Annotated in this window: 115 protein-coding genes, 1 tRNA gene, 1 pseudogene and 4 other annotated features (2 of these 121 cut by a window edge); of the genes and pseudogenes, 31 read left to right on the plus strand and 86 right to left on the minus strand. The window is 37.5% G+C overall.

Going from position 1 to position 115,343, the window contains the following annotated elements:
- Together BR72_RS07495 and BR72_RS07500 are read left to right on the plus strand one after the other, a co-directional pair.
- Positions 1-393: the 3' end of a pre-toxin TG domain-containing protein gene (locus BR72_RS07495; RefSeq protein WP_231559683.1), read on the plus strand. The gene continues 396 nt to the left of window position 1, outside the view; only the last 393 of its 789 coding nucleotides appear in the window; its start codon lies beyond the left edge, outside the window; the stop codon is at positions 391-393.
- Between the two features lie 12 nt (positions 394-405).
- Complete coding sequence (locus BR72_RS07500; RefSeq protein WP_035431589.1) at positions 406-693, plus strand: hypothetical protein; 288 nt, start codon at positions 406-408, stop codon at positions 691-693.
- 170 nt (positions 694-863) lie between these two features.
- Here the strand turns inward: BR72_RS07500 and BR72_RS07505 are convergent, their stop codons facing one another.
- From BR72_RS07505 to BR72_RS07540, 8 genes are all read right to left on the minus strand, one after another.
- Positions 864-1,106: a hypothetical protein gene (locus BR72_RS07505; protein ID WP_051957252.1), complete on the minus strand. Its 243-nt coding sequence runs from the start codon at positions 1,104-1,106 to the stop codon at positions 864-866.
- Between the two features lie 57 nt (positions 1,107-1,163).
- Positions 1,164-1,724, minus strand: coding sequence for a hypothetical protein (locus tag BR72_RS07510; protein WP_035431590.1), 561 nt, complete (start codon positions 1,722-1,724; stop codon positions 1,164-1,166).
- 791 nt (positions 1,725-2,515) lie between these two features.
- A complete protein-coding gene (locus BR72_RS07515) occupies positions 2,516-3,484 on the minus strand; it encodes a tyrosine-type recombinase/integrase (protein WP_035431592.1) in 969 nt (322 codons plus the stop codon).
- A 473-nt stretch (positions 3,485-3,957) separates the two neighbouring features.
- Positions 3,958-4,031: transfer RNA gene (locus BR72_RS07520), tRNA-Gly, on the minus strand.
- A gap of 101 nt (positions 4,032-4,132) precedes the next feature.
- Positions 4,133-4,639, minus strand: a complete 507-nt coding sequence (locus tag BR72_RS07525) for a metallophosphoesterase (RefSeq protein ID WP_035431594.1) — start codon at positions 4,637-4,639, stop codon at positions 4,133-4,135.
- 13 nt (positions 4,640-4,652) lie between these two features.
- Positions 4,653-5,264: an XTP/dITP diphosphatase gene (locus tag BR72_RS07530; RefSeq protein ID WP_035431597.1), complete on the minus strand. Its 612-nt coding sequence runs from the start codon at positions 5,262-5,264 to the stop codon at positions 4,653-4,655.
- Between the two features lie 10 nt (positions 5,265-5,274).
- Entirely contained in the window at positions 5,275-6,012 is a 738-nt protein-coding gene (gene rph / locus BR72_RS07535) for a ribonuclease PH (protein ID WP_035431599.1), read from the minus strand.
- Between the two features lie 134 nt (positions 6,013-6,146).
- Positions 6,147-7,187 (minus strand): GerMN domain-containing protein, encoded by a 1,041-nt coding sequence (locus tag BR72_RS07540; RefSeq protein ID WP_035431601.1) that lies wholly within the window; start codon positions 7,185-7,187, stop codon positions 6,147-6,149.
- A gap of 226 nt (positions 7,188-7,413) precedes the next feature.
- Here BR72_RS07540 and nirB point away from each other — a divergent pair, with 226 nt between their 5' ends.
- Genes nirB through BR72_RS07565 form a run of 5 tightly spaced genes read left to right on the plus strand, consistent with a single transcriptional unit; the run spans position 7,414 to position 12,782 of the window.
- A complete protein-coding gene (nirB, locus tag BR72_RS07545; RefSeq protein WP_035431603.1) occupies positions 7,414-9,819 on the plus strand; it encodes a nitrite reductase large subunit NirB in 2,406 nt (801 codons plus the stop codon).
- 12 nt (positions 9,820-9,831) lie between these two features.
- Positions 9,832-10,149: a nitrite reductase small subunit NirD gene (gene nirD, locus BR72_RS07550; protein WP_035431605.1), complete on the plus strand. Its 318-nt coding sequence runs from the start codon at positions 9,832-9,834 to the stop codon at positions 10,147-10,149.
- Between the two features lie 59 nt (positions 10,150-10,208).
- On the plus strand, positions 10,209-11,633 hold the full coding sequence (locus tag BR72_RS07555) for a uroporphyrin-III C-methyltransferase (protein ID WP_035431608.1): 1,425 nt from the start codon (positions 10,209-10,211) through the stop codon (positions 11,631-11,633).
- Entirely contained in the window at positions 11,630-12,340 is a 711-nt protein-coding gene (locus tag BR72_RS07560; protein WP_035431610.1) for a sirohydrochlorin chelatase, read from the plus strand. Before BR72_RS07555 ends, BR72_RS07560 begins: the two co-directional genes overlap by 4 nt.
- A complete protein-coding gene (locus BR72_RS07565) occupies positions 12,333-12,782 on the plus strand; it encodes a precorrin-2 dehydrogenase (protein WP_035431612.1) in 450 nt (149 codons plus the stop codon). Before BR72_RS07560 ends, BR72_RS07565 begins: the two co-directional genes overlap by 8 nt.
- Positions 12,783-13,030: 248 nt before the next feature.
- Here BR72_RS07565 and racE read toward each other — a convergent pair whose 3' ends face one another.
- Complete coding sequence (gene racE / locus BR72_RS07570; protein WP_051957253.1) at positions 13,031-13,885, minus strand: glutamate racemase; 855 nt, start codon at positions 13,883-13,885, stop codon at positions 13,031-13,033.
- 125 nt (positions 13,886-14,010) lie between these two features.
- On the minus strand, positions 14,011-14,235 hold the full coding sequence (gerE, locus tag BR72_RS07575; protein ID WP_020060005.1) for a spore germination transcription factor GerE: 225 nt from the start codon (positions 14,233-14,235) through the stop codon (positions 14,011-14,013).
- A 269-nt stretch (positions 14,236-14,504) separates the two neighbouring features.
- On the opposite strand from gerE, the gene BR72_RS07580 reads away from it, so the two are divergent.
- The gene (locus BR72_RS07580) at positions 14,505-14,696 is read left to right on the plus strand and encodes a PspC domain-containing protein (protein ID WP_035431615.1); all 192 of its coding nucleotides are present in this window, start codon (positions 14,505-14,507) and stop codon (positions 14,694-14,696) included.
- Positions 14,697-14,819: 123 nt separating this feature from the next.
- On the opposite strand, the gene BR72_RS07585 is transcribed toward BR72_RS07580, so the two are convergent.
- Positions 14,820-16,544 carry an amylo-alpha-1,6-glucosidase gene (locus BR72_RS07585; protein ID WP_035431617.1) on the minus strand — a complete coding sequence of 575 codons (1,725 nt, stop codon included), beginning with the start codon at positions 16,542-16,544 and terminating at the stop codon, positions 14,820-14,822.
- 345 nt (positions 16,545-16,889) lie between these two features.
- On the opposite strand from BR72_RS07585, the gene BR72_RS07590 reads away from it, so the two are divergent.
- Complete coding sequence (locus BR72_RS07590; RefSeq protein ID WP_035431618.1) at positions 16,890-17,555, plus strand: MIP family channel protein; 666 nt, start codon at positions 16,890-16,892, stop codon at positions 17,553-17,555.
- Between the two features lie 57 nt (positions 17,556-17,612).
- Here the strand turns inward: BR72_RS07590 and BR72_RS07595 are convergent, their stop codons facing one another.
- The 3 genes from BR72_RS07595 to BR72_RS07605 all read right to left on the minus strand — a co-directional run bounded on the left by BR72_RS07595 (position 17,613) and on the right by BR72_RS07605 (position 20,456).
- Positions 17,613-18,044 (minus strand): Rrf2 family transcriptional regulator, encoded by a 432-nt coding sequence (locus BR72_RS07595; protein WP_035431619.1) that lies wholly within the window; start codon positions 18,042-18,044, stop codon positions 17,613-17,615.
- A 298-nt stretch (positions 18,045-18,342) separates the two neighbouring features.
- Positions 18,343-19,569, minus strand: coding sequence for an ABC transporter permease (locus BR72_RS07600; protein ID WP_035431621.1), 1,227 nt, complete (start codon positions 19,567-19,569; stop codon positions 18,343-18,345).
- 2 nt (positions 19,570-19,571) lie between these two features.
- A complete protein-coding gene (locus BR72_RS07605) occupies positions 19,572-20,456 on the minus strand; it encodes an ABC transporter ATP-binding protein (RefSeq protein ID WP_035431623.1) in 885 nt (294 codons plus the stop codon).
- A 190-nt stretch (positions 20,457-20,646) separates the two neighbouring features.
- Between BR72_RS07605 and BR72_RS07610 the strand changes: the two genes are divergently transcribed.
- Together BR72_RS07610 and BR72_RS07615 are read left to right on the plus strand one after the other, a co-directional pair.
- On the plus strand, positions 20,647-21,480 hold the full coding sequence (locus BR72_RS07610; RefSeq protein WP_035431625.1) for a 5'-nucleotidase, lipoprotein e(P4) family: 834 nt from the start codon (positions 20,647-20,649) through the stop codon (positions 21,478-21,480).
- Between the two features lie 372 nt (positions 21,481-21,852).
- Positions 21,853-22,626: a M15 family metallopeptidase gene (locus tag BR72_RS07615; RefSeq protein WP_371261867.1), complete on the plus strand. Its 774-nt coding sequence runs from the start codon at positions 21,853-21,855 to the stop codon at positions 22,624-22,626.
- A gap of 25 nt (positions 22,627-22,651) precedes the next feature.
- Here the strand turns inward: BR72_RS07615 and BR72_RS07620 are convergent, their stop codons facing one another.
- The 4 genes from BR72_RS07620 to BR72_RS07635 all read right to left on the minus strand — a co-directional run bounded on the left by BR72_RS07620 (position 22,652) and on the right by BR72_RS07635 (position 26,506).
- The gene (locus BR72_RS07620; RefSeq protein WP_035431627.1) at positions 22,652-23,098 is read right to left on the minus strand and encodes an acyl-CoA thioesterase; all 447 of its coding nucleotides are present in this window, start codon (positions 23,096-23,098) and stop codon (positions 22,652-22,654) included.
- A gap of 220 nt (positions 23,099-23,318) precedes the next feature.
- Entirely contained in the window at positions 23,319-24,080 is a 762-nt protein-coding gene (gene sdhB, locus BR72_RS07625) for a succinate dehydrogenase iron-sulfur subunit (protein WP_035431629.1), read from the minus strand.
- On the minus strand, positions 24,073-25,866 hold the full coding sequence (sdhA, locus tag BR72_RS07630; protein ID WP_035431630.1) for a succinate dehydrogenase flavoprotein subunit: 1,794 nt from the start codon (positions 25,864-25,866) through the stop codon (positions 24,073-24,075). The genes sdhB and sdhA overlap by 8 nt, the downstream gene beginning before the upstream one ends.
- A 13-nt stretch (positions 25,867-25,879) precedes the next feature.
- Positions 25,880-26,506, minus strand: coding sequence for a succinate dehydrogenase cytochrome b558 subunit (locus BR72_RS07635; protein ID WP_035431632.1), 627 nt, complete (start codon positions 26,504-26,506; stop codon positions 25,880-25,882).
- Between the two features lie 300 nt (positions 26,507-26,806).
- Here BR72_RS07635 and BR72_RS07640 point away from each other — a divergent pair, with 300 nt between their 5' ends.
- Positions 26,807-27,256 carry a YslB family protein gene (locus tag BR72_RS07640; protein ID WP_035431634.1) on the plus strand — a complete coding sequence of 150 codons (450 nt, stop codon included), beginning with the start codon at positions 26,807-26,809 and terminating at the stop codon, positions 27,254-27,256.
- A 199-nt stretch (positions 27,257-27,455) separates the two neighbouring features.
- On the opposite strand, the gene uvrC is transcribed toward BR72_RS07640, so the two are convergent.
- The 9 genes from uvrC to BR72_RS07685 all read right to left on the minus strand — a co-directional run bounded on the left by uvrC (position 27,456) and on the right by BR72_RS07685 (position 37,228).
- A complete protein-coding gene (gene uvrC / locus BR72_RS07645; RefSeq protein WP_035431636.1) occupies positions 27,456-29,237 on the minus strand; it encodes an excinuclease ABC subunit UvrC in 1,782 nt (593 codons plus the stop codon).
- Between the two features lie 478 nt (positions 29,238-29,715).
- Positions 29,716-30,030: a thioredoxin gene (gene trxA, locus BR72_RS07650; RefSeq protein WP_035431638.1), complete on the minus strand. Its 315-nt coding sequence runs from the start codon at positions 30,028-30,030 to the stop codon at positions 29,716-29,718.
- 210 nt (positions 30,031-30,240) lie between these two features.
- Positions 30,241-31,218, minus strand: coding sequence for an electron transfer flavoprotein subunit alpha/FixB family protein (locus BR72_RS07655; protein ID WP_035431640.1), 978 nt, complete (start codon positions 31,216-31,218; stop codon positions 30,241-30,243).
- A 31-nt stretch (positions 31,219-31,249) separates the two neighbouring features.
- Positions 31,250-32,023: an electron transfer flavoprotein subunit beta gene (etfB, locus tag BR72_RS07660; RefSeq protein WP_035431642.1), complete on the minus strand. Its 774-nt coding sequence runs from the start codon at positions 32,021-32,023 to the stop codon at positions 31,250-31,252.
- 79 nt (positions 32,024-32,102) lie between these two features.
- Positions 32,103-32,876 carry an enoyl-CoA hydratase gene (locus BR72_RS07665; protein ID WP_035431644.1) on the minus strand — a complete coding sequence of 258 codons (774 nt, stop codon included), beginning with the start codon at positions 32,874-32,876 and terminating at the stop codon, positions 32,103-32,105.
- A 16-nt stretch (positions 32,877-32,892) separates the two neighbouring features.
- Positions 32,893-33,480 (minus strand): TetR/AcrR family transcriptional regulator, encoded by a 588-nt coding sequence (locus tag BR72_RS07670; protein ID WP_438823671.1) that lies wholly within the window; start codon positions 33,478-33,480, stop codon positions 32,893-32,895.
- A gap of 109 nt (positions 33,481-33,589) precedes the next feature.
- On the minus strand, positions 33,590-35,275 hold the full coding sequence (locus BR72_RS07675; protein ID WP_035431648.1) for a long-chain-fatty-acid--CoA ligase: 1,686 nt from the start codon (positions 35,273-35,275) through the stop codon (positions 33,590-33,592).
- A 260-nt stretch (positions 35,276-35,535) separates the two neighbouring features.
- Positions 35,536-36,693, minus strand: coding sequence for a DUF4179 domain-containing protein (locus BR72_RS07680; protein ID WP_035431650.1), 1,158 nt, complete (start codon positions 36,691-36,693; stop codon positions 35,536-35,538).
- Positions 36,683-37,228 (minus strand): RNA polymerase sigma factor, encoded by a 546-nt coding sequence (locus BR72_RS07685; RefSeq protein ID WP_035431652.1) that lies wholly within the window; start codon positions 37,226-37,228, stop codon positions 36,683-36,685. Before BR72_RS07685 ends, BR72_RS07680 begins: the two co-directional genes overlap by 11 nt.
- Positions 37,229-37,569: 341 nt before the next feature.
- Between BR72_RS07685 and BR72_RS07690 the strand changes: the two genes are divergently transcribed.
- Positions 37,570-38,073, plus strand: coding sequence for a DinB family protein (locus tag BR72_RS07690; RefSeq protein WP_035431655.1), 504 nt, complete (start codon positions 37,570-37,572; stop codon positions 38,071-38,073).
- Between the two features lie 277 nt (positions 38,074-38,350).
- The gene (locus BR72_RS07695) at positions 38,351-38,809 is read left to right on the plus strand and encodes an NUDIX hydrolase (RefSeq protein ID WP_035431657.1); all 459 of its coding nucleotides are present in this window, start codon (positions 38,351-38,353) and stop codon (positions 38,807-38,809) included.
- A 121-nt stretch (positions 38,810-38,930) separates the two neighbouring features.
- Here the strand turns inward: BR72_RS07695 and BR72_RS26680 are convergent, their stop codons facing one another.
- The 6 genes from BR72_RS26680 to BR72_RS07720 all read right to left on the minus strand — a co-directional run bounded on the left by BR72_RS26680 (position 38,931) and on the right by BR72_RS07720 (position 43,320).
- The gene (locus BR72_RS26680; RefSeq protein ID WP_090996641.1) at positions 38,931-39,086 is read right to left on the minus strand and encodes a hypothetical protein; all 156 of its coding nucleotides are present in this window, start codon (positions 39,084-39,086) and stop codon (positions 38,931-38,933) included.
- Between the two features lie 159 nt (positions 39,087-39,245).
- Positions 39,246-39,938, minus strand: coding sequence for an ABC transporter permease (locus BR72_RS07700; protein WP_035431660.1), 693 nt, complete (start codon positions 39,936-39,938; stop codon positions 39,246-39,248).
- A gap of 28 nt (positions 39,939-39,966) precedes the next feature.
- Entirely contained in the window at positions 39,967-40,647 is a 681-nt protein-coding gene (locus BR72_RS07705; protein WP_035431662.1) for an ABC transporter permease, read from the minus strand.
- Positions 40,640-41,563, minus strand: coding sequence for an ABC transporter ATP-binding protein (locus BR72_RS07710; RefSeq protein WP_035431664.1), 924 nt, complete (start codon positions 41,561-41,563; stop codon positions 40,640-40,642). The genes BR72_RS07705 and BR72_RS07710 overlap by 8 nt, the downstream gene beginning before the upstream one ends.
- A 124-nt stretch (positions 41,564-41,687) precedes the next feature.
- The gene (locus tag BR72_RS07715) at positions 41,688-42,623 is read right to left on the minus strand and encodes a HAMP domain-containing histidine kinase (RefSeq protein ID WP_035431666.1); all 936 of its coding nucleotides are present in this window, start codon (positions 42,621-42,623) and stop codon (positions 41,688-41,690) included.
- 1 nt (position 42,624) lies between these two features.
- Positions 42,625-43,320, minus strand: coding sequence for a response regulator transcription factor (locus tag BR72_RS07720; protein WP_035431668.1), 696 nt, complete (start codon positions 43,318-43,320; stop codon positions 42,625-42,627).
- Between the two features lie 429 nt (positions 43,321-43,749).
- Between BR72_RS07720 and BR72_RS07725 the strand changes: the two genes are divergently transcribed.
- On the plus strand, positions 43,750-44,202 hold the full coding sequence (locus tag BR72_RS07725) for a hypothetical protein (RefSeq protein ID WP_156107916.1): 453 nt from the start codon (positions 43,750-43,752) through the stop codon (positions 44,200-44,202).
- Between the two features lie 341 nt (positions 44,203-44,543).
- Here BR72_RS07725 and BR72_RS07730 read toward each other — a convergent pair whose 3' ends face one another.
- Positions 44,544-45,908 (minus strand): DUF4179 domain-containing protein, encoded by a 1,365-nt coding sequence (locus BR72_RS07730; RefSeq protein ID WP_035431673.1) that lies wholly within the window; start codon positions 45,906-45,908, stop codon positions 44,544-44,546.
- On the minus strand, positions 45,898-46,473 hold the full coding sequence (locus BR72_RS07735) for a sigma-70 family RNA polymerase sigma factor (RefSeq protein WP_035431675.1): 576 nt from the start codon (positions 46,471-46,473) through the stop codon (positions 45,898-45,900). The genes BR72_RS07730 and BR72_RS07735 overlap by 11 nt, the downstream gene beginning before the upstream one ends.
- 653 nt (positions 46,474-47,126) lie before the next feature.
- Between BR72_RS07735 and BR72_RS26685 the strand changes: the two genes are divergently transcribed.
- Together BR72_RS26685 and BR72_RS07740 are read left to right on the plus strand one after the other, a co-directional pair.
- Positions 47,127-47,300: a hypothetical protein gene (locus tag BR72_RS26685; protein WP_090996626.1), complete on the plus strand. Its 174-nt coding sequence runs from the start codon at positions 47,127-47,129 to the stop codon at positions 47,298-47,300.
- Complete coding sequence (locus BR72_RS07740) at positions 47,301-47,495, plus strand: YwbE family protein (RefSeq protein ID WP_035431676.1); 195 nt, start codon at positions 47,301-47,303, stop codon at positions 47,493-47,495.
- Positions 47,496-47,603: 108 nt separating this feature from the next.
- On the opposite strand, the gene BR72_RS07745 is transcribed toward BR72_RS07740, so the two are convergent.
- The 8 genes from BR72_RS07745 to zapA all read right to left on the minus strand — a co-directional run bounded on the left by BR72_RS07745 (position 47,604) and on the right by zapA (position 56,315).
- The gene (locus BR72_RS07745) at positions 47,604-47,822 is read right to left on the minus strand and encodes a helix-turn-helix domain-containing protein (protein WP_004434885.1); all 219 of its coding nucleotides are present in this window, start codon (positions 47,820-47,822) and stop codon (positions 47,604-47,606) included.
- A 10-nt stretch (positions 47,823-47,832) separates the two neighbouring features.
- Positions 47,833-48,318, minus strand: a complete 486-nt coding sequence (locus BR72_RS07750; protein WP_035431679.1) for a DUF2975 domain-containing protein — start codon at positions 48,316-48,318, stop codon at positions 47,833-47,835.
- Positions 48,319-48,645: 327 nt separating this feature from the next.
- Entirely contained in the window at positions 48,646-49,842 is a 1,197-nt protein-coding gene (locus BR72_RS07755; protein WP_035431681.1) for a class I SAM-dependent rRNA methyltransferase, read from the minus strand.
- A 207-nt stretch (positions 49,843-50,049) separates the two neighbouring features.
- Positions 50,050-51,126, minus strand: coding sequence for a nitric oxide synthase oxygenase (locus BR72_RS07760; protein ID WP_035431683.1), 1,077 nt, complete (start codon positions 51,124-51,126; stop codon positions 50,050-50,052).
- 224 nt (positions 51,127-51,350) lie between these two features.
- Positions 51,351-53,711: an endonuclease MutS2 gene (locus tag BR72_RS07765; protein ID WP_035431684.1), complete on the minus strand. Its 2,361-nt coding sequence runs from the start codon at positions 53,709-53,711 to the stop codon at positions 51,351-51,353.
- Positions 53,712-53,731: 20 nt separating this feature from the next.
- Positions 53,732-55,450, minus strand: coding sequence for a DNA polymerase/3'-5' exonuclease PolX (gene polX / locus BR72_RS07770; protein WP_035431686.1), 1,719 nt, complete (start codon positions 55,448-55,450; stop codon positions 53,732-53,734).
- 54 nt (positions 55,451-55,504) lie between these two features.
- Complete coding sequence (locus BR72_RS07775) at positions 55,505-56,044, minus strand: CvpA family protein (protein ID WP_035431688.1); 540 nt, start codon at positions 56,042-56,044, stop codon at positions 55,505-55,507.
- Between the two features lies 1 nt (position 56,045).
- Positions 56,046-56,315 carry a cell division protein ZapA gene (gene zapA / locus BR72_RS07780; RefSeq protein WP_035431690.1) on the minus strand — a complete coding sequence of 90 codons (270 nt, stop codon included), beginning with the start codon at positions 56,313-56,315 and terminating at the stop codon, positions 56,046-56,048.
- Positions 56,316-56,439: 124 nt separating this feature from the next.
- Here zapA and rnhC point away from each other — a divergent pair, with 124 nt between their 5' ends.
- Entirely contained in the window at positions 56,440-57,378 is a 939-nt protein-coding gene (rnhC, locus tag BR72_RS07785) for a ribonuclease HIII (RefSeq protein ID WP_156107918.1), read from the plus strand.
- A 351-nt stretch (positions 57,379-57,729) separates the two neighbouring features.
- On the opposite strand, the gene BR72_RS07790 is transcribed toward rnhC, so the two are convergent.
- The 7 genes from BR72_RS07790 to BR72_RS07820 form a co-directional block, all read right to left on the minus strand.
- A complete protein-coding gene (locus BR72_RS07790) occupies positions 57,730-58,323 on the minus strand; it encodes a hypothetical protein (protein ID WP_035431694.1) in 594 nt (197 codons plus the stop codon).
- Between the two features lie 2 nt (positions 58,324-58,325).
- The gene (gene asnS / locus BR72_RS07795; RefSeq protein ID WP_035431695.1) at positions 58,326-59,717 is read right to left on the minus strand and encodes an asparagine--tRNA ligase; all 1,392 of its coding nucleotides are present in this window, start codon (positions 59,715-59,717) and stop codon (positions 58,326-58,328) included.
- 50 nt (positions 59,718-59,767) lie between these two features.
- Positions 59,768-60,021, minus strand: a binding site (T-box leader).
- 67 nt (positions 60,022-60,088) lie between these two features.
- Complete coding sequence (locus BR72_RS07800) at positions 60,089-61,123, minus strand: DUF4179 domain-containing protein (protein ID WP_035431696.1); 1,035 nt, start codon at positions 61,121-61,123, stop codon at positions 60,089-60,091.
- Positions 61,113-61,643, minus strand: coding sequence for a sigma-70 family RNA polymerase sigma factor (locus tag BR72_RS07805; RefSeq protein WP_035431698.1), 531 nt, complete (start codon positions 61,641-61,643; stop codon positions 61,113-61,115). The genes BR72_RS07800 and BR72_RS07805 overlap by 11 nt, the downstream gene beginning before the upstream one ends.
- Before the next feature lie 168 nt (positions 61,644-61,811).
- The gene (gene pheT, locus BR72_RS07810) at positions 61,812-64,232 is read right to left on the minus strand and encodes a phenylalanine--tRNA ligase subunit beta (RefSeq protein ID WP_035431700.1); all 2,421 of its coding nucleotides are present in this window, start codon (positions 64,230-64,232) and stop codon (positions 61,812-61,814) included.
- An 18-nt stretch (positions 64,233-64,250) separates the two neighbouring features.
- A complete protein-coding gene (pheS, locus tag BR72_RS07815; RefSeq protein ID WP_035431702.1) occupies positions 64,251-65,285 on the minus strand; it encodes a phenylalanine--tRNA ligase subunit alpha in 1,035 nt (344 codons plus the stop codon).
- Between the two features lie 44 nt (positions 65,286-65,329).
- Positions 65,330-65,558, minus strand: a binding site (T-box leader).
- A 34-nt stretch (positions 65,559-65,592) separates the two neighbouring features.
- A complete protein-coding gene (locus tag BR72_RS07820) occupies positions 65,593-66,357 on the minus strand; it encodes a TrmH family RNA methyltransferase (protein WP_035431704.1) in 765 nt (254 codons plus the stop codon).
- Between the two features lie 114 nt (positions 66,358-66,471).
- Between BR72_RS07820 and sspI the strand changes: the two genes are divergently transcribed.
- Entirely contained in the window at positions 66,472-66,681 is a 210-nt protein-coding gene (gene sspI / locus BR72_RS07825) for a small acid-soluble spore protein SspI (protein WP_035431706.1), read from the plus strand.
- A 254-nt stretch (positions 66,682-66,935) separates the two neighbouring features.
- On the opposite strand, the gene BR72_RS07830 is transcribed toward sspI, so the two are convergent.
- Positions 66,936-67,247 (minus strand): hypothetical protein, encoded by a 312-nt coding sequence (locus BR72_RS07830; protein WP_035431708.1) that lies wholly within the window; start codon positions 67,245-67,247, stop codon positions 66,936-66,938.
- Between the two features lie 368 nt (positions 67,248-67,615).
- On the opposite strand from BR72_RS07830, the pseudogene BR72_RS26310 reads away from it, so the two are divergent.
- Positions 67,616-67,719 (plus strand): annotated as a pseudogene (locus BR72_RS26310) (IS3 family transposase); the annotation flags it as partial.
- 131 nt (positions 67,720-67,850) lie between these two features.
- Here the strand turns inward: BR72_RS26310 and BR72_RS07835 are convergent.
- A complete protein-coding gene (locus BR72_RS07835) occupies positions 67,851-68,093 on the minus strand; it encodes a hypothetical protein (RefSeq protein WP_141771614.1) in 243 nt (80 codons plus the stop codon).
- A 498-nt stretch (positions 68,094-68,591) separates the two neighbouring features.
- Here BR72_RS07835 and BR72_RS07840 point away from each other — a divergent pair, with 498 nt between their 5' ends.
- From BR72_RS07840 to BR72_RS07850, 3 genes are all read left to right on the plus strand, one after another.
- Positions 68,592-69,164 carry an HD domain-containing protein gene (locus tag BR72_RS07840; RefSeq protein WP_035431713.1) on the plus strand — a complete coding sequence of 191 codons (573 nt, stop codon included), beginning with the start codon at positions 68,592-68,594 and terminating at the stop codon, positions 69,162-69,164.
- A 114-nt stretch (positions 69,165-69,278) separates the two neighbouring features.
- Positions 69,279-69,995: a CPBP family intramembrane glutamic endopeptidase gene (locus tag BR72_RS07845; protein ID WP_035431715.1), complete on the plus strand. Its 717-nt coding sequence runs from the start codon at positions 69,279-69,281 to the stop codon at positions 69,993-69,995.
- 52 nt (positions 69,996-70,047) lie between these two features.
- The gene (locus BR72_RS07850) at positions 70,048-70,755 is read left to right on the plus strand and encodes a CPBP family intramembrane glutamic endopeptidase (protein ID WP_035431717.1); all 708 of its coding nucleotides are present in this window, start codon (positions 70,048-70,050) and stop codon (positions 70,753-70,755) included.
- A 90-nt stretch (positions 70,756-70,845) separates the two neighbouring features.
- Here the strand turns inward: BR72_RS07850 and BR72_RS07855 are convergent, their stop codons facing one another.
- Both BR72_RS07855 and BR72_RS07860 read right to left on the minus strand, forming a co-directional pair.
- On the minus strand, positions 70,846-72,633 hold the full coding sequence (locus BR72_RS07855; RefSeq protein WP_035431719.1) for a DHA2 family efflux MFS transporter permease subunit: 1,788 nt from the start codon (positions 72,631-72,633) through the stop codon (positions 70,846-70,848).
- A gap of 14 nt (positions 72,634-72,647) precedes the next feature.
- Positions 72,648-73,301 (minus strand): HlyD family secretion protein, encoded by a 654-nt coding sequence (locus BR72_RS07860; protein ID WP_035431721.1) that lies wholly within the window; start codon positions 73,299-73,301, stop codon positions 72,648-72,650.
- Between the two features lie 297 nt (positions 73,302-73,598).
- Between BR72_RS07860 and BR72_RS07865 the strand changes: the two genes are divergently transcribed.
- A complete protein-coding gene (locus BR72_RS07865) occupies positions 73,599-74,216 on the plus strand; it encodes a TetR/AcrR family transcriptional regulator (protein WP_035431723.1) in 618 nt (205 codons plus the stop codon).
- Positions 74,217-74,256: 40 nt separating this feature from the next.
- Here the strand turns inward: BR72_RS07865 and BR72_RS07870 are convergent, their stop codons facing one another.
- The 7 genes from BR72_RS07870 to ytxC form a co-directional block, all read right to left on the minus strand.
- Entirely contained in the window at positions 74,257-75,342 is a 1,086-nt protein-coding gene (locus BR72_RS07870; RefSeq protein WP_035431725.1) for a M42 family metallopeptidase, read from the minus strand.
- Between the two features lie 70 nt (positions 75,343-75,412).
- Positions 75,413-75,904: a dUTP diphosphatase gene (locus BR72_RS07875; RefSeq protein WP_035431727.1), complete on the minus strand. Its 492-nt coding sequence runs from the start codon at positions 75,902-75,904 to the stop codon at positions 75,413-75,415.
- 663 nt (positions 75,905-76,567) lie between these two features.
- Positions 76,568-76,927, minus strand: coding sequence for a 50S ribosomal protein L20 (gene rplT / locus BR72_RS07880; protein WP_035431729.1), 360 nt, complete (start codon positions 76,925-76,927; stop codon positions 76,568-76,570).
- 40 nt (positions 76,928-76,967) lie between these two features.
- Complete coding sequence (gene rpmI / locus BR72_RS07885; RefSeq protein ID WP_020060080.1) at positions 76,968-77,165, minus strand: 50S ribosomal protein L35; 198 nt, start codon at positions 77,163-77,165, stop codon at positions 76,968-76,970.
- A gap of 21 nt (positions 77,166-77,186) precedes the next feature.
- A complete protein-coding gene (infC, locus tag BR72_RS07890; RefSeq protein WP_020060081.1) occupies positions 77,187-77,690 on the minus strand; it encodes a translation initiation factor IF-3 in 504 nt (167 codons plus the stop codon).
- Between the two features lie 62 nt (positions 77,691-77,752).
- Positions 77,753-77,871: a sequence feature (ribosomal protein L20 leader region), on the minus strand.
- A 201-nt stretch (positions 77,872-78,072) separates the two neighbouring features.
- Positions 78,073-80,004, minus strand: coding sequence for a threonine--tRNA ligase (gene thrS / locus BR72_RS07895; protein ID WP_035431731.1), 1,932 nt, complete (start codon positions 80,002-80,004; stop codon positions 78,073-78,075).
- A gap of 50 nt (positions 80,005-80,054) precedes the next feature.
- Positions 80,055-80,281: a binding site (T-box leader), on the minus strand.
- 32 nt (positions 80,282-80,313) lie between these two features.
- Complete coding sequence (ytxC, locus tag BR72_RS07900; RefSeq protein WP_035431734.1) at positions 80,314-81,195, minus strand: putative sporulation protein YtxC; 882 nt, start codon at positions 81,193-81,195, stop codon at positions 80,314-80,316.
- Between the two features lie 149 nt (positions 81,196-81,344).
- Here ytxC and BR72_RS25405 point away from each other — a divergent pair, with 149 nt between their 5' ends.
- Entirely contained in the window at positions 81,345-81,506 is a 162-nt protein-coding gene (locus BR72_RS25405) for a DUF4177 domain-containing protein (protein ID WP_081904820.1), read from the plus strand.
- Between the two features lie 28 nt (positions 81,507-81,534).
- Here the strand turns inward: BR72_RS25405 and dnaI are convergent, their stop codons facing one another.
- The 11 genes from dnaI to BR72_RS07955 form a co-directional block, all read right to left on the minus strand.
- Positions 81,535-82,470: a primosomal protein DnaI gene (gene dnaI, locus BR72_RS07905; RefSeq protein ID WP_035431736.1), complete on the minus strand. Its 936-nt coding sequence runs from the start codon at positions 82,468-82,470 to the stop codon at positions 81,535-81,537.
- A gap of 29 nt (positions 82,471-82,499) precedes the next feature.
- Positions 82,500-83,888 carry a replication initiation and membrane attachment family protein gene (locus tag BR72_RS07910; RefSeq protein WP_035431738.1) on the minus strand — a complete coding sequence of 463 codons (1,389 nt, stop codon included), beginning with the start codon at positions 83,886-83,888 and terminating at the stop codon, positions 82,500-82,502.
- Positions 83,889-83,962: 74 nt separating this feature from the next.
- The gene (nrdR, locus tag BR72_RS07915) at positions 83,963-84,424 is read right to left on the minus strand and encodes a transcriptional regulator NrdR (RefSeq protein WP_035431740.1); all 462 of its coding nucleotides are present in this window, start codon (positions 84,422-84,424) and stop codon (positions 83,963-83,965) included.
- A gap of 409 nt (positions 84,425-84,833) precedes the next feature.
- On the minus strand, positions 84,834-85,217 hold the full coding sequence (gene speD / locus BR72_RS07920) for an adenosylmethionine decarboxylase (RefSeq protein ID WP_177206909.1): 384 nt from the start codon (positions 85,215-85,217) through the stop codon (positions 84,834-84,836).
- 366 nt (positions 85,218-85,583) lie between these two features.
- Positions 85,584-86,612: a glyceraldehyde-3-phosphate dehydrogenase gene (locus BR72_RS07925; RefSeq protein ID WP_035431743.1), complete on the minus strand. Its 1,029-nt coding sequence runs from the start codon at positions 86,610-86,612 to the stop codon at positions 85,584-85,586.
- A gap of 109 nt (positions 86,613-86,721) precedes the next feature.
- Complete coding sequence (gene coaE / locus BR72_RS07930; RefSeq protein ID WP_035431745.1) at positions 86,722-87,324, minus strand: dephospho-CoA kinase; 603 nt, start codon at positions 87,322-87,324, stop codon at positions 86,722-86,724.
- A gap of 48 nt (positions 87,325-87,372) precedes the next feature.
- The gene (gene ytaF, locus BR72_RS07935; protein WP_035431747.1) at positions 87,373-88,005 is read right to left on the minus strand and encodes a sporulation membrane protein YtaF; all 633 of its coding nucleotides are present in this window, start codon (positions 88,003-88,005) and stop codon (positions 87,373-87,375) included.
- 122 nt (positions 88,006-88,127) lie between these two features.
- The gene (gene mutM / locus BR72_RS07940) at positions 88,128-88,958 is read right to left on the minus strand and encodes a DNA-formamidopyrimidine glycosylase (RefSeq protein WP_035431749.1); all 831 of its coding nucleotides are present in this window, start codon (positions 88,956-88,958) and stop codon (positions 88,128-88,130) included.
- Positions 88,959-88,970: 12 nt separating this feature from the next.
- Entirely contained in the window at positions 88,971-91,604 is a 2,634-nt protein-coding gene (polA, locus tag BR72_RS07945; protein ID WP_035431751.1) for a DNA polymerase I, read from the minus strand.
- Positions 91,605-91,901: 297 nt separating this feature from the next.
- The gene (pnpS, locus tag BR72_RS07950) at positions 91,902-93,662 is read right to left on the minus strand and encodes a two-component system histidine kinase PnpS (RefSeq protein ID WP_035431753.1); all 1,761 of its coding nucleotides are present in this window, start codon (positions 93,660-93,662) and stop codon (positions 91,902-91,904) included.
- Entirely contained in the window at positions 93,655-94,371 is a 717-nt protein-coding gene (locus BR72_RS07955; protein ID WP_035431755.1) for a response regulator transcription factor, read from the minus strand. Before BR72_RS07955 ends, pnpS begins: the two co-directional genes overlap by 8 nt.
- Before the next feature lie 451 nt (positions 94,372-94,822).
- Here BR72_RS07955 and BR72_RS07960 point away from each other — a divergent pair, with 451 nt between their 5' ends.
- Positions 94,823-95,146 (plus strand): YnfA family protein, encoded by a 324-nt coding sequence (locus BR72_RS07960; protein ID WP_035431757.1) that lies wholly within the window; start codon positions 94,823-94,825, stop codon positions 95,144-95,146.
- Between the two features lie 48 nt (positions 95,147-95,194).
- On the opposite strand, the gene BR72_RS07965 is transcribed toward BR72_RS07960, so the two are convergent.
- From BR72_RS07965 to BR72_RS07985, 5 genes are all read right to left on the minus strand, one after another.
- The gene (locus BR72_RS07965) at positions 95,195-95,668 is read right to left on the minus strand and encodes a MaoC/PaaZ C-terminal domain-containing protein (RefSeq protein WP_035431759.1); all 474 of its coding nucleotides are present in this window, start codon (positions 95,666-95,668) and stop codon (positions 95,195-95,197) included.
- A gap of 205 nt (positions 95,669-95,873) precedes the next feature.
- The gene (gene mdh / locus BR72_RS07970; protein ID WP_035431762.1) at positions 95,874-96,812 is read right to left on the minus strand and encodes a malate dehydrogenase; all 939 of its coding nucleotides are present in this window, start codon (positions 96,810-96,812) and stop codon (positions 95,874-95,876) included.
- A 20-nt stretch (positions 96,813-96,832) separates the two neighbouring features.
- Positions 96,833-98,125, minus strand: coding sequence for an NADP-dependent isocitrate dehydrogenase (icd, locus tag BR72_RS07975; protein ID WP_035431764.1), 1,293 nt, complete (start codon positions 98,123-98,125; stop codon positions 96,833-96,835).
- A 135-nt stretch (positions 98,126-98,260) separates the two neighbouring features.
- Positions 98,261-99,376 carry a citrate synthase gene (gene citZ, locus BR72_RS07980; RefSeq protein WP_035431766.1) on the minus strand — a complete coding sequence of 372 codons (1,116 nt, stop codon included), beginning with the start codon at positions 99,374-99,376 and terminating at the stop codon, positions 98,261-98,263.
- Between the two features lie 428 nt (positions 99,377-99,804).
- Positions 99,805-100,266, minus strand: coding sequence for a DUF441 domain-containing protein (locus BR72_RS07985; protein WP_035431768.1), 462 nt, complete (start codon positions 100,264-100,266; stop codon positions 99,805-99,807).
- Between the two features lie 294 nt (positions 100,267-100,560).
- On the opposite strand from BR72_RS07985, the gene ytvI reads away from it, so the two are divergent.
- Positions 100,561-101,667 (plus strand): sporulation integral membrane protein YtvI, encoded by a 1,107-nt coding sequence (gene ytvI, locus BR72_RS07990; RefSeq protein ID WP_035431770.1) that lies wholly within the window; start codon positions 100,561-100,563, stop codon positions 101,665-101,667.
- A 368-nt stretch (positions 101,668-102,035) separates the two neighbouring features.
- Here ytvI and BR72_RS07995 read toward each other — a convergent pair whose 3' ends face one another.
- From BR72_RS07995 to dnaE, 8 genes are all read right to left on the minus strand, one after another.
- Positions 102,036-102,425 (minus strand): FxsA family protein, encoded by a 390-nt coding sequence (locus BR72_RS07995; protein WP_035431811.1) that lies wholly within the window; start codon positions 102,423-102,425, stop codon positions 102,036-102,038.
- Positions 102,426-102,668: 243 nt separating this feature from the next.
- Positions 102,669-104,426 carry a pyruvate kinase gene (gene pyk / locus BR72_RS08000; protein WP_035431772.1) on the minus strand — a complete coding sequence of 586 codons (1,758 nt, stop codon included), beginning with the start codon at positions 104,424-104,426 and terminating at the stop codon, positions 102,669-102,671.
- Positions 104,427-104,480: 54 nt separating this feature from the next.
- Positions 104,481-105,440: a 6-phosphofructokinase gene (gene pfkA / locus BR72_RS08005; RefSeq protein WP_035431774.1), complete on the minus strand. Its 960-nt coding sequence runs from the start codon at positions 105,438-105,440 to the stop codon at positions 104,481-104,483.
- Positions 105,441-105,568: 128 nt separating this feature from the next.
- Positions 105,569-106,543, minus strand: a complete 975-nt coding sequence (accA, locus tag BR72_RS08010) for an acetyl-CoA carboxylase carboxyl transferase subunit alpha (RefSeq protein ID WP_035431776.1) — start codon at positions 106,541-106,543, stop codon at positions 105,569-105,571.
- Complete coding sequence (gene accD / locus BR72_RS08015; protein WP_035431778.1) at positions 106,531-107,400, minus strand: acetyl-CoA carboxylase, carboxyltransferase subunit beta; 870 nt, start codon at positions 107,398-107,400, stop codon at positions 106,531-106,533. Before accD ends, accA begins: the two co-directional genes overlap by 13 nt.
- Positions 107,401-107,637: 237 nt before the next feature.
- Positions 107,638-108,273, minus strand: a complete 636-nt coding sequence (locus BR72_RS08020) for a FadR/GntR family transcriptional regulator (protein WP_035431780.1) — start codon at positions 108,271-108,273, stop codon at positions 107,638-107,640.
- Between the two features lie 14 nt (positions 108,274-108,287).
- Positions 108,288-109,544, minus strand: a complete 1,257-nt coding sequence (locus BR72_RS08025) for an NADP-dependent malic enzyme (RefSeq protein WP_177206908.1) — start codon at positions 109,542-109,544, stop codon at positions 108,288-108,290.
- Positions 109,545-109,636: 92 nt separating this feature from the next.
- Positions 109,637-112,966, minus strand: coding sequence for a DNA polymerase III subunit alpha (gene dnaE, locus BR72_RS08030; protein WP_035431784.1), 3,330 nt, complete (start codon positions 112,964-112,966; stop codon positions 109,637-109,639).
- A gap of 99 nt (positions 112,967-113,065) precedes the next feature.
- Between dnaE and BR72_RS08035 the strand changes: the two genes are divergently transcribed.
- Together BR72_RS08035 and ytrI are read left to right on the plus strand one after the other, a co-directional pair.
- Entirely contained in the window at positions 113,066-113,407 is a 342-nt protein-coding gene (locus tag BR72_RS08035; RefSeq protein ID WP_090996582.1) for a sporulation membrane protein YtrH, read from the plus strand.
- Positions 113,404-113,904, plus strand: a complete 501-nt coding sequence (gene ytrI, locus BR72_RS08040; protein ID WP_035431787.1) for a sporulation membrane protein YtrI — start codon at positions 113,404-113,406, stop codon at positions 113,902-113,904. The genes BR72_RS08035 and ytrI overlap by 4 nt, the downstream gene beginning before the upstream one ends.
- 19 nt (positions 113,905-113,923) lie before the next feature.
- Here ytrI and BR72_RS08045 read toward each other — a convergent pair whose 3' ends face one another.
- Positions 113,924-114,856: a DHH family phosphoesterase gene (locus BR72_RS08045; RefSeq protein WP_035431789.1), complete on the minus strand. Its 933-nt coding sequence runs from the start codon at positions 114,854-114,856 to the stop codon at positions 113,924-113,926.
- A 116-nt stretch (positions 114,857-114,972) separates the two neighbouring features.
- Here BR72_RS08045 and BR72_RS08050 point away from each other — a divergent pair, with 116 nt between their 5' ends.
- On the plus strand, positions 114,973-115,275 hold the full coding sequence (locus BR72_RS08050; protein ID WP_035431790.1) for a YtpI family protein: 303 nt from the start codon (positions 114,973-114,975) through the stop codon (positions 115,273-115,275).
- Positions 115,276-115,289: 14 nt separating this feature from the next.
- Positions 115,290-115,343, plus strand: the start of a protein-coding gene (locus BR72_RS08055; RefSeq protein ID WP_035431792.1) for an arylamine N-acetyltransferase family protein. 705 nt of this gene lie beyond the right edge of the window; the window shows 54 of its 759 coding nt (coding positions 1-54); the start codon lies at positions 115,290-115,292; its stop codon lies off the right edge, out of view.

A 115,343-nucleotide genomic window follows, 5' to 3' on the forward strand; every position in this document is an offset into this window, starting at 1 on the left:
TATATCAATGAGGCAGGGAATCTTGTACCAGCTAACAAAGAGGTAATGTATAAAGGAAGACAGGTCACTGTTACAGAACATATTTTAGGTGGATATCGTAAAGGCGGAAAAAATAATAGCCCATATACAAGTTTTTCTATTAATAACAATGCGACAGTGAAATACGGAGACAATACAATCGAATTGGATATTAATCGTTTAAGAACAGCAATTCGCAATGGCGATGTTAAAGACGTAGCTATTTTAAATCCAAAGCAAATTGAACGACTAATTGAACAAGATAGATTGTCAACTCCTTATTGGAAAAAACTAGCCTTAAAATGGACAAAAAGAGATAATGAGTATCTTATTAGAGGAGAGATACCTAAAGATTATTTTAAAATTCACGAATAAGAAGGTGTACATATGAAGCTATATTTTAAAGATATTGAATTAGGGGAAATTACAGATGTTTTTACTGAAACACCTTGGATGTATGGAACTATACGCTTGAACGAAAATAGCAAACCTTACCAAGAATATTTCAATGAAATGGTTAATGAAGAAAGTACATTTGATTTTGAAAGTATAGACCCCGATTTTTTGAATGATGAAAACTGGTCTATTTTTGATGAAAACGAAGGAAAATACCTAGGAATAGACATTCCTGCTATCCATATAGAAGATACGACAATCGCATGGCGTTGGCGATGAAGCTGGGTATGATTTCGAATTTTACCATAAACCTATTAAGTCTTTAAATTAACGTGTACAGAGCGCAGATTATGCGCTCTTTTTTTGTACGCCAAAGATCAGTAGAGAGTACGTACGTAATAAAGGTTTATTATCGACCTTTTATTCCAGCGCATACAAAAAAGGGCTGCTCACTGCTCGCCCTCGTCGCCCTCTTCTTCGTCTTGCTTGCGCTTCTTCTCTCGCCAATTCAAATATATTTCTGTTAGCTCTGCGGCTGCTACGCTCATTGCAAAGACAGTTGAACCAGCTGAAAAATATAGATTCCCTACTATTTGCGATACAATCAGTAATGTTAAAGACGTCAGTATAAGCCCAGTGCGCCGTTTCCCGTTCTTGCTCTTATCTTTCAATGTGATTTTAATTCTAAACATTGCGCATCCCTCCTTTCGTCTTCCCGTAGCCTTGACGTGCCTTATTATTCCTCTAAATTATACAGCCCGCTTTCGTTTTGCGAAAGACCTCACTGCACCTCGTGCGCTATCGAATGAGCGCCCTGTTTTCTCAGCTAGCTTTCTCGTTATCTCGCTTTGATTTTCTACATGATCTTTTTTATCGAAAATAATATCCAGTATCTGCGCATCAATCCCTCTATCACAGTTCGCATACATTTCTTCTTTTATTACTGCTTTTATCGCTTCCTCCTCTACATTTACGGTATTATCAAGTATTTTTAATGCATCTAACTCCTCGCCTATTAACTGTAATACTTTGCGCTGTTTACCTCGATTACCACAGTACTGGCGCACACTTTGATTAAGTAACCACCTCACCCTCCTATCGAAATTTCCTTTATGTATATTAAATGTTCGGATCGCATAATCTATCTTCCTATTACAATCGTCGATAAAATGCGTTTCATTATTCATTTTGTACCAATTTTCAAATGCTAGCCGTTCTATTAGCGGAATGTAGTAAGTCTTAATCTCCCACATTACGGCTTCATCTGTCTTTGCCTCGATAGCTGCTGCGTTTAGCCTTTTGATTACCATTACGACGGTTCCCCTTGCTACGTAGTTTGGTTCTACGCCGTTCCGCTGTCTTCGCCAATGAATAATATTTATGCCTTTCCGCTTGACCTTGTTTAGGGCGTCCCGCATCATGGGCTGAGTGGGAAGGACAACGGCTAGGGCATAGAATATCTACCTTACATCGCAAAAAAATAATAAAATTAATGCGATATAAAATAGGTATTCTGCTAACGCTCATGGTCTATCGGATTAAGGTATCCGTATAGTATGCACCTCGTTTGAACACTAGATTTTCACCTACAACGAACTTTTAACATATTATGCTTGTCCAACATGCCAAAGGATTTAGGGAAGGAATTGCACTGCTGACATATCCTTAATTACTCGTAACCTAATTTTATCTTTCTTGTTCGTTGCTACCTGTACCGTAGTACACCAAGCAACCAGCCGAACCGTTTATGGGCGTTCTCCCCTAGACTAGATACAAGCGAAACGAGGAACGCTTATAATGTATCTACGCTGCGTTATTGCATCGGTGCAGCTGACCTTTTACGTTTTTATAGCGGGACGGCTTCCGCTTTTTGACTTACCGCAGCAGTACCTAAAAAAGACAGCACTTAAGAAGCCTTGCATTCCTCGAATTTTTTCGATAAAATGAAGGTACTGAATGACGGTATCGTCCTATATTCAATTGTCGTTGAATGTACGTTTTTTCGTTATTTGGTTTTATTTAATCGACGAATATTATTTGGGTAATCAACCGTTGGCGCGGTCTACCCTACGTGAACGTCTTGGCGGACGTTCTTTTTTATTTACAAGAAACTCCGTAAACTTTCCGCAACTTCTTCTTTATCTAAATGTAAATAACGCGTTGTAACGGCTATATCGCTATGACCTAACGCTTTAGATATCAATGCTATATTTGCACCTTTCTTAAGCAAATTCTTAGCAAAACCTCTTCTTAAGGCGTGCGGGTTAATGTTTTTCAATCCATAATCCTTCGCATACTTACTTAATCGTTTTGTTATATTGTTATTTGTCGGACTCGTTGCAATTTGTCCACCGCTTTTTGTAATAAATAAATAATCGTTACGTACTTTATTTTCTTTTCGAATAATATCGTTTTGTTTCATAAGAACGTCTAACAATCGCATAAGCACATCATCAAAAGGTAAATGTATCGACTCATGATTTTTAATAATACCGCCGTCAATTCTTAATAATTTCGCATCTAAATTAACGTGCTTATGCTCTAGTTGCGATAAAGTTCCGACACGTATTCCAGTCTGATACATAATTAATATAGCGGCTGCATCACGTAACTCTATAAAGTGCGTTAAATCGAGCATTGATAGCAGAATATTAATTTCGCGGTCAGTCGCTCCCTCTTTAACAGGACTATCAACCTTTATTTTGACATTTCGCCAAAAATTAATATCAATCCAACCATTATCGAAACAACGCCCTAAAAACGCCTTTAGGCACTTTAAACGTGTTAATTTCGTTTGATTACTCACTTCCATAGACGATAACCACAAGTAAATATGGTTAACGTTCAGTTCTTCGATAAACTGTGCGCCCGTTATTTCGATAAAGTGGTTAACATGTAATTCGTAGTCACTAATCGTACGCTTACGCAATCCTGTCGCTTTCATTTGACGAATAACTGTAGCGAGTGCTTTTTCAATCGTAAAACCTTTCGTACATTCCTTTTTCGGTTTATCGCTAAAAACATTCGATAAATCTACCGCGACCATTAAAGAATCTTTTCTTTTAGACATAAAAAAATAAGCCCCCTAATTCGCTGTTGACCGATCATTGACCGTTTCAACTAACGAACTAGAAGGCTTATATATTGCGGAATTTGACGTTACCGCAAAGGTTTTTTTAGCGTCCCAGGAGAGATTCGAACTCCCGACCGACGGCTTAGCTTACCACCATAGCTTTCGCTACCAGCAAATACTGTTTGTAGTCTGGACTATATCTTCACCATTTCAGGTGCGACACGTGTAGTCTCTACGGAACCTCACGATGATTTTCATCATACTTTAGAGTTTTTACCATCAAGGTGATTCCTTGATCATTCAAGACTCCTCAATCTTCTTTAGAAGATCGTAAGTTTCCTCGGTATTACCATCAGCCGTACTGTTAAGGCTTCACCGATATAGTGTCGTCCACTTTATAGGTTCTTGTTTCCCTATAAAGGCTCCTATTCTTGAAGGCCGTTGCTCTATCCTGCTGAGCTACTGGGACATGGAGCGGGTGAAGAGAATCGAACTCTCGACCAGAGCTTGGAAGGCTCTTGTTTTACCACTAAACTACACCCGCGTCATATGATTTTTTCTAATTGCCTCATCGACATTATTCATTATATTATCGATACCAACGAAAGTCAACACCATTTTTTTAAAAATAGGGTGAAGAATTTTTCACCCTATTTTAAATGTTTTTTGTGCTACGATTGTTCCTTCTAAAGTAAGAAAACGAACGTCCATGATACCCTCTTCTATTTCAAGTAAGGCAAATGTTTTTTCTCTGCGCGAGCGCGGCAAAAGAATGCTTCCTGGATTGATAAACAAAATATCGTCTAAGATTTCTGCTCCTAATATATGCGAATGACCGAAGCATACGACATTAGCCTCAGCTTCTTTCGCGCGATATAAAAGTGTTTGCAGCGTCATTTTAATATTGTATAAATGTCCATGTGTGACGAGAAAACGTGTATTTTGCACTTCTGTGATGATGTCATTTGGAAAGGATCCCGTAAAATCACAGTTTCCTTTCACTACATGAAACCCTTCTAGTTCAGAATGCTGAGATGTTAATTCCGAATCACCGCAATGAATCATCACATCTACGTTTCCCTCGTACTGCTCCTTTAATTGCTTTAGCTCTTTCACAGAACTGTGACTGTCGCTCACAATTAACGCCTTCATCGGTTTCGCTCCCTTATTCTTCTCCTAAAAACCAGACTGGAATTTTTTCTTCTAATTTACGAAGCGCACGTCCGCGGTGACTAATTTTATTTTTCTCATCCGATGACAATTCCGCCATTGCGCTTTTGTATTCTTCTACATAAAAAATAGGATCGTATCCAAATCCATTTTCCCCGCGCTGCTGCTGCAAAATCTTTCCTTCACACGTACCATTTACAAGCAATGGTTCTTTATCTTCTTGCGGGAAGGCAACGGCTAGTGCGCAGTAAAAACGTGCTGTACGTTTCTCCATCGAAATATTCTCTAGTCCGTCTAACACTTTTTGAATGTTAGCTTGGTCGTCCTTTTGTTCACCTGCATAACGAGCAGAGTGTACTCCTGGTTTCCCCTGCAATGCATCTACAATTAAACCAGAATCATCAGCAATTACAATTTCACCTAGCTGTTTACATAGATGTTCCGCTTTTAAAATGGCGTTTTCTTCAAACGTTTCACCCGTTTCCTCTACTTCTTCAATATGAGGAAAATCATAAAGTGACTTTACTTCTAAATCAAACTTTTCAAATAGCTCCGCAAATTCACGTACTTTGCCAGCATTCTTTGTTGCTACGACAACTTGTTTCATATTTCCACCTCTATTCCATATGAGTTACAATATCACCTAATGCTTCTTTTTGGATTTCAACAAGCTGCAGAATCCCATGTTCCGCTACATCAAGTAACTCGTTCAATTCGCCGCGGCTAAATGTCGCTTCTTCTCCTGTGCCTTGCACTTCAACAAAGTGTCCTTTTCCTGTCATAATGACATTCATATCAACATTCGCCTTAGAATCTTCTGCATAATTTAAATCTAATACAATACCATGCTCATCAACGACTCCAACAGACGTTGCCGCCAAGAAATCTTTCACTGGAATTTTCGATACTTTTCCTGCTTCCACAAGCTTCTCAAATGCTAACACCATCGCTACATACGCACCGGTAATCGAAGCTGTTCTCGTTCCACCATCAGCTTGAATAACATCACAGTCAATCCAAATTGTTTTTTCACCAAGTGCTTCTAAGTCAACAACAGCACGTAATGCTCGTCCAATTAAACGTTGAATTTCCATTGTACGCCCTGTTACTTTTCCTTTACTTGATTCACGGATCGTACGCTGTTCTGTTGCACGAGGAATCATGGAATACTCTGCGGTAACCCATCCTTTTCCTTCCCCTCTCATAAATGGAGGAACTCGATCTTCAATCGTCGCTGTACAAATCACCTTTGTATCACCAACTTCAATTAGTACCGATCCTTCTGGATGTTTCAAATAATTCGTATGAATATGTATACGGCGCAGCTCTGATGCTTGTCTACCATCTACTCGCATAAAAATAACCCCCTTGTAACTACTACTTGTTAGTATAGCCCATTAAAAATTCATGTTATGTATCGCATTAAAAGAAGGGGAATTAACTGTATTCCCCTTCTCTTCCTCTATTCAGTATATCAAATTATTTCTGTTTAAAAACTACCTGTATTCACGTTTTGTGGACGATCAATCGGTTTTATTAATTTATCGCCTTTTTCTGTAACAAGATTTGCCTTTCCATTCACTTGAATGGACACATTTTTCACGTCTTGTTTTTCAGTTAAAGATAACACAAGCGACTGCAATACATAGTTAGAAATCTTACTTTTATTTTTATCCACATAAATATTTTCATTAAAGTTCAATGTCACTGTCCCTTTTTCAAGTTTTGGCTCATTGATCAGCCTCACATCTGGATTAAAGTCATATGTTAACGCCGACTTTTGCGACGGTCCTTTCACAAGCTCTTTCACAATTGTCGCAGTTTCATTTTCTTTCCCTTCAGCAACGCGGCGTGTTACTGGCACATAATACGTCTGCTTATTATTTTGCGCTAAGAAATACAGCGTAATTGGTTTTGTATTTGCAAGATCCGCAACTTGTTCATCATCAAAGTTAATACCATTCGCTCGGCTGAACCCATTACCAATCGGTGTTCCAGCAACAGGCATTTTCGTTAAATCTTGCCCATTCATGCTGAACTTCACATTCTTTACTTCTTTAAACTGTGTTAATGTCCAAGTAACCGCTTCTACAATACGACGCTCTTCTTCTTTTTTATAGTTTTTCAGTTCTTTTGAAAAATCAACAACTGCAGTTCCATCCTTTTGCAAATCAATTTTCACTTCTGTATCCGCTGGGAGCACAGCTTGAAATCCATTTGGCAATACATTCGTTACTGGTCCTTCTTTCACTAAATATTGTAATGACTGCTTAATCACCGCGTTATCTTTCGGAACAGGTAACTGCACCGTTTGCGGCACAACATAACCATTTTTATCTACAAGATATAGATCTAATTTTTTTGTTTCCCCTTGTTTTGCAGTTTCCTTCTTCTCACCATCCGTATATGTTACTTTCTTAGGCGGATCAATTTGCTCTGTTGCTTTTTCCTTATTAAACAAACCGCACCCTGTTAATAAAACTGTACTTAATGTAGCACAAACAATCCATTTGAAAGTCGATTTAGGCATACGCTTTCCTCCTAAAAAATCTAAGTTTGTACTATATATATACGAGCCTCTATCTTACTTTAGAACAAGCAATGACAACTTATCTTCAAAAAGATCTGTACAAATTTGAATAATTTATGAATCCTTCAAAGATGTGATAAATATCACATCTCCTTATTTTCCAAAACTTTTATAATACAAGTATAAAAGTTTGTTAAACATTTCACAAAAAAGAAGGGAAATGAATATGAAAACACGTTTAGTCATGATCGGGAATGGTATGGCCGGGATACGCTGCATTGAGGAAATTTTAAAACAAAACGATACCTTATATGACATTACCATTTTTGGAGATGAGCCGCATCCAAACTACAATCGCATTATGCTCTCCCACGTCCTACAAGGAAAGACAAACATGCAAGATATCGTTATGAACGAATATAGTTGGTACGAAGAAAATGATATTACATTGTATACAAATGAAAAAGTGCTGAAAATTGATCGGGAAGAACAAGTCATTGTTACAGACAATAATCGTCTTGTTACGTACGATAAACTTATTATCGCAACAGGATCCAGCGCATTTATTTTACCTGTAGAAGGTGCAAATCTTCCTGGTGTAACAGGTTTTCGCACAATTGAAGATACACAATTTATGATCGATACGGCTAAGCAATATAAAAAAGCAGTCGTCATCGGCGGTGGATTACTTGGTTTAGAAGCCGCTCGAGGACTTATTGATTTAGGAATGGATGTACACGTTGTTCATTTAACCTCACACTTAATGGAGCAACAACTCGATACGAAAGCAGCTTCACTACTACGCGAAGATTTAGAATCACAAGGTATGAAGTTCCTTATGGAAAAGAAAACAGTAAAAATTCTTGGCACAAACCACGTTGAAGGCATTCAATTTGCAGATGGCGATATTGTAGAATGCGATTTAATCGTCATGGCTGTTGGAATACGCCCAAATACACAATTAGCAAAAGACGCTGGTTTAATTGTAAACCGCGGGATTGTCATTAATGACTATATGCTGACAAATGATCCTTCGATCTATGCAGTTGGTGAATGTGCCGAGCACGACGGGATTGCCTACGGCCTTGTTGCACCGCTCTATGAGCAAGGTGCTGTATTAGCAAAACACATTACAAATACACAAACAAACGGATATACCGGCAGCATCGTCGGTACACAATTGAAAGTGGCAGGATGCGATTTGTTCTCTGCTGGTCAAATTTATGAAGATGATAAGGCAAAAGCAATCTCTATTTTTGACGAATGTACACGTTCCTATAAAAAAGTTCTCATCCAGGACAACAAGGTCGTTGGTGTTGTTTTATACGGCGATGCAACTGACGGTACACGTCTCTTTAACATATTAAAAAAAGAAGAAGATATACAAGAATACACAGCAGCTTCTCTTCTTCATAAAGCTGGTGAAGATAGCGGACTTGACGTTGCAAGTATGAGTGCTGATGAAACTGTTTGCGGATGTAACGGCGTCACAAAAGGAGCGATTGTTCACGCTATTTTAGAACAAGACTTAACAACATTCGAAGAAGTAAAAGGATGTACAAAAGCAGCAGGGTCTTGCGGGAAATGTCGCCCAGTTGTGGAACAAATTTTATCTCATACACTTGGAGATAACTTCGATGCTTCCGTCCAAATTACAGGCATGTGCGGGTGCACAACATTATCTCGCGATGAAGTAGTAGCTGCAATTCATGAGAAAGGGTTAAAGTCTCCGAAAGAAGTGCGAAACGTCCTTGGCTTCGCACACGAAGAAGGCTGTTCAAAATGTCGCCCTGCATTAAATTACTATTTACGTATGATTTGTCCAGAAGAGTATGCTGATGATAAAGCATCCCGCTTCGTTAACGAAAGAATGAATGGAAACATTCAACATGACGGTACATTTTCTGTGATTCCACGTATGTACGGCGGCGTTACAACAGCTGATGATTTAATGAAAATTGCAGAAGTTGCGAAGAAATACGACGTCCCGCTCGTGAAAATAACAGGCGCAAGCCGCATCGGTTTATATGGTGTGAAAAAAGAAGATTTACCAAAAGTGTGGGCTGATCTTGATATGAGTTCTGGCTACGCCTATTCGAAGTCTCTTCGCAATGTAAAATCATGCGTCGGATCCCGCTTCTGCCGCTTCGGTACAAAGGATTCATTAGGACTCGGCATGTTGCTTGAGCAGTCATTAGAAATGGTAGATACACCGCATAAAATGAAAATGGGTGTAACAGGTTGTCCGCGTAACTGTGCAGAGGCATTAACGAAAGACTTCGGCGTCGTTTGTGTTGAAAATGGCTTCCAGCTTTATATTGGAGGTAACGGAGGTACAGAAGTACGTGAAGCTGACTTTGTAATGATTGTCCCTTCAGAAGAAGATGTACTTCGCATCGCCACAGCGTACGTACAATACTACCGTGAAACTGGTATTTACGGCGAACGTACAGCTCCTTGGGTAGAACGAATAGGCCTAGATCAAATAAAAGCAGTACTACAAGATGAAAGCATGGTCGCTATATTAAATGAACGCTTCCAGGCAGCACGGAATACCTATGAAGAAGCTTGGGGACAAGCACTAGAAACACAATCATTAAAAACGATGTATGAAGTAGAGATTGTAAAGTAAGGAGCGATTAATATGTTACAAACGAAAGAAAAAATAAAAATTATGTCTGCCGTAGATCTTCCCGTACAAATCGGTAAAGAAGTACGCATCAAGGATCTGTCTATTGCCTTATTTCGCCTTGCAAACGGCGACATTCGCGCTGTAGAAAATCGGTGTCCTCATAAAAACGGACCACTAGCGGAAGGAATTGTTTCAGGCGAATTTGTCTTTTGTCCGCTGCATGATTGGAAAATTTCATTACGAACAGGTGAAGTACAAAAACCTGATGACGGTTGTATTCAAACGTACGAAGTACAAATTATTGATGGCGATATTTATATATACATGTAACTTATACAAGGAAGCCTCTTCTCGGCTTCCTTTCCAGTAAAAACAGATGAGGTGTGGAGATGAACGGATACGTATATTTAGTTGGTGCAGGACCTGGTGATGAAGGGCTTATTACAAAAAAAGCAATCGAGTGCTTACAAAAAGCAGATATTGTTTTATATGACCGCTTGTTGAATCAAAATTTACTTCGCTATACAAAGGCAACATGTGAACTGGTCTATTGCGGGAAAATGCCAACCAATCATATTATGCGCCAAGAAATGATTAACGCTCATTTACTTCAATCTGCCAAAGAAGGTAAGATCGTTGTTCGCTTAAAAGGCGGAGATCCCTCTATATTTGGCCGAGTTGGTGAAGAAGCGGCTGCTTTAGCAGCAGAAAATATTCCATATGAGATTGTACCAGGTATTACATCTAGCATCGCCGCTAGCGCGTATGCCGGCATCCCTCTCACCCATCGCGATTACAGTAATAGCGTGACATTACTAACCGGTCATACAAAGGGACCGATTCAGGATCACGTCAACTACAACTCACTCTTAAATAGTGATACTGTCGCCTTTTACATGGGCATTAAAAATTTACCGACTATTTGCGAAAACTTACTGCAAACCGGAAGAAAAAAAGATACACCAGTAGCAGTCATCGAGTGGGGGACAACGGGAAGACAGCGAGTTGTTACAGGTACGCTCTCCACAATTGTTGATATCGTCAACAAAGAGCACATTTCCAACCCTTCCATGACAATTGTTGGGGATGTCGTATCCTTACGAAAACAAATCGCTTGGAAAGAACGTAAACCATTACACGGAAAAAAAGTTTTACTTGCTTCTTCATCAAATAAAACAAGTAAAGCAGAGCAACAATTACAAGAAGCCGGAGCAGAAACATATCAAATTCCAACTTTCAAAAAACGAGATTATACGTTAACACAGGAACAACTCCGTGAAATATTTGATGCTAAGCGTCTTGTTTTCTGTTCAGCCGACAGCGTAGCGATCTTATTACAGTCATGCGCACAGCATCGGAAAGATATCCGTTCCTTACAAGGAGTTCTCCAGCATATGAATCATGCTGCCGAGGAAGCCCTTATGAAATATGGACTCTTCAGTGAACAAGCAAGTTTTTCTACAAAACCTACTGTGTATTTAGGACGGAATATTAATCGAATTGCTGTTATTCAAGAAAAAATCGGCGCTGGTTCTTATATAATGACACATGAATATCAAATCGATCATCGTTTTGATGAAATTCATACACGTATGCTCTCTGAATTCACATGGGATAGCATCGTATTTGAAGGGCGCGCCGCAATTGATACATTTATAGCAGAAGTGAAACGCCTTGGTTTCATGCGTATTGTCAATTTACCATTCTCGTATACAGATGAACAAACTTTACAGTACGCAAATAAAATCGGACTTCAAAACATCGATTCTGAATTACAAGCGATTTTTAATGAGAAAGAAGTGAATACACAATGAAAGGAATTGTTTATATTGGGCACGGAAGTCGATTACAAGAAGGCAATGAGCAATTCATCCACTTTGTCCAGTCCGTTATAAAAGAACGAAGTGAAGATATTCAAAAAATCGGCTTTCTTGAACTTACAACACCAACTGTTCAGGATGCAATTACAGAAGCAATTTTAGACGGAGCAACCGAGATTTTACTTGTCCCTGTCTTATTATTTGCAGCGGCTCATTATAAACGTGACGTTCCTTTCGAAATTGAGCAAATGAAAAAGCGCTACCCGCATATTACATTTTCAGTTGTACCACCTTTCAGTACACACCCGCTCATGATTGAACTTGTAATCAAAAGAATACGTCAAGCTATGCCCATACAAGATAGCGAAATTCTACTCGTCGGTCGAGGTAGTAGTGATCCTCAGCCTATACATGAATTGCAGGAAATCGGGGCAGCGGTTGAACGAAAAATTGGCATACCAGTTTCCTGCTCTTTTTTAACAAAAGGTACACCTTCTTTTACCGAAGAACTTAATCGCACGGCAACATCAGCTCAGCACGTATATGTCATGCCATACCTTCTCTTTACCGGGTTATTACTTCGGAAAATTGAGCGCCGTGTACATACATATACGAACGTTACAACATGTAATTGCCTTCAATTTGATTCCTATATGAAGTCCGCATTATTAGAACGAATGGAGGAATCTGTATATGTGTAACTTATATCCCCTTGTCTGTAACTTACAAGGAAAGCGTGTTGTCATTATCGGGGGCGGTAAAATCGCATACCGAAAAGCGTGTGGATTGCAGGATACAGGAGCCATTGTCACCGTTGTGAGTCCGGAAATTTGCGAGGAAATGCAGAAACTCTCCTATATTACATGGAAACAAAAAACATTTACAGATGAAGACATAAAAGATGCTCATCTCATTTACGCCGCAACAAACCATCACGATGTAAATATGAAGGTCAAACAAGCAGCGCATGATTTTCAGTGGGTGAACATCGTAAGCGACGGCACACAATCATCTTTTCACACACCTGCAGTTATTCGAAATCATGAGTATATAGTAAGTATATCTACTTCAGGTAAACATCCAGCATCTGCGAAACGACTCAAGCAAGAACTATCAGCTGTTCTTCCGCAGCTTATCAAGTGAAACCTCCATCAGCGGCTTCCTCCCCCACTGATGGAAGCCAAACAAAAGATACTATCCCAAAGGTTTCACTTTTCGGTATGATTCAGCTCAGCAAATTGACCACTTGGATGTCGAATATCGAAGCGCCCATATATTGCAAAGAACGGTCGATAACGAAAAAAAGGCTGACCTCAAAAGGTACTTATGTGCCTTTTAGGTCAGCCTCTTTATATAATTTTTTTAACTTACTAGTTACATAAACAGTAGCTTTATAAAACGACATGCTTCACATTCTCAATTGGTTGTCCAAACCACTTCGAAGCAATTTCTTTAAACACATCAATTTCTCCTGTCGTTAAGAACAGATGGTCACTTTGCTCTTCTATGTCATACAACATCTTACTATGATACAGAATCGTGCTTACTTCACGAGCCGTTTCATCACCTGAACTAATCAATTGTACAGAATCGCCCATAACCCGCCCAATAACTGGTCCTAAAATCGGATAATGTGTACATCCTAAAATTAATGTATCCATCTCCATTTTCTTCAATGGCTGCAACGTTTCTCTTACTACTTCGTACGCCATTTCGCTCTCAAAGTTTCCGCTCTCGACAAGCTCAACAAACGGCGGACAAGCCAAACTCTCTACTAATACGCGGTTGTTAATCGATTTTAACGCCTCTTCATACGCACCGCTTTTCACTGTTCCAATCGTTCCAATTACACCGACATGGTATGTTTTTGTCACTTTCAGTGCAGTACGCGCGCCTGGGTGAATGACACCCACAACCGGAATAGGTAATTTCTTTTGCATTTCTTCAAGCACAACTGCCGCTGCAGTATTACAAGCAATTACAAGCATCTTAATATTCTGTGCTAATAAATGCTCTGTCATTTCCCATGTAAATTGTCTTACTTCTTCACGAGATCGCGGACCATACGGGCAACGTGCTGTATCTCCTAAATATATAATTCGCTCTTTCGGTAATTGCCGAATTAATTCTTTCGCTACTGTTAAACCACCAACACCTGAATCAATTACACCAATCGCTCTATTCAAAACAATCGCCCCGTTTTCTCTTTCATAATCTAACTGTACATTTCCAAACAGTGCACTCATTCATAGAATAATAGAAGGTTCACCTTATGTACATGAATAGACCTTTTTATTTTCCTCCTTTTTCTAGTAATTTGCAAGATACAAAAATAACCGGCTTTTCTCTACATGAAAGCCGGCTTCATCCTTTATAATTCAAGCTCTCCCATACGAAGGAGCTCGACAACTGCTTGTGAGCGCCCCTTAACTCCTAGCTTTTGCATTGCATTTGAAATATGATTACGTACAGTTTTTTCACTAATAAAAAGTTCACTTGCAATTTCTTTCGTTGTTTTATCTTGAACGAGTAACTCAAATACTTCTCTTTCTCTTTTTGTGAGTAACGGTTTAGATTGATATTCTTTTTCCTTCAATTGGTATAACCCTCCCTGCTTAAGCCAGAGCTGTATGTGTGTAAATTGGGTGTTTATTTAGTCAAGATATTGTATGAATAGAAGCAAGGCGTGGTGAATACAAATAAGCAGAAATTGCATGTATTTATAAAAATTTTTTTCACTTTCACAAGCTTTGTCCACTAATGCGGAATAAAGCGATCATTTTCACTTTAAAAGCGCAATATAATTCGATAGTTCCTGTTCATTACTACATAAAAAATGATGAATCATGAAAAGGAGAGGCGTTCATGACAGAAAAAAGATTGTGCAGATCTTCAACAGATAAAGTGTTTCTTGGCGTATGCGGTGGTTTAGGAGAATATTTCGGCGTAAGCACCAGTATGATTCGCATTCTTTGGCTAATCGCTATCTTATGTTTCGGAACAGGTTTTTTAGCTTATTTCATTCTTATGTTACTTATGCCTAGTTCTTATGAATAAGGGCGCTGCTTTCTACGGTGCACTTTTCTTCGTTTTGCTTTAAATGAAATGGAACCTAGCCTTGCATGATAGAAGGCCACGCTCTTACGAAAAGAAAGACACAGGTTCCACTGTGCCTTTCTTTTATCTCTTTTCTTCTTTATGGAGCATTCCTTTGTCCGCTTTTTCTAACAAATACTCGTTCGCTAAAACGAGGAATACACTAGACGTCCATGTGAATGCTAAATCGCGCAAGCCTTGACCCGTTTGTGCGTGGAAATTTTCGGCCATGCCGTTTTCATTAGCCATTATACAAAAGCGACCTGCAATATCTTGCGCAAATTCATGTTGCCCGATCGCTTTTAGAGCTTCAATCATAATTAATGTTGTCGGTGCCCAAATTGGACCGCGCCAATATCCATCTTCCCTATAGTAAGGACTTCTTATACTTTCTGTCGCAAACCCATACTTTGTGAGAAAACGATTTTCTTCTTTTAAATCAGCAAGCAAGCATTGAATCATTTCTTTCGGTAATCTTTTCCCCAAAATCAGCGGTATATACAGTACAAGACTTTCTGATACTTCATATGAATGCTCACCAGAGCACGGAGCAATAAAACGATTTTCTCTCCAGCAATGCTGAATCATACGATCAAGTGTCTTATTTGCTCTGTTTTCCCATTCCTGTGATGCTTCTGTAAATCCAAGTTTCTCTGCAATCTCTGCTAGTACTTCCATTTGTAAAATAAGAAATGCACTTAAATCGGGGCTCTCAACAGGAGCACCGTGATGAAAAATTGTGCTATTGTCCCAGCCACTATCATTTCCATGGTTATATTGAGGAATCCCATCTTTATCATCATCACGATACGTAAACCACCAATTTGTCCATTTACATAATGGCTCATACACTTCTTGTAAATGCTTGTCTGTTATAAAATCTGTCCGCTCCATCATCCATTTGAGAGTCCATCCATGGATAGGTGGTTTACAACAATTCCAAAGTACAAATTTATCATTAATATAATCAGGTAATACACCGCACTCATCTTGTTTATCAAAGAAAATCATAAATTGGTCCCATGCCGCTTTCGGTTGATGCACCGCTAACGCCATTGCATTAAAACAATGATCCCAACTCCATATATTTGTCATCCAGTTCTTCGACATATACATCGCCTGCCTTGGTAAATACCCTTCTGCTTCTACCATACAAGACCATGTAATGTATGCTGCTAACTCTCTCCCTTTTGACAAATTTTCTGGGGCAGTTAATGTATGGTGCACCCAATTTACAAAGTCCATTTCAACAGCACGCGCTGCTTCTATGAATGTTTTCCTCTCCTTTGTTTTGCGCAGCACTGTTTTATACTCCGTTAATTCCACATCAATCTCAGACTCCTCATCCTGTGCACAAATATCAGCAATAATATGTTTACAACGAAGCTCTTCAAACGGAGCGTCCATTTGTATAACACCGCTTATCGTCGATAGGTGAAATCTCATTTCTTTCGAAAAGCTATTAATTTCAAAGCCATCTTGCGCACTTGGAATACAATAATCATAGGAGCCAATAATTCCAATGAAACGGAGATTTAATTGCTTCGAATAAAAACGAATTGTATTCACATCAGAAAAACAAATGTTTACATCGCCTTCCGCTGTTTGGAGCGTTAGTACCGATGGTGTCATCTTCGTTTCACACGATAAAACTTCCCCTTTACGATTTAACACTTCTATTTTAAAAACTTCGCCAAAATCATCGTCACCACCGCGAATATTTCGAATGAGTAACCCATTATCATTGTTTAAAGAAATGACTAAAAAAGAACCGTGCCGACTAAATGGCACTTGCTGCATATCAAACATTTTCATCTCCCCGCCTTTTCCACACCGAATAGTTTACTGTTTTTTCTGAATATTCCGCCTGGTTATATTTTAACAAAAATTATTATTAAGGATGTAATTTTTTCTAAGGAAGTATTAAACTTCATACAAAAAAGAGCACTTCCATATATAAGAAGTACTCCCTTTTTTAGTCGCTCTGTACCTATCACTAAACAAAAAAATGGCATAACAAATAAAAATGCTGAATAAAAATTGTATAACCATTCCTTATTTTGTTATCAAAATAATATTTCATTTTCCATTTATACTCAAAAAAACCTAATTCTGTGTTACAATACATTTTTCATAGATGTTAGAAGGAAAATTATGTTAAAAAAAGCAATCGCTGAATTTATTGGTACTTTTGTACTTGTATTATTCGGAACTGCAACAGCTGTTTTAGGCGGCGGAATTGAAGGAATTGGAACGTTAGGAATCGCAATGGCTTTCGGATTATCAATTGTTGCTATGGCATATAGCATTGGAACAATTTCTGGATGTCATGTAAATCCGGCGGTATCAATTGCCATGTTTGTAAACAAACGAATGAATGCTATGGAGCTTATTTACTATATAGTAGCCCAAATTTTAGGTGGTTTATTAGGAACTGCAACATTAGTGACAATTTTAAACTCTTCTAATATGACTTTAGATAACTTAGGACAAAATAGCTTTGGGAATCTTGGATCATCAGGATCTTTCTTAGTTGAATTTGTGTTAACATTCGTCTTTATTTTAGTTATTGTTGCTGTGACAGGTAAAAAAGGTAACGCACAGTTCGCTGGATTAGTAATTGGTTTCACATTAGTATTAGTTCACTTACTAGGTATTCCGTTAACAGGAACTTCAGTCAACCCTGCACGTAGCCTAGCACCAGCTTTATTCGCTGGCGGAGAAGCTTTATCTCAATTATGGGTATTCATTGTCGCTCCAATTCTTGGTGGTATCGTTGCTGCCATTGTAGGGAAATTCGTATTAAATACTGAAAAATAGAATTTTCATTTTTTCTGAAAGTAAAAAGGCGAGCTCATTCATATGAGACTCGCTTTTTTACTTTTGAATTTTCGATTGTAAATTTGCAACAAGTTGCTGAACTGATACATTCGCAAGTACATTCTCCATCGCTTCTTGTGCTTGCATTAATATAATCTCTAATACGGATTGAATATTCGCTCCTACTGGACATTCAATGTTAGGATTTTCATGGAAAGAAAATAGATGCCCTTCTTCAACTACTTCCACTGCTTTATATACATCAAGTAATGTAATTTCATCTAAATCACGAGCAAGTGACGTACCGCCTTTTCCAGCTTGAACATCAACAAGACCCGCTCTCTTCAACATTCCTGTAATGCGACGAATCACAACTGGATTTGTATTCACACTGCCAGCAATCCATTCAGAGGTACAGCGAGAGTTTCGATCTATCGCCAGTAACGTTAACATATGAACACCTACTGTAAAACGGCTACTAATTCCCATCTGCACATCCTCCTTTACGTTCATTCTATTAAAAGATAATACATATCATTATATACTATTTCTTGTTTATGCATAAGGAAAAGCAAGACCCTCTTAGAATAAGGGGAACAAAAATCGCAATCAAATTAGCAAAAAAAGCTTGGATACTGCCCAAGCTTTTTTATCTCGCATTAACCCCTTCGTGAGAAAAATCAACTAACCTAATTTCACGACTTCACTCCCTTTTATAGAGCTTATTCATGACTAACAGACTTTCCCTTATTGATATTCCAACCTTCTATTTCAAATAGATCGTTTATTAATGACGCTTAATAAATTTAGCTAAATCTTTAAATTTCACTTTATCAGAGTAGCTCATGACACCGTTGACGTAAATACGACTTGTAACAAAGTTTAAGAGGATGATTGTTGCAAGTAATAACGATAAGGAAATGCTAATTTCTAAAACGCCAGCTTCTCCGGCTACAACCCGGGAGAATGTAACCATCGGCGTAAAGAAAGGAACATAGGAACTAATCACAACAATTGTACTATTTGGGTCAGATAATGATTTCATACTAATGAAAAACGCTGCCATAATTAAAATTGCGACTGGAAATGATACTGATTGTAAGTCTTCCGTTTTTGATACAACAGCTCCAGCTGCCGCATACATCATCGCATATAATAAATAACCAGTAATGAAAAATACAATAAACAGACTAATAACTTTTGCATCTAACTTTGCAAAATCAATTGGAAGACCAAATAAAGACGCATTATCTAAATCGATCCATCCAATTAAAACTGGAACGAGAAAACCACATGCAAGGATAGCAATTTGTAGTAACGCTGTCGTAACAACAGCAAGAATTTTAGCGTACATCATATACAATGGTTTCACTTTCGAAAGCATAATCTCCATAACACGAGAAGATTTTTCTGATGCGATATTCATCGCAATTGTATTTCCAAACGCCATGATAAACATATATAGTACAAATATAAACACATATGCAATACCGAAGGAGGAAGCACGATCTTTAATCGCTTCTTCTTTCACCGAAATATCTGTTTGTAATTGCTGCGCTACATCAGACGGCACTTTATATTTCGAAAGAATCACTTGCGTATATTGCTGTTTCAAATAGCCTGCTATAATAGTAGACGTTGCTTTACTTGGAAAACCATTGTACATATACGTTACTTCAGGTACTCCATTTTTTTCTGTAACGTAAAAGAGACCATCTAACTCCCCTTCTTCAACTTGTTTACGAACTTTTTCTAACTGTTCTTTCTTTTCTACTTGCACTTTAGCTGATGGAAGAATTTTATTTAGTAACTCTTCTTGCACGGTATACGTCGAACTATCCATTACGATTGCCAGCTTATCTTTGTCATTATTTTTATCTTTATCAGAAGTGAAGTGATTAAAAGCAAAAACTCCAAATACTACTAAAAATAAAATACCACTTGTAATCAGTGATTTTTTAGAAAGAAATGATTCTCTAAAATAAAATGAAAACACATGAAAAAATTTACGCATTCTTATTTCGCCCTTTCTACAAAGATTTCATTTAAGGTCGGTTCTAGCATTTTAAACTGACGTAAATGCACACCTTGATCTTGTAATTTTTGTAAGATTGATAGGGCTTCTGTATCTTCCTGAACTTTAGTATAAAGATAACCAAGACGTTTCTCATACACAATCTGTAATGTTTGCAATGCTTTTTCATTTTCTTCATTATCTTCAATTGTTAAGTTTCGAAATCCGTATTCTTTTTTTATATCACTTAAGTGACCTTTTACAACCGCTTCACCTTGTTTCAAAATACACACTTGCTGACAAAACGATTCAACTTGTTCCATACGATGACTTGATAAAATAATGGTTTTCCCTCTTTGAACTTGTTCTTCAATAATATTCGCTAGCATTTCAGCATTTACAGGATCCAATCCACTAAACGGTTCATCTAAAATGAGTAATTCCGGGTCATGGAGAAGCGCTGCGACCAATTGAATTTTTTGTTGATTCCCCTTCGACAATTCCCCTGCAACCTTATGCTTATATTCAGGGATCGCTAACTTACCTAACCAATAATCAATGGCTGCATCCACTTCTTTTTTTGTCATTCCTTCTAATCTCCCAAAATAGCGAAGCTGATCAATGACTCGGCTTTTCGTATACAAACCTCTCTCTTCTGGAAGATAACCTATTGTTACTCCACTCTTCGAAATCTCTTTCTCATCCCACATAATACTGCCCTCATTTGGCGTTAATAAACTTAACAGCATTTTAATGGTTGTTGTTTTTCCTGCACCGTTTCGCCCCAGCAGCCCCAATACTTCACCTTTTGGTAAGGTAAGATTTAAATGATCCACTGCAACATTTTCACCAAACAGCTTGGTTAATTGTTGAATCTGCAATGTCATACTTTTTCTCTCCTTAAAATTGGTCTTATACATTTAATCATATTCAAAATACACATATTTTTACCATATTTTATTATAACATTGCGTACACTACGTTATATATGTATATCAATATACAAAATTTTATATCCTATTTATTATGTTATTGTGATATAATTTACAATTGAATTATACACCTTAGGAGGACACTATGAAGAAGAGAAAATTAGCAACACTGCTATCTGTTGCATTGTTATCTACAACTTTAACAGCGTGCAACATGAAAGCAGAACAGACATCAGCAAAAGCAAAAGAAGAAAAAGTCCAACTGACAGAACAACAATTAATGGCTGACTTGTGGTACCAAACATCTGGTGAAGCGAAAGCATTATATCACCAAGGCTACAACATCGGTACACAAAAGCTAGATGCAATTCTCGCTAAGGGTACAAGCAAGAAACCAGCTGTTGTACTAGACTTAGATGAAACTGTTGTTGATAACAGTCCTCATCAAGCAATGTCCGTGAAAGCAGGAAAAGGCTATCCTTATAAGTGGGATGACTGGATTAATAAAGCGGAAGCAGAAGCTCTTCCTGGCGCAATTGATTTCCTAAAACACGCAGAAGCAAAAGGTGTAGATATTTACTACATTTCAAATCGTAAAACAAATCAATTAGATGCGACGATTAAAAACTTAGAACGTATCGGTGCTCCGCAAGCAACGAAAGAACACATCTTACTACAAGAACCGAAAGAAAAAGGAAAAGAAAAACGTCGTGAACTCGTTTCAACAACGCACGATATTGTCTTATTATTTGGCGATAATTTATCAGACTTCATTGGTTTTGATGGATTATCCACACAAGATCGCAATAAAAAAGTAGAAGAATTAAAAGCACAATTTGGCGAGAAATTTATCGTTTTCCCAAATCCTATGTACGGTGACTGGGAAGGTTCTTTATATAACTATGACTTTAAAAAAACAGATGCAGAAAAAGATAAAATTCGCAGAGACAACTTAAAATCATTTGAAGATAAAAAATAAAGGATGGCACTGTGCCATCCTTTATTTTTTATCGGCGCTTTTCATGATATATCGACCACTTTTTAGAATATATCGGCGCTTCGACATGATATAAAGACTGCTCGACAATATTCGCTAAAATAATCGAAAATTCGCCTCAAACGTTCAAGGCAACTTTACATATTTACTTTGATAAATCAGAAGATTTATTAAACGTTTTAATTTAATAATTCGAATAACATTCGACCTTTTTTTACAAATTTCTTTCTTTTTCATTACATCATGACTCCTTTATTCCTTTTTATACAAGATAGATTTATAATGTAAAAAGATATTTAAGTACAAGCATTTTAGAAAGGAATACATCGATTAAAAATGATGAAAAAAAGAATTATAAAAAGGACCCTTTTCATTTCAACTATTATTCTCATTGTTATTTTTTCAATAATTTTTCTGTCCAAATCTTTTGTACATAATCAAGCAGAAGCAGTTGAAACAAAAAAGCATACTGAGCATCCAAAAGAAAACATTCCAATGTTCCCAAAAGCAATTGAGACAGCTAAAAAAACAGATGATCAATATTATCTTGTCAATGATCCTGATTCATTACTTGTGTTAGTCAACAAACATCGAAAGCTACCAGACTCTTATACACCAAGTGATTTAACAAAGCCAAATGTTCCATTTTTATATCCGAAAGATAAAGAAAAAGCACTGCTTCGTAAGCCCGCAGCGGATGCTCTAGAAACAATGTTCGAAACAGCAAAAAAACAAGGAATTGAACTTACAGCTGTATCAGGATTTCGCTCTTATAAACGACAACAGTCACTACACAACACTTATGTAAATCGTCAAGGAAAAGAAGCTGCTGATACGTTAAGCGCTATTCCAGGAACTAGCGAACATCAAACAGGACTTGCTATGGATATTAGCTCTGAATCCGCAAATTGTCAATTGGAGGCTGTATTCGGAGAAACACCTGAAGGAAAATGGGTGGCAGAGCATGCTCACGAATTTGGATTTATTATCCGATATCCGAAAGATAAAACAACTATTACAGAATATGCTTACGAACCATGGCATCTTCGTTTTGTCGGAAATCCGCATGCTACATATTTATATACGCATCACCTAACATTAGAAGAAGCGACAGAAGACAAAAAATAAGAGAGCTATGCGCTCTCTTATTTTATTAATCTAATAACCTTTGTTTCCATTCTACTGACCACGGTACTCCTTTTCCTGTTTTTTTAGAAGCCTGTACCATCGCACCGCGTCCCACTAAACAAATTTCTCCTGCCTCATTCTTCACCATATAGTGTAGATCTAAAGATGAATTCCCGACATTTTCTGCTTTTACATACACTTTTAAGTTCTCGTCAAAGAATACTTGTTTCAAAAAATTACATTGTAAATCTGCTACTACAATCATCGTTTCTGACGATTCATGCACCCACTCTTGCATAAAACCAAGTTCTTTAAAAAATTCAATACGAGCTAATTCAAAATAAGTAAACGCAACACCATTATTCATATGCCCAAACATATCCGTTTCACAAAAACGAACCTTTACAGGAATATAAAATGAAAATGCACTCTCCCACTCTTCAAAATGTTCAATATAATGAATCTGCTTCACAAACACCCATCCCCCTTCTCATATACTCCACTTTCATATTATTTGATTTTTCCGAATTTTAAAACCAAAACGCACTCTCGTCTTCTCCCTTTGTTTTCCCCCAGCCGCTTCTATACATGGCTAGAACCTCTCGCCAACCTAAAAAAAGAAAAATGCTTTTATGTTTTGTATTCATATCCCTATAAAAATTGCCTCTTCAAACCGAAGAGGCAACTTTAAATTAATAGTTATTGTCACTACCAAAGAAATCTTTAAAAGATTGAATCGTTGTATCACGGTTTAATGCAGCAATCGATGTCGTTAATGGAATTCCTTTTGGACAAGATTGTACACAGTTTTGTGAGTTACCGCAGTTTGCAAGTCCTCCATCACCCATGATTGCACGTAAACGATCCGCTTTATGCATTTCACCCGTTGGATGTGCATTAAATAAACGCGCTTGTGAAAGCGGTGCTGGACCGATAAAATCAGATTTGCTGTTTACGTTTGGACATGACTCTAAACATACACCGCAAGTCATACATTTTGATAATTCATATGCCCATTGACGCTTCTTCTCTGGCATTCTTGGCCCTGGACCTAAGTCATACGTACCATCGATTGGAATCCATGCTTTTACACGCTTTAACGCGTTAAACATACGGCTACGGTCTACTTGTAGATCACGAATAACCGGGAATGTTTTCATCGGTTTTAAGCGAATTGGTTGCTCTAGTTTGTCAATAAGCGCTGTACATGATTGACGTGGTTTTCCGTTGATTACCATCGAACATGCACCGCACACTTCTTCTAAACAGTTCATGTCCCAAGCGATAGGCGTTGTATTGTTCCCTTTTGTATCAACAGGATTACGGCGAATTTCCATTAATGCCGAAATAATATTCATATTTGGGCGATATGGAATTTCAAACTCTTGATCATACTCCTGTGAGTTTGGACCGTCTTGTCTTGTAATAATCAGGCGGATTGTTTTCTCAGACATGTTGCTTATCCCCCTTCTCTTCTCCCTTAGCAGCCACTTCATGTTTTGAAGAATAATCGCGCTTACGTGGTTCGATTAATGAAATATCAACCTCTTCGTAATGGAATGCTGGTGCATTTCCTGCTCCTTCAAACTTCGCCATTGTTGTTTTTAAGAAGTTCTCATCATCACGATCTGGGAATTCTGGTTTATAATGCGCACCGCGACTTTCATTACGGTTATATGCACCAATTGTAATAACACGAGCTAATTCAAGCATGTTTTCCAATTGACGTGTAAATGAAGCACCTTGGTTGCTCCATTTCGCTGTATCGTTAATGTTAATGCGTTTATAACGCTCCATTAACTCTACGATTTTCGCATCTGTTTCTAATAACTTTTTATTTTCACGAACTACTGTTACGTTATCTGTCATCCATTCTCCAAGCTCTTTATGAAGAACATATGCATTTTCATTACCATCTAACGTTAAAATATTGTTGAATTTCTCTGTTTCGATTAATTCATTTTGCTCATATAAAGCAGATGAAACAGAATCTGATGATTTTGAAAGACCATTCATATATTCAATTGCATTTGGTCCCGCTACCATACCACCGTAAATCGCTGATAATAACGAGTTAGCACCTAATCGGTTACCGCCGTGCATGGAGTAATCACACTCACCTGCTGCAAATAATCCTGGAATATTTGTCATTTGTTTATAGTCAACCCATAGTCCGCCCATTGAATAGTGAACCGCTGGGAAGATTTTCATCGGTACTTTACGCGGATCGTCACCCATGAATTTCTCATAGATTTCAATGATACCGCCTAATTTAATATCAAGCTCTTTCGGATCTTTATGAGAAAGGTCAAGATATACCATGTTTTCACCGTTAATACCCAGTTTTTGCTCAACGCACACATCGAAAATTTCACGCGTTGCAATATCACGAGGTACAAGGTTTCCGTATGCAGGATATTTTTCTTCAAGGAAATACCATGGTTTTCCGTCTTTATACGTCCAAACACGGCCACCTTCACCACGTGCAGATTCACTCATAAGGCGTAATTTATCATCACCTGGAATTGCTGTTGGGTGAATTTGGATGAACTCACCGTTCGCATAATATGCACCTTGTTGATATACAGCAGATGCTGCTGTACCTGTATTAATAATAGAGTTAGTAGATTTCCCAAAAATGATACCAGGGCCCCCTGTTGCCATAATTACGGCATCAGCTGGAAAACTTTTAATCTCCATAGATTGTAAGTCTTGCGCTACGATTCCGCGGCATACACCTTCGTCATCTACAATAGCGCGTAAGAAATCCCAACCCTCATATTTCGTAACAAGACCTGCTACTTCATGACGGCGTACTTGCTCATCTAACGCATATAATAATTGCTGACCTGTTGTTGCACCAGCAAACGCTGTGCGGTGATGCTGCGTTCCACCGAAACGACGGAAGTCTAGTAAACCTTCTTCCGTACGGTTAAACATAACACCCATGCGATCCATTAAGTGAATAATGCCAGGTGCTGCATCGCACATCGCTTTTACAGGAGGTTGGTTCGCTAAGAAGTCTCCTCCATAAATTGTATCGTCAAAGTGGATCCACGGAGAATCCCCTTCACCTTTTGTATTTACAGCACCGTTAATGCCGCCTTGCGCGCATACAGAGTGAGAACGTTTCACTGGTACTAAAGAGAATAGTTCTACATTCACGCCTGCTTCCGCTGCTTTAATCGTTGCCATTAAGCCGGCTAATCCACCGCCAACTACGATAAGTTTCCCTTTCATGCTCTCCCACTCCTTACAAGTTTGCTAGATTTGGATTAATGAACGCAAATAACGCGCTCACTCCTACGTATGATAATGCTAAGAAAATTGCTAATGTTACATACGTAGAAATACGCTGTGAACGTGGTGATACTGTGATACCCCAGCTAATAAAGAATGTCCATAATCCATTTGCAAAGTGGAAAATAGCTGATAAAATCCCAACTAAATAGAAGCCGAACATAAATGGATTGCTTAAAACATTTGCCATCATATCATAGTTTACCGTTTGTCCGAGTGCAGCTTGAATACGAGTTTCCCAAATATGCCAAGCTAGGAATATAAGTGTAAATACCCCAGTAAATCGTTGCAGAACGAACATCCAGTTACGGAAATAACTATAAGATGTTGCATTGTTCTTTGCTGTAAATGCAATATATAAACCATATACAGCATGGTATAACAATGGTAAGAAAATTACAAAAATCTCCAATGCATACCGAAATGGAAGCAATTCCATGAAATGAGCAGCATTATTAAAAGCTTCTGCTCCTCTTGTTGCAAAGTTGTTTATTACTAAATGTTGCGTCATAAAGACGCCGATTGGAATGACACCCATTAACGAGTGCCACTTGCGAAATGTATACTCGCGGCCTTTCATGTCCCCATTACCCCCTTGAATGTTTGACTGTTGTTTGTCGCATTACTTTATAACAATAGCATTTTTTCACTATTGTTATAAGAAAAACTGAAAAAATTATTCGCAATATTTCAGCATAATTTGATAACAAGTTCATTTTACTCCTATTTTTGTCGAAGCGTCAAGAAAACGTATACATAATCTGTATATAATTTTCATAATCTTTTTTGTTCTCTATATCAGATTTTTCACAAAGAAATAGCTGTGTTTATATATATAAAATGGTATATAATATGGGCAGTATAGAAAGTGGGGAATATTGTGAGTACAAAAATAATCGAGAGCGAATCTTTACAAAATATTTCAATCAATGCGTTTGCCTATGAGTTACTTCGTGAAGAATTACTTCCTGATTTAATCGGGAAAGAATTAGATTCCATTTTATATTGGGCCGGCAGAAACTTAGCACGAAAATACCCGTTGGAAACAATCGATGAAGTGATCCAATTTTTCACAAAAGCTGGTTGGGGCGACTTAACGATTACTGAACATAAGCGTCGTGAAATGCACTTTAAACTAACGGGCGCTCTTATTGAAGAACGTGAGCAACAAAAAAAACATTCTTCTTATCAATTAGAAGCTGGTTTTATCGCTGAACAAATTCAAAAGCAGCGCAGTGTGATTGCTGAATCTTACGAGGAACAGAAAAAGCGCTCTAGCTCTGTTACATTTCTTGTGCAATGGGATGTAAAAGATCCTATGGAAGTATAATTCGCATTCATCGGTCAACTAGACATAACGTCCAGTTGACTTTTTTTATTACTTTATCCCGCTATTCGCGGGCAGTAATACCCCCCTCAAAATTCGGCGAAAGCATCGTCCAGCTCTAGCGGCTCGCTCAGAAGTTAGGTGGGAGATAAACTGCCCATTAAAGCCCGATTGGTTCAACAAAAAAAGAAGACATTGCTATCTACAATGTCTTCCCTGTCAAGTACGTATGAATGGTTTCGGCTATTTTTTGCGGCATTCCAGCTTCTATAATATCGGAAACAGATGCTTCTTTCATTTTCTTAAGAGAACCAAAATGTTTTAAAAGTGTTTTCTTTCGTTTTTCTCCGACTCCTGGTATATCATCCAATGCCGATTGAATGACTGATTTCCCATGAATTTGACGATGAAATGTAATCGCAAAGCGGTGCACTTCATCTTGAATACGCTGCAGTAAGTAAAACTCTTGACTGTTACGCTCTAGTAAAACAGGTTCCGGTGGTTCACCAATTATTAAATGTGACGTGCGATGTTTATCATCTTTCACAAGCCCCGCTGTTGGAATAGAAAGGCCAAGTTCATTTTCTAACACATCGCATACCGCAGCGAGATGGCCTTTTCCGCCATCAATTACAATTAAGTCTGGAAGAGGTAAATTTTCTTTTAAAACACGTGTATAACGGCGGCGCACAACTTCACGCATCGATTCATAATCATCAGGCCCTTGTACCGTTTTAATTTTATATTTGCGATACTCTTTTTTGGCGGGCTTTCCATCGATAAAGACGATCATCGCAGAAACCGGATTTGTCCCTTGAATGTTAGAATTATCAAATGCCTCAATTCTATGCGGTGTTTCGATCCCTAGCTGTTCTCCTAAGTTTTCTACTGCCTTTATGGTGCGTTCTTCGTCGCGTTCAATTAAATAAAACTTTTCCTGCAACGCAATTTTCGCATTCTTACTTGCTAAATCGACAAGCTCTTTTTTCTTGCCCCGTTTTGGCTGCGTTGCTTCAACGTCTAAAAACTTTCCAATCAATTCATGATCAATGCTGCTTGGTACAACAATTTCTTTCGGTTTAAAGTGATTATTTTGTTCGTAAAATTGCCCGATAAACGTTAGGAATCCTTCTTCTGGATCATCATAAATCGGAAACATCGAAACATCCCGTTCAATTAACTTTCCTTTTCGAACGAAAAATACTTGCACGCACATCCACCCTTTATCAACCGCATACCCAAACACATCGCGGTCGACTAAGTCGCTCATAATCATCTTCTGTTTTTCCATAATCGCATCCATATGAGCAATTTGATCGCGCAGTTCTTTTGCGCGTTCGAACTCTAATTTTTCTGATGCCTCATACATTTTCGCTTCTAATTCTGAACGAATTTCTTTATGTCCACCATTCAAAAACTTAATAATTCCATCGACAATTTCTTTATTTTGTTCATCCGTTACCGCTTGTACACAAGGCGCTAAACATTGTCCCATATGATAATATAAACAAACCTTATCCGGTATATTAGTACATTTCCGAAGTGGATACATACGATCTAACAACTTTTTCGTTTCATGAGCTGACTGTGAATTCGGATATGGGCCAAAATATTTCCCTTTATCCTTTTTTACATTTCTCGTAATAAGCAAACGCGGCTCTTTTTCAGCAGTAATTTTAATAAATGGGTATGTTTTATCATCTTTTAATTGAATATTGTACTTTGGATCATATTTTTTAATTAAGTTTAACTCTAAAATGAGTGCCTCTAGATTCGAGGAGGTGACAATATATTCAAAATCAACAATTTCCTCTACAAGCCGAAGTGTTTTTCCATCATGTGAACCAGTAAAATACGAGCGCACACGATTTTTTAACACCTTGGCCTTCCCGACATAAATAACTGTTCCTTGCTTATCTTTCATTAAATAGCAACCCGGTTGGTCCGGTAAAATCGCTAACTTCTCTTTTAAATTCTCGTGCACTCGTATTCCTCCGTTCCTTGCATGTTTATCCCGCTATTCGTGGGCAGTAATACTCCCACCTCAAAATTTAGTGAAAGCATTGTCCAGCTCCAGTGGCTATCTTCCTACGAGGTAAGAAACACCTCTACGCCAGAAGCTCCATCCCCCCTCGGATGAGGCAAAAAGCGTCCCTCTTCCTTGTGCGTGGGCGTCCTGCGATTCTGAGCGAACCGCTTCCGCTTTTCTTAAGAAATTAGGCGAGAGATAAACTGCTGGCATGCGCCTAATTGGTGAGGGCTGATAATCAGTAGAGATAAAACCCCCATTGATTAAAGTTTCACTTTATCATTCTTATTTTTCTTAGAAAAATACAACAAATTATTTTCCCAACATACGTTCTTTTATTGTAATAGAAAGTAGTCAAAAATGAAAACATTATACACACTTTCACATTTTTCCACATAAGAAAAAAGCTGCCACTCGGCAGCTTTTTCTCGGATTAGAAGTGCTTAGATACTAATTCTTCTAATACTTCTTTTGGTTTGTAACCTAATGCTTGATCAACCACTTTACCATCTTTTAATACGAAAAGAGCTGGGATGCTCATTACTTCGAATTTACGAGCTGTTTCTTGGTTTTCATCAACATCTACTTTTACTACCTTTACTTTATCGCCTAACTCTGCACTGATTTCTTCTAATACAGGAGCAATCATTTTACAAGGGCCGCACCAAGGTGCCCAGAAATCTACTAATACAACACCTTCGCTTGCTTCAGCTGCGAAAGTTTGGTCAGTTGCGTTTACAATTGCCATATTATTTCCTCCTTTATGAACTTTCTAACCAAAGTATATCATTATCTTATATACGTGGCGAATAATATGTATCGTTAAGTATTTTAACAAATAACTCAACCTTTATACTAGAAAAATTTCTTCTAAGTGAAGAAGCGAGAAGCAGGGGACCTCTCGCTTTTCTATATTTATATAGGGGTAATTACTTACTAGGAACTCTTTATGCACAACTTAAGAATGTACTTTTAACTTTTTAAACTCTTCTGTTAAAAGTGGTAATACTTCAAACAGGTCACCAACGATGCCATAGTCAGCTACTTTAAAAATATTCGCTTCTGGATCTTTGTTAATTGCTACGATAATCTTTGAGTTAGACATACCAGCTAAATGTTGGATTGCACCAGAAATACCACATGCGATATATAAATCTGGCGTTACAACTTTACCTGTTTGCCCAATTTGCAATGAATAATCGCAGTACTCTGCGTCACAAGCTCCGCGAGACGCCCCGACTGCTCCGCCAAGTACATCTGCTAGTTCTTTTAACGGCTTGAAACCATCTTCACTTTTCACGCCGCGTCCGCCTGCAATAATTACTTTTGCTTCAGAAAGGTCGACACCTTCTGCTGTTTTACGAACAACCTCTTTAATGACTGTACGTAAATCTTTTACATCGACTGTCATCGAAGAAACATCGCCTGTACGCGCTTCATCTTTTGCAAGCGGTGCAATGTTATTCGGACGAATCGTCGCAAATACTATACCGTCTGTTACAATCTTCTTCTCAAATGCTTTACCAGAATAAATTGGACGTGTGAACACAATATTACCACCAGCTACTTCTAACGCTGTTACGTCAGAAACAAGGCCTGCCTCTAATTTCGCTGCAAGTTTTGGTGATAAATCTTTTCCTAATGATGTATGTCCAAACACAATTCCTTCTGGTTTTTCTTCTTCATACACTGCTAGAAATGCTTGCGCATATCCATCAGACGTATACGAAGCTAATTTATCGCTTTCAACTGTCACAACGCGATCTGCACCGTAAGAAATAAGTTCTTGTGCGAATGAAGCGACGCTTTCACCTAGTAAAAGACCGACAACTTCTCCGCCTTCTGCAATTGTTTTTGCGGCTGCTACTGCCTCAAATGAAACGTTACGTAAAGAACCGTCACGAACTTCTCCCATTACTAATACTTTACGAGCCATATGTTTTCCCTCCTGGATATCCTAGTATTTTTTAAACTACTTTCGCTTCTGTATGCAATAGCGATACAAGTTCTTTTACTTGATCTTGCAGTTCGCCTTGTAACACTTTTCCAGCATCTTTCTTAGGAGGTAAATAGATTTCAATTGTTTTTGTTTTCGCTTCTACATCATCTTCATCTAAATCTAAGTCATCTAATTCTAAAGTTTCTAGCGGCTTTTTCTTCGCTTTCATAATACCTGGAAGCGATGGATAACGCGGTTCATTTAAACCTTGCTGTGCTGTTACTAAAAGAGGTAACGATGTTTCAATTACTTCTGTATCCCCTTCTACATCACGCTCGATTTTTACGTTTGTACCGTCAATTTCAAGCTTTGTAATTGTTGTTACATATGGGATATTCAGCGCTTCCGCTACACGTGGTCCAACTTGTCCAGATGCACCGTCAATCGCTACGTTACCAGCTAAAATTAAGTCAACATCCTTCTCTTTTAAGTACTCAACAAGCACTTTTGCTGTTGTATATTGATCGCCATTTTCAACATCATCTTCAATGTTGATCAATACCGCTTTATCGCAGCCCATCGCTAATGCCGTGCGAAGTTCTTTTTCACTATCTTCACCGCCAACAGTAACGACTGTAACTTCACCGCCATTTGCATCTCTTACTTGAATTGCTTCTTCAATCGCATATTCATCGTAAGGGTTGATGATGAATTCTGCTTCGCCATCGTAAATTGCACCGTTTTTAATTGCGATTTTTTCTTCTGTGTCGAATGTTCGTTTCATGAGTACGTAGATGTTCATTCTATTTACCCCCTTGTTTTTTAAAGGAAAATTTGGTTAATACTAATATTCTGTTAATTTATATTAAAAAAATAGAGAACTACTTGCCGCTAAAAGAAGGTTTACGTTTTTCTAAGAACGCTGCTACACCTTCTCTTCCATCTTCGCTTGTGAACACTTCCCCAAATATTTGTGCCTCACGTTGTACACCTTCATAGTAATGAGAAGACTTCGTTGTTTGCAGCAGTTCTAATACAGCGCGGACAGATGCTGCGCTTTTTCCTGCAATCTTCTTCGCTACTTTCAGCGCCTCTTCTAACAATACTTCTTCAGGGAATGCTCGGTTGGCAAGCCCTAGTTGAGCCGCTTCTACACCTGAAATCGGATCGCTTGTTAACATCATTTCACAAGCTTTCGCTTTCCCCACATAACACGGTAAGCGCTGCGTCCCTGCAAATCCTGGAATCAATCCTAGCGTTAGCTCCGGCAAACCGATTTTCGCAGTTTCACTTACAAAGCGCATATGGCAAGACATCGCAAATTCTAATCCTCCGCCAAGCGCTGCGCCGTGAATCGCCGCAATAATCGGCTTTGAGAATTTTTCAACACGCTCAAAGATCACTTGTCCATGCTGCGATAATTTCGTTGCCTCTTTTGCTTCTTCAACAGAAGTAAACTCTTTAATGTCCGCTCCTGCTGAGAAGAAGCGACCTTCCCCATGAACAAGGACAACGCGCACATTCTCATCCGTTTCCACTGCATCAAGCAGTTCACCAACTTCACTAATAACTTGTGAAGACATCGCATTTGCTGGCGGGTGATTAATCTTTACAATTGCTATGTAATCCTCCACCGTTACAGATAGGAAATTCAAATGTACTCCCTCCCCATTAATTGCGGTAACCACAAGCTGCTACTAATAGCTCATGCACCGTTTTTGAAATTGCGACCAAATTATATTTATGGTCGCTCATTACCCAGTTGGTAACAACTTCATCTACTGTTCCGAAAATCATTTGTCTTGCCACGCGGACATTTAAATCCGTGCGAAATTCTCCTTGCCTAATGCCAGTTTCTAAGATTTCATCAATGACTTGCAAGTACCCTTTCAGCACATCATTAATTTTGAGGCGTAAGTCTTGGTTGGATTGGCGAAGTTCTAGTTGCGTAACGATAGCAAGAGGATCATTTTGTGAAAGTAAAGAAAAGTGTGTTTCTACCAACATAAATAACTTCTCTACAGCGCTTTCAATTCCTGCTGTTTTTTGCCGAATTGTTTCGATAAATTCTCCCATTTTCTCTTGAAATAAAGATATCAATATATCTTCTTTATTTTTGAAATATAAATATATCGTTCCATCGGCAACACCAGCTTGTTTTGCTATTTTAGAAACTTGTGCTTGGTGGTATCCATTTTCAGCGATGACAATCACCGCTGCATCAATAATTTGATTATATTTAGGTCGGTTCTTTTTCACAGTACTATCCCCTTCAAGAAGATGACTGAATGATGATTCATTCACATTCTAATAATACTGACTATTTCAAATATTGTCAATGCTATTCTCTCAAAAAAAAGAAAGGGCATTAGCCCGTTTGCTCATCATCTTGCTTTTGCGACTCTTCTTCAATAAGTACACGACGCAAAATCTTTCCAACAGTCGTTTTCGGTAATTCTTTTCGAAACTCATATACTTTCGGCACTTTATACGCTGCTAAATATTTGCGAGCAAACGCATTTAACTCTTCTTCTGAACATGTTGCACCATCTTTCACAACAACGAACGCTTTTACCGTTTCACCGCGATACGGATCAGGCACACCAAGAACAACTACTTCTTGCACCTTTTCATTTTCATATAATACTTCTTCTACCTCACGCGGATATACGTTAAAGCCACTTGCCACTATCATATCTTTCTTCCGATCCTTCACATAAAAAAAGCCGTTTTCATCCATATAGCCAACATCACCCGTATACAGCCAACCATCTTTCAGCACCGCTGCTGTTTCCTCAGGCCTATTCCAGTATCCCTTCATCACTTGCGGGCCTTTCACAACAATTTCGCCAGCTTCACCTACCCGCAATGGTTCACCTGTTTCTAGTGACAGAATACGTGCATCTGTACTCGGCCACGGCACACCAATACTTCCGGGTACTCGCTTTGTCCATAAAAAGTTACCATGTGTAACTGGGGACGATTCTGTTAAACCGTATCCTTCTACAAGCTTACCACCTGTCACACTTTCAAACTGTTCTTGTACTTCAACCGGAAGAGCAGCTGAACCGCTAATACATGCGCTAATAGAAGAAACATCGTATTTATGAAGTTCAGGATAATTTAATAGCGCAATATAAATAGTCGGGGCTCCAGGAAATAACGTAACGCGATGTTTTTTAATTGCCTCTAACACCATTTTAATATCGAATTTCGGAATGAGGACCATTTTATACGCTTCCATAATCGACAGATTCATAACAGCTGTCATGCCGTATACATGAAAAAACGGCAATACTCCGAGAATAACCTCTTCACCTGCCCGGCAATTATACAGCCAATGCATTCCCATCCTTGTATTGGACACAAGATTTTTATGCGTAAGCATAACGCCCTTTGGAAATCCAGTCGTCCCGCCCGTATATTGCAGGAGAGCTAAATCTTCTTCTGGATCACACGGCATATCTACCGCAGTATCCTCCGCACGTTCAATAGACTTCCAAACGTGAATATTCTCACTTTCTTTTACATGAACAACGAGATTCGTTTGTTTCTTTTGTACAAATGGATACAATAAATTTTTCGGAAATGGTAAATAATCTGCGATGCGTGTCACAATGACATGTTCAACATTCACTCTAGACTGCACATTGCTGACTTTCGGAAATACGATATCGAGGCAAAGAATAACTTTCGCACCTGAATCATGAAGTTGGTATTCAAGCTCTCTTTCTGTATAAAGCGGATTCGTTTGCACAACAACACCGCCAGCTAATAGTGTTCCGTAATAACCGATAACACTTTGCGGACAGTTTGGCAGCATAATCGCGACTCGGTCCCCTTTTTCTAGCCCAAGCCTTTGAAGATAATTGGCAAATTGCCTAACTTTACGATCTAACTCTGCATACGTAATATCCTTCCCTAGAAAATGAAGCGCTTTCTTTTCTGGGTATTGTAAAGCAGCTTCCTGCAAATACACATGAAGAGGCTTCATATCAAAGGAAATGGTGTGCGGAATTTCCTTTGGATAATTTTGCAGCCATGGTTTTTCCACTTTTAACTCCCCCTTCTTTACATTACAAAAACATAAATCCCCCGTTTTAACGGCACGCCCGTTCTAAAATAAATGAATGTGTATTCATGTTGCTTATTATCATTATAGTATAGGGATTGTTGTGTTACAATCATAATATTCAGACTATTGATCGTCTATTACCAATCTACGAATATTCTCTAGGTGTATTAACTCCAGTTAATAACGAAAAGGACAAGCAAAAAAGAAGACTTTCTTAAAAAGTCTTCTTTCCTTACCAATTATTCTTTCTTTAAATTAATCTCAACATCTTTTCCATTCTCATCTTTCAAAATCACTTTAAAATCTCCTACTTCATCAAAAGAAGTAATATCAAATGTTTTCACCTTAATGCTCTTCTCATTATTTAAAGTTTTTGAATATCCCTTCAATGTTGATTGATGCGCTTTTCCTTTATGATCAATTAAAGTAATACTATTAATTGTCTGGATTATTTGTTTTCTCTTTTCAACATCCTCTACAGAATCATATTCAAACGTGATATTCATCCCTGTTGGCAACAATTCAGCAGAAGAGATTTTTAAAGATTCTAGTTTTTGTTGAGGAACATATTTGATATCATGAATTTTATTAAATTTATTATCGACCGTGATACTATTTTCCCATTTCCCAAGAATTTCTTTATTTAATTGCATGCCATTTTTATGAAATGCAAAAATATTTTCTTTAACGATATTAGATTTTGTTTCTGCTTCTGTCATAAATGTAGTATCTTGATTTTCTAGTGATGAAAATAATTGAATTGATTGTATATTGAAATTCAAACTCTCAATATCAGTAATCGGATTCATTGGATATAAAACAAAATTACCTGTCAGTTCACCATGCTCTGCATCTACCTGTATACTTTGTTCTCCGCTTGCCAATATTTCTCCATTCTCCTTCGTTAAACCAGTTGTTGTATCAGCTTTTTCTATATATCTTCCTTTATTGTCAGTTAAATCGTATACCATATTTAATTCAGAAACTTTCTGCAACACACTTTTATCATCAAATTTATACCGTAATGAAAATACGATTTTTGATTTATCATACGCTATGTCTTTTACTTGAATGGTAACTCCACTATCTTTCATACTATTATTTTTCTCTACTTTTTGCATATATCCGTTATCCGTAGCCTTTTGTACCCCTCGATCTTTTGTAAGGAAGATTTCCTTTACCATCGCCATAGGAGACTCACCATACAAAGCAAGACCCGCAATAGATAGGCCTGTAATCACAGCAGCAATTTGTTTTTTATATGAAAATCGTTTTTTCATTTTTTTACTGTTTCTGATTTGCTCAAAAGCAAATTCTTTCTTTTCTATAACACTTTTAGGGATTAAGATATCTTCATTTAATGATTCTTCTAACTGCTTCTCAAAGTTAAGATTCATTTGAACTCCTCCCATTACTTAATGTTTGATCTTCTTGTAAGTAGTATGTTTTTAACTGCTGCCTTGCTCTACTTAATCTCGATTTTATCGTTCCTTCTTTTTCACTTAAAATTTCACTTATTTCTTTTGTCGTAAATTTATTTACATAAAATAAAACTATCACTAATCTGTACTCGACACTTAAATGGTTTAAAATACTTTCGAAATCTAATTTTTGTTCTATCTTTTCATTCATCGCATGCTGACTCGGAACTTGCTCGTAATCTTCGACATATACAATTTTATTTTTTCTTATTATATCGTTACACTTATTCATTAATATTTTCATAATCCATGTTTTAAAATAGCGCGGTTCTTTTAATTTCTTCAAATTGCTAAACGCTGCAAGAATGGTTTCCTGCACAGCATCGCCTATATCTTCTTCATTTTTGAGACGTGCTTTTGCGACCTTATACATTTGCGGCATTATAATATCAATTGCCTCAATAAAGGCTTCTTCATCACCCTTTTGTGCTCGCTTTAAGAGTAACTCCATATAGCTCCCCCTTTAAAAGATTCATATACGTATATATCTTTGTACACCTATTAGACTATATAGAGATTCAAATGGTTGCATTTTATAGGATTTTTTTCAAATACTATATAAATCCATTTTAATTTTCCAACATATAAGTTGCTTCTATACACGACCAGATGCTCTCGTTCCCCCTTAAAAGAAAGGGGTTTTTATGTCGTTTTTTAATTTATATATAACTCCTTCTATCATATATCTTTCTGTAACTCTGATAAAAATCTCTTGTAAATTAAAATACTAGAAGGAAACGACAAAACTTTCACGAATTTACCATTTGAATCTAACCATAGGAGGTTTTTTCTATGTTCCAAACTGTAGAAGGTTTTTTAAAAGCATGGAAATACGAAGCAGATTCAACACAAAAAGTATTAGATATGCTAACTGATGAATCACTGACACAAGAAATTACACCGGACAATTGGACGCTAGGACGCATTGCATGGCATATTGTGGAAGCTATTCCTGTTATCGCATCCCGCACAGGACTCCAGTTTGACGCACCGGCGAATGACTTCCCTGTTCCAACTTCAGCTCAGTTTATTGCAGATAGCTATCGTCAAACTGCCAGTGCATTTGTTGAAGCAATTCAAACACAATGGACAGACAAAGACTTAGCTACTTTAAATGACTTCTTCGGACAGCAAATGCCCAATTCAATCTTTCTTATGACGATCATCAATCACCAAAACCACCACCGCGGACAAATGACAGTCCTTATGCGCCAGGCAGGATTGAAAGTTCCTGGCATTTACGGCCCGGCAAAAGAAGAATGGGCTGCAGCTGGAATGGAAGAGCCAAAGAGGTAATGTTTGCTTACTAAGAAGCTGCCCCAAAGTTTCACTTTTGGGCAGCTTCTTATTCTTTCACTTTTATTCAGCTCAGCAAATCGACTACTTGTATGTTGAATATCGTCGAAGCGTCTTTAAATCGTGTCGAATCGCCGATATATTGTGAAAAGCGCCGATATATTGCAAAGAACAATCGATAACGGAAAAAACACTGACCCAAAAGGCAATTATGTGCCTTTTGGGTCAGTCTGGAATCATTTATAATGGATACAAATGAATATTGGAGCTGAAACGTATGGATTATATAAGTTATTTACGAAATATGGTTGGACATGAAAAAGTAATTATGGTGGTCGCAGGTTGTTTTGTATTGAACGAAAAAAATGAAGTGCTTCTGCAATTACGATCTGATAACGGCAAGTGGGGACAACCTGGCGGATTTATGGAATTTGGCGAGACAGTTGAAGATACAGCAAGAAGAGAAGTGTTTGAAGAAACAGGCTTACAATTAGGTAAACTTGAATTCTTTAATGTGTATTCTGGAAAAAAATACGAGAGAACACTATCTAACGGTGATCAAGTTGCCTTAGTGAAATTGACTTATATTTGCAAGGATTTTCATGGAACATTACATACTGATAATGAAGAAAGCTTACAGCTAAAATTTTTCCCCTTAGATAACTTACCTGAACTATGGAAAAATCAACAGGAAGTTTTTGATGATTTGTTGGAGTTTATGAGAATAAAGAACTAATTTTTTCCTATCAAGTAAACAAAAGAGGTATATGGTTACACACTCACCTGCGTTCGATATTCTACCGGACTCAGATGAGTGCGTTTTTCTTATAATTGTGGCTCGCAGTTATCATCACCTATTATAAAAGCATTCTAATTCCATTTATAATTATACTTACTGTCCCTATCATCAGTAAAAGTAAAAAAGACTTCTTCTCTGGTTTTCTGTAATATAAGACTCCTCCTATTAAAAGTATTATCAATCCACCTACTAGATTAAGTACAAGTAAATCCATAACCGTTCCCCCTAAGTAGATATTCGACATATAAGTCTTTGAAATACACCATGACCGCAACTTGCTTTCTTCCTCTGTTTTAAACCTCGCATGTGGCAGAAAAAGGCCCTGACCGCTTCTATACGCGGCCAGATGCTCTCGGCGCCCTTATATCCCTTTCTAAATCGCATCTTTTTTCTCAATGTCTCGAATTGCTAAGTAGGCAATCATCAGTCCAACAGCTGCAAGGACAAACTGAATGGGAATAATCACGACCACTGAAAATCCTGGATTATTAGAACAAGCGAATGAAACGACAAGCAATGATGATACAATTGTGATCGGAACAGAATATTTACGCATTCCGAAATATAGCGGAATTAAACTTGTACCTGCAGCAGCGACTGCAAATGGAATCATGTTGATCGCTTGCTGCATCCAGTCAGTAAATGTGATCGAATATGATATAAACGAAAAATATTCATGTAAAACAAAGACTGCACCTGTAACGATTATGTTAGATAACCAAATTGTTATAAATGTCAGTATCGCTATAATAGCTAATTTACTAGCAAAGAGTTGCTTCCGCTTAACTGGATAAGAGAACATAAGCATGATTGTCTTATTTTTATATTCTTCAATAACTAATTGCGAAAGTAATACTGCAGCAAACACAATAAACGTCGCCCTTACCATTGTCCCTATCAATAAAAAAGCATCCTCAGCATTCGTCATAATGAAATCTTTTTCTACTTCCTGTATATAGTTCATGGAAATGAACAAAGTCGTAATAATGACGTTAGCAAGCAACGCTCCTTTTACATACCAACCAAATTTAAACTTTTTCATTTCTAACTTCATGAGGTGTAGCATAATGGGCTCTCCTCCTAGTTCACCTAATTTATTTAAACAGATCCACTTGCTCTATTTTTCTTACAGTCATATAGGCAATCAATAGTCCAATGCAAGCTAATGTAATAGGGACCAAAATAATATCATATAAGGAATAATGACCAGATAAGCTCGATGTTAGTAGGGACATAATAATAACCGCCGATACAATTGTTGTCCGCACTGAATACTTTTTCATACCAAAATATAAGGGAATTAAACTAATTCCAGTTGCCGCAATGGCATTCATTAATAATTTAGAGGCATTTGGCAAAAGAATTGTCATCGTTAACGGCTCTGTTATGACTGAATAATATACATTTAATCCATAAAAGAAACTAAAAATTACAATGTCACAAATAACAATCGAAAGAAATGTAAAGATCATAATAATGAACAATTTTGCAATCATCATTTTTTTACGATTAATCGGATACATAAACATAACTGTCATTGTCTTTTCTTTAAATTCTTGAATAATAAATTTAGCAATTAAACTTGCGCCAAATATCATAAAGGTTGCTTTCACAAAAATATCAATAAACCGAAAAGCATCATCGTAACTTTTAAATTCCCCATCAAGCATAATTAATGTAACAAAACCCAGCATAATAAGAAGTGCAATGAAAGCTCCTTTAATGACTGGCCATAATTTAAATTTAACAAGTTCTAATCTTATTAAATTAAGCATGGATTCCCTCTCCATTCATAAGATTTAAGAAGTACTCTTCCAATGAACTATTCTTTTTATTGATACTCTCAATTTCTATATCATTCATAATCAATGTTTTTGAAATGGCTTGCTGCGTTACTGACGTGTCATAAATGCGAATTATATTTCCACCCATAATTTTATAATTTGTCAGGTGCAGTCTATTTTCTAACAGATAAGCTGCTTGTTTCACATCTTGAACAGTAACTTCAATATACTCCGTTTGTTGCCCATTAATACTTTTCATGGAAACTTCTTTTATTAGCTTTCCGTTTTGAATGACACCAATTGTATCTGCCATTTGTTCCATTTCACCTAAAATGTGGCTAGACACTAACAGCGTAATTCCATATTCTTTACAAAGTATTTTAAATAATTCTCGTAACTCTTTAATGCCGATTGGATCTAAACCGTTGATTGGTTCATCTAAAATTAACAACTCTGGTTTTGTTGTAATCGCTCTTGCTATCCCTAGTCGCTGCTTCATCCCAAGTGAAAAATCTTTTACTTGCTTATCATCAACATTGTGTAAATTTACAAGGTCTAACGCCCTATCAATTGCTTTCTTGTCATAGAACCCCATATATTCGCAGTGTAAATTTAGATTCTCTTTAGCTGTTAGTTTTTCATAAAAAATTGGATATTCAATAATTGTCCCCATTCGCTTTAGTACTTCATATGATGTATTTGTTAATTTCTCACCGAAAATCTCAATCTCGCCGCTCGTCGGTTTAATTAAATTCGTAATCATTTTCATAATCGTTGTTTTACCAGCACCGTTTGGTCCAAGAAATCCATATATTTCCCCTTGTTTCACATGCATATTTACGTTAGAAATAACTTCTTTACCGTGAAACACTTTCGTTAATTGATTCGTTTTCAATACGTACGTCATCGTTCATTCCCCTTTCGCTCCCGCTCTATATTTATATAATAAGAAATGAAATTCTCTTTTTTCTTACCTATTCCTTACAAATTTCTTAAGTTAAAAAGGCTTGTAGAATTGCTCTTTCTACAAGCTAAAAATTGATTCTTCTTAACATAATCGTAAATACTGTTTTCTCATAGGGCGTACTAGATAGATGAATTTCTCCCCCTAATGCTTCTACAAGACGCTTCGTAATCGTCAGCCCAAGTCCACTTCCTTGATACAAACGATTGCGTGAATCTTCTAATGTGTACATCCGTTCAAACACTTTATCAATATGAGATTCAGAGATTCCTTTCCCTTTATCCCATATGTCCACGTACACAAATTGATCATCACTTCGAAGTGTAACCCCTAATGTTTTTCCGTCTCCCCCGTAGGCAATTGCATTTGAAATTAAGTTATTCATAATTCTTCCAATCACTTCTGTATTCCCGTGTGCATATATCGGCGTTTCCGGTATATCGATATGAACGTCAAATCCTTGCGTTGTTAATAAATCATAAAATGACAGCATATGTTCCTGACAAATTTCATTCATATAAACTCGCTTCATTTCAATGTCTTTATCGCCAGATTCTAATTTGGCAAGATCGAAAAATTTATGTATAAGATCGAGCACTTCTAACGTTTTCGTATGAACTTTTTCTAGTAATACTTTCCGATCTTCTTCACTTATCGTTTTATCTACATTTAAAATTTCCACATAACCAAGAACCACAGTAAGCGGGGTCTTTAAATCATGCGAAATGTTAGAAAGCATCTTTCTCATGGAGATTTCCAGTTTTGAATGCTTCGCAATTGTTTTTTTCTTTTCATCTAATAAATAATTGATTGCCACTAATAATGACTTCAACTCTTTATCATCTGTCAAAACTAATAAATTTTCACTCGTTTTCTTTTCTAGAATCATATGAAGCTTTTCATATGTATAACGTAAATTTGCACTTCGATTTTTTCCTGTGCGATATTGAAAATAAATGATACCAATTAATAAAAAAATAATTGCCGTTAAAAATACAACCATTCTATATCACTTCCAGTTTATAACCGATGCCCCATAACGTCTTAATGTACTGCGGCTGAGAGGGATCGTCCTCAATTTTTTCCCGCAACCTTCTCATATGGACATTAATGACATTCTCATCACCGTAATATTCTTCATTCCAAATTAAGCTATAAATTTGCGCCTTCGTAAACACGCGATTTTGATTGCTCGCAAATAACTTTAAAAGCTCAAACTCTTTCGATGTAAGTTTAATAGCTTCATTATTTTTCTGAACAGTAAAATTAGCTGTATCAATTTTCAAATTCCCAATTACAATCATGTCATCTTGCTTTTGCTGCGGAGCGGAATACGTAGTTGACCGGCGAATTCCAGCCTTCACCCGTGCGGATAACTCAATCATAGAAAACGGCTTACAAATATAATCATCTGCGCCGAGTCCAAGTCCTAACGCCTTATCAAGATCCGTATCCTTTGCGGACATAATTAAAATCGGAACAGAGCTCTTTTTCCGAATCATATTCATCACTTCTAAGCCATCTATTTTAGGCATCATAATATCAAGAATAATTAAATCAAACTGATCTTCTAAAAACCTCGTCATTCCTTCCTCTCCATCAGAAGCTACCGCTACAATAAATCCCTCTTTCGTTAAATACCCCCTCACCATTTCTTGAATAGAAATATCGTCTTCTACTAATAAAATTTTATGCTGCACACCATCACCCGTTTTCTTGAAAATTTATATTTACATTGTAATATGGTGGTTGAATTTGGTAAATACAATATACGGAGTGAATCACATATACATATAACCGTGTTCATTCTTTGATACCGTTAATTTCTTATATATATGAATACAATTTCTTTTAAACGACTTTTATTTCCCATAAAAAAACAAAATATTCAATAACATTATGAATCGGACAAGCATACAAGCAAAAAGGACGCAATGGCATATAATTAAATTACATTCTAAAAGAAAGGAGTTTTATTATTCTTGTCAGCAAAACACTTTAATTCTTATGGGTATCCTGCTCCAGCTCCAAACTATCCAAGGGAATCCGCTGTATTTACGACAGGATCTATATGGAGAAACCCCAATACCGAAATCGTGATTGTCACGCTTTTAAATGAAGATTACAACATGCCCCAAACTGTCACAGTATCCGTGTTAGATTGGCAAAATACGTATAATCCAACCGAAGTTGCCAAGTTTGCATTTTTATGTGGACAAGTCGTCAATCCATCTTTAAACACCGCACAAACGATTCAAACTCAGCAAAGCAGCATCGCTCCGCCCGACAACGTTCAACCGATTCTCACACCGTTTACGTTTACAATCCCTCCGCGCAATCTTCTCGTAATTCACGCATCCCTTCCAAATTCCTTCCAGATGCCAAGTCCTTGCTACGAAGTACTTGTGACCTCTCAACACGGCCCTGCCAAAAGTGTCATCACGAACACATTCGGAGTCAATGCTGCGGGTGTTCCGCAAGAAGGAAATACAGTCTTGCATGATCAATTTTCACCTACTCCTGTCACCTCATATGGTCTTCCACATTACCCTTACGCTCCTCTTAGCCCTGTCACGCCATAAGAGAACAGATTATTACAGATCCACAATTTAGAGATATAAGTGGAAAGCCCCTTCAGTTCATACACTGGAGGGACTTTCCACTTGTATTTCTATATGGACTATGATTCATTTTAACGTACTTCCAAAAGAGGTCCTTTCCGGCAACTTTTCCGCTCTCATATCCCTAATTTTTTTCTTCATAATCAAGCTTCATTTCTCCCCCTCAACGATGATATGCTGGGGTTCACTCTGAATGGTATATAAAAGGAGATTTCATATGTCAGAAAATAAAAAAGTAAAGCCTACCCGATGTAATGCGTGAGCAACTTACGAAGATTCGAGAAGGCTTACTTTACTTCATTTTAATTAAATTCTACCGTAAACGCTTGATCATAATACACAGTATTCGGATTCACGATAAATAACTTTTTATCTCCAAATGTTGTTCTAAAGACCTCTACCGATTCCTTTCCTTTTACTGTGCTGATACGCTTTTCCTGCTTTCCAAATTCTTTTTTTCCATCTTCGTCTACTAAGAAGAACGGCCATAAATTACTGATTGGTTTCGTCGTTTTATAGTATACATATGTTTCTCCGTCTTTTTCCTCAATTCTCGTTATAGTCATTTCCTCATTACCACCAAGAGGAACTTTCGTTTCTCCCGCCTTATTAACAGGAATTTTATTTTTCGTGTCATACCCCGAGTGTTTCTTACCATATACATAAGGAATGACTGTTATTGATTTCGTATCCCGACTAATTGTTTCGAAAGCTGCTGTTGAGACCGCATTATCATCAGTAATAACTGCCTGATTCTCCATTTGCTTTAAGACTTCTCCTTTATCGTCTAACACAAGGTAATCAAATGGTCCGCCTTCTTCTGCCGCAGTTCCTTGCAAATAAATTCTAAGAGGAGTTACAACGACTTTCTCTAATTTCGCCTTAGGGCGTAACGCACTTAAATCTTTATTAACGATAATTTCCTTCTCACTTTGTTTCGCTGGTGCACTTTGAACAGGCAAATCAAAATCCCATTTTCCATGCGTTTTCCCTTCTCTTCCGCCTAATCTATCTATATTAAGAGAAAGATTAAAATTATTTGCTATATCGGATACTTTAATTCGATTTCCATCTTCCTTCGCTTGCAAGTCTGGATTAAAGCTACTGTTATTGAAATCAAATGTCATAGCTCCGGAATATACTTTATGATCTTTATCTTTAAATTCGCCATACTCTTGTTTCTGTTCCACGAAATTTTTCTCATTTGATATAACAATATAGCTCTTATCCGTCTCTATTTTCGGTACTTCATCAAACGGTTTACTACCTTCTACGGTGTAAGAAACGATTAATGTAACGCCGTCATACACCGTACTATTAATCGTCACTTTTACCCCGTTATTCTCCTTAACGGTAGCAGATTCTTTCGTAATTTTTTCGGCGCCTTCTTTTATATGAAAATAATCTAATACAGGCTTGAAGATTGAGGTTAACGTAGACTTATTTGCATAGCTCGGCATAGCCGTACTAAATATGAAGAGAGTTCCGATACATGCCGCGGCAGTAGCACCTATTAACACGCGTTTCTTTATTAAACTTTTGTATGTCACCTTCGTTTGACGATATTCTTCAAACGAATCACTCACTCTATTTTTCAATTTATTGGATGGTTGCATATGCTCGGCTTCTCTTTGAAATTCTTCACGCAATTGTTTTTCAAAATCCATTTACCTTTTCCCCCTCTCCAATCGGTAACTTTTCCATCTCTTTTCGCAATTGCCTATGCGCCGTGTGTAACCGGGATTTCACTGTACCGACCGGAATTCCGACAAGTAAGGCAATCTCATCCAAGCTGTATTCATGAAAATACCGCATAATTATCACTTCACGATGCTTATACGATAGTGTTTTCACTAATTCTAGCAATTCACTGCGTGTTTCCATATGCAGCACCTCTTCATCTATTCTAGGAAACTGGTCCTGCCAAAATTCTTTGCTCTTCTCGAGAATCCGGAATCTGCGCCACAATTTCCTTCTCCAATCTTGTACCTCATGCACAATTAAACTATGTAGCCAAAATGAAAACGGACGACTAGGATCATATTTCGCAAATGATTTCCACATACGAATATAAACTCCATTCACAATGTCATCTACATCGTGCTGATCTACAACGAGAAACGATACCGTTCGATATACATCTTTACTCGTCGCTTCATATATATGTTGAAAGGCCTTTTGGTCTCCAGCAACCAGCCTTTCTAACCATTCTTGCCATTCTGTTTTGTCCACGTTTAGAACCCCCTCTGCCTCTCGTAAAATAGTCTATATTTCTAGATTCACTTAATTGTTGAACCTCTTTCTAAGGGGTGTATAACTTCCTACTGTATATAGTGCCATTTTACAATGTTATGTTCGCTTTCTACCCATCCCTTTCATAATACCAGTCTTTATCACTCACCAGCCTTTCCACAACCGTTACTATATTCACAGTCGTGTTCGAAATATCTTTGATTTCCATTGTCACTTAATACTAAATTTTTTTGAGCCTTTTCCCCTAAAGTATTTTTCACTCTTATATTCGCTCTATTACGAAAAAAGGTTCAAAAATTTTTGTGAACATAAAAAAATAATTAAAAAATTATAGTTCTTCATAAACTATTTACAATCAATCACGCTCCCTTCATGTTTATTACATCACCAAAGATAGACAACATATCCGTTCACTCTTTCTGTTTTTACTTCACATGTGGCAGGAAAAGCCTCTGACCGCTTCCATGCACCGCCAGACGCTCTCGCCCACCCTAAAAAAAGGGGTTAATGTCGTTTTTAATTGATGAACTTCTTATTTCTCTATAGACCCGCTTCATTTCTCCCCTCAACAATGATATGATGGAGTTCACTATGATTGTTTACAATTCACTGTATATAAAAGGAGATTTCATATGTCAGAAAATAAAAAAGTAAGCTTAGCCGATGTAATGCGTGAGCAACTTGCGAAGAAAAAGCAAGGAAATGGAAATGGAGCTAATGCGAAAAATCAAAATCAAGCAACGAAGAAGCTGCAAAATCAACAAACGAAGAAGCCAAACAATCAACGCAGACGCACAGGTGTATAAATGAACGGGCAGAAACGCGCAAATATATCGCCTGGTCTCGAAGTTGATATTGTACTAAAGCAAGATCAGCGTACTGGAAAGTTAACGCGAGGAATAGTGAAAGACATTTTGACAAACTCACCTTCTCATCCACATGGCATAAAAGTGCGTTTACAAGACGGACAGGTTGGCAGAGTACAGCACATTGTACAATAAAAAAGGAGCTCATTTTATCTAACGGGTTCCCTTTTGATTTGCAAACATTGCAAATCACATCAATAAACGCAAAGAAGGGATAGCCATTAAGCTATCCCTTCTTTGCGTTTATTGAGTGTCTTCATCGCTTTTGTACTCCAAAATATCACCTGGCTGACAATCCAAAGTCTTACATATCGCTTCTAATGTTGAAAAACGAACTGCTTTTGCTTTCCCATTTTTCAGAATAGAAAGATTCGCCATAGTAATTCCAACCCTCTCCGAAAGCTCCGTTACGCTCATTTTTCGTTTTGCTAACATCACATCAATGTTAATAATAATTGCCATATCCTCCACCTCAGACCGTCAAATCATTTTCTGATTTTATGTTAATCGCTTCTTGTAGAAGCCGTTGGAGGATAGCAGCAAAAACGGCGATAACCGACGAAGCAAACATGATGATGAGTCCCATTAATCCAATAGGAGGGTCAACTTTCTTCGCTATAAAATGAAAGAGTGGCAAACCTAATACATACAAACCACTGATTGTAATCGCACAACACTTTATGTTCTTTAACGCCTTTACAGATAATTCCGAGAACGCTGTGTTCTCGTCAATGTACCGTAAAAGATTGAAAGCCTGATAGAGAGCAAAGTAAAAAGGCACAGCCGCTCCATACATCACGATGAAAACGAGATATTTCATTGGGGCAATATTTGGATACAGTTTTGCTGCGAAATTCGCCATATGGGGAACTAAAAATATACATAAAGCAAGAACTGCAATTCCAGCTAGAAAAATAATTACCTTTAAGAAAGTGGTTGAACCTCGTTTACCATTCATTTAAAACACCTCACTTATTTAATAGCAACATGATTTTAGCACACAATTTATCGTTTTACAATAAATTCATACTGTTTTTCATTATATTATTATTGTTATTGAAATATCATTTTAATTTTGGCGAAAATAAAAAGCATTTCTCATTACAGAGAAACGCTCTTACTTTAAAAGGTTAAATAAACCCATTTTGATTTTTCAACCTATAAGTTACTAATATGCAAGACCAGCCATGACATGCATTCGCTTTTTCCCTTTATTTTGTGGCAGGAATAGGCACTGACCGCTTCTATGCATGGCCGGATGCCCTCGCCCATCTAAAAAAGGTTTTTACTTTATTTTTTTAATAAACACTACTTTTAAATAATCACCTTCTGGAAACTGTGAAATCGTTCGGAAGTCCTCTGATAATGAATGTTCTTCTAATACTTTATACTTGCCGTTCATTTCTTTAAATGCTGTATCAATGAAGCCTTTGAACTTTTTCATACCGAAAGTACTACAATTTGTAGAAGCGACAATAATACCATTATTTTCTGTAATCGCAATTGCTTCTTTTAATAAGTTTTTATAATCTTTAGCAGCGCTAAATGTATATTTTTTTGAACGCGCAAAGCTTGGTGGATCTAGAATGACCATATCAAACTTCAGTGCTTTCTTTACTGCATATTTGAAATAGTGAAATACGTCTTCTACGATAATATCTTGCGCTTCGTAATCAACGCCGTTCACGCTAAATTGCTCAATTGTTTTACTTAAACTGCGGTTCGCAAGGTCTACGCTTGTTGTTTTTACCGCTCCGCCAAGTGCTGCAAAGACAGAAAACGCACCTGTATAGGAGAACATATTCAAGACTGTCTTGCCATTTGCATATTTGTCGCGAATTTGCTTTCTTATATTACGTTGATCTAAAAAGACACCGACCATTGCTCCGTCGTTTAAATATACCGCAAAGTTAACACCATTCTCTTTGACGATAATCGGAAACTCTCCGCGTTCTCCTGTTACGAAATCGTCTTCTTCAATATATTGTCCCTTTGTATCAAAGCGCTTTTTCTGATAGATCGCTTTAAATGTAGTCACATTCTGTAAGGAAGCGATAATCTCTTTACTAAATTGATAAATGCCTTCGCTATACCAACTAATTACGTAATATCCATCATAGTAATCAATGATTAAGCCACCGATTCCATCGCCTTCACCGTTGAACACGCGAAATGCTGTTGTATCTGTATCTTCATAGAAACTTTTACGTTTACTTAAAGCAGATTTAATTTTCTTTTCAAAGAAGGCTTGGTCGATTTGTTCCTGTTCTTTTCTTGTTAAAATCCAGCCATATCCTTTGTTTTGTTTGCCGTAATATCCTGTACCGATAAACTTATTTTTATCATCTACAAGTTTTACGATTGTACCTTCTGTATTTACATCCTGTAAATTTATAATCGCTTCTTTCGAAATAAGTGGATAACCACTTTTTAATTCGTTTGCGTATTTCGTCTTAACCTTTAAAATAACTTCTGTTTTCATTCCATATCCTACCTTTCCATTCCAATGCTTTCTAGCTATTAAGAAAGGCTCTATACGAAGTCAGAAGTTTTACCACATCTTTTCTTATGTATGAAACCACTCTATGTTAGAAGCACAAAAATAAAACAGGGCCGTTTATATAAGTATCGCCATTAAACGGTCCCTTCTAACTATAACATGTTATTCTTTTATCCATACAACAAGCTCTTACCCTTTTTTATGAAAAAAATTAGGTGTAAGTACTTGATTTGGATAAGGCTTATGATAAATGTGCGTCGCTGCAGGAGATATAGGCGGAATTAACCACACCCAATTCCCTGTGACTAAACGGCCACATGCTGCTTCTTGCTTCTCAAATTGACTAAACTGCTGCGCCGCTGTATGGTGATCGACAATCGTTACGCCTTGTTTTTTGAAAGAGTGTAATACTGCCACATTTAATTCTACTAATGCTTTGTCTTTCCAAAGTGTACTGTTTCTTGATGTATCTAATCCCATCATCTCCGCAATAGCTGGAAGCAGATTATAACGATCCTGATCAGCTAAGTTGCGCGCACCGATTTCTGTTCCCATATACCAGCCGTTAAACGGAGCAGCTGTATAAGAAATCCCGCCAATTTCTAAACGCATATCAGAAATCATCGGAACACCGTACCATTTTGCTTCCAAAGAGGAAAATGGATATTCTGGATGTTCTAACGGCACTTCTTTTACATATTCTTCAGGGATTGGTCTATACACTGGGTCATTTCCATCTATTGAAAATACGAGCGGCAGCACATCAAAATGTGTTCCTTTCCCACTCCAGCCAAGTTCTTGGCAAAATGATGAAAAGGATAGGGAATGAGAATCACCGATCACGCCATGCTTGGTTTCATATCCTGCGTAGCGAATTAATTGGTGATTATAAATTTGAATTTGATTTTTCTCATTTTGATATTGTTTAAAAATAGTAATCGTAGGTAGGATTTTTCCGTCGTTTGTTGCATATTGAATATGATGAAGCAGTGCCTCGTATACACCTTCTACGTCATTTACATCACGTGCATCTAATACATGAAGCTTATTCCAAAACAGACGACCGATGCAGCGATTACTATTTCTCCATGCCATTCGCGCTCCGTGAACAAGCTCCTCAAAAGTATGTTCATACGTTCCTGTCATTTGTATTTCAGATTCAATTTGTAATAATCTATCTTGTATTTCATGAGATTTTTCTAGTTCGTTGTAGCAATCTGTAATAAACTTAGTTGCTTCCTCTAACAGTTTTTTTGTTGTATTCATAGTGTCTCCTTCTATTCCTGTAAACATCTCTATTATACAAAACATCTTCTACCCGTGCCTAGAAAACAGACAATGAAAAAGAACACCAAAAACGGTGTCCTCTCCCTTATTTCGCAAAAAATATCAAATATATAACCCCAATAATAAAAAACGTTCCGCAACAAGCTAACAATACTTTTGCAAGTTTGTCCATAAACATAGCCGTTTCCCCTTTGCTTCGTTTCCTATTTCAGTTCTACAACTGTAACACCAAGGCCGCCTTCGCCCATATCACCATAACGGAAGCTCTTCACGCCGCGATGTTTTTTCAAGTAATCTTGTACACCTTGACGCAGTGCTCCGGTTCCTTTTCCGTGAATAATGGAAACGCGCGGATAGCTCGCAAGCTGTGCATCATCTAAATATTTTTCTACACGTGCTAATGCATCTTCAAAACGTTCCCCACGAAGATCAAGTTCTAATGAAACGTGATAGTCTCTTCCTTTTACCGCTGTCACTGCTTTTTTCTCAACAGGATTTGGTGTGTTAATATATTCCATATCGGACTCTTTCACTTTCATCTTCAAAATCCCGATTTGGACGTTCCATTCGTTGTCGCTTACTTTTTTCAAAAGCTGACCTTTTTGACCGAACGTTAATACTTTTACTTCATCACCTGGTCTTAACACTTGTTTTGGTGCTGTATTTTTCACTTTTGTTTGTTGTTTTTTCACAAGCTCCGGCGCTGCCCCTTCTAAACGGCTTTTCGCCTCAATTAGCTCATGATCTTTAACGTCAGCAAGCTTTGCTTTTCGCAATTGACGAAGTTCACGAATAATTCCTTCCGCTTCTTTCTTCGCCGCTTCGACTTTTTCTTCGCCTTCTTTTTGTGCTTTTAGTAATCTTTCATCACGTTCTTCGTTAAATTCGATAATTTGACGCTGCATTTCTTTATGAAGTTTTTCAGATTGCTTACGAAGCTCTTCTGCTTCATTCCACTCACGCTCAGCATTCTTTTGGCTTTCTTCTAGCTTCGCTATCATATTTTCTACTTTATTTGATTCTGTACTAATGTGACCACGAGCACGGTCAATTACACGGTCAGATAACCCAAGACGTTTTGAAATTTCAAAAGCGTTGCTTCGCCCTGGTACACCAATTAACAATTTATACGTTGGGCTTAATGTGTTTACATCAAACTCAACACTTGCATTAATGACTTGTTCGCGATTATAGCCGTATGCTTTTAATTCAGGATAATGCGTCGTTGCGACAACGCGTGCACCGCGGTTATAAACTTCATCTAAAATGGAAATCGCAAGTGCAGCCCCTTCTTGCGGATCTGTCCCTGCCCCTAATTCATCAAACAATACTAAGCTTTCAAAGTCAGCTTGTTCTAAAATCTCAACAATGTTTACCATGTGAGAGGAAAATGTACTTAAGCTTTGCTCAATCGATTGCTCATCACCGATATCGGCAAACACATTTTTAAACACGCAAATTTCGGACTCATCTAAAACAGGAATGTGCAAACCAGATTGCGCCATTAAAATACAAATCCCTACCGTTTTTAATGTAACGGTTTTACCTCCTGTATTCGGTCCGGTAATAACAATTGTTGTAAATTCTTTTCCAAGTACAATATCATTTGGCACAACAACTTTCGGATCAATAAGCGGATGACGTGCTTGGCGCAAGTTCATATAACGCTCATTGTTCAAAATTGGTTTTGTTGCTTTTAATCGTTTTGCATAGAAAGCTTTTGCAAAAATGAAATCAAGCTCTGCCACAACGTCGACGTTTTCTAAAATAATATCAGCTTCAGTTGCTACTTCTTCTGTTAACATCATTAAAATGCGTTCTACTTCTTGCTTTTCTTTCACGCGCGCTTCTTGCAAGGCGTTATTCAGTTCTACAATGACTTGCGGCTCGATAAATAACGTTTGACCAGAAGCAGACTGGTCATGAACGATACCACCATAGACACCGCGGTATTCTTGTTTAACTGGAATTACATAGCGATCGTTACGAATCGTTACAATTGCATCTGACAACATCTTCTGTGCGTTAGAAGACCGCGTCATGTTTTCCAATTTTTCACGAATGCGACTTTCCGCTGTGCGAATTTGCTGGCGAATACCACGTAATTTTTCACTCGCATTATCCACTACTTCTCCGCCATCACTAATACAATTTGTAATTTTCTTTTCTAAATCATATAAAGACACAATGCGCGCTACATACGTATCTAAAATCGGCAGTTCCACACCATTTTCAATCATATCTTCAATAAATCTTTTTATCTGGCGGCTACCATACATCGTACTTGCAATATCTAAAAGTTCATGCGGGCTTAGCATACTACCAATTTTCGCACGCTTCACATTTGGGCGAATATCAAAGATCCCGCCAAGCGGTACATGTCCTTTTAAACGGATGACTTTTGCTGCCTCATCTGTTGTTTCCTGCATTTCTACTACTTCTTCGTAATCTGTGCTTGGTACAAGCCCTTTTACTTTATCTCGTCCAAGTGAAGAAGCAACGTGTTCGAGTAATTGTTCTTTTACTTTTTCATATTCTAATACACGCAACGTTCGTTCTAACATAGTTGCACGTCCCCCTTGTGTTACTTATTACGCTTAATATAATCTAATAAACGTTCAATATCCCATGTGTTAATAACTGTATCTTTTTGAATCCAACCTTTGCGCGCAGCTGCCACGCCAATTTCCATATCCTCTAACATTTCAAGCGTATGAGCATCTGTATTAATGGCGATTTTCACACCCGCATCTTGCGCTTGCTTTAGCAGCTTCGCACTTAAGTCTAAACGGTTTGGATTTGCGTTTAATTCAAGTACAGTATTTGTTTCTTTCGCAAGCTCAATTAATAAGTCTGTATCGACATCATAGCCTTCGCGGCGACCAATTAATCGGCCTGTCGGATGCGCAATCATTGTTACATGATGATTTTCAATTGCAGCGCGCAGACGCTTCATAATTGTTTCACGGTCTTGTGAGAAACTAGAATGAATGGCACCGATGACATAATCAAGCTCTGCTAATACATCGTCATCAAAATCTAGTGTTGCATCTGGTAAAATGTCCATTTCAATACCACGTAAAATAGTGATATCCGGATACTTTTCATTCAGACGTTCAATTTCTTTTCGTTGTTCAAAAAGGCGCTCTTTCGTTAATCCATTCGCTACTTTCAAGTACTGAGAATGATCCGTAATCGCCATATACTTATATCCACGAGCGCGGCATGCTTGTACCATTTCTTCAATAGAAAAAGCACCATCGCTCCACGTTGTATGCATATGTAAATCACCTTGAATATGAGGAAATTGAACAAAATTCGGATATTGCAGAGTGAGATCAATCTCTTTTCCATCTTCACGTACTTCTGGCGGGATGAATGGAAGTCCAAAGTGTGCAAAAAACGCTTCTTCTGTTTCGAATGTTTGTACTTCTCCCGTTTCTAAGTTTTCAACGCCATATTCACTAATTTTCTCGCCCTTATCTTTTGCAATTTGGCGCATTCTTACATTATGGTCTTTTGAACCAGTGAAATGGTGAAGTGTGGTAATAAACTCTTCCGGCTTCACAAGACGGAAATCAATCGAAATATCATATTCGTATTGAAGGCGTACGGAAACTTTTGTATCACCACTTGCAATCACTTCTATCATATTATCAAACTGCAGTAAATGCTCACGCACCTTTTCTGGTTCCCATGACGCAATAATAAAGTCCAAATCTTTCACTGTTTCACGAACGCGGCGCAAACTTCCCGCACGAGAATAGCGAATAATTTCTGGTATATTCGACAATTTCCTCTCTATTTCCCCGGCAATAGGAAGCACCATTGCTATCGGAAGACGTTCGGGCCTAGTACCAACTTGTGCGATAGCCTCTAGTATTTTCTCTTCCGTTTTCTTACCGAACCCAGCAAGTGCTTGCACTTGCTTTTCCTCACAAGCTTTCTTTAAAGTTTCCATATCTACAACGCCAAGTTCTTTATATAACTTAGCGACCTTTTTCCCACCAAGACCTGGTAATTTCAAAAGCGGTAATAAGCTGCTCGGTACTTCTTTTTCAAGCTCTGTAAGCACTTCTGATGCTCCAACTTCAATATATTCTGCAATAACGGCTGCTGTTCCTTTTCCGATTCCTGGTATTTTTGTGAAATCTTCAATTTCTGAAAGGCTACGATCATCGCTTTCTAATGCTGCTGCCGCTTTACGAAATGCTGATATTTTAAAAGGATTTTCCCCTTTTAGTTCCATGAAAAGTGCAATTGTCTCAAGTAGTTTAATCACTTGTTTTTTATTTACTTTCATTCTTCTCCCGCCTTCCCATCATAGAAAAAAACTTCTCTTTCTAAAAAAGAGAAGTTATACTTTGCTGCCTGTCTGCCATAATTCCTTAACTTTTTCAGAAAGAATTGGTGTATCATCTACAATTACTTTGCTTATTGATGATTGATTCAACGAAGTTTGTACTTGTTCAATTGGAAGTATCGTACCAACTACAATTAATACGAACAATATAATATACACTTCTAAAAAGCCTAAAATCGCTCCGCCTAGTGCATTGACCTGTCTCAAAACAGGAATTTCTGTAAACATATTTAAAAGTTGTCCAAGTAACGTGAACGCGATTTTTGTAACAATAAATAATGCGATAAACGCAATGGCTTGGTAAAACACTGTTTCTATGCTATTTGCATCGATCCAATTCGGCACATTTACTTCTTGCTTAAATGGATACGGAATAATCTTTTGCAATGCAGGTGCTAAATCTTTGCAATACCAATATGCCACAAGATAAGCGACAATAAAACTTACTAATTTTACAAGTTGCAGGACTAATCCTCTTCTTAGACCAAGAAGAAATCCCATCACAAGCAATAAAATGATAATTATATCAACCATGTTATTCCATTCCTTTTTGACTCATTCTTTCTTTCAACTTTTCATTTTCTTCTTTTAATTTTATATAATCATGCACGACATTGACTGCTGTCAACACCGCCAATCGGTTTGTGTCAAGCGAAGGATTCTTAGCATTCAGTTCGCGCATTTTATCATCCACAATCGCCGCGACAATGCGTATATGACTTGTACTTTCATCGCCAACAACTGAATATTGTTGGCCGTAAATTTCTACATTAATTCGACTTCGATTTTCCTTTTGTTGTGACAACTTACTGTCCTCCAATCCCATACAGAATCCTAAAGATTATCATACCATGAAAAAACATCATATGGAAACAGAAACAACAATTCGATATGATAAAAATATAAATAATGAAAAAGGAGCAACCATTTTGTCAAATTCTATTGTTATTCAAGTAAGCCTTGCGGTTATAGAAGACATGAAAACAAAGTACGCGCAAGCCGTGCAACCAAAAGTTCCTCAAGGCGGTATCTTCATGGCGAAGATTCCATCTTGCACAATTACAGCCTATAAATCTGGAAAAGTCATGTTTCAAGGTGGCCGTGCAGTGGAAGAAGCGGGTCAGTGGCAGACAAATGCTGCACCGCCAAAAAATTCTGTCAAGAGAAGTGTAGATCACCATGCCTACGCACCACCAGCGTCTATCAGTGCCATGTCTATTCTCGGTTCAGACGAAGTCGGAACCGGAGACTATTTTGGACCGATGACAGTTGTTGCGGTATACGTCGATGCAACGCAAATTCCATTATTAAAAGAACTAGGCGTCAAAGACTCAAAAGGCTTAAACGATACACAAATTTGTGAAATTGCAAAACAACTACTAGCAGTTGTCCCTTACAGCTCTCTCGTTTTGCATAACGAAAAATATAACGACATGTTTGAAAAAGGCTACAATCAAGGACACCTAAAAGCATTGCTTCATAATAAAGCTATTACAAACTTATTGGCGAAAATCGCACCAACGAAACCAGAAGGCATCTTAATTGATCAGTTCACACAGCCGGCTACATATTATAAATATTTAGCCAAACAAAAAAATGTTCAGCGTGAAAATGTCTATTTCGCTACAAAAGGCGAAAGCGTACATATCGCCGTTGCAGCAGCTTCCATTTTAGCTCGCTATTCATTCGTGAAACAATTTGATGAGCTAAGCAAAAAAGCAGGTATGCCACTTCCGAAAGGCGCTGGGAAACAAGTCGATATCGCAGCCGCGAAATTAATTCAAAAGCTTGGGAAAGAAAGATTACCTGAGTTTGTGAAATTACATTTTGCAAATACAGAAAAAGCGTTTCGATTGTTGAAGAAATAGTTATTTCTCAGTATGGACAGGATGTATATAGACTAAACAAGGGGCTCACTCAATATATCAGCGCTTTTTCCGATATATCGGCGCAAATGCATCATTTATCGGCGCTTCGACACAGTTTAAAGTGAAACTTCTATCAGTGACGCTTTTCTCACTGATGGAAAGCTCTCACCAATCGGGCTTTTACAGGCAGTTTTCTTCCCTGCTCTTCTCTAGGTTTTCCTGCCCGTTAATGCGGGATAAAGACCATTCGACAATACTCAACATGAAAGTAGCTGAGCTACTGAACTGGATCATACTAAAATGTGCACGAGCTGACTAAAAAGTAAACTTTAGTCAGCTCATCTGTTTTTACTACTCTATTTTAAACGTCTCTGCAACTTTTTTTGAGGCTTCTTTCAAATCATAAAACTCAACACGTTCTTTCTCTGGCGTATCCTTGTGCCCAATTACAACTTCTCCGTCATCTTCTATCCAAACAAAGTATTTTCCAATTGATCCATCACTATAATCAATAGACATATTGTAATGAATAGCCGATTTAGCTTCTTTATCTAATGAGAGTGTTTTCGGTTCATCGCCGTTTTCCTCAAGTCCAACTTGCTCCATCGCTGATACAAGCTGCTTTATATCATCTGCTTTTTTCAATACTTTCGTGCCTTTTGTTTTCGTAGATGTTAGCTGAATTTCCTTTACTTCTTTCCCTTGAAACGTAACAACCGCTGCCTCTTGTGATGTTGGAACTACTTTTTCTTGTTTCTCTTTTTCCTTTCCACACGCACTTAAACTGATTAGCATGATCGCTAAGAAACACATCATTCTTTTTTTCACAAATTCAGCTCCTTTCTCTTCTACGTAATGTTTCTCTTTATTACGCATCTCTCCCTGCTCAAAAAAAGAAAAAGGTATATCAATCAGCTTAATCGCTGTTGATATACCTTTTTTCAATCTTAAAACTCCGCAGAACCTGGTGTTCTTGGGAATGGAATTACGTCACGAATATTCGCCATACCAGTGATGTACATTAAGAAACGTTCGAAACCTAAACCAAATCCAGCATGTTTTGTACCGCCGTATTTTCTAAGCTCTAAGTACCACCAGTAGTCTTCTTCATTCATGCCTAGCTCTTTAATTCTGTCTACTAAAAGATCCATTCTTTCTTCACGTTGACTTCCGCCGATTAATTCGCCGATGCCAGGAACAAGTAAGTCTGTTGCAGCTACTGTTTTGCCATCTTCGTTTAAGCGCATGTAGAACGCTTTAATATCTTTTGGATAGTCTGTTACGAATACAGGACGTTTGAATACTTCTTCTGATAAGTATCTTTCGTGCTCCGTTTGTAAATCAATTCCCCATTCTACTGGGTATTTGAATTCTGCACCAGATTTTTGAAGCACTTCAATTGCTTCTGTGTACGTGATGCGTCCGAAATCAGAGTTGATTACGTTATTCATGCGCTCTAGAACTGTTTTATCAACAAAGCTGTTGAAGAATTCCATTTCTTCTGGTGCATGCTCTAATACGTATTTCATTGCATATTTCAGCATATCTTCTGTCAAATTCATTACATCTTCTAATTCAGCAAATGCAATCTCAGGCTCAAGCATCCAGAACTCAGCAGCGTGGCGAGTTGTGTTAGAGTTTTCAGCACGGAATGTCGGGCCGAATGTGTATACATCACGGAATGCTAATGCATATGCTTCCGCATTCAACTGTCCACTTACTGTTAAGTTTGTTTCTTTGCCGAAGAAGTCTTTTGAGTCGTCTACTTGTCCATCTTCACCTTTTGGTACATTGTTCATATCATGCGTTGTTACGCGGAACATTTCACCTGCACCTTCAGTATCACTTCCTGTAATAATTGGTGTATGAACGTGTACAAAGCCGCGCTCTTGGAAGAATTGATGAAGCGCAAATGCTGCGATAGAACGTACGCGGAACGTTGCTGAGAATGCATTCGTTCTTGGACGTAAATGAGCGATTGTACGTAAATATTCAAACGTGTGACGTTTCTTTTGTAATGGGTAATCAGAATCTGATAATCCCTCGATTTCGATTTTGTTCGCTTTAATTTCAAACGGCTGCTTTGCAGTTGGCGTCGCGATTAACGTTCCCTCTACTTTAACAGATGAGCTTAATGGAAGCTTCGTAATTTCAGCAAAGTTATCTAATTCCGTATCGAAAACGATTTGAACGCTTTTAAAGAAGCTACCGTCGTTTAATTCGATAAAACCAAATACTTTTGAATCACGTAAGTTACGGATCCAACCTGATACTTGTACTTTTTGGTCTACATACTTATCAGTTTCTCTATACAGACTTTTTACTAATGTGTTTTCCATGTTGAAATTCTCCTTTACATATATTTAAATACAAAAAAACCTTCCATCCATAAAGGGACGAAAGGTTAAACTTCGCGGTACCACCCAATTTGTCATAAAGACCAACTCTAACTCGTATGTATTACACATACTTCCCGGTTTGTAACAGGCCGGATTCCCGTCTAAGTCTACTCTTGAATACACAATTCAATTTCGGTTAGCAACTCCAAGGTGTTCTTCACATATACCGCCTCATCAGGCTCGCACCGTCCCTGACTCGCTTTGGATTATAGTATATACTACTTTTCCTTATCATCGTCATTTTATTTGTTAAACTAAAATTAATGTACTACATTCCTTTGAAAGATGCAAGTTGTCCCTTGTATTGTACTTTATTTTTTAACTAACTCTACTTCTCCAAACTTCTTCATTTGGAGCTTCAATGTATTCGCTTTGTCATAAGAAGTAATCGGGAAATTAACATGGACAGTCGTTTTGTCATTTTTAACATCCATGCTATACCCTTTTGATTTATATTCTTTTCCTGTTTCATCTATAATTTTCATATTCATAAAAGTATTTTCATCTTCTACTACTTCATTAACTGAAAACGTTAGATTAAGCGAAGTTGGATTTGTCTTCGCAGATATAATTTGTATGTTAGACGTTGTTTCTGCTGACTTATATTCAACCGTTGATGTTGTTCCTTCTTTCATTTTAGCGCTGATCGGTAAATTCCATATTCCATCAATTTTTTTCAGTTCATCATTCTCATAAAAAACGTTGACGCTCTCAACTTCTAACACCGCATCTGTCAGTTTAGGAATCGCTCCTTGATTCGATTCAAATACTACATCATATTGCACCTTTCCGTTCTTTCCGTCTATAGATGGATTTTTATCTTCTGCTTTAGACATATATATGTTTTTACCTTTCAAAGGCTTTGTATCTGGAATAGACTCCATAATATATTCACCAGCACCATTTTTTAATCGATAATCAAAAGACACTTCTTTTACTTTTTTCTTGAATATACTTGTATCGTCAAATACCAATTGAAAACTAAATCCTAATTTATTCGTGTCCGCAAAATAACGGTCAAGTGCTACTGTAATCCCTTTATCAATAGCCGTACTATTGCTTTTTTGTGTAAACCCTTCATCAACCGCCCGCTCAATTCCTTTATCATTAAAATGAAATAATTTATTTATATTAGCTCGCACATGCTCATTTGTAAAAACACCACCAGCTATCACAACACAACAAGCCGCGACTGCAAATTTTCTCCATATTACATTTCTTTTCTTTTTCTTCGATTGCATGCGTATCACATCATAGGAACGATCTAAAGACTTTCTAACAATACCAGGCATTTCTTTTTCTTCATGTAGCAAATGCTGAAATTCCTTTTCGAAATTATTTTTCATTTACGCTCGCTCCTTCACCACTGTAATAATGATTACGTAATATCGATTTGGCTCTAGAAAGTCTTGATTTAATCGTTCCTTCCGGTTCTTTTAAAAACACACTCATTTCTTTTATACTAAGCCCAACAATGTAATATAAAACAATTGCTACTTTATAATCCTTCTTTAAACTATTTAACGCGTCTTCTAGTTCTATTTTCAAAAATTCATTTTTGTCTTGTTTCTGTTCAATGTGCCCTTCTACTAACGTAATTTTTTGTCTTTTGTTTAATATGCCGTTACATGTATTAATTAATATTTTACAAATCCATGTATTAAAGTACTCTTCATTTTTAAGTGTATGTATTTTCTCATAAGCCACCGTGATTGCTTCTTGCATCGCATCTGCGACATCCTCATCTTTCTGTAACAATCTACTTGCGACTTTGTACAGCACATCTTCATAGCGCTGCACAAGAGAAACAAAAGCTTCTCCATCACCCTTTTTCGCCTTTTTCACCAAGGCCTCTAGCTTCCCCATGTCAGAACCCCCTGTTAACTAATTTCAATATACGCTTGTTTTCATGTTCTTTACACCCTATTAGATACTAAAAACCAGTATTTGGTTGCATCCATTTTTTCTTTTCATAAAAAAAGAGGATCATCACTCTTATTACGAGTGACAATCCTCTCTTTCACATATAAAAAATTATTTACGTAACTCCGCACCAAATTTCTCTTCTACCGCTGCTAATACACGGCTATGCGCTTCTGTTACTTCTTCATCTGTTAATGTACGTTCTGGGTCGACGTAGTTCATAGAGAATGCAAGTGATTTCTTGCCTTCTTCCATTTTTTCACCTTCGTATAAGTCGAATAATGTTACTTCTTTTAGAAGCTCTCCGCCCGCTTCGCTAATGACTTGCTTCATTTCGCCAGCTTTTACTTCTTTCGTTACAACAACGGCCATATCGCGTGTCATAGATGGGAAACGCGGGATTGTTGTGTAGTAAGTATCTTCTGCACGAGCAGCAAATACTTTTACTAGAGATAATTCGAATACAAATGTATCTTTTACATCTAATTGTTTTTGCGCTTCTGGGTGTAATTGACCGATGAAGCCAATTACTTCTCCGTCTAGTAAGATATCGGCTGTACGTCCTGGGTGCATGCCTTCACGTTTTGCAGGAGCATATGTGATGCTGCTTGCAACGCCAAGTACATCGAATAATCCTTCTAATACACCTTTTACAACGAAGAAGTCTACAACTTTCTTCTCACCTTGCCATGCATGATGAAGAGCAAGACCTGTCATAACGCCAGCAAGATGTTGTTCTTCTTTTGGAAGCTTATCTTCTGCTGTTGGTAAGAAGATAGAACCTACTTCATATAATGCAACACTGTCGTTTTTACGAGCATTGTTATATGAAACTGCTTCTAGCAATTGTGGTATTAAGCTTAAACGAAGCTGGCTGCGTTCCTCACTCATTGGAAGTGCAAGGTTTACAGGAGCTTTTTCGTTCGGCTCAACCATATATTGTTTCGCTTTATCAGCGCTTGTCAATGAATACGTAATCGCTTCATATAAACCAGCACCTTCTAGGTAGCGACGTACTTTACGACGTTTTGCTTGCGCTACTGTTAATTTACCACGCGTCATTGTTCCTGCTGGTAATGTAACTGGAATATGATCATAACCATACAGACGACCTACTTCTTCTACTAAATCTTCTGCAATTGTAATGTCAGGACGACGTGCTGGTACGTTTACATGGAATGTTCCTTCTACTTCTGTGAATGGGAACTTCAAGTTTGTAAAGATTGTACCCATTTCACTTGCAGAGATCTCTGTACCTAATACTCGATTTACTTTTTCAGCTGTAACTGATACTGTACGTTCTTGTACTTGTAAGTTATCAACTTCTACTACACCTTCAAGCGCTTCGCCACCAGCGTATTTTGCCATTAAAGCAGCTGCATGTTGAATTGCTTCGAATGTACGTGTTGGGTCGATTCCTTTTTCGAAACGTGCACTTGATTCACTGCGAAGACCTAAGTCTTTTGATGCGCGGCGCACCGTTTGACCTTCGAAGTATGCAGATTCGATTAGAACGTTTACTGTATCGTTATCAACTTCAGATTCAGCTCCGCCCATTACACCAGCAACAGCTAATGCTTTTGTGCCGTTTGTAATCGCAAGATGATGCGCTTGTAATGTACGTTCTTGATCGTCTAATGTTTGAATCTTTTCGCCTTCTTTTGCAAGACGAACAACGATTTCTTTTGAACCTAATTTATCGTAGTCAAATGCATGTAATGGTTGACCGTATTCAATTAAAATGTAGTTTGTAATGTCAACTACGTTGCTAATCGGGCGAATGCCAGCTGCCATAAGACGCGTTTGCATCCACATTGGTGATGGACCAACCTTTACGTTTTTCACCATTTTTGCCATGTATAATGGGTTTTGTTCTGTTGCTTCTACACTTACAGAAATATAATCAGATGTTTTTTCTGCCGCTTCTTGTAAGTTTGCTGCTGGAAGTTTCACTTCAAGGCCATAAATTGCTGCTACTTCATACGCAACGCCTAACATGTTTAAGCAATCCGCACGGTTCGGCGTTAATCCTAATTCAAGTACTTCATCATGTAAATTTAAGATTTCAAGTGCATCTGCACCAACTTCCACATCACTTGGGAAAATGAAAATACCTTCTGCATAGTCTTTTGCAACTAATTTTCCATCAACGCCAAGCTCTTGTAAGGAACAAACCATACCGTGAGAAGCTTCACCGCGTAGCTTTGCTTTTTTAATTTTGAAGTTACCAGGAAGAACAGCACCAACTTTTGCAACTGGTACTTTTAAACCTTTTGCAATATTAGGAGCACCGCAAATGATTTGTACTGGCTCTTCTTCGCCGATGTCGATTAAACATTTGCTTAACTTATCAGCTTCCGGGTGTTTTTCGCACTCTAATACGTGACCAACGACAACACCTTTTACGCCTTTATTTAATACTTCCACGCCTTCTACTTCAATACCACTTTTCGTGATTTTATCTGCTAATTCTTGTGCCGTTACATCTTTAATATCTACATACTCTTGTAACCAACGATATGATACGAACATATTTATCCTCTCCTTCCCTTACGCTCGTTTGAATTGTTGTAAGAAACGTACATCATTTGTATAGAAATGACGAATGTCATCAACGCCGTATTTTAACATTGCAATACGCTCTGCACCCATACCGAATGCGAAACCTTGATATTCTTTTGAATCGTAGCCTGCCATTTCAAGTACGTTCGGATGAACCATACCAGCACCTAAAATTTCAATCCAGCCAGTCCCTTTACAAGTACCGCAACCTTTCCCGTGACACATCATACAAGAAATATCCATCTCAACAGATGGTTCTGTGAATGGGAAGAAACTTGGACGAAGACGGATTTCACGATCTTCACCGAACATTTTTTTCACGAATACTTCTAATGTACCTTTTAAGTCACTCATGCGAATGTTTTTGTCGATTACAAGGCCTTCAATTTGCATGAACTGATGTGAATGCGTTGCATCGTCATCATCACGGCGATACACTTTACCAGGGCAAATAATTTTAATTGGGCCTTTTTCTTTATTATTTTCCATTGTTCTTGCTTGCACAGAAGATGTATGTGTACGTAGTAATGTTTCTTCTGTAATGTAGAAAGTGTCTTGCATATCACGCGCTGGGTGATCTTTCGGTAAGTTTAATGCTTCGAAGTTATAGTAGTCTTTCTCTACCTCTGTTCCTTCTGCAACTTCATATCCCATACCGATAAACACATCTTCAATCTGTTCAACAACCGCTGTTAACGGATGGTGACAACCTGTTTCTACAAGGCGACCTGGTAATGTAACATCAATAGTTTCAGATGCTAATTTTGCTTCAATTACTGTTTTTTCTAAATGATTAACTTTTTCTTCTAAACGCGTTTGAATTGCCTCGCGCACTTCATTTACTAAAGCTCCCATAAGCGGGCGCTCTTCTGGAGATAATTTCCCCATGCCGCGCAGTACTTCTGTAATCGGACCTTTTTTTCCTAAATACGCAACGCGTACATCGTTTAAGCCCTTTAGCTCTTTCGCTTCTTCAATCAGCTCTAACGCTTTTTGCTTTAGCTCTTTTAAACGTGCTTCCATTTGGAACCCTCCTAATGATAAAAATAAAAAAACCTCGCTCCCTAAAAAGGGACGAGGTAAATTCGCGGTACCACCCTAAATTGACAGAACGAGTCTGCCCACTTAATTCGTTATAACGGCTTTTTCAACCGGAACGCCTTTACATTTACATGGTCCTGGCGTCAACTCCAGAGGTGAATTCACTTCCGTCTACCATAAGAATGCTTTCAGTCTATGGCACTCTCTCCCTATATGGCGATTTTGCAAGTTACTCTTCTCTATCATCGTTTTTTAAACTATTTCACTTCCACCTATTATAAGAAGTTTTTTATCGATTCGCAACCGGAGTTTGCAAATAATACGTTAAAATACCTGCTGCAACCGCAACATTTAATGATTCTGCTCCTCCGTAAATCGGAATATATAAGTTTTGCTTACATTTCGCAAGAAGCTCTTGGCGAACGCCGTTTCCTTCGTTACCTACAATTAATGCAAAACTTCCTGTCGGTGCTACTTCACCGTATGGAACACCATTTTCAAGTGCTGTTCCGTATACAGGAACGTTATTTTCAGTTAACTTGTCTACCCATTCTTCTAAGTTTCCTTTTACAATCGGTAAATGGAATACAGAACCTTGCGTAGAACGTAGTACTTTACTGTTATATACATCGACACATCCTTCTCCAAGGATAACAGCATCAAGTCCAGCTGCATCTGCGGTACGAATGATTGTCCCTAAATTCCCTGGGTCTTGCAGGCCGTCTAATAGTAGAAACTTCCCATTTGTAAGAGCAATTTCTTTTTCATGTTTCTCACAAACCGCAAATACTCCTTGTGTCGTTTCTGTTTCACATAACAATTTTACAACCGCTTCAGACAAAATATACATTTCTACATCATCAACCGTCCAATCTTTCGGAAGATCCGTCTGATCTGAGACGATTAACTCTGTTACAACGCCTGCTTTTAAAGCTTCCTCAACTAAATGGAATCCTTCTACAAAAAATAATCCTTTTTTATCGCGCTCTTTTTTCGTCTGCAGCTTCTTCCACTGCTTTACGCGCGGATTTTGTACTGAATCAATGTTTTTCATTCTATGCATTCCCTCTCTTCTTGTCTTCTCATTATAGCCTATTTTTCATACATATTTACATAAAAAAGAACAAAAACTAACGTCAGTTTCCATTCCTAAAAAGAGGTGAAAGCGATGAACTTTAATTTACGCGGTGCTGTATTAGCAAACATAGCTGGAAATACACAAGACCAATTACAAGAAACAATTGTCGATGCGATTCAAAGCGGAGAAGAAAAAATGCTTCCAGGACTTGGTGTGTTATTCGAAGTGATTTGGAAAAATGCTGATGATAGTGAAAAGCATGAGATGTTAGCGACGCTAGAGCAAGGTGTAAAAAAATAAGCAGGGGTAAAACAGATATAAAAAACCCTTTTTTAGGGGAGGACGAGAGCTTCTGGCCGTGCATAGTAGCGGCCAGGGCCTTTTTCTGCCACGGGCGAGGTTTAAAACAAAAAGAGCAAACAAGTACGGGGCATGTTGTATTTTACATAGCAGCGACTTATTTGTTAAAAAATTCAAACGCTCAGAAGTCTGAGCGTTTTTTGGCGAAATATTTTACTATTCTTTTTGAACTATAGTTTAAAGGTATTTGCATGCTACGGAGCAAATTCAATTTGACCCGTCACCAATAAGAAAATCGCGATTATCCAAAATATAAAGAAAGAAGAGGAGAGGATTAAAGATATTATAGGAACTACATTTTTCTCTGTTTTCTTCGCTATCCCGATTATAGAAAGTGTGATACCTATTCCCGTAAGAAAAAATGTTATATAATCTCCAACTAAACTTCCGATATTCGCTATTCTTGTCGGTGTTACAAAAACGATAAAAAAACAAATAATTCCAATAACCAAAGAAAGATAACTAATTATACCGTTCTTCTTTGGAATAACTATTTCATTTTCCAAACAAACACAACATTTCCAAATAAATGTAATTTAATTTTAACATAATTATTTAATTGATTAGTCAAAACAGAACGTTTTTTTCGAACTAATCAGTTAATTAAAACCAAACTTCTTTTTCGAGAGACGAAAGCTTCTGGCTATGCGTAGAAGCGGTCAGGGCCTTTTTCTGCCACGGGCGAGGTTTAAAACAGAGGGAGCATGCATGTGTGAACTGTACCTCGAATCATGGAAATTTTTTTCGTCCACAATTCGGGGGTTTTGTGCATTTTTATAAGCAATCCGATTTTTTTATATCTAGTTACGTTAAATTCGTGGAGTATTCCCAAAACGACTAGCCAGAACTCACACCTAAAAAAGTGCAACGCATTATGAAGGAATTTGAAAGTGTAGATCAATTAAGAAAGAACTAATGAAATATATAGATTACTACAATCACAAACGAATTAAGGCAAAATTAAAAGGCCTGAACTAAGTAACAATACCGAGTTCAGACCTTAACCGCCGCATAATCAAATAACCCGTCTAACTTTATGGGTTCACTTCAAAAAGCCTTAAGGAGAAAACCGAAGGCTTTTTGATATATCTATACACTTATTCGTTTATTTATTTTTGAAAGTTTTTAATATCCGGATTAAAAATACGAACAGTCTGAAGAAGGTTATCTACAATGTCTTGTTGTTGAGCTGTTAGTGTACCACCATCAGTGAATACTGTAACACAGATTGGACAAGCTTCAATATGAATTCCTAATAGGTCAATAGCAAGCCCACCAGGTACATTCAGAGTGAGAATAGGTGTTGAACCCGCAGGAGGAGTGCAGGTTTCACAGTTAGTTAAAAGAGCCATAAAGTCAAATCCTTTCTTTATAGGGGTACCATATATATATGACCAAATATGGCTATGTGAAATAGACATTTATACAATTCTTGATCATTCTGTTAAAATATCTCCAAAGTTGGGCATGATTTCTGTACCAGTAGGATTTTTGATACCTCGCTCTATATTATGAGTTTTTTATCTCTTCTATCAACCCTAACGACATGGTCTTCTCTAGCAAATACTAGATTCTCTTTTCCTATCCGAAATAAAATTAATAGTGTGAAATACAACTCACAATACAATTCCTCTTCCAAGTAAACCTGGAACATACGTATATTATATCGGCGTTTTTTGGGAGCAAGGCGATGCTGGTTATATTCAAGTAAAAGTAGAATAAAAATTTCCCTATTACATCACTAATTACTTTACTAACACAATATGATGAAGTAAAATGTTCAAAATATACTTATGGCTATCTATTCGTTTTCATCATATACATCAATGAACAAAAGGAGTGAATGCTTTATGCGCCGTATCACGCTTGAACAAATTTTCCAACACCATATTACACAAAAGTATGTAAACCGTTCTGGAATGGTCCATGCGATTGCCGTCGCTTATCATGCGTTTCACTTAGCAAAAAAGCATCACGCCTCAGTCGACGCGGCAACAAAGGCTGGCTTTCTTCATGATATCGGACATCATACATGGTATCGTGATGGGGAATGGGACTATGAATTATATAAAAAGAATGATATACACGCCATTAAAGGAGCAGAAAGAGCTCATAAATTGCTAATCCGATTAGGAGAACATCCAAAACAAGCAAAGGAAATTTCTGTTGCCATTCTCCTGCACACTGATTCTTTTCTACTAGAACAATCACTTGAGAGAACACCTCTCCAAAATATTATTAAATGGGCAGACGAAGCCGATGAAGAACCGGGCGGGGCACATCACTACCGAGCAATCTCTTATGAAAAAGCACTGCAAGCAATCAAGCGATTAGATAAGATGGTAGATCGTGAATTACAAGTCCAACAATCAACATCCTCTGCTCATATTTCTACCAATGAAAAAGCGGAGCAAATATGTTAATCAATAACAGAACAAAAATCACAAAATTTCAAACTATTATGTAACATTAACTTATGGTACATTTTATCTAAATATGTATAATTTTATATATAAATAATAGAGAGGATTCGATATATGCAACATTCTATACAACTTACATATGATCAAAAACATTCCTTATCATGGGGAAAATTCATCGGTTCTGTTTTATTTGCCTTTTTTGGGGCAAAGATCATAAGTGACTTATTTATAAGTCTTCCATTTATGATTTATAGCGAAGGCATTTCTGATAAAAAAACAAGCGCCCTATATAGCTCACTTGGAGCAACCGGAGGTGCTTTATTACAACTGCTCATTTTATTATTGTTTATTTTTAAATACGAACCTATGAAAGAACTGTTATTACCTGCTTTAAATTTCCAAGCACTCCAGAAAGTTCGCACATATGTATACTTATTTCTTTTCTTTGTGTTTAGTATTACGATTAATATATTTATAATTTCTAAGATATTTCCTCATGCAACGCAGGAACAAGATGTAGCTTTAAACTTAAATACTTTAAAACAATATAAAACTCTACTAATTTTAGAAGGTGCGATTTTCGTCCCTATTATTGAAGAACTTATTTTCCGTGGAGTCATTCTTCAATTTTTCCAGCAACGTTTTCCATTTTTGATAGCAGCAATTGGATCCAGTTTCATCTTCGGAATCGCCCATACATATTCTTTAGGTGTTATGGCCAGCGCTTTTATGACGGGGATATTTATGGCTGTATTATATAAAAAAACAAATTCTATTATTCCTGCTATATTATTTCATATGATGAATAATATGCTCGCGTTTTTAACATAAACAAGGGATACACAAAGTCAAATTACTACTACTACTAGAAAGGAGCAAGACTTTGCAAACACATATACAAATAGAACAGCAAACGAAAACATCTTGGCTTGAATTTTTTGGAATCCTGTTAATGATCATTCTCGTTATTCCAATGATTAATGGAGTTTTCACTATACTCCCTATCGAGTTATATAAATATGTTCGCCCAAATACACATACTCCTCTACTTGAGTCACTTGAAAGTATTAGTTATGAATTCATAGCCCTATTCTTTTTAATGCTATATATCGCAAAGTATAAACCACTTAAAACTCTAGTATTACCAGCGATTGATTTTCAATGTTTAAAATCTTTTCGTACGTATATATACATACTCCTTTATTACGCTATCGGTATTTTTATCGACCTTGTTATACTAGATAAAATTTTCCCTAATTCGGTACAAGAGCAAGTAGATGCATTAAATTTTGCTACGTTAGAACAGTACAAATTCTTACTAATTCTTACAGTTGGATTACTTGCACCTATTAAAGAAGAACTAATATGCAGAGGCATACTTTTACGTTTCTTTGGAGAGAAATTCACATTTTGGCCAGCTGCTATCATTTCGAGTTTATTATTCGGTATCGCTCATACGTATTCAGTTGGAATTATGGTGGGCGCCTTTATTACTGGTCTCTTTGCTTCTTTATTATATAAACAAACGAACTCTATCGTTCCCGCTATTCTGCTTCACATCACAATTAATACATGTTCTTTCTTGTACTGAATGAACCGCCATTATGATTGCATAATGGCGGTTTATTTCTATCAATTATCCATATTTTTTTATAATATCCAAAAGAAAAAAGCAGAGAAATTAATTCCCTGCTTTTCGATTTGGCTTATTACCTGATGGTAAGAATAGTGATAATACCCAAGCAATACCCGCTAATATTGTTGCAATTAAGAATGCGTCATTAATACCGTTAATCGCAGACAGCTTCGAAATTTGTCCGAATAATAGTTGCGTGCTCATCACATCTCCAGCTTGTGCTGATCCAGCAACCGCTGCTAAGTTTTGTCCCATTCCATGTACCTTATCAACTAAAATTGGATTTGTTTTCGTTAGCATATTTCCGTAATCTGCGACGTGATTTGTTGTTTGCTGCGTCATAATTGTAATTAAGATCGCTGTACCGATTGAACCTGCTACTTGTCTTGATGTATTTTGCGTTGCAGTACCGTGAGAAATTAACTTCATTGGCAGTGCGTTCATACCCGCTGTCATAATTGGCATCATAATGAATGCCATACCAAATGAACGTATAATATAATCCGTCATAATGACGCTATATGGTGTATCCATTGTTAACTTAGTAAATTCATATGTTGCAAATGTCGTAAGAGCCAATCCAAATATCGCTAATGGACGAATACCATATTTATCAAATAACTTTCCTGCAATTGGTCCCATGATCCCCATAATTAATGATCCTGGAAGAAGCAATAAACCTGACTCAATTGGCGTAAAGCCGCGAATATTTTGCAGATATACAGGAAGTAATAACATACCTCCAAAGAGTGCCATCGTTACAATTGCGTTAATTAATAATGTGAAAGTAAACGTTGGATATTTAAATACTTGTAAATCAAGCATCTTATTATCCGTCGTCATCTCTCTCCAAATAAAGAACGCTATCCCAATTACACCAATGATAAGTGAAATCACAACTTCCGCACTGCTCCAACCCTTATTTCCGGCTTCACTAAATCCATACAGTAAGCTACCAAGCCCAATACTTGAACTAATAACGCCAAATATGTCTAACTTTGTTTTAGAAACTGGCTGAGCTAGTGTAAAGAATTTTACAGATAGGAATGTGACAAATAAACCAATGACAAACATCCCGTAGAAAATTAAGTTCCAATTGTAATTTTGAATAACCCAACCTGTTATAGTTGGTCCAATAGCTGGTGCTAAAATCATCGCTACCCCAAGTAACCCCATCGCTGCTCCGCGCTTATGAGGCGGGAATAAAGTCATGAAAATATTCATACCAACTGGCATTAAAATCCCTGCTCCAACTGCTTGCGTCACGCGTCCTGTCATCATCATCGTGAAGCTTCCAGATACAGCACAAATAATAGAACCTACTGTAAAGAACAACATCGCTGCTACAAATAGTTTACGATACGTAAACCGTGAAACTAAAAACGCACTAATTGGCACTAAAATACCATTTACAAGCATAAATCCTGTTGTTAACCATTGTGCCGTTGAAGTGGATACGTTAAATTCATTCATTAATGCTGGCAAAGCAACATTAATGACTGTTTGGTTTAAAATTGACACGAACATACCGAGAATTAATACTGCTACAACTGCTTTTACATTTACATTTTCTACTGGCAATTGCTTTTTTGGTTCTTTTTTGGGTTCTTCTTTTGTAATTTTCGGTATTTCTTGTTCTACTACTTCTTTTTTTGGTGTTTCTAATTCCACAACATTTGAAACTTCTTGTTCTGGTTGCTTTGCTTCTATCTTACTTACGGCTGGGACTTTTTCTTCTCCCGCGTTCGTTTTTTTCTTTCTTAAAAGACGATTTACAAGGAAGAAGACGACAATACAAAATAATGCATATCCTACAATTAAAGTTGAGGACATTTTATCTTCCCCCCTTACTTATGAATACGAACTGTCACATTCATTCCAGGAACAATATTTACTGATTTGCTATGATCTAAAGAAACTTTAACTGGTACAACTTGTGTTACTTTTGTATAGTTTGCTGTTGCATTGCTTGATGGTAGCATAGAGAACGTATTCGCTGTTGTTAAACCAACTTGTTCTACTTTTCCTGTTAACGTTGTATCAGGATATGCATCTACATACACGTCTACTTCTTGACCTTTGTGTACACTATCAATATCTGTTTCTTCAATATTTGCTGTTACCCATAAATCATTCATATCATATGCATACGCAATTGGACTACCTGCTCCAACAAAAGCATTTGTTGTTGCATTTGATTGAACAACAGTTGCATTTTTCGGAATTGTTACATCCACTGTTTGCTCACCGTTTGGTCCCACTATAGAAACAGTACCTAATTTATCGTTTTCATTGTAATTCTTACCTGCTTCAGCTTTCCATTCTGTTAACTTCCCTGCTACTGGTGATGCGATTGGAATTATTTTTCCATCAATTTTTGCATTTTCTGTTTTTAAATAATTTTGAGATTGATTGTAATAGTAATAACCGCCAACACCACCACCAACTAATACAATTAACGTGATAATATTGATAATTATTATTCTTCCAAACTGATTCATTGCTTTCCTCTCCTTATATCGCATATAATTTTTTTCTAAACTATTTCATATCCCTTTTGTTTATATTCATTAATTGTTAATTATATTAACCATTAATGAAAAAAATCACACCTTTTTGCATGACAAAACCGTTTTTGTCCACATGCAAGTGGTGCTGTTTTCTAAAGGAATATCGTTTATAATTATAAATAATTATTTTGAATCTACAACCAACAATTTGGATATGTATGTTGTTTAACCGACACTTTACTAAACATCTGTTGGTTAAATGAATAAAATTCAGCAAGGAGAGTGAAAATGTCTATTAAAAACTCAAACGATCCACGCGTAAAACGAACGAGACAAGCAATTCGTGATGCTCTTATATCTTTAATACACGAAAAAGGTTTCGATAGCATTACAGTTCAAGATATTGCTGAAAAGGCAACTGTCAACCGTGCAACTTTTTATAGCCATTATTATGACAAATATGACCTTCTAGACAAAAGCACCGAAGAAATGCTAACCACATTTGCAGACATTCTCAAACCGAAAGAATTAAATAAGAGTGAGTTTCAACTTACCCTCGATACTCCTCATCCTGTCTTTCTTTCTTTGTTTAATCATATTGCTGAGAATGCTTTCTTTTATCAAGTGATGCTTGGCGAGAACGGGATTCCGAAGTTTTCCTCTCGAATGATGAAAGCCATTCAAACGAATTTGCTTCTTAGTCTTTCTATTTCACAACCAAACGAAGATCAGTTAGTTGTACCGCGTGACATCCTTATTAGTTATGTAACAGGTGCACATTTAGGAATGATCATTTCATGGCTAAGACAAAATATGCCATATACACCTCATTATATGGCCTTGCAGCTAGCTCGTTTAATTATTTTAGGTCCATTTACAGCAGCTGGATTAAAGGGGTCATTTTAATAAAAAAGAGCGACAGGCTATCCTCTCGCTCTTTTTTGTATTAATCAAATGTAATGTTATGTACAGCCTCAGTATCAAGACGTTTCACAACTTCTACAATTAACTTCACTGTGTTTTCATAATCATCGCGATGTAACATTGCCGCATGGGAATGAATATAGCGAGTTGCAATAGTAATTGCCATTGCTGGAATACCGTCTACAGCAATATGAATTGCTCCTGCATCTGTTCCGCCGCCAGGAAGTGCATCGTATTGATATGGAATATTTAATTCATCTGCTACGCCAACAACGAAGTCACGAAGACCTTTATGTCCAACGATAGATGCATCATATAAAATAATTTGTGGGCCATCACCCATTTTTCCTTGCGCTTCTTTGTCGCTTACTCCTGGTGTATCACCAGCGATTCCAACATCTACTGCAAATGCGATATCAGGTTGAATATAATGTGCGGATGTTTTCGCTCCGCGAAGACCTACCTCTTCTTGTACAGTTCCAACACCGTATACAATATTTGGATGTTTTTCATCTTTCAATTGTTGTAACACATCGATTGCAATTGCACAGCCAATGCGGTTGTCCCATGCTTTCGCAAGTAACATTTTTTCATTTTTCATTACTTGGAATTCGAAATATGGTACAACTTGATCTCCTGGGCGTACGCCCCACTCCAGCGCTTCTTCTTTACTAGAAGCACCAATATCAATAAACATATCTTTAATATCAACTGGCTTTTTACGAACTTCAGCTGGTAAAATATGCGGTGGTTTTGAACCAATGACACCTGTTACATCACCTTTGCTCGTAACAATTGTTACACGCTGTGCTAACATAACTTGTGACCACCAGCCACCAACTGTTTGAAAGCGCAAGAACCCTTTATCATCAATTTGCGTAATCATAAAACCGACTTCATCTAAATGACCGGCTACCATAATTTTTGGACCATTGCCGTCACCAATTTTTTTCGCAACTAAGCTTCCTAAGTTATCTGTTGATACTTCATCAGCAAACGGTGCGATATATTTCTTCATTACTTCACGAGGCTCGCGTTCGTTTCCTGCAATCCCCCGTGCATCTGTTAGTTCTTTTAACATCGTCAAGGTCGCATCTAGTTTAGTCATTGGACAATGTCCTCCTTTTTTTCATCTCTTCAATTATACAAGAGCGATGAAGAATATTCAAAAAATTTCATTAATAACCTTCTGTTTGACGTTGATGATTTACTTCATTTTTATCTAAATATGCTTTCTCAATCTCTTCTTGTCCAAAATCAAGCGCTTGTCCTAAACGAAGGTAGCTCGTAAACAATTCAATGTAATTTGTAATAGATGGTTGCTCATTAAAACGAATTGCTTTCGCATATACATCTAAGAAAATTTCTACTTGCGTTTTATTTGTTAGTGCACATTTATAAAACAAGAAATTTTTATCGATTCCTAAATCGATTCCGATAGATAAAATAAAATGCAACCCATCTACGTATTCTTCTAGTACAACTTCACGCTCAGATGATGGCTTGTTACTCCAATATTTAAAGCAGCGTGTTTCATTTGCAAGTTCGCCAATTTCCACAAGCAGTGCTAGCATTTTTTCTTTTAATAATTTTTTCGGTTCTAAATTATGTTCTTTCGCAATACGATCATCTAATTCTTTTTGTAATTTAAATAGTTGTAGTAGATCCAAAACATACTCCTCCTTCAATATCGAATACACTCACTCGATATCGCTCCATTCTAATGGTAAATATAAACAAATAACCACGTTATATTCTTACATTATAACAGTGTCAGTTTCGTGTGAAAAGACAAGATTATCTAAAGTCAAGCACCCTTTTCGCAGCATATTTCATATCTATTTTTATTTTCCGACGTATAAAGTGAAACTTCCGTCAGTGGGGGTTTTCTTCATCCCCCACTGACGGTTAGTTGAACCAATCGGGCTTTTACGGGCAGTTATCCCCCCACCTATCTTCTTTGCTTCTCTCTGAATATTGAGGTGGGGGTCTTACCGCCCGTTAATGCTGGATAAATCGTTGCTATACAAAGTACAACATGACCCGTACTTACTGTCTTCCTTTGTTTGAAACCTCGCACGCGGCCAGATGCTCTCGCCTCTCCAAAACAGATGTCGTATTTTAAATTTCCTTGTATATAAATAAACATAAAAAGCCAGAGAACCTCTCCGACTTTTTATGTTTATTCTTTTATATTATTGAAATTTTTATGCTCAAACACGGCCATTAATCTTTCCTTCTTCCATTTCAGCAATTGTATCGTTCATTTTATGAAGGTGACGCGATTCAATAAAAAAATCCTTAGGAGCAATGTCCTAAGGATTTATCAACAATTAGTTGTTTAATGCAGTTTTAGCAGCTGTTGCTAATTCAGCGAAAGCTTTTGCATCGTGAACAGCTAGGTCAGCAAGCATTTTGCGGTTTACTTCGATACCAGCAAGCTTAAGACCGTTCATTAAACGGCTGTAAGAAAGACCGTTCATACGAGCAGCTGCGTTAATACGAGTGATCCATAATTTACGGAAGTCACGTTTCTTTTGACGACGGTCACGGAAAGCATACATTAAAGATTTCATTACTTGTTGGTTAGCAACTTTGTATAATGTATGTTTAGAACCGTAGTAACCTTTTGCTAATTTAATAATTTTTTTACGACGTTTACGAGTAACCGTACCACCTTTTACTCTTGGCATATTATTTCCCTCCTAGATATCTATCTGAACAAAATATGAATTACATGTTGTCAAGCATTTGACGAATACGTTTGAAGTCACCAGCGCTTACTACACCAGCTTTACGTAATTTACGTTTAGCTTTTGTAGATTTGTTAGCGAATAAGTGGCTTGTGTAAGCGTGAGAACGCTTTAGTTTACCAGATCCTGTTTTTTTGAAACGCTTTGCAGCGCCGCGGTGAGTTTTCTGTTTAGGCATAGTGATTTCCTCCTCTATTAATTACTTATCATTTTTCGGTGCTAAAACTAAGAACATACTGCGTCCTTCCATTTTTGGCTTAGATTCAATTGTACTAACTTCAGCACAAGCTTCAGAGAAGCGATCTAAAACACGTTGACCGATTTCTTTATGAGTAATGGCACGACCTTTAAAGCGAATAGACGCTTTAACTTTGTCGCCTTTCTCCAAGAATTTAATAGCATTACGAAGTTTTGTGTTAAAGTCATGTTCATCAATTGTTGGACTTAAACGAACTTCTTTCATACTAATGATTTTTTGATTTTTACGCTGCTCTTTTTCTTTCTTTTGTTGCTCAAAGCGGAATTTTCCGTAGTCCATAATACGGCATACTGGTGGTTTCGCATTTGGAGCAACTAATACTAAATCAAGATTTACGTTTGCAGCCATATCTAATGCTTCTTGACGAGACTTAATTCCAAGTTGATCACCATTTGCACCAACTAAACGTACTTCACGTGCACGAATTTGCTCGTTAATCATCATGTCCTTGCTAATAGTAAGCCACCTCCAAGGTTTTATGGGAATACGTCTTGGGAAGGAAGAACCCAAATAAAAAAGTGCGGGCATACAACACCCACACTTATAATATCTCTAATAAGAAATACTTACCTGCCAACTGCTTTCGCGTCAATCAGGTGAGAAGCGGGTGCTTCTACTTGTTCCACAAATCCGTATTCTATTATCCTTGATGATTTTACCATAGGACATAATGCCTGTCAAGAAGCTCTACTTCTTAAGTAACAACAAAAAATATTGTAACAAACAAAATGAATACATGCAATAGTTTTTTATACAAAGCAGCCTTTGGTTCTTATTGCCAAATGGAAACGCACAAAAAAAGCCGCGGACAAGCCGCGACTTTTTCTTATCGTTTTCCTTCAACTTTAATTAAGTCAACGAAAGCATCTAATGAAATTGTTTCTGATTTTTGTTCACCATATTTACGAACGTTTACACCAGTTTCAGCAACTTCATTGTCACCTACTACAAGCATATATGGAATTTTTTGCATTTGCGCCTCACGGATTTTGTAACCAATTTTCTCGTCACGAGTATCCACTTCAACACGAATGCCAGCACGTTGTAATTCTTCTTGTACTTTCTTCGCATAGTCTAAATGTACTTGCGGAGAAACTGGAATTACTTGTACTTGAACTGGTGCTAACCAAGTTGGGAATGCACCTTTGTACTCTTCTATTAAGAAGGCAACAAAGCGTTCCATAGTTGATACTACACCGCGGTGAATAACAACCGGACGATGTTGCTTACCATCTTCACCGATGTAAGTTAACTCAAAGCGTTCTGGAAGTAAGAAGTCTAATTGTATAGTTGAAAGTGTTTCGTCTTTACCAAGCGCAGTACGAACTTGCACGTCAAGTTTTGGACCGTAGAATGCCGCTTCACCTTCTGCTTCATAGTAATCAAGACCCATTTCATCCATAGCTTCTTTTAACATTGATTGTGCTTTTTCCCACATTTCATCGTCATCAAAATACTTTTCAGTATCTTCTGGATCACGATAAGATAAACGGAATGAATAATCTTCTAAATCGAAGTCTTTGTATACTTCTAAAGTTAAGTTTACAACGCGTTTGAATTCTTCCTTAATTTGGTCTGGACGAACGAAAATGTGCGCATCATTTAAAGTCATTCCGCGTACACGTTGTAATCCAGATAGCGCACCAGACATTTCATAACGGTGCATTGTTCCAAGCTCCGCAATACGGATTGGTAATTCACGATAGCTGTGGATATCGTTTCTGTACACCATCATATGGTGAGGACAGTTCATCGGACGAAGTACTAATTCCTCATTATCCATTTCCATTGATGGGAACATGCCATCGCGGTAGTGATTCCAGTGACCAGAAGTTTCATAAAGCTCTCGGCTTCCTAATACTGGAGTATATACGTGGTCGTATCCTAAGCTTACTTCTTTATCAACAATGTAACGCTCAATAATACGGCGGATTGTTGCACCTTTTGGTAACCAAAGTGGTAAGCCTTGCCCTACTTTTTGACTATTTGTGAATAGTTTTAACTCTTTACCTAATTTACGGTGGTCACGCTCTTTCGCTTCTTCAAGCATACGTAAATGCTCATCTAATTCTGCTTTTTTCACGAATGCAGTACCGTAAATACGTTGCAACATTTTATTGTCGCTATCGCCGCGCCAGTAAGCACCAGCAACGCTTAACAGTTTAAATACTTTAATTTTACCTGTAGATGGAAGGTGAATACCGCGACAAAGGTCAAAGAATTCGCCTTGTTCATAAATTGAAATAACCGCATCTTCTGGAAGATCGTTAATAAGTTCTAATTTTAGTTCATCGCCAATTTCTTCGTAACGACGAAGTGCTTCCGCACGTGGTACTTCATGACGAACGATTTCTAAGTTCTCGTTCACAATCTTTTGCATTTCTTTTTCGATTTTCGGAAAATCTTCAACTGTAATTGCTTCTTCCATATCGATATCATAGTAGAAGCCGTTTTCAATTACAGGACCAATTCCAAGCTTCACATCTTTATATAGGCGCTTTAGTGCTTGCGCTAATAAGTGAGCTGTTGAGTGGCGTAAAATGTATAGCCCATCTTCAGAATCTAATGTAAGGATAGAGATTGCACCATCTTGCTCAATCGGTGTAAGTAAGTCTATCATTTCCTCATTTAATTTCCCTGCAATCGCTTTTTTCTTTAAGCCAGGGCTAATAGAAGCAGCAATGTCTTCTGTTGTTGTTCCTTTTGGAAACTCCTTCACAGCTCCGTCTGGAAATGTAATTTTTACTACATCTGCCATCTTTAGTCACTCCTTTTTTATAATCAAAATAAAAAACACCCATCCCTATAAAAAGGGACGAGTGTTGAATTCGTGGTTCCACCCTTGTTCCAGCTAACATATCGTTAACTGCTCAAGTTCATGATAACGGCACTTGCCGTCAGCAATTACTAGACATTCGTTCACTGCTGAAGTTCAGAGGTGGTAAGTAATAATCTCGTATTAAGAAGCTCACAGCCCAAGGCTTCTCTCTCTGGGAATCGTAGATAACTACTCATGTCCTCATCGTAACATTTCGATGTATTTTCGTTTATGTACGTAATTATATGCTCAAAAATTTAGAAAATCAAGGGCGTTCCCTTTATTTTTAAATTTTTTCACATTCTTTTCAAATTCATGAAGCGTATATAACTGCACTCTCTCTTGAAAGACGTTTTGAATCGTTACAATCATATTATGATCTTGTTCTTTCGCATACAGATGAATTTTTTTAGGCGCGATCGACAGAAGCGGTGCCATAACATTCGGATCAATGTATACATCTTTTTGAGAGAGCAATTCTTCTTCTATATACTGAACAAGTTTTTCTTGTTTTAAACGTTGCCACTTTTCATCATAAAAGATACAACTATCATTAAACACGAGATGCAAACAAGATAAACGTGATTTTCGGCTGCTTACTTGTTGGCGAAGTGTTTCTACGAACATTTGATACTCTTGTTCTAACTTATATTCATCGATCGCCAACTCTGCCGTTCGATATAAAAATTCATTGTATTTTCTCAAGCGAAAACGAATATATGCGCCAAACGAAAAAGACATCGTATCATGCATCCAGCCTTGCAAAGAAGATTGCACCAATGCTCTCCCACTTTCCTTTGAAGGTGCATCTATTAATCCTTTTCGTTTTCCTTTTAATATAGAATGCGCCATATGTAAAATTTGGGTTCGTTCTTCTCGCTCTTTAAAATAAAATTTATCTTTTAAAATTGCGCTAATCCATTCATCTTGTTTTGTGTTGATAATATGTTGCATAAATACAGGAATAACTACTTTATCAATATATCGCGACTCTTGTATCGGTATATGAATAATTACCATTTGTTCGTACAAGTAGATGCTTATTTCTTCATATATATGATCTGTCCTTTTTTTTAGTTCTTTATATATAACAATAGCATCATTTTTTTCTTCGAAGCAGATTTCAATCAATTGTACCCCCCCTTTTATAATTCTTGCTATTTCCATATATATTAGGGAGATGTACAAAAAATGATACAAGCTAATATGAATTTTTTATATTCATAAGCTATTTTTACTGTATAATTTTACTAAAAAGGTTGTAAAAGGAGCGATACCATATGTACGAATACAAATTTGTAAAAATCGAACTAAAATCAGGTCTAATGGCATCCAAACCAAAAGAAGGTTGGCGTTTCGTACAAATTTTCGCTCCTAGTACAGCAGGGACTGGATCCGCTGCATATTTCGAACTTATTTTTGAACGAAAACAAACTATATAAAAAAAAGAGCAAGCTCACTGCTTGCTCTTTACGTATGACGGCGGTTTTTCCCGCCAATTGGAATCGGCTTTGCTAAATATTTAATACGCTCCATAATACGGGCTGCTTTCATTTCTTCTTCTTCTCCGCGCTGTGTATACGTTAAATGATGCTCGAGTTGTTTAAAATCAAAGTTAGATGTGAAGAACGTCGGTAAGTTCTCCAGCATGCGGAACTGTAAAATCGCTCCAAGTACATCATCGCGCACAAAGCTCGACATCGCTTCCGCTCCAATATCATCTAACATGAGCACCGGAACATGTTTGACCGCATCAATTTTTTCGCTAATCGTATTATTTTGCAATGAGCTTTTAATTTCTCGTAAAAATTCCGGCAAATATACGATCATGGAGCTGACCTTACGCTCTGCTAGTTCATTTGCAATCGCCCCTAAAACAAATGTTTTCCCAACACCAAACGGTCCATAAAAATATAATGCTTGCACTTTTTTTCCTTGTTCGTATTCACTTAAAAATTCATTTGCAGCTCGAATTGCTTCAAACCTCTCTCTATCTGACAAATCAAGAGAAGCCATAGAAGCCTGCAAAATATCTTTTGGCATATAAATGCTTTGAATAAGTTTTTCCTGCTTTTTCCGCTCATCGTAAGCCACTTTTCTCACGCAGCGATCGTATTGAATATCAATCATCTTTCCTTGAATAATAAGCTTCGGTTCGTATCCTTGAATCATATTTTTACATGATTCTAAGTTTGGGCAATCTTTACATCCAACACTTTGCCCAATGTACTCATATAGCTTCACAAGACTGCGTTCAAGCATCGATGTTGTTACTTCACCTTGATGTTCTTCTATAAATGCTTTCACACGCGGATGCGCCATTACTTCTTCTTTTAATACTTCATATCTATTCTTAAAATTTTCATTTTGCATTAACTTCGCAAATGTATTTTGAATTGGTTCCATTTCTTCACCTCAAAAGGAGCTCGTCTTTGTTAGTTTCTCTTATATTTTTTCAGCTCTTCCTCTAACTTTTTACGCTCTTCTTCTAGTTTTCCCTGCTCTTCACTACGATGTGATGGCTCGCTATCTTCTGTTTGTTCCTTTAACCAGTCTGGTACAAGTTCTTTACGAACCGTTTTCTTCGTTGTCTTTCCTTTTTTCTTTGTTTCTGCCCATTCTTGATATTGACGATTTTCCTCTTTCGCAAGCCCCATCGCTTCCGTTACGGTTGTAATTTTTTTACGGGCCCAGTGTCCGGCAATTTTCTCTACATACGATTTCGCTAACTTCATATCCGAACGAAGCATGACATAATAAATAAGGACATTGACAACACCTGGTGTTAACTTCTGATTCAACATCACATCTTCAATAATTTGCAAATCAGCCTTCGTCGGCTCAGCCCCGCCTGAAATTTCTTTTAATAACTCTCTTGGTGAAATTTCCTCTAACTGTTTAATCAGCATCTCTTCTTGTGTTGTCGGTTCTTTCTCCTTCATCGTCCGCGCATGCAATGGCTGCGTCCGCTCACTAAACTTAGGAAGTGCCTGTCCATTCTCAAATTGGTACCAATCACGTGCACCTTTTCGCAATCGTTCCATATCAATTGTATTATGCTCCGTAACAGCACCAAGAACAATATTTTGCATGGATAACGGATCAATGCCGTATACGTAAGCTAATATAATCACACATTCACGCATCTGATCCGTGATTGCTTTACGCGGCACAAGCGCTGATAATCCTTCTACAAATAAAGAAAAATCAAAGAAATCATTCCAAATTTGAGGCGCATTCCCCTCCGCCCTGCTCGGCATCACAGTTGCATTTGGTATAATAAGTTCTTCCTTGGCATGCTCAACTTGTCCTGGATTAAAAGAACCAAACACATCATTAAAAGATCGTGTTGCATTTTCATATGAAGAAAAGTCAAATTCTTCTTCTAAGAAATATTGCTTCACTTGATTATATTTCGACTTACTTAAGCGGTTATATAAGAAAATACTTAATACAATATCATCAAAAAATTGCTTTGGCATAAGTGGTGGCTGTAACTCATAAATAAACATGCGAATATCTTTTTCTCTTTTCACATACACATTTAAAAGTCCAATCGCCTCTAGCTTTAGACGTTCTTCATAAATCTCTGGGAGCTGCATTTGCATTGTTACCATAATAGAATGGTGTGTATTTTCTCTTCCAAATAAACGGTCCTGCTCTAACTCGCCCCATAATGTCATATATAGACTAAAAGCTTTACTGCCAATAAGTGGCTGATATAACATTGTCAGCACTTTACGATCATAGTTGCTGAGCAGCCCTCTTGCACTTACTTTATAACGGTCAATTGGCAACAGTTCCATCCATGACTGTCTTTCCATCCTTGCAAATCCTTTCTGTCATCCATTCTTATTATGAGTGAAAAAAGAGCTAATAGCTTACGCTTCTAGCTCTTTTATTTTCGTTCTTTTTGAAGAATATCTTTCAACTCTTCAATAAATACGTTCAAATCTTTAAATTGTCGGTAAACAGATGCAAAACGTACATATGCAACATCATCAATATCACGAAGCGCTTCCATGACCATTTCACCAATCATATCGCTTTGTACTTCTGACATTCCTAAGTTACGTAATTCCCGTTCTACATGTTGTGTGATTTCTTCTAATTGTTTTAACGTTACAGGTCGCTTTTCACACGCTTTAATTAAACCACGCAAAATTTTCTCTTTGTTAAATTCTTCTCGCGTCCCTTCTTTCTTTACAACAATGAGCGGTGGCTCTTCGACACGTTCAAATGTGGTAAAGCGACTGAAACAACTTTCGCACTCTCTTCTTCTGCGAATTGATCGTCCTTCGTCAACTGGACGTGAATCCAATACTTTCGTACCATTGTGAAAACAGGATGGACAACGCAATCCATTCACTCCTTTACAATTTAATTTTATCTTAACAAAACTAAAACATTTTAAACAATAATTTTCTCTTCAATATTATAAACACTCAATTACATGCACTTATGTATAAACAAATTTCTTCTTATTATAATATATAAATCCAACTTGATTTTTCAACACAGAGATTACTGCTATGCAGAATACAACATGCCCGCTACTGGCCTGCTCCTTTTGTTTAAAACCTGGCATGTGGCAGAAGAAGGCAAAGGCCGCTTCTATGCATAGCCAGATGCTCTCGTCCATCTAAAAAGAAAGGGTTTTTTACGTCGTTGTTTCAAGTTGTATTTATATAGATAGGTGATAACACAATATAAACTAAAAAGAGGTGCATTATACACCTCTTTACATTTTAAATCAATTATCTTCTTTTTTAAAGAGCTTTTGTTTCTCTTTGCTTAATTTCGAAGCTACCTGTACCGCGAGGAAGTTCAATACTTTCTCTCGTTTTTGCTCCTAAACCTTCAGCGATGTACTCCGCAGCAACATTTGGATCAATGCGATCCCCACAAGTATAAACATCAATACTTGCATAACCATGCTCCGGAAAGCTGTGAATTGTTAAGTGAGACTCAGAAATAATTACAACTCCACTTACACCTTGTGGTGCAAATTTGTGGAAAGCAACCTCACGTACTTCAGCGCCTGCTCGAAGTGCTGCATCCACAAATAACCTTTCAATATAAGGCATATCATTAAGCTTGTCGAAATCGCAATCCCAAAGTTCCGCAATTACGTGACGACCCATAGTATCCATAGTATCCATTCTACAGTTCCCCCTCATTGATTTAATTTAACTGTTCGAATTGAAAACTAATTTGCAATTTGGTTTGCTCCACTACCACGGGGGAAAGTTAGTCCAGAGAGGTCCTAACCCTTTAAGTAGTGACTACGTACCTCAGCTCTTAAGTTTACGAATGTTAGTATACTTTGTTTATTTTCATTTTGCAACATCAGTTTTTTATTTTTTCAGATGATACTTTTTCTTTTATTTTCCTCCAAAAAGAGAAAAGACTCAAAACCACAGTAATCATAGCTGTTCTAGGTGATTTACACAGAAAAAATATGTAATATTTTTCTATTACAAAAAAGGACAGGCTAACGCCTGCCCTTTTCTCATCTATTAAATATGTTGTACGTTTTCTTGTTTCGCGAATTGATCTACAACAAGCTTTACAAGGTCTACAACACGACGAGAATAACCCCATTCGTTATCGTACCAAGCAAGTACTTTTACTTTTCGCTCGCCCATTACCATTGTAGATAAACCATCAATGATTGCAGAATGCGTATTTGTGTTAAAGTCTATAGAAACAAGCGGTTCATCGCTAAATGCGACAATTCCTTTTAATGCACCGCTAGCAACATTCATAAATGCTTCATTAATCTCTTCCACTGTTACGTCGCGTTTTACATCTACAACTAAGTCAACAAGAGATACATTTGGTGTCGGAACGCGAAGTGCCATGCCATGAAGTTTCCCATTTAAATGTGGAAGAACTTTCGCTAACGCTTTCGCAGCACCTGTCGTCGTTGGAATGATAGACTGGCCGCATGCGCGCGCTCTGCGTAAATCTTTATGTGGATTATCAATATTTTTTTGGTCATTTGTGTATGCATGAACTGTTGTCATTAAACCGTTTTCAATTCCAAACTGCTCATCTAACACCTTTACAACAGGCGCTAAACAGTTTGTTGTGCAAGATGCATTTGAAATAACGATATGTTTTGTAATATCAAGTTGTTCGTCGTTCACACCAACAACAATTGTTACATCTTCATCTTTTCCTGGTGCAGTTAAAATAACGTTTTTCGCACCAGCTTCTACGTGAAGACTTGCTTTTTCTTTAGAATTAAATTTACCCGTCGCTTCAATTACAACGTCTACTTCTAATTCTTTCCAAGGCAATTCTTTTGGATCGCGGTTGTTTAAAAGGCGAATCATTTTACCATCTACTAATAAATGATCTTCAAACGCTTCTACTGTACCATCGAATTTACCGTGAACTGTGTCATATTTAATTAAATGTGCTAACGTTTCAGATGGATAGCTCGCATTAATCGCTACAATTTCGAATGCGCTTTCTTTTACTGCCTGACGAAACACCATTCTCCCAATACGTCCAAATCCATTAATTGCCACACGAATCATAATATGTTATCCCCCTTGATTGCGTTATACTATTTCTCTCAAATCCCAATAATAGTATAACACAAAAAGCGGATATGTCACTAAACAATTTCATCATTTTTCAATTTTTTTATTTAATAATGTTCCATTCCTTTAAAATGTTGCTTAATTGTGCTTTCGTTTCTTCGATTGTGCCATTATTATTAATCACTTTATCTGCTAATGCTATTTTCTCTTGCAATGGCATTTGCGAAGCAATTCGTGCTTTCGCCTCTTCTTCTGTAAAAAGATTACGTTCCATCAACCTTGTAATCTGCGTTTCATTGTCCACATAAACAAGTAAAATTTGATCGACAAGACTTGTTAATTTACTCTCAAATAAAAGCGGAATATCGAGCACAACCGCTTGCGTATTTTCTCTTATGTATCTATCCTTTTGCGCATTCATTTCCTTTCGTACAGCTGGGTGCACAATATTATTTAACAGCAAGCGTTTTTCTTCATTATGGAATACAATGCTGCCAAGTTTCGGGCGATTTAACTCCCCGTTTTCCTCAAGCACTTCTTTTCCGAACGCTTTTACAATTTCGTTATACGCTTCCTTACCAGGCTCCACAACTTCTCTTGCAATAATATCTGCATCAATGACTTGGATGTGAAAACCTTGAAACATTTTTGATACTGTACTTTTCCCACTGGCAATGCCGCCTGTTAATCCAATTACAACTGTCATCATAATCCCCCTTATAATAAGAGACGTGAAACAATTGTTTCACGTCTCTTACATTTTCCAAATTCCAATAATAATAAGTAATACACCTGGTAAAAACGTGAATTTTTGTAACCATCGCATATTTGATAATATTGTCCCTACTTTCATTCCGCAGAATAAAAATAGCGAGCTCATTACTGCAACCAATCCCGCCATCATGAACGGAGAATATCCAAGTAAAGATGCCCCAATCCCAGCTCCAAATGAATCTAACGAAAGTGCCATACCAAGGAGAAGCGCTTCTACTCCAGAAATGACCCCAGACTTATCAAAATCAGCAACAGTCGGTTTTCGTAAAATTTGAATGACAAGACCAAGAGACGCAATTTCTAAGTTCCATACTTTTTCTTCTTGCAACGCATCCTCTTTTTTATCACTTTGAAAAAATTGATACAACACCCACGCACCGATTACGACAAGAACGAATCCGCCAATTCTTTTCGCTAGCACCGGTGAAAAAATTTGAGCAATCATATGTCCGATTCCCATTGAGAGTATCATCACAACAGCTGAACAAATCCCAATTACGATAATTGACTTCAGTGGAATCCGAACATTCCGAAGCCCGTACGTGAGCCCTACACTACAGCTATCTAAACTTAACGTAAAAGCTAATAAAATAAGAGAGAAATAATGATACATCGATAAGCTCCTTCCCTATACATAGCTTTGCTTATATATATGACAGAAGCCTATCCGATGTTATTGTGAAAAATATAATGATGCTGCCGTAAGTAAATATTTTTTACAACTGCTTCAGTTGTTTAACTTTTCGGCTGGCAAGCCGGACAATAATGTGTACCACGTCCGCCAACAACTGTTTTTTCCAGTAAAGTGCCGCATGTTACACACGGCTCACCTTTTCTCCCATATACGTAAAGACGCTCTTGAAATGAACCGATCTTTCCTTGTGAATTCACATACGTACGAATCGTACTTCCACCGCGCTCTACTGCTTCAGTTAACGTAGCCACAATTTCTTCATACAACGTTTCAAATTCTTTATCTGTTAAAGAAGACGCTTCTCGCTCTGGATGAATACGCGAACGAAATAACACTTCGTCTACATATATATTACCGAGGCCGACTAAAATACGTTGATCGAGCAAAGCAACTTTTACTTTCCGAGCCGTTTTTTGCAATTTTTCTTGTAAATACGCTGGTGTTAACTCAGTTGAAAAAGGCTCAGGCCCTAAATCAGCAAGCGGCATAGCTGTAAACTCCGTACCCTTTTTGAATAGGTGCATCGTACCGAATTTCCGTACATCTTTGTAACGAAGTTCCGTTTCATCTGTAAAACGAAAGCGGACATGTGTATGCTTATCAACTGGATCATCACTATCGCTAAGCATATACTTCCCTTCCATTCGCAAATGAGACACAATGACATAACGGGTTACATATATAAGAAGAAACTTGCCGCGGCGTCTGACCTCTTCAATCGTTTCGCCGCGCAGCATCTCTTTGAAAAGTTCGGCGTCATCTGGTTCTTTCACCAATTTCGGATATGTTACAATCACTTCTTCAATCGTCTTTCCGTTAACGAGCTGTTCTAGCGTTCGCCTGACATTTTCAACCTCTGGTAATTCTGGCATACTATCACTTCCTTACTTTGCGTCATACCATGTTGGACCGTATGAATAATCAACCTTCAATGGAACGGTAAGCTCAATCGCATGCTCCATAACTTCAGGTACAAGTTTCTCTAACTTCTCTACCTCTTCTTGCGGCACTTCAAAAATAAGTTCATCGTGCACTTGCAGAAGAAGACGTGCTTGTAATCCTTCTTCTTCTAATCGATCCGCCATAATAATCATCGCTTTTTTAATAATATCAGCGGCACTTCCTTGAATAGGTGTATTCATTGCAGTCCGCTCTGCAAAGCCACGCACATTAAAATTACGACTCGTAATTTCCGGGATATAACGACGGCGATTTAGCAATGTCGATACATAGCCTTTTTGTTTCGCATCTTGCACAATATCACTCATGTACTCTTTAACTCCCGGAAAACTTTCTAAATACTTTTGAATGAACTCAGCTGCTGCTTTTCGTGTAATACCTAGGTTTTGCGATAAACCATAGTCACTAATTCCGTATACAATCCCGAAGTTTACCGCTTTCGCTTGACGTCTCATATTAGAGGTTACATCTTCCTTTTCAACGCCAAACACATCCATCGCTGTTTTTGTGTGAATATCCATATCGTGTTGGAACGCTTCAATTAAACCGTGATCTTTAGAAATATGAGCTAATACACGTAATTCGATTTGAGAATAATCCGCCGCAAACATCACCCAATCTGTTTCTGACGGAATAAACGCTTGACGTATTTTTCTTCCTTCCTCTAAACGAATCGGAATGTTTTGTAAGTTAGGTTCCGTTGAGCTTAAACGCCCAGTTTGTGTTAACACTTGGTTAAAGCGCGTATGGATTTTAGACGAATCTGTATACACCACTTTTAACAAACCTTCGATGTACGTGGAATTTAATTTTCCTAACTGACGATAATGTAAAATTTTCGGGATAATTTCATGATGCTCCATTAATTTTTCTAACACATCAGCCGATGTAGAATAGCCTGTTTTTGTCTTCTTGATAACCGGTAAGTTTAACGTTTCAAATAAGATAACACCAAGCTGCTTCGGTGAATTAATATTGAATTCTGTTCCTGCCAGCTCATAAATTTCTTCTTCCATTTTCTTAAGCTGCGTAGCCAGTTCATCCCCCATAGCGCGGAGACGATTCGTATCAACTGCAACGCCCTTACATTCCATATCAGCTAATACGCGGCAAAGCGGCATTTCCAGTTCAGTAAATAATTCGTACTGCTCATTATTTTTTAGCTCTTCAGCAAACGATTGCTGTACGTCATATAACACATGTACTTTTCGCGCTACGTGTTCTGCGACAACTTCCTGCTCTGGTACAGCGCGTTTTGCACCTTTTCCGTACACTTCTTCATCTGACTGCACAGCATGCATATCCTTCATTTTCGCAACAGCGCGGAAATCTTTATCTGTTTCTGCTGGATCAAGTAAATATGCTGCAATTAATAAATCAAAGTCGATCCCCTTAATTTCATAGCCTTTCCATTTTAACGAAACAATTGCACGCTTTGCGTCAAATGTATACTTCTTCATTTCTGGATTCGCTAACCAGTCTGTAAAAGCTTGTGATGATAAAGCAATATCAGCCGGCACAAAGTAACATCCATTTTCGTTCTGAATACCAAACCCTTGAATATCCGCTTCGTGATAATTATCTTCTTGCACTTCTACAATGATTGCGCTATCCTGCTGCAACATTTCCTCCGTTACTTCTTCTACAATTTCAAATGAAATATCATCCAAATCAGCTGCAGGTGTTTCGGCAACCGGTGCGCCTAACTTCGTTAAGAGAGAATGGAACCCTAAGTTCTCAAACATCGGGATTACATCACTATTTTCATATCCGTTATAAGCAATATCTTCCACATGAATTGTAACTGGTGCATCGGTAATAATTGTTGCTAATTCTTTACTCATCAGCGCTTGCTCTTTATTCTCTTCCAGCTTCTCTTTTAATTTCTTACCGCTCACTTTGTCTAAGTTTTCATATACAGCCTCTACTGTTTCAAATTGTGTTAACAATTTAATAGCTGTCTTCTCACCAACACCAGGGACACCCGGGATATTATCTGATTGATCTCCCATTAGTCCTTTCATATCAATAATTTGTTTTGGTGATAAGCTGTATTTTTCAAATAACGTTTCTTTCGTATACTCATCTACTTCCGTAATTCCTTTACGTGGAATACAAACGCGCGTATTGTCTGAAACAAGTTGAAGCAAATCTTTATCTCCTGAAATCACTTTTACTTCAATACCTTGTTCACTCGCTTCTGTTGCCAATGTTCCCATAATGTCATCCGCTTCGTAGTTCTCTAATTCATAGCGCGGCACATGAAATGCATCTAACAATTCACGAATGAAGGGAAACTGCTCTGATAACTCGGGCGGCGTTTTTTGGCGACCGCCTTTATATTCGCTAAATGTTTTATGACGAAACGTTGTTTTCCCCGCATCAAACGCAACAAGCATATGTGTTGGTTTTTCCTCTTCTAAAATTCTCATAAGCATCATCGTAAAACCATAAATGGCATTTGTATGTATCCCTTTATCGTTATTTAAAAGCGGCAACGCAAAGAAAGCGCGATACGCAATATTATTTCCATCAACTAAAACAACTTTCTTTTCCAAATGGAACAACCTCCCCGTAAAAAATGTAAACGATTTCTCCATACAATAGAAAAAAACCGTTCCTCTTCTTCTCTCTATATTACCACGACTGGAAGAGAGAAGAAAAACAACAGCTTTCTTTATAACTATATTCAACATAATAAGTGGGAATAATTTTACGTTACAAAAGGGAAGTGACGAGAATAAGCTTCCTTATTCTCGTCCCAAATTACTCCTTGGATGAAGGGGTTTTCATCTATTATAGTAACAGAGCTTTATTAATACAAAATGAAGCTATTGTTAATATAATGTAAATATCTATTTCATATACTTTTGAAGAGTAACAGTAAATGTCGTTCCAACCCCAATCTTACTTTCTACAGTAATCATCCCATGATGCGCTTCAACTAAATGTTTCACAATCGATAATCCAAGTCCTGTACCACCCGTATTACGACTGCGCGCTTTATCAACACGGTAAAAACGTTCAAAAATACGAGGAATCTCCTCTTTTTCGATTCCAATTCCTGTATCGGACACTTTTATATATACGTTTTGGCTATCTTGAGAAGCCGTAACAGAAACTGTTCCCCCAGCTGGTGTATATAAAATTGCGTTATTCATTAAATTAATAAAAACTTGTTTTAACCGCACCGCATCTCCTATGACAGAAACATATTCATTTACATCAACATGCAAACAAATGTCTTTATCGGCAGTTTTCTTATTTAATATCATCCCGACTTCTTCTAGTAGCTCTTTTAAGTCGACAACACCTATATTTAATTGAAACCCTTGTTGCTCAATTTTCGATAAATCAAGTAAGTCTTCAATTAATGCTTGCATTCGGTCGCTTTCTTTCAAAATAATATGTAAGAAGTGCTCACGAAACTGCTGGTTTTCCATCGCTCCATCAAGTAATGTTTCTGAAAATCCTTTAATAGAAGTAATTGGCGTTTTCAATTCATGCGAAACATTTGCTAAGAAATCTTTACGCATTTGCTCAAGCTTCTTCAGTTCCGTAATATCATGGAAAACAAGGATAATTCCTTTCCACTCATGGTTCGTTCCAATAATAGGGGCACCGTACACTTCAAAATGTTTTCTTTCAATTTCAAGAGGCAATAACATTTGTTTGCGTACTTTAACCTCTGTCATAAAAATCTCTTCTACGAGTTCAACAATTTCTTTATGTATAAATGCCTGATAATATAAACATTGCAAATACTCTTCATCTGTTACATGGAAAATCTCTTTATAAGAGCGGTTTACAAGGCTAATATAACCACGGCTATCAATTAAAATCATACCGCTTCCCATATTTTCAATAAGTGTATGCAACCGATCTTGCTGCATTTCTTGTTCTAATGTCATCTCTTGTAAATTGCGTGCTAAAACGTTCATTGCTTTACTGAGCATTCCCGTCTCGTCTGAATGATTTTCATAAGCACGCGCTTTATAATTCCCTTTCGCTAATTCAATCGCAACTTTTGTAACAGACTCAATCGGCCGAATATAATGTGCTGTAATTTTCATACCAAGAAATATAACAACGAGACAAGAACTAATAAAGCCAACAATTAACAAGCCCCACATTTTCGGATGTACATTTTTCAAAGATTCCATAGAAGCGTTAATAATAAGATACCCTTTCTTCCCCTGTGTATCTTGAATAAACGTCGCATAATGGTAAGGGTATTTATCATTTGTCTCCTTCAGCACAACTGTATGAGGTTGTTTTCTTGCTTCAAGAAGAAGTTCTTCTATCCCTTCTTTCTGCAGAACCGTCTGCTCTTTTACAGTATTATATTGAGCTTGTTTTTGTTCATCTAGAAACGTTACGTATAAATCGAAATGCTCTTCTATTTTCGAAAATACATTTGGATTCTTTAAAACATGATCAATTCCTTCCGCCTCAACGACAGAAGCAATGTACTTTGTTTCTTTCTCCATTCTCTCATGGACATGATCAACATAAAATCCTTCAAATACTTTTTCAATCAATATCCCTGTCCCAACAACAATAAGGACAACGAGAGAAATAAACGTAAGGAGAAGCCTCGAGCGAAACTTATTCATTTCCCTTTGGCTCCTCCAATTTATAACCTAATCCGCGGATTGTTTTAATATAAGTTGGTTTCTTTGTGTTTTTTTCGATTTTATCTCGCAAGTGACTAATGTGAACATCAACAATACGTGTATCACCGGCAAAGTCATAATTCCACACGGCACTTAAAAGCTGATCACGCGTTAACACGCGGCCTTTATGTTTCGCTAAATATACGAGTAATTCAAATTCTTTTGGCGTTAGTTCTAACTTGTCCCCTTTAAAATATGCTTCATAAAAATCTGGTAAGATTCTTAATTCAGCAATGATCATACTATTTTCATCTTCTACTTCCGGAACTTGTTCATCTTGAATTTTCGTACGGCGCAAAATCGCTTTTACACGCGCAACTACTTCTCTTGGACTAAACGGCTTTGTCATGTAATCATCCGCTCCAAGCTCAAGGCCTAATACTTTATCAAATTCGTCATCTTTTGCAGTTAACATTAAAATAGGGGTCATTATACGCCCTAGACGCAGTTCTTTACAAACTTCCATGCCATCCATCTTCGGAAGCATTAAATCTAATATAATGAGATCAGGACGCTCTGTCTGCGCTTTATGTAGCGCTGTTTCTCCATCCATCGCTGTTATGACCTCAAAACCCGACTGTTGCAGGTTAAACTCTATTAAAGTTAAAATAAACTCCTCATCGTCTACGACCAAAATTCGATTACTCATTCTATTCCTCCAAGTTATAGGATCTAACCCTTCCTCACCCTAGTATCCTTCCCCGATATTTCCATCATACTAGAAAACAAAACCCCTCTCAACACAATTGTGCTGTGAAAAATGCGACTTTATTCCTTACTCCATAAACAGTTCCCTACTGACTACTGCTTTACTATATGTTACCCTTATACAAGAAAATATGAATATGCATGTTATATATAAATTTAAAAACCAATGTTATTCTCAAAAGTAGAGAGCATCTAGCGGAGTAATCGCGATTCTTTTTCTTACAAAAAGGAAAGGCGATTCCGTATTGACTTGCACGCGGCAGGAAAGGGCACTGACCGCTCCTATACATAGCCAGCCCCTCTCGCCTATTTAAAAAAATGCTTTTCTGGTGGTTTTTCATAGAGTGACTGAGTAGTTTCTTTAGATTTATATAGAATAGAAAGGAGTTTATATGTTTAAAGCATTTATTATCTTTTTCCTTGCAGGGCTTGCTGAAATTAGCGGCGGTTACCTCATTTGGAAATGGCTACGAGAAGGCAGTTCTATTGGAATTGGAATCATCGGAGGAGTTATTTTATTTTTATATGGTATTATCGCTACGTTCCAAGTATTCTCTAGCTTCGGAAGAGTGTATGCAGCTTATGGCGGCGTATTTATTGTCATGAGTTTGTTGTGGGGCTGGTGGGTTGATAAAAAAACTCCCGACTTATTTGACTGGGCTGGAGCTTCAGTTTGTATCGTTGGCGTATTTATTATGTTATGGCCGCGCGGGTAAAAAACGAAAGCTGTCCTAAAAGCACTACTTTTAGGACAGCTTCTTTCATTAAAAATTATCAAGCGCTCTTTCAAATATCGTCGTTAATTGATGCGGTGGTGCTACCGTTAGTAACCCTTTTATTACTTCGTCTTCCTGCTCATTGTATGCAATCATTTGCATTTCAATTAAATGATTTTCTGGAAAAACGGAAACAACTTCAAAATGAATTTGCAGCGTTGCATAGTGATATACAGGCCTTACAAATTCGATTTCTTGCTTTACAACGTGACTTCCAGGACCAGGTAAGTATTTTGTAACTGCAGTTGTAATAATCCCTGTTAACATAATAGTCGGTACAATTGGTTTTTCATATGGAGTTTGGGATGCGTAATCATGCTGAATATATAATGGATTCGAATCATTCGTTAATCCTAAATATAATAACAAATCTTTGTCTTCTATTTTCTCTGTAACGGATAACTTTTCTCCTACTGTAATTTCATCCATTTTACGACCTAATTTGCTTCTTTTCTTTAACATGATACAATCCCTCCGATCGATATTTTCATTATCCTACTCGAAGTGATATACTATACAAATCTTTATAATGACGAGAGAACATTCGCTACAAGTCTATGTGTTATAGTGTAGGATCCTTTTTTGTTAACGCTTTCAAATTATTTTACAAAAACATCCTTCTAATAGTGGAAAAAGATTCGGGAGACCCGAATCTTTTTCTTTCTATTTATGCAAGAACTTTCATTACACTGCGTACAGATTCTGCTGAACGATCTAATCCTTCTTTTTCTTCCGGAAGAAGATCTAATTCAATAATCTGTTCAATTCCATTACCACCAAGGATAATTGGAACACCTAAGTAAAGATCGCTATAGCCATATTCTCCTTCGAGATATGCAATAGCTGGTAATACACGGCGCTGATCTTTTAAGATTGCCTCAGCCATCTCTACTAAAGAAGCAGCTGGTGCATAGTATGCACTACCGTTTCCTAATAGATTTACAATTTCTCCGCCACCTTTACGAGTGCGTTCCACAATCGCATCTAAGCGTTTTTTAGGAATTAATGTTTCAAGCGGAATACCACCTGCATAAGAATAACGAACAAGCGGCACCATCTCATCACCATGTCCACCAAGAACAAATCCTGTAATATCTTTTACAGACATATTTAATTCTTGTGCAATAAATGTACGGAAACGAGCTGTATCTAATACACCAGATTGACCGATAACACGCTCTTTCGGGAATCCAGCTTCCTTAAATACAGAATATGTCATTGCATCAACTGGATTTGTTAATACAATAATAATTGTATTCGGAGAATATTTTGCAATTTCCCGCGTTACACTTTTCATAATTTTAGAGTTTGTCGCTACTAAGTCATCACGGCTCATACCTGGTTTACGAGCAATACCTGCTGTAATAATTACAACATCAGAATCAACTGTATCTGCGTAATCAGATGTACCAATAATGTTAGCATCGAAACCTTGTACAGGGCTTGCTTCTAACATATCTAACGCTTTCCCTTTTGTTGGATTTTCAAGTTGTGGAATGTCCACTAATACAACGTCTGCTAATTCTTTTTGTGCTAATAAGAATGCTGCTGTTGCTCCTGTAAATCCTGCACCGATGACTGAAACTTTTTTGCGTTTGATTGTCATAATTTTTCCCCCACTTTAAATTATGCGTTTTTAATAACCGCTGCATCCATATTGTTAATTAGGGCGTCAGCAAATTCGGAACATTTCACTTCAGTTGCACCTTCCATAAGGCGTGCGAAGTCATATGTTACTACTTTTGAAGCAATCGTTTTTTCTACAGAATTAGTAATTAAATTCGCTGCTTCATTCCATCCTAAATGTTCTAACATCAATACTCCTGAAAGAAGAACTGAAGATGGATTTACTTTATCTAAACCTGCATATTTTGGAGCTGTACCATGTGTTGCTTCAAAAATAGCATGTCCAGTAACGTAGTTAATGTTAGCACCCGGTGCAATACCGATACCGCCAACTTGTGCTGCAAGTGCATCAGAAATATAATCACCATTTAAGTTCATTGTTGCTACAACGTCGAACTCGCGTGGACGCGTTAAGATTTGTTGTAAGAAAATATCTGCAATTGAATCTTTTACAATGATTTTTCTAGCCGCTTCTGCGTCTGCCATCGCTTTATTCGCAGCATCTTTTCCGTCTTTTTCAACAATGCGATCATATTCAGCCCAAGTAAATACTTTGTCGCCAAATTCTTGTTCTGCTACTTCATAACCCCAGTTTTTGAAAGCACCTTCTGTAAATTTCATAATGTTACCTTTATGAACTAATGTAACAGAAGAACGTTTTTCATTAATTGCGTATTGAATTGCAGCGCGAACAAGACGCTTTGTACCTTCTTCAGAAATTGGTTTAATACCAAGTCCAGAAGTTTCTGGGAAACGGATTTTCTTTACACCCATTTCACTTTGTAAAAATGCAAGAAGCTTTTGAACCTCTTCAGAACCTTGCGCATATTCAATACCAGCGTAGATATCTTCCGTATTTTCACGGAAAATAACCATATCAGTATCTTCTGGACGCTTAATAGGAGAAGGAACTCCATCAAAATAGCGAACAGGACGTAAACATACGTATAAGTCTAATTCTTGACGAAGCGCTACGTTTAAAGAACGAATTCCGCCACCAACAGGAGTTGTTAACGGTCCTTTAATTGCGATTAAATATTCGCGAATCAATTCTAACGTTTCTTCTGGTAACCACTCACCTGTTTGATTAAATGCTTTTTCCCCTGCAAGCACTTCTTTCCAAACAATTTTCTTTTCACCGTTATATGCTTTTTCAACAGCCGCCTCTAACACACGAGATGCCGCCGCCCAAATATCCGGTCCAATTCCATCTCCTTCAATAAAAGGAATAATTGGATTGTTAGGTACATTCATAACACCATTCGTTACGGTAATTTTTTCTCCTGTAGTCACTGCGATTACCCCCATGTTTGAAATTTCATATGTAAGAAACTGAGGGATAAATCCCTCAGTTCAAACCACAAGTTAATTTTAAATATTCCAATCATTATATCTTTACGAAAAAGTCAGACTTATGAAGACACATTATTATCTTTGTCCGATTGGTACATAGCGTTGGTTAATCGGACCAGTATAATCTGCGCGTGGACGAATGAGGCGGTTATTTTCATATTGTTCTAGAATATGAGCTAACCAACCAGACATACGGCTGACTGCAAAAATTGGTGTAAATAAATCATGATCAATTCCTAAGCAATGGTACACAGATGCAGAATAAAAATCTACATTTGGTGGAAGCTGTTTTGTTGAAGTTACAAGCTCCTCAATTTTGATAGACATATTATACCACTTCTCTTGTCCTGTTAGCACGCATAATCGCTTAGACATTTCACGTAAATGTTTTGCACGTGGATCACCATTGCGGTATACGCGATGACCAAAGCCCATAATTTTCACTTTATTCTCAAGTGCATTATGAATATATGATTCTACATTTTCTTCTTCACCAATTTCCATTAGCATCTTCATTACGTTTTCATTTGCTCCGCCATGAAGTGGTCCTTTTAAAGCACCGATTGCTGCTGTAATACCGGAATATACATCAGAAAGTGTAGCTACACAAACACGTGCTGTGAAAGTAGATGCATTTAACTCATGATCCGCATGAAGTACAAGCGCCTTATCAAACGCCTCAATCTCAACTTCATTTGGCTCACGATCATTTAACATATATAAGAAGTTTGCAGCTAATGATAAATCTTTACGAGGCTCGACAACTGGTAACCCCTTGCGAATTCTCGCAAATGCTGCAACAAGAGTTGCAACTTGCGCCTGCAATTTAACCGCTTTCAAATAATTAGACGCTTCATCCATTAATTCAGCATCCGCATCATACAATGATAACATGGAAATTGCTGTACGTAAAACAGACATTGGATGCGCAATTGTTAAATTTGTGCCTTTTAAATATTCCAAAATATCTTTTGGAACTGCTGCATGCTCAGCTAACTGTGTTTTTAATTCCTCTAATTCCACTTCATTTGGAAGTTTGCGTTGCCATAATAAATAGATAACCTCTTCAAATGTAGCATTTTCAGCCAAATCATCAATATTATATCCCACATAAGTTAATGTATCATCAATAATAGAACTTACAGATGATGTTGTTGCTACTACCCCTTCTAATCCTCGAATAACAGTCATTATAATCTCCCCTTTTCTTCGAAATTTCTCCCTAGCCCTATATTTTGTCTCAATAAAATGTGTGTTTCACCGTTCAAGAAAGTGAATGAGCACCCGTTCACCTCTTGAACATGTGAAATACACTATGGCACAATCATTACCATTTTTACATCTATCTATCGCTCCATGCCTTGTAGCACGGACGTGAGTTTCTCCCCGAACCCCCACGCCACAAACGATACATAGTGAGGAAATATAATTTCGGAGAGCTTATCTATAAAAATAACATAAAATAATATTAACAAAATTATTTCATCTTATTTTTATTTTATCTGGTGTAGGTCTATGCTGTTATGTAACTCGAAGAAGTGCCTTAAATCCATTATAAACAATTATCTGACTTTTGTGAATGGATAGAATTCGAAAAATTTATATTACAATAAATTTTTTTATTTAAACAACTGTATAATGTTCATCACAGCGTATGCAATTCCCGCTCCAATTAACGGTCCTACCGCAACTCCATTAAATAACGCTACCGCCAAAATTGTTCCAAAAACAAGCGCAGTCGTAATGTGCGGATCATGTGCTAAAAGCTGCACACCACCTTTTGCAATAAGCGCCACAGCAATACCTGAAGCGAGAGCAATCCATGCATAATAAGATTTTGTCGCCTCAACAAGCTGCCTAAATCCAATTTCTCCTGTTGCAATCGGGACAAGAACCGCAATTGTGATAACGGTAACCCCAAGATTAATTCCTTTCGTTTGCAAATAAGGGAAAACTTTATCTCCTAAAAACGTCCACTTTAGCAAAAATAAAACACCAACCGCTACTGTTAAAGATTGATTTTTCGCGATAAGTCCAACAATAAGAAGTATGAATAAAAATAAAGTTGACTGACTAATCATGATGTCACATCCTTTCTGAAAATAATGAAGAGATCTCAAATGTACCCCTTTTCTAAAATAAAAAGAGGAATTCACTCTTCAAATAGAGAATCGTTTCCACTTACACCAAAAGTGATCGCTTTCCTTTTCTTTCTTATAAGAAAAAGGTAAAATAAGAAAGAAAAAACCTATATTACATCATACCATTTACAAAAGTGGCATGAAAGCATCTCATTATTTGATATATATTTTCAAGTGAATGATTACACAAGCTTCGCTCATACGTAACATTTTCATGGAGGAGGGGAAACACCTTTGAATCGAAATTCACTCTACATAGCACTTCGACTTCTCTTTGTTATTGCAGCAACTATATTTGGAGTTTGCGCGCTGTTGTATACAGCAGGTCTTGTCTACCCATTTATTATCGCTTTTGCAATTGCGTATTTGATCAATCCAGTTGTAAACTTTCTTGATCAAAAACTACGATTTCCTCGTGCTTTGTCCGTATTTATTAGCCTCATCCTTGTGTTTGGCGCCATCGTTGGGCTCGTTACGTATCTTGTAACAGAAGCGATTTCCGCAACAACATATTTGTTACAAATCGTACCAGAGAAATTCCCATCTCTAGTTCAATATTTACAGGAATTTGCTCTTACCAATATTATGCCACTCTACAACGATTTGATCGCTAAATTTAACCATCTCGGCGCAACACAACAAAGTACGATTACAACAAACATTCAAAATCTCGGCACAGAAGCAACGCAGCAAATGAAATCTATTTTGACAGCCATTATAAGCGGATTAACAAACTTCATTAGCGCTCTCCCAACCACCTTAACCGTTCTCGTATTCGTTTTGTTGGCTACATTCTTTATTAGTTATGACTGGCACCGCCTTGCCCGTAAAATAGAAAAGTTATTACCGAATCGATTACACGGTTATGGAAAAACAATTTTTGTGGATTTACGAAAAGCTTTGTTTGGCTTTGTAAAAGCACAATTTACACTTATATCTATGACGACCATTATCGTTCTAATCGGGCTATTAATTTTGCGTGTACCATATGCAATTACGATTGCCCTTGTTACAGGATTTGTTGATTTACTTCCATATTTAGGAACAGGAGCTGTTTTCGTTCCATGGATTATTTATGTATTCATTACAGGAGATACCGCCTTTGCACTTGGTTTACTTATTTTATATATCGTTGTCATTGTACAGCGGCAATTAATGGAGCCAAAGGTATTATCATCTAACATTGGGCTTGATCCACTACCAACATTATTTTCTTTATTTATCGGATTTAAACTATTTGGTTTTTTAGGATTAATTATTGGTCCTGTAACGCTCGTTTTATTAAATACATTGCATAAAGCAAATGTATTTAAAGACCTTTGGAAATTTATAAAAGGATAAAGTGAAACTTTAATCAGTGGGGTTTTCTTCATCCCCCCACTGATTATCAGCCATCACCAATCGGGCTTTGATGGGCAGTTTATCTCCCACCTAACTTCTTAAGAAAAGCGGAAGCGGCTCGCTCAGAATCTTCGGTCGTTTCGCCGAATTTTGAGGGGGGGAGTATTACTGCCGGTTAACACGGGATAAAGAAAAACATCGCTTCACTAATAAAAACCACTTAAAACAAGGAGAATCCCCTCCTTGTTTTTTTATTTATAAAAATGAATAAAAATACTATACTTTTCTCCATCTTTCTACAAATGAATAAATATACATCTGTTTTTCCGACAAAAAATAACGCTTGAAGAGTTTTTCTCCTTCAAGCGTTATTTTTGTACGATAATTGTATTGTTTCGATTTATTTTTCGTTCCATCCATTTGATTATCATATATTTCACCGGTTTTCTCGCTGCCGGAATCAATAAAACGATTCCAACACAATCTGTTATATAGCCAGGAACCATTAAAAGTATACCACCAACAAATATACAAATCGCATCCAATACCGCATCGCCTGGAAGTTCCCCTCTACTGAGTCGATATTGAATATCTCTCCATACCGCTAACCCTTGACGCTTTGCTATATACGCTCCAACGATACCCGTTAGCACAATCACACAAAACGTCGGCAATAACCCAATCCACCGGCCCGATCCGATCAGCATCGTAATTTCTAACGCCGGAATTAAAATAAACAAAAAAAGAAACACTTTCATTCCTATCACCTCTTTTTCTATATAAATCGCTGCTATGCAAAACACAACATGACCCGCTCTCGCTTCTTCCCTTTGTTTTAAACTTCTCATGTTGCAGAAATAGGCCCTGACCACTTCTACGCATGGCCAGTTACTCTTGCCCACCTAAAAAGAAAAAGCTTTTCATGTCATTTTCATTTTTACAAATCTTCAAATTTTGTAAAAAAAAGAGAAGGATTCATATCCTTCTCCACATATTATTACTTATAGCACTTCCGCATGTCCATTATATACAATTCCACGCGCCGCATCAACTGTTACTTCTTGGCCACTTTTTAGCGTAGCAGTTGCAGTTGTTACACCAACGATAACTGGAATACCAATTGATACGCCAACAACCGCTGCATGGCTTGTTAAACCGCCTTCTTCTACAACAAGTGCTGCTGCTTTTTCAATCGCAGGAATCATATCTTTATCAGTGCTTACTGTAACAAGAACAGAACCTTCTGTTACGTTCGCTAATGCTTCCTCAGCTGTTTTCGCTACAACAACTTTACCTTTTGCTGATTTACGACCAATCCCTTGTCCTTTAGCGATTTGTTCGCCAACAACATGAATTTTCATTAAGTTTGTTGTACCAGTTTCAGCAAGCGGTACACCAGCAGTGATTACAACTGTTTCACCAAGACCGATCATGTCTGCATCCATAGCTGTTTGAATCGCTGTTTCTAACATTTCATCCGTAGATTTTGCTTTTTCTTCTGCCATAAACGCTTGTACACCCCAAGATAGCGCAAGACGACGACGTACTTGTTCATTAGATGTTACAGCTACAATTGGAGATTTCGGACGATATTTAGAAATCATTTTTGCAGTATAACCACTTTCTGTAGGAGCTACAATTGCCGCTACATCAAGCGCAAGAGCTGTATGTGCAACAGATTGGCTAATTGCATCTGTAATTGTGTAAGATTGCTCTTTAAGACGTTTTTGGAACATATCTTCATATTGCAATGATTTTTCAACACGAAGTGCAATATTTGCCATCATTTTTACTGCTTCAACTGGGTATAAGCCTGCTGCTGTTTCACCAGAAAGCATAATTGCATCTGTACCATCGAAAATAGCGTTCGCTACGTCACTTGCTTCTGCGCGCGTCGGACGAGGGTTACGTTGCATAGAATCTAACATTTGTGTTGCAGTAATAACTGGCTTTCCTAGTACGTTACATTTTTTAATTAGACGCTTTTGTACTAACGGTACTTCTTCTGGTGGAATTTCTACACCCATATCACCGCGCGCTACCATTAAACCGTCAGAAACTTCTAGGATAGAGTCGATATTATCGATACCTTCTTGGTTCTCGATTTTTGGAATAATTTGAATGTATCCTGCACCGTGTGCTTCTAATAGCTCACGAATTTCTAATACGTCAGATGCTTTACGTACGAAAGAAGCTGCAATGAAGTCAACACCTTGCTCGATACCGAAGACGATGTCTTGAATATCTTTTTCTGTAATACCAGGAAGCTTAATGCTTACGTTCGGTACGTTTACACCTTTTTTATTTTTTACCATACCGCTGTTTAATACTTTTGTGCGGATATCACCGTTTGCTTTTTCAATTACCTCTAACTCGATAAGACCGTCATCAATTAGAATACGAGAACCTGGGTCTACATCGTCATAAAGTCCTGCGTAAGTTACAGAAAACTTTTCAGCAGTTCCTAACACTTGCTCTGTAGAAATAACAACTTCTTCACCTGTTTTTAGTTCAGCTTGTCCGTCTACAAAGTCATGCGTACGAATTTCTGGACCTTTTGTATCAAGTAAGATTGCTACAGTTTTACCTGTTTTCTTTGCAGCCTCACGAATCGTTTTAATGCGTAATCCATGCTCCTCATGACTACCGTGAGAGAAGTTTAAACGACAAACGTTCATACCTGCTCCGATTAATTCTTCTAACTTCTCAATACTTTCACTAGCGGGACCAATTGTACATACAATTTTAGTTTTGCGCATACCGCACCTCCAAAGATTTATGAAAACGTTACCATTCACTTAATATTACACCAATTAAATAGATAATTCTTTTGATAACTGATACATCTCTGCATCAATTTCATGTTTTTTCGATAATGCTTCGATAATATCATGGTCAACAAGTTGGTTATTTTGAATACCTACGCAGCGACCACCTTTTTCTTCTAATAAAAGCTCAACTGCTCTTGCACCAAGACGGCTCGCTAGTACACGGTCCATCGCACTTGGAGATCCTCCGCGTTGTACGTGACCTAATACTGTTACGCGTGTATCAAAACTAGTCGCTTCTTCGATTTGTTTACCGATTTCAATCGCGCTGCCAACACCTTCAGCTACAACGATAATACTATGTTTCTTTCCGCGCTCACTACCGCGTTTTAGACGAGCGATTACATCATCCATATCATAATCTTCTTCTGGAATTAAAATTGTTTCTGCACCGTCTGCTAAACCAGCCCATAATGCGATGTCGCCTGCATGACGACCCATTACCTCAATTACATATGTACGTTCATGGGATGTAGCTGTATCACGAATTTTATCAATTGCATCGATAACAGTATTTAAAGCTGTATCAAATCCAATTGTGAAATCCGTACCAGGAATATCATTATCGATTGTGCCAGGCACACCAACACATGGGAAACCGTGCTCTGTTAACTTTTTCGCACCTTGGTAAGAACCATCTCCGCCGATAACAACAAGTCCTTCAATACCAAATTTCTTTAATTGCTCAATTCCTTTTAATTGTCCTTCTAATTCTTTAAACTCAGGACATCTTGCTGTATATAATTTTGTCCCGCCGCGATGAATAATATCGCCTACAGAACCTAATTCTAGTTTCTCAATATGACCAGAAATTAATCCTGCGTATCCGTGATAGATACCATACACTTCTAGATCATGATATATCGCTTTACGAACAACCGCACGAATAGCAGCGTTCATTCCAGGTGAATCTCCACCACTTGTCAAAACACCAATACGTTTCATTAGTACTCACCTCATAAAGATTATTTGCCTTATAATAAAATAACATGAAAAAACATAGAATTACAATGGAGAAGATGTGTCTTTTCATAAGAAAAACGTGCATTCGCGATATGGAACGCACGCTTTTTCTATTTTACCCCAATGGAAGCGTTTGAAAACGAAACTTGCCCAATTTTCATAAATTTTTTATAGCGATTTTCAACTAGTTGGTCTTTCGAAACGCCTTCTAATTGTTGGAATGTTTTCTGCAATGTTCGATTCATATATTCCGCTTGCTTCACTACGTCACGATGTGCACCGCCGCGAGCTTCTGGGATAATTTCATCAATGACACCTAATTCTTTCAAATTAGCCGCTGTAATTTTCATCGTTTCTGCAGCTTCTTTTGATTTCGTGGCATCTTTCCAAAGAATTGTCGCTGCTCCTTCAGGCGAAATAACCGAATATGTGGAGTTTTCTAGCATGTGTACATAATTACCTACACCAAGACCTAATGCACCGCCACTTCCACCTTCACCGATTACAATACAAATAACAGGTACAGTCAGTCCAGCCATTTCAAATAAATTGCGTGCAATTGCTTCACTTTGTCCACGCTCTTCAGCTGCCTTTCCTGGATATGCACCTTTTGTATCAACGAAACAGATGATTGGGCGATTAAATTTTTCAGCTTGTTTCATAAGGCGCAACGCTTTACGATACCCCTCTGGATGAGGCATCCCGAAATTACGGCGAATATTTTCTTTCGTATCTTTCCCGCGTTGATGACCAATTACTGTAACAGGCATCCCATTATATTTTGCAATCCCGCCAACAATCGCTGCATCATCACCAAATAAGCGATCACCATGACATTCAAAAAAGTCAGTAAATAGGTGCTGGATGTAATCCAGTGTTGTCGGTCTTTCAGCATGACGAGCAATTTGAACACGGTCCCATACTTTCATGTTTCCGTATATTTCTTCTTCTAAATGCTCTAATTTGCCTTCTAAGATATGAATTTCTTCACTGAAATCCACCTGGCTGTTTTGCGTATATTCTTTTAACTCGCTAATTTTATTTCTTAACTCAACAACTGGTTTTTCAAATTCTAATTCTGCCATGACGCCACTTCCTCCCCTTGATGAACTTCTAAAATCTTGCGGAGCGTGTCTCTCATATCATTGCGATGCACAACTGCATCTAATTGTCCGTGATCTAATAAAAACTCTGCCGTTTGGAAATCCTCTGGCAATTCCTCACGAACCGTCTGTTCAATTACACGACGACCAGCAAACCCAATTAATGCACCAGGTTCTGCTAAATTGTAATCACCAAGTGAAGCAAAGCTTGCAGAAACCCCGCCCGTCGTTGGATGCGTCATAATCGAAATGAATAAACCACCTGCATTGCTATGTTTTTTCAAAGCTATACTTGTTTTCGCCATTTGCATTAAGCTTAAAATACCCTCTTGCATACGAGCTCCGCCTGATGCAGTAAAAATAAGAAACGGCGCTTTCATTTCATATGCTTTTTCAACAGCACGCGCAATTTTTTCACCTACAACAGAGCCCATGCTTCCCATTCGAAACCTTGAATCCATAACCGCAACAACAACCAGCATATCTTCGATTGTTCCTTCTCCTGTCACAACCGCTTCATTTAATCCGGTTTTTTTACGATCACTCTCGAGTTTCTCCTCATAGCCAGGGAATTGAAGCGGGTTCGCCGAAATCATTTCTTTGTCATATTCACGAAATGAATTTTCATCTAGCAAACTTTCAAGGCGCTCCCATGCATTCATCGGGTGATGATAGCCACAGTTCACACAGACTTTTAAATTTTTCAGAAGTTCTTTCGTATACATGATTTTTTTACATTTCGGACATTTTGTCATGACACCGTCCGGTACATCTTTTCGTACCTGCTCTGAAGGAATTGCAGCATACTTTTTCTTCTTTAGGAATAAATCTCGTAGCAAAGTTTGACCCTCCTTTAGGTGATAAAAGAGCTAAGGTTAACGAGTAAGAAAATGGGGCTAACACCTAAATCAATTGGTGTTAGCCTTATTTTCTCAATTTGCCTTATAACCCGTCTCTTTACGTTTAACTTTAAACGTTATCTTGTAGAATTTGTGTCAGAACGTGTCATGGTTATTTCGACAAATTTTGTATAAAGTAAACTCTTGCTTATTCATACATGTATAAGCAAGGTAGATCTACAAATGAAACTGTATATTTTCCATTATTGCATCATAAAACTCTAATGCTGTTTGTTCTTGTTTATTCTGTAATGCTATATATAGCTTTTCATGTAACTCTCGCGCGTTTAAATGAACATCATAAGAAAGCGTCGAAGCGTAGTCATGTACAATCATCCAAACACGATACATTAAATAATTATCAACTTGTTCTACAAGCGTTTTTAAAAAGATTTGATGAAATACCGAGATAGATGATTGTTCATCAGAAAAAATGTTTTGAAGCGCCTCTAAGTTGTTTTCCGCCTCTTTCTGGCATAAAACACGAATCGCATCTTTTTCAAGCAATTCTTTCACTTGTAACAAATCCTGCCGTGTCTTTTCATCTTGTAATACGAACGGTGCAATTAATTGCACCAAGCCGTTTTCATAAAAGTTTCGAATGAACGTTCCTTCACCGCGCCGCGTTTCAATTAGGCCTACTAGTTCTAACGATCTGAGCGCTTCACGAACAGAGGAGCGCCCGACATTTAAACGTGCACTTAGCTCACGTTCAGATGGAAGGCGGTCGCCCGCCTTTAGTCCATCCTCTTGTATGATCAAACGGATTTTTTTCACTATTTCTAGATATACTTTTGTTTGTGATGATGTCAATGAGCATTCCTCGCTTATTCTTTGCCGATAATCGCTAGATTTCTCGTTCTTTCAGCCACTTCTTGTGGATCAACTTGACGGCGAGCAACACCTGTTTCCATAGCCGCCTTTGCAACATACGCTGCTACTTGCGGTGCTACGCGTACATCGAACGGAGCTGGAATAATATAATCAGCACTTAACTCTTCTTCCGATACAAGTTCAGCAATAGCTTTTACTGCTGCAACTTTCATTTCTTCGTTAATTTGCGTTGCATGTACATCAAGAGCACCGCGGAAAATACCCGGGAAAGCTAACACGTTGTTTACTTGGTTTGGGAAATCTGAACGCCCCGTACCTACAACTGCCGCTCCAGCTGCTTTTGCCATGTCTGGCATAATTTCTGGATTTGGATTCGCCATCGCAAAGATAATTGCATCTTCGTTCATAGTACGGACCATTTCTTGTGTTAATGCGCCTTCTGCAGATACACCGATGAACACATCTGCATCTTGAATCACTTCTGCTAATGAACCTTCTACACGATTTTTATTCGTATATTTTGCAACTTCATTTTTCACAGGATTCATACCGACAGATCGTCCTTCAAAAATCGCACCTTTCGTATCGCACATAATAATGTCGCGTACACCGTAGCGATATAAAAGTTTAATAATTGCAATACCCGCTGCCCCAGCACCGTTTGCAACAACTTTAATATCAGACATTTTCTTTCCAACTAGCTTTAATGCATTCACAAGACCTGCTACTGTTACAATTGCTGTTCCGTGCTGATCATCGTGGAATACAGGAATATTTGTTTCTTTTTTCAAACGCTCTTCAATAATAAAGCAGTTTGGTGCTGCAATATCTTCTAAGTTTACGCCACCAAAAGTTGGCTCCATTAATTTTACAGTTTCAACAATTTTATCTACATCATTTGTATTTAAAGCAATTGGAAATGCATCTACGCCAGCAAAGCTCTTAAATAATACAGCTTTACCTTCCATAACAGGAAGTGATGCTTCCGGTCCAATATTTCCAAGACCTAATACAGCCGTTCCATCTGTTACAACTGCTACCATATTGCCCTTCATTGTATATTCGTATACCTTGCTCTTATCGTCATAAATAACTTTACATGGTTCTGCAACCCCTGGAGAATACGCAAGACTTAAATCCTTTGCATTTTCTACCTTTACTTTTGATACTGTTTCTAGTTTTCCTTGATGCACTCTATGCATGTGAAGTGCTTCTTCACGAAGTGTTGACAAACGATCCACTCTCCTCATATTTTCTTGCTGCATAATGTTAATTCATTCTCCAAGGTGGTCTGACCACGAACGCTATTACTACTATAATCGAAATGGTAGGAAATTGTCCATTATATTTTTACAACGATATTTTCCTTACCGACTATCTCATAAAGCGCTTGTAAACATTCTTCACTTGGATGAATGGATAAGCTACGTGATAATTGTACCATCTTATGCTCTTTTTCATAATAAATTAGTACTTTCGCAAAACCTGAATAGTTAAACAATATTTTTGTGACATTGTTTAACAGTCTTTTCTCATACTGTGATGGGATTTTCACGTAAATAGAAGCGTCTTTCATTTCCTCGTAAGTATCCATCGTCTCTAATGGATACAAGCCATTTACAATCCATTGGAGCTTATTGTTTCGCTGTTCAATTTTCCCTTCTATTAAAACAATTGCTCCTTCATGTAATCGCTCTGCAAAATGGATATACGTTTCTGGAAATACAACCCCTTCCATTTCATGATTTTGATCACAAAACGTGATAAACGCCATCTTTTGTAATTTTTTCGTCCGAATCACTTTTATATTTGTCAAATATACAATTGCCCGTTGTACTTTTCTTTGCTGTTTCATCGTCTCTGCAAGTGTCGGGATTTCTAATTCCTTAACAAGCTTTGCGTACTGGGCAGTTGGGTAACTTGTTAAATAATAGCCTAGCGCTTCTTTTTCTTTATTTAACTGTTCTATAAACGTTAGTTCTGCCTCTTGTGCATACTCCGACTTCGGCACAAGCTCCTCACCAATTTCCCGTGCTAAACTCGCGTATTCTAACGCACCTTTAATACTATTACATAAAGCGGAACGCGAAACGTTAAAATCATCAAAACAACCAGCCCAAACCATCGTTTCTAAATTGCGCTCTGTCACAAATTTCGCTGGCATGCGCAAACAAAACGCAAATAAATCTTGAAATGGCTTTTTATTTCTTTCTTCAATTAAAGCATTTACAGTTGCCATCCCTACATTGCGAATCGCAAGTAAACTATACCGAATTGCATTTCCTTCCACTTGAAACTCATAACCGCTCTTATGAAGAGACGGCGGTAAAACACGAAATCCTTTCCGCTTCGTTTCCCTAACATATTGCACAATCTTCTCTTCATTTCCAATTGCGCTTGATAATAATGCCGTCATAAATTGAAGCGGATAATTTGCTTTTAAATACGCAAGCTGATAGCCAATCATACTATAAGCAACTGCATGACTTCGGTTGAATCCATAATTGGCAAATCGAACAATTAAATCATAAATTTTCTGGGCCGTTTCTTCATCATACCCATTTTGCAAGCATCCCTTCACGAAATGCATGCGCTCTTCGTCTAAAATATCACGATTTTTCTTACTTACAGCGCGGCGTAATAAATCAGCCTCACCAAGAGAAAATCCTGCTAAACGGGAAGCAATTTGCATGATTTGTTCTTGATAAACGATAACACCATACGTATTTTCTAAAATCGGTTTCAAATCAGGATGCAAATAATGAATAGCACGTTTCCCATGTTTGGAATCAATAAAAACTGGAATTTGCTCCATCGGTCCCGGGCGATATAATGCGTTAACCGCAACAATATCTTCAAATTCATTCGGTTTTAACGAACGCAGAACATTGCGCATTCCACTTGATTCAAGCTGAAAGATCCCTGTCGTATCCCCTCGTCCAAGGAGTGCAAATGTATTTGTATCTTGAAGAGGCAATTTCCGTAGATCTAAACTTGTCCCCGTTGTCTTCGCAATAAACATGCGAATATTTTCAAGCAATGTTAAATTACGCAGACCAAGAAAATCCATTTTTAACAGACCAAGTTCTTCTAATACTTCTGCTGGATATTGCGTGACGTATACATCATCGTGACCGCCTTGAATGGCAACACTATTTGTAAGCGGAGCTTCACTCATAATTACTCCAGCGGCATGAATCGATGTATGACGCGGCAAACCTTCTACACGCTTTGCAATATCAAATACTCTTTGAAAAACTAGGTTACTTTGTAGGTAACTTTGTAACGATGGCGATTCTGTGTAAGCTTCTTCTAATGTAATCCCGACTTTAGACGGAATATGTTTTGAAAAAATATCAATTTCATTTGGCGGCAGTCCCATTACCCTTGCAATATCACGAATTGCCGCTTTTGCTGCTAGTGTTCCAAACGTTACAATTTGAGCAACGCGCAGTTCTCCGTACTTATTTTTCACATAACGAATCATTTCATCGCGGCGAATATCTGGAAAATCAATATCGATATCAGGAAGTGTAACGCGCTCTGGATTTAAGAACCGTTCAAATAGTAAATTGTATTGAATCGGGTCGATATCCGTAATTTCGAGCACATAAGATACAAGTGACCCAGCTGCCGAACCACGGCCTGGCCCTGTTAAAATACCATGCTCATGAGCGTATTTCATAAAGTCCCATACAATAAGAAAATAATCACTAAATCCCATTCGAGAAATAGTATGCAGTTCATGATTTAAACGCGCTTTATGCACATCATTCACAATTTCATAACGCTTATGCAATCCTTCTTCACAAAGGCGGCGTAAAAATTGATCAGATGATTCATTTGTTGGTACTGGAAACTTCGGCAGTTGATTTGTCTGAAACGGAATTTCTACGTGACAACGCTTAGCAATACTTAATGTGTTTTGAACCGCTTCAGGAATTGAGGCAAATAACGCCTCCATTTCAGATGCTGATTTCATATAGTATTGATCAGTCTGCAAACGCGGTCTTTCTGAATCAGCCATTTTCGTCCCGCTATGAACTGATAATAAACACTCCTGCACAATCGCATCACTTTGTTTTACATAACGAATATCATTTGTCGCCACAATCAAAATATCAAGCTGCTTTGCAAATGGTAGAAGCTCTTCTTGCAGCAACAATTCCTCTTGAACAGCATGGTGCTGCACGCTTATATAAAAGCTGGCAAATATTTGTTTATACATATTTGCTACTTCCGCAGCAGCCTCATGTTTCCCTTGCAATAAAAGTTTTTCAATTTCCCCTTCTTTTCCTGGAGAAATCGCAATTAATCCCCCCGCATAATGCGCAAGCCATTTCTTTGGAATACCCTCTTTTGACTTTGTCATAATGCTGCTAGAAATTTTAAGTAAATTAAGGTAGCCTGTTTCGTTTTCAGCCAGTAAAACAAGCGGATAAGACTGCTCCTCTTCTTCATTCCATATGGAAGCTGTTAAACCGATAATCGGCTGAATCCCCGCTTTTTTACACGCTTTATAAAACGGTATAACACCATACATCACATTTTCATCTGTAATTGCTAATGCCGGAAATCCAAGTTCTTTCGCTTGATGAACAAGCTCATCTATTTTACAAGCACTTTTCAATAAACTATAAACGGTTTGACATTGTAAATGCACAAACTTCACTTTTATACCCTCTCTTTATCTATTTGACTACTTCCTATTATACGTGAAATCAAAACATACTTCCCCTTCTTTGTCCATATACTTGAAAAAGAAAGGAGAATGATGATGGAAGTGAACCAAAGCTTTTTCTCTCTTCTCATTACGAGTTATTTTATTGCTCTTGGTGTTATGATAGGTGGCTCATTAATTGGCGGAGTCGGTGCTTTTTTAGTAGGAAAACCACCGCTCACAATGATTACGCAATTTGCAGTGAATTTGCGAATTTGGGCTCTCGTCGCTGCCATTGGCGGAACTTTCGATACATTTTATAGCTTTGAACGCAGCTTTTTTGGAGGAGATACAAAAGATATTGTGAAACAAATTCTCCTTATTTTTTTTGCTACAGGCGGTATGCAAACAGGATTCACGATTATTAAATGGATTACACAAGAGCACATATGAAAGTCCCAAGCTCGCTCTCTAATCGCTGGAAATTATTTTTAGGCGGTGCGGCTGTTGGTGGTATTTTAAGCTGGATTATTTTTTTATACATATACGGCGTGTTTCAAGAAGAACAAACTAAAACACTCGAAACACAAGAAGCACAAATAAAAAAACTAACCGAAGATTTACGTGTACTCACGGAAGATCAAAAGAAAGAAAATGAAGAAAATAAAAATATGTTAACCATTCAAGAAATTGAAATTGAAATTGTCGATTACGAGAAATATAATTTAAATTCTCTTACCGTTGAAACTTTAACGACATCAATTCGCGATGATCTCCGTCACTTACTCACCCAAAATATTCGAAGCGTCGCCAATAATAAAGAGCTACTGAAAAAGGCCATTGAAAATAAAGTATATAAATATTATGACCGTGTCTATCGATTTGAAATCGAAACGGTTTCGTTTGACACAACACTTACAATTAGCGTCAAAATAAAACAAGAAAGGTAGAGCCCCTCTACCTTTCTTGTTATTTACACACTTCACGTAAATCTGCAAAAATGCGGTCCGCTTCTTCCCAAGAAAAAGCTTTTGCCCCGGACGCCATCGGATGCCCTCCGCCGTTATATCGCATTGCCAACGTATTAATGACCGGACCTTTTGAACGAAGGCGAACACGAATCACATCTTTTTCCTCTAAAAATAGAACCCACGCTTTTAATCCTTCAATATTTCCAAGAGCTCCAACAACTCCTGAAGCTTGAGACGGAAGCACATCAAACTGCTCTAATACTTCCTTTGTTAGTTTAACGTAAGCTGCACCTTCTTCTGTCATCGTAAAGTTTTGCAAAATGTAACCATTTAAACGTGCAATACGCTCATTTGTTTTATACATTTCATCATATAATGCTGGGAATTCAACGCCCACTCCCACAAGCTCAGATGCATAATGAAGTGTTTTAGCAGATGTGTTTGGGAATAAGAAACGCCCTGTATCACCAACGATACCAGCTAAAATAAGACGTGCTGCTTCTTTTGATAACGTTAATCCTTTATCCTTGCCGTATAAGTAAAATTCATAAATCAGTTCACTTGTAGAACTTGATGTTGTATCTACCCAAACAATATCACCGTACGGATCTTCATTCGGATGATGATCAATTTTAATTAATTGCTTTCCTTTTGTATAACGCTGATCGCAAACACGCTCTTGATTTGCTGTATCACAAACAATGACAAGCGCCTCTTCATACGTAGCATCATCAATTTCATCCATTACGTGTAAGTACGCTAAAGACGGTTCGTTGTATCCTACCATATAAATCTTTTTCTCCGGGAACGACTCTTGCAGCATCGTACCAAGACCGCACTGCGAACCTAATGCATCTGGATCTGGACGAACATGACGATGGATAATAATTGTATCAAATTGCTTAATTGCTCCTAAAATTTTCTCATGCATATATAAAATCTCCTTTTCGGCCAATTTATTCCTATTATAGCTCAAAACACTTCATACAGGGGGAGAATTGAATTACAATAAAGAAAGAACATACAAATAGATGGGGGATTGGGGTCATGCCAGTATTAGTCTTTTGTATTATCGTTACATTTATGTTATATCTCTTCTACAAAACGAAATATTTTCGCACTAACCGTTCGATGGAGAAAGGATGGCTTGCAGGAAAATCAGCAATTGCACTCGGTTTATTTGTTGCCTTATTTGGCGTAAATCAATTTTTCCTAGAAATTTCAACATCCCGTATTATCGTCGGCATTTTATTTGTAATCGTTGGGGGCGCTAGTATCTACAACGGCATTCGCCAATACAAGCATTTCTTACCGCTTGCGATTCAAGAAGCTGAGCAGTTACAAAAATAATGAGGTGAGATGAAATGAACACCTTTCTAAACGATTTTTTCAACCGGATTCAATATGAAAAGCAAGAT

The sequence above is a fragment of the Bacillus sp. UNC322MFChir4.1 genome (genome assembly GCF_000746135.1).
Classification (GTDB): domain Bacteria; phylum Bacillota; class Bacilli; order Bacillales; family Bacillaceae_G; genus Bacillus_A.

Coding starts and splice junctions, on each gene's coding strand:
- BR72_RS25405 (WP_081904820.1), top strand. CDS start 81,345: ATGTACGAATACAAATTTGTAAAAATCGAACTAAAATCAGGTCTAATG.
- BR72_RS07710 (WP_035431664.1), bottom strand. CDS start 41,563: ATGACGTACGTATTGAAAACGAATCAATTAACGAAAGTGTTTCACGGT.
- BR72_RS07515 (WP_035431592.1), bottom strand. CDS start 3,484: ATGTCTAAAAGAAAAGATTCTTTAATGGTCGCGGTAGATTTATCGAAT.
- BR72_RS08050 (WP_035431790.1), top strand. CDS start 114,973: ATGCCAGTATTAGTCTTTTGTATTATCGTTACATTTATGTTATATCTC.
- pheS (WP_035431702.1), bottom strand. CDS start 65,285: ATGGAAGCACGTTTAAAAGAGCTAAAGCAAAAAGCGTTAGAGCTGATT.
- BR72_RS07685 (WP_035431652.1), bottom strand. CDS start 37,228: ATGGAGTTACTCTTAAAGCGAGCACAAAAGGGTGATGAAGAAGCCTTT.
- BR72_RS07960 (WP_035431757.1), top strand. CDS start 94,823: ATGTTTAAAGCATTTATTATCTTTTTCCTTGCAGGGCTTGCTGAAATT.
- BR72_RS07765 (WP_035431684.1), bottom strand. CDS start 53,711: ATGTTAGAACGAACGTTGCGTGTATTAGAATATGAAAAAGTAAAAGAA.
- BR72_RS07800 (WP_035431696.1), bottom strand. CDS start 61,123: ATGAAAAATAATTTCGAAAAGGAATTTCAGCATTTGCTACATGAAGAA.
- BR72_RS07725 (WP_156107916.1), top strand. CDS start 43,750: ATGCCCCAAACTGTCACAGTATCCGTGTTAGATTGGCAAAATACGTAT.
- BR72_RS07835 (WP_141771614.1), bottom strand. CDS start 68,093: ATGGCTCTTTTAACTAACTGTGAAACCTGCACTCCTCCTGCGGGTTCA.
- BR72_RS07635 (WP_035431632.1), bottom strand. CDS start 26,506: ATGAAAGGCCGCGAGTATACATTTCGCAAGTGGCACTCGTTAATGGGT.
- BR72_RS07610 (WP_035431625.1), top strand. CDS start 20,647: ATGAAGAAGAGAAAATTAGCAACACTGCTATCTGTTGCATTGTTATCT.
- BR72_RS07760 (WP_035431683.1), bottom strand. CDS start 51,126: ATGAATACAACAAAAAAACTGTTAGAGGAAGCAACTAAGTTTATTACA.
- ytrI (WP_035431787.1), top strand. CDS start 113,404: ATGAAAGTCCCAAGCTCGCTCTCTAATCGCTGGAAATTATTTTTAGGC.
- rph (WP_035431599.1), bottom strand. CDS start 6,012: ATGCGAGTAGATGGTAGACAAGCATCAGAGCTGCGCCGTATACATATT.
- BR72_RS07840 (WP_035431713.1), top strand. CDS start 68,592: ATGCGCCGTATCACGCTTGAACAAATTTTCCAACACCATATTACACAA.
- BR72_RS08025 (WP_177206908.1), bottom strand. CDS start 109,544: ATGAGGAGAGTGGATCGTTTGTCAACACTTCGTGAAGAAGCACTTCAC.
- infC (WP_020060081.1), bottom strand. CDS start 77,690: ATGATGATTAACGAGCAAATTCGTGCACGTGAAGTACGTTTAGTTGGT.
- ytaF (WP_035431747.1), bottom strand. CDS start 88,005: ATGTATCATTATTTCTCTCTTATTTTATTAGCTTTTACGTTAAGTTTA.
- BR72_RS07510 (WP_035431590.1), bottom strand. CDS start 1,724: ATGGTAATCAAAAGGCTAAACGCAGCAGCTATCGAGGCAAAGACAGAT.
- BR72_RS07740 (WP_035431676.1), top strand. CDS start 47,301: ATGAACGGGCAGAAACGCGCAAATATATCGCCTGGTCTCGAAGTTGAT.
- BR72_RS07730 (WP_035431673.1), bottom strand. CDS start 45,908: ATGGATTTTGAAAAACAATTGCGTGAAGAATTTCAAAGAGAAGCCGAG.
- pnpS (WP_035431753.1), bottom strand. CDS start 93,662: ATGAATAAGTTTCGCTCGAGGCTTCTCCTTACGTTTATTTCTCTCGTT.
- BR72_RS08035 (WP_090996582.1), top strand. CDS start 113,066: ATGATGATGGAAGTGAACCAAAGCTTTTTCTCTCTTCTCATTACGAGT.
- BR72_RS07655 (WP_035431640.1), bottom strand. CDS start 31,218: ATGGCTCGTAAAGTATTAGTAATGGGAGAAGTTCGTGACGGTTCTTTA.
- BR72_RS07565 (WP_035431612.1), top strand. CDS start 12,333: ATGTGTAACTTATATCCCCTTGTCTGTAACTTACAAGGAAAGCGTGTT.
- BR72_RS07925 (WP_035431743.1), bottom strand. CDS start 86,612: ATGATTCGTGTGGCAATTAATGGATTTGGACGTATTGGGAGAATGGTG.
- coaE (WP_035431745.1), bottom strand. CDS start 87,324: ATGACAGTTGTAATTGGATTAACAGGCGGCATTGCCAGTGGGAAAAGT.
- BR72_RS26685 (WP_090996626.1), top strand. CDS start 47,127: ATGTCAGAAAATAAAAAAGTAAGCTTAGCCGATGTAATGCGTGAGCAA.
- BR72_RS07775 (WP_035431688.1), bottom strand. CDS start 56,044: ATGGTTGATATAATTATCATTTTATTGCTTGTGATGGGATTTCTTCTT.
- sspI (WP_035431706.1), top strand. CDS start 66,472: ATGAACTTTAATTTACGCGGTGCTGTATTAGCAAACATAGCTGGAAAT.
- BR72_RS07500 (WP_035431589.1), top strand. CDS start 406: ATGAAGCTATATTTTAAAGATATTGAATTAGGGGAAATTACAGATGTT.
- BR72_RS07755 (WP_035431681.1), bottom strand. CDS start 49,842: ATGAAAACAGAAGTTATTTTAAAGGTTAAGACGAAATACGCAAACGAA.
- etfB (WP_035431642.1), bottom strand. CDS start 32,023: ATGAACATCTACGTACTCATGAAACGAACATTCGACACAGAAGAAAAA.
- BR72_RS07690 (WP_035431655.1), top strand. CDS start 37,570: ATGTTCCAAACTGTAGAAGGTTTTTTAAAAGCATGGAAATACGAAGCA.
- BR72_RS07680 (WP_035431650.1), bottom strand. CDS start 36,693: ATGAATCTTAACTTTGAGAAGCAGTTAGAAGAATCATTAAATGAAGAT.
- nirD (WP_035431605.1), top strand. CDS start 9,832: ATGTTACAAACGAAAGAAAAAATAAAAATTATGTCTGCCGTAGATCTT.
- BR72_RS07955 (WP_035431755.1), bottom strand. CDS start 94,371: ATGAGTAATCGAATTTTGGTCGTAGACGATGAGGAGTTTATTTTAACT.
- BR72_RS07580 (WP_035431615.1), top strand. CDS start 14,505: ATGACAGAAAAAAGATTGTGCAGATCTTCAACAGATAAAGTGTTTCTT.
- pfkA (WP_035431774.1), bottom strand. CDS start 105,440: ATGAAACGTATTGGTGTTTTGACAAGTGGTGGAGATTCACCTGGAATG.
- asnS (WP_035431695.1), bottom strand. CDS start 59,717: ATGGAAAACACATTAGTAAAAAGTCTGTATAGAGAAACTGATAAGTAT.
- BR72_RS07845 (WP_035431715.1), top strand. CDS start 69,279: ATGCAACATTCTATACAACTTACATATGATCAAAAACATTCCTTATCA.
- BR72_RS07525 (WP_035431594.1), bottom strand. CDS start 4,639: ATGAAGGCGTTAATTGTGAGCGACAGTCACAGTTCTGTGAAAGAGCTA.
- BR72_RS07715 (WP_035431666.1), bottom strand. CDS start 42,623: ATGGTTGTATTTTTAACGGCAATTATTTTTTTATTAATTGGTATCATT.
- sdhA (WP_035431630.1), bottom strand. CDS start 25,866: ATGAAAGGGAAACTTATCGTAGTTGGCGGTGGATTAGCCGGCTTAATG.
- BR72_RS07910 (WP_035431738.1), bottom strand. CDS start 83,888: ATGGAAAGACAGTCATGGATGGAACTGTTGCCAATTGACCGTTATAAA.
- citZ (WP_035431766.1), bottom strand. CDS start 99,376: ATGACTGTTATTCGAGGATTAGAAGGGGTAGTAGCAACAACATCATCT.
- BR72_RS07750 (WP_035431679.1), bottom strand. CDS start 48,318: ATGAATGGTAAACGAGGTTCAACCACTTTCTTAAAGGTAATTATTTTT.
- sdhB (WP_035431629.1), bottom strand. CDS start 24,080: ATGTCTGAGAAAACAATCCGCCTGATTATTACAAGACAAGACGGTCCA.
- BR72_RS07505 (WP_051957252.1), bottom strand. CDS start 1,106: ATGTTTAGAATTAAAATCACATTGAAAGATAAGAGCAAGAACGGGAAA.
- BR72_RS07555 (WP_035431608.1), top strand. CDS start 10,209: ATGAACGGATACGTATATTTAGTTGGTGCAGGACCTGGTGATGAAGGG.
- BR72_RS07560 (WP_035431610.1), top strand. CDS start 11,630: ATGAAAGGAATTGTTTATATTGGGCACGGAAGTCGATTACAAGAAGGC.
- BR72_RS07540 (WP_035431601.1), bottom strand. CDS start 7,187: ATGCCTAAATCGACTTTCAAATGGATTGTTTGTGCTACATTAAGTACA.
- BR72_RS07805 (WP_035431698.1), bottom strand. CDS start 61,643: ATGGGGAAGCTAGAGGCCTTGGTGAAAAAGGCGAAAAAGGGTGATGGA.
- BR72_RS07860 (WP_035431721.1), bottom strand. CDS start 73,301: ATGAATCAGTTTGGAAGAATAATAATTATCAATATTATCACGTTAATT.
- nirB (WP_035431603.1), top strand. CDS start 7,414: ATGAAAACACGTTTAGTCATGATCGGGAATGGTATGGCCGGGATACGC.
- thrS (WP_035431731.1), bottom strand. CDS start 80,004: ATGGCAGATGTAGTAAAAATTACATTTCCAGACGGAGCTGTGAAGGAG.
- BR72_RS07985 (WP_035431768.1), bottom strand. CDS start 100,266: ATGATTAGTCAGTCAACTTTATTTTTATTCATACTTCTTATTGTTGGA.
- trxA (WP_035431638.1), bottom strand. CDS start 30,030: ATGGCAATTGTAAACGCAACTGACCAAACTTTCGCAGCTGAAGCAAGC.
- BR72_RS07855 (WP_035431719.1), bottom strand. CDS start 72,633: ATGTCCTCAACTTTAATTGTAGGATATGCATTATTTTGTATTGTCGTC.
- BR72_RS08045 (WP_035431789.1), bottom strand. CDS start 114,856: ATGCATGAGAAAATTTTAGGAGCAATTAAGCAATTTGATACAATTATT.
- BR72_RS07820 (WP_035431704.1), bottom strand. CDS start 66,357: ATGAAAAACATTGATTCAGTACAAAATCCGCGCGTAAAGCAGTGGAAG.
- BR72_RS07590 (WP_035431618.1), top strand. CDS start 16,890: ATGTTAAAAAAAGCAATCGCTGAATTTATTGGTACTTTTGTACTTGTA.
- BR72_RS07700 (WP_035431660.1), bottom strand. CDS start 39,938: ATGCTACACCTCATGAAGTTAGAAATGAAAAAGTTTAAATTTGGTTGG.
- pheT (WP_035431700.1), bottom strand. CDS start 64,232: ATGTTCGTATCATATCGTTGGTTACAAGAGTATGTAGATATTAAAGAT.
- BR72_RS07600 (WP_035431621.1), bottom strand. CDS start 19,569: ATGCGTAAATTTTTTCATGTGTTTTCATTTTATTTTAGAGAATCATTT.
- speD (WP_177206909.1), bottom strand. CDS start 85,217: ATGGATACTATGGGTCGTCACGTAATTGCGGAACTTTGGGATTGCGAT.
- mdh (WP_035431762.1), bottom strand. CDS start 96,812: ATGACAATCAAACGCAAAAAAGTTTCAGTCATCGGTGCAGGATTTACA.
- BR72_RS07995 (WP_035431811.1), bottom strand. CDS start 102,425: ATGAAAGTGTTTCTTTTTTTGTTTATTTTAATTCCGGCGTTAGAAATT.
- BR72_RS26680 (WP_090996641.1), bottom strand. CDS start 39,086: ATGGATTTACTTGTACTTAATCTAGTAGGTGGATTGATAATACTTTTA.
- dnaI (WP_035431736.1), bottom strand. CDS start 82,470: ATGGAACCAATTCAAAATACATTTGCGAAGTTAATGCAAAATGAAAAT.
- BR72_RS07695 (WP_035431657.1), top strand. CDS start 38,351: ATGGATTATATAAGTTATTTACGAAATATGGTTGGACATGAAAAAGTA.
- accA (WP_035431776.1), bottom strand. CDS start 106,543: ATGGCAGAATTAGAATTTGAAAAACCAGTTGTTGAGTTAAGAAATAAA.
- BR72_RS07870 (WP_035431725.1), bottom strand. CDS start 75,342: ATGACTAAACTAGATGCGACCTTGACGATGTTAAAAGAACTAACAGAT.
- BR72_RS07705 (WP_035431662.1), bottom strand. CDS start 40,647: ATGCTTAATTTAATAAGATTAGAACTTGTTAAATTTAAATTATGGCCA.
- BR72_RS07865 (WP_035431723.1), top strand. CDS start 73,599: ATGTCTATTAAAAACTCAAACGATCCACGCGTAAAACGAACGAGACAA.
- pyk (WP_035431772.1), bottom strand. CDS start 104,426: ATGCGCAAAACTAAAATTGTATGTACAATTGGTCCCGCTAGTGAAAGT.
- BR72_RS07530 (WP_035431597.1), bottom strand. CDS start 5,264: ATGAAACAAGTTGTCGTAGCAACAAAGAATGCTGGCAAAGTACGTGAA.
- BR72_RS07595 (WP_035431619.1), bottom strand. CDS start 18,044: ATGGGAATTAGTAGCCGTTTTACAGTAGGTGTTCATATGTTAACGTTA.
- mutM (WP_035431749.1), bottom strand. CDS start 88,958: ATGCCAGAATTACCAGAGGTTGAAAATGTCAGGCGAACGCTAGAACAG.
- BR72_RS07585 (WP_035431617.1), bottom strand. CDS start 16,544: ATGTTTGATATGCAGCAAGTGCCATTTAGTCGGCACGGTTCTTTTTTA.
- polX (WP_035431686.1), bottom strand. CDS start 55,450: ATGAAAGTAAATAAAAAACAAGTGATTAAACTACTTGAGACAATTGCA.
- BR72_RS07745 (WP_004434885.1), bottom strand. CDS start 47,822: ATGGCAATTATTATTAACATTGATGTGATGTTAGCAAAACGAAAAATG.
- rplT (WP_035431729.1), bottom strand. CDS start 76,927: ATGCCAAGAGTAAAAGGTGGTACGGTTACTCGTAAACGTCGTAAAAAA.
- racE (WP_051957253.1), bottom strand. CDS start 13,885: ATGAGTGCACTGTTTGGAAATGTACAGTTAGATTATGAAAGAGAAAAC.
- BR72_RS07605 (WP_035431623.1), bottom strand. CDS start 20,456: ATGACATTGCAGATTCAACAATTAACCAAGCTGTTTGGTGAAAATGTT.
- BR72_RS07965 (WP_035431759.1), bottom strand. CDS start 95,668: ATGTTAAAGAAAAGAAGCAAATTAGGTCGTAAAATGGATGAAATTACA.
- rpmI (WP_020060080.1), bottom strand. CDS start 77,165: ATGCCTAAACAGAAAACTCACCGCGGCGCTGCAAAGCGTTTCAAAAAA.